105 protein-coding genes and 2 pseudogenes (2 of these 107 only partly in view) are annotated in these 115343 nt (G+C 56.0%); 67 read left to right on the forward strand and 40 right to left on the reverse strand.

Annotation, left to right across the window (positions count from 1 at the left end; all coding sequences use genetic code 11):
- From VHE34_RS03695 to VHE34_RS03710, 5 genes and pseudogenes are all read left to right on the forward strand, one after another.
- Positions 1–843 carry the 3' portion of a RagB/SusD family nutrient uptake outer membrane protein gene (locus tag VHE34_RS03695; protein ID WP_325584709.1) on the forward strand. It extends 681 nt beyond the left edge of the window, so the window shows 843 of its 1524 coding nt (coding positions 682–1524); its start codon lies beyond the left edge, outside the window; its stop codon occupies positions 841–843.
- Between the two features lie 49 nt (positions 844–892).
- Positions 893–4252 carry a VCBS repeat-containing protein gene (locus VHE34_RS03700; protein ID WP_325584711.1) on the forward strand — a complete coding sequence of 1120 codons (3360 nt, stop codon included), beginning with the start codon at positions 893–895 and terminating at the stop codon, positions 4250–4252.
- A gap of 4 nt (positions 4253–4256) precedes the next feature.
- Positions 4257–6470, forward strand: a complete 2214-nt coding sequence (locus tag VHE34_RS03705) for an FG-GAP-like repeat-containing protein (protein ID WP_325584713.1) — start codon at positions 4257–4259, stop codon at positions 6468–6470.
- Between the two features lie 47 nt (positions 6471–6517).
- Positions 6518–6637, forward strand: a pseudogene (locus VHE34_RS31090) (type II toxin-antitoxin system HicA family toxin); the annotation flags it as partial.
- A gap of 11 nt (positions 6638–6648) precedes the next feature.
- The gene (locus VHE34_RS03710; protein ID WP_325584715.1) at positions 6649–7023 is read left to right on the forward strand and encodes a hypothetical protein; all 375 of its coding nucleotides are present in this window, start codon (positions 6649–6651) and stop codon (positions 7021–7023) included.
- 48 nt (positions 7024–7071) lie between these two features.
- Here the strand turns inward: VHE34_RS03710 and VHE34_RS03715 are convergent, their stop codons facing one another.
- On the reverse strand, positions 7072–7434 hold the full coding sequence (locus VHE34_RS03715; protein WP_325584717.1) for a VOC family protein: 363 nt from the start codon (positions 7432–7434) through the stop codon (positions 7072–7074).
- 13 nt (positions 7435–7447) lie between these two features.
- On the reverse strand, positions 7448–7873 hold the full coding sequence (locus VHE34_RS03720; RefSeq protein ID WP_325584720.1) for a VOC family protein: 426 nt from the start codon (positions 7871–7873) through the stop codon (positions 7448–7450).
- A gap of 127 nt (positions 7874–8000) precedes the next feature.
- Here VHE34_RS03720 and VHE34_RS03725 point away from each other — a divergent pair, with 127 nt between their 5' ends.
- Positions 8001–8246 (forward strand): hypothetical protein, encoded by a 246-nt coding sequence (locus VHE34_RS03725; protein ID WP_325584722.1) that lies wholly within the window; start codon positions 8001–8003, stop codon positions 8244–8246.
- Between the two features lie 247 nt (positions 8247–8493).
- Positions 8494–8919, forward strand: coding sequence for a response regulator (locus VHE34_RS03730; RefSeq protein ID WP_325584724.1), 426 nt, complete (start codon positions 8494–8496; stop codon positions 8917–8919).
- A 135-nt stretch (positions 8920–9054) separates the two neighbouring features.
- On the opposite strand, the gene VHE34_RS03735 is transcribed toward VHE34_RS03730, so the two are convergent.
- A complete protein-coding gene (locus VHE34_RS03735) occupies positions 9055–9501 on the reverse strand; it encodes an SRPBCC family protein (RefSeq protein WP_325584726.1) in 447 nt (148 codons plus the stop codon).
- A 41-nt stretch (positions 9502–9542) separates the two neighbouring features.
- Complete coding sequence (locus tag VHE34_RS03740; RefSeq protein ID WP_325584728.1) at positions 9543–9746, reverse strand: hypothetical protein; 204 nt, start codon at positions 9744–9746, stop codon at positions 9543–9545.
- 87 nt (positions 9747–9833) lie between these two features.
- Here VHE34_RS03740 and VHE34_RS03745 point away from each other — a divergent pair, with 87 nt between their 5' ends.
- Entirely contained in the window at positions 9834–10247 is a 414-nt protein-coding gene (locus VHE34_RS03745) for a helix-turn-helix domain-containing protein (protein ID WP_325584730.1), read from the forward strand.
- A gap of 277 nt (positions 10248–10524) precedes the next feature.
- The gene (locus VHE34_RS03750; RefSeq protein WP_325584732.1) at positions 10525–11946 is read left to right on the forward strand and encodes an AAA family ATPase; all 1422 of its coding nucleotides are present in this window, start codon (positions 10525–10527) and stop codon (positions 11944–11946) included.
- 14 nt (positions 11947–11960) lie between these two features.
- Here the strand turns inward: VHE34_RS03750 and VHE34_RS03755 are convergent, their stop codons facing one another.
- The 6 genes from VHE34_RS03755 to VHE34_RS03780 form a co-directional block, all read right to left on the reverse strand.
- Positions 11961–12857, reverse strand: coding sequence for a helix-turn-helix domain-containing protein (locus VHE34_RS03755; protein ID WP_325584734.1), 897 nt, complete (start codon positions 12855–12857; stop codon positions 11961–11963).
- A 49-nt stretch (positions 12858–12906) separates the two neighbouring features.
- Complete coding sequence (locus VHE34_RS03760; protein ID WP_325584736.1) at positions 12907–13674, reverse strand: SDR family NAD(P)-dependent oxidoreductase; 768 nt, start codon at positions 13672–13674, stop codon at positions 12907–12909.
- A 173-nt stretch (positions 13675–13847) separates the two neighbouring features.
- Positions 13848–15299 (reverse strand): PAS domain S-box protein, encoded by a 1452-nt coding sequence (locus VHE34_RS03765; RefSeq protein WP_325584738.1) that lies wholly within the window; start codon positions 15297–15299, stop codon positions 13848–13850.
- Positions 15296–15760 (reverse strand): response regulator, encoded by a 465-nt coding sequence (locus VHE34_RS03770; protein ID WP_325584740.1) that lies wholly within the window; start codon positions 15758–15760, stop codon positions 15296–15298. The genes VHE34_RS03765 and VHE34_RS03770 overlap by 4 nt, the downstream gene beginning before the upstream one ends.
- The gene (locus VHE34_RS03775) at positions 15747–17741 is read right to left on the reverse strand and encodes a PAS domain S-box protein (RefSeq protein ID WP_325584742.1); all 1995 of its coding nucleotides are present in this window, start codon (positions 17739–17741) and stop codon (positions 15747–15749) included. The genes VHE34_RS03770 and VHE34_RS03775 overlap by 14 nt, the downstream gene beginning before the upstream one ends.
- A 272-nt stretch (positions 17742–18013) precedes the next feature.
- Positions 18014–18232 (reverse strand): hypothetical protein, encoded by a 219-nt coding sequence (locus VHE34_RS03780; protein WP_325584744.1) that lies wholly within the window; start codon positions 18230–18232, stop codon positions 18014–18016.
- A 116-nt stretch (positions 18233–18348) separates the two neighbouring features.
- On the opposite strand from VHE34_RS03780, the gene VHE34_RS03785 reads away from it, so the two are divergent.
- Positions 18349–18699 carry a hypothetical protein gene (locus VHE34_RS03785; RefSeq protein WP_325584746.1) on the forward strand — a complete coding sequence of 117 codons (351 nt, stop codon included), beginning with the start codon at positions 18349–18351 and terminating at the stop codon, positions 18697–18699.
- A 33-nt stretch (positions 18700–18732) separates the two neighbouring features.
- Here the strand turns inward: VHE34_RS03785 and VHE34_RS03790 are convergent, their stop codons facing one another.
- Positions 18733–19440, reverse strand: coding sequence for a Crp/Fnr family transcriptional regulator (locus VHE34_RS03790; RefSeq protein ID WP_325584748.1), 708 nt, complete (start codon positions 19438–19440; stop codon positions 18733–18735).
- A gap of 97 nt (positions 19441–19537) precedes the next feature.
- Between VHE34_RS03790 and VHE34_RS03795 the strand changes: the two genes are divergently transcribed.
- Positions 19538–20149, forward strand: coding sequence for a class I SAM-dependent methyltransferase (locus VHE34_RS03795; RefSeq protein WP_325584750.1), 612 nt, complete (start codon positions 19538–19540; stop codon positions 20147–20149).
- Positions 20150–20283: 134 nt separating this feature from the next.
- Positions 20284–20634, forward strand: a complete 351-nt coding sequence (locus VHE34_RS03800; protein WP_325584753.1) for a DUF983 domain-containing protein — start codon at positions 20284–20286, stop codon at positions 20632–20634.
- Positions 20635–20649: 15 nt separating this feature from the next.
- Here the strand turns inward: VHE34_RS03800 and VHE34_RS03805 are convergent, their stop codons facing one another.
- The gene (locus tag VHE34_RS03805; protein WP_325584755.1) at positions 20650–22368 is read right to left on the reverse strand and encodes a SulP family inorganic anion transporter; all 1719 of its coding nucleotides are present in this window, start codon (positions 22366–22368) and stop codon (positions 20650–20652) included.
- A gap of 187 nt (positions 22369–22555) precedes the next feature.
- Here VHE34_RS03805 and nirK point away from each other — a divergent pair, with 187 nt between their 5' ends.
- The 35 genes from nirK to VHE34_RS03980 all read left to right on the forward strand — a co-directional run bounded on the left by nirK (position 22556) and on the right by VHE34_RS03980 (position 68734).
- A complete protein-coding gene (gene nirK, locus VHE34_RS03810) occupies positions 22556–24034 on the forward strand; it encodes a copper-containing nitrite reductase (RefSeq protein ID WP_325584757.1) in 1479 nt (492 codons plus the stop codon).
- Positions 24035–24044: 10 nt separating this feature from the next.
- The gene (locus tag VHE34_RS03815; protein ID WP_325584759.1) at positions 24045–24872 is read left to right on the forward strand and encodes a formylglycine-generating enzyme family protein; all 828 of its coding nucleotides are present in this window, start codon (positions 24045–24047) and stop codon (positions 24870–24872) included.
- A 19-nt stretch (positions 24873–24891) separates the two neighbouring features.
- Positions 24892–25518 (forward strand): SCO family protein, encoded by a 627-nt coding sequence (locus VHE34_RS03820; protein ID WP_325584761.1) that lies wholly within the window; start codon positions 24892–24894, stop codon positions 25516–25518.
- A gap of 64 nt (positions 25519–25582) precedes the next feature.
- Entirely contained in the window at positions 25583–26275 is a 693-nt protein-coding gene (locus VHE34_RS03825; RefSeq protein WP_325584763.1) for a Crp/Fnr family transcriptional regulator, read from the forward strand.
- Between the two features lie 24 nt (positions 26276–26299).
- A complete protein-coding gene (gene ric / locus VHE34_RS03830; RefSeq protein WP_325584765.1) occupies positions 26300–27241 on the forward strand; it encodes an iron-sulfur cluster repair di-iron protein in 942 nt (313 codons plus the stop codon).
- Positions 27223–28110 (forward strand): DUF2249 domain-containing protein, encoded by an 888-nt coding sequence (locus VHE34_RS03835; protein WP_325584770.1) that lies wholly within the window; start codon positions 27223–27225, stop codon positions 28108–28110. Before ric ends, VHE34_RS03835 begins: the two co-directional genes overlap by 19 nt.
- Complete coding sequence (locus VHE34_RS03840; protein WP_325584772.1) at positions 28107–29399, forward strand: cytochrome C oxidase subunit I; 1293 nt, start codon at positions 28107–28109, stop codon at positions 29397–29399. The genes VHE34_RS03835 and VHE34_RS03840 overlap by 4 nt, the downstream gene beginning before the upstream one ends.
- Positions 29380–29703 (forward strand): metal-sulfur cluster assembly factor, encoded by a 324-nt coding sequence (locus VHE34_RS03845; RefSeq protein ID WP_325584774.1) that lies wholly within the window; start codon positions 29380–29382, stop codon positions 29701–29703. Before VHE34_RS03840 ends, VHE34_RS03845 begins: the two co-directional genes overlap by 20 nt.
- Positions 29704–29719: 16 nt before the next feature.
- Complete coding sequence (locus tag VHE34_RS03850; RefSeq protein WP_325584776.1) at positions 29720–30184, forward strand: hemerythrin domain-containing protein; 465 nt, start codon at positions 29720–29722, stop codon at positions 30182–30184.
- Between the two features lie 66 nt (positions 30185–30250).
- Positions 30251–30856, forward strand: coding sequence for an RNA polymerase sigma-70 factor (locus tag VHE34_RS03855; RefSeq protein WP_325584778.1), 606 nt, complete (start codon positions 30251–30253; stop codon positions 30854–30856).
- A 77-nt stretch (positions 30857–30933) separates the two neighbouring features.
- Positions 30934–32139, forward strand: coding sequence for a FecR family protein (locus tag VHE34_RS03860; RefSeq protein WP_325584780.1), 1206 nt, complete (start codon positions 30934–30936; stop codon positions 32137–32139).
- A 253-nt stretch (positions 32140–32392) separates the two neighbouring features.
- The gene (locus VHE34_RS03865) at positions 32393–35743 is read left to right on the forward strand and encodes a SusC/RagA family TonB-linked outer membrane protein (RefSeq protein WP_325584782.1); all 3351 of its coding nucleotides are present in this window, start codon (positions 32393–32395) and stop codon (positions 35741–35743) included.
- A gap of 11 nt (positions 35744–35754) precedes the next feature.
- Positions 35755–37218 carry a RagB/SusD family nutrient uptake outer membrane protein gene (locus VHE34_RS03870; protein ID WP_325584784.1) on the forward strand — a complete coding sequence of 488 codons (1464 nt, stop codon included), beginning with the start codon at positions 35755–35757 and terminating at the stop codon, positions 37216–37218.
- A 20-nt stretch (positions 37219–37238) separates the two neighbouring features.
- The gene (locus VHE34_RS03875) at positions 37239–37961 is read left to right on the forward strand and encodes a hypothetical protein (protein ID WP_325584786.1); all 723 of its coding nucleotides are present in this window, start codon (positions 37239–37241) and stop codon (positions 37959–37961) included.
- A gap of 17 nt (positions 37962–37978) precedes the next feature.
- Positions 37979–38902 carry an ABC transporter ATP-binding protein gene (locus VHE34_RS03880; protein ID WP_325584788.1) on the forward strand — a complete coding sequence of 308 codons (924 nt, stop codon included), beginning with the start codon at positions 37979–37981 and terminating at the stop codon, positions 38900–38902.
- An 11-nt stretch (positions 38903–38913) separates the two neighbouring features.
- The gene (locus VHE34_RS03885; RefSeq protein ID WP_325584790.1) at positions 38914–41253 is read left to right on the forward strand and encodes a Gldg family protein; all 2340 of its coding nucleotides are present in this window, start codon (positions 38914–38916) and stop codon (positions 41251–41253) included.
- The gene (locus tag VHE34_RS03890; RefSeq protein ID WP_325584792.1) at positions 41254–42570 is read left to right on the forward strand and encodes a MutS-related protein; all 1317 of its coding nucleotides are present in this window, start codon (positions 41254–41256) and stop codon (positions 42568–42570) included. It abuts the gene before it with no gap.
- A gap of 12 nt (positions 42571–42582) precedes the next feature.
- Entirely contained in the window at positions 42583–43899 is a 1317-nt protein-coding gene (locus VHE34_RS03895) for a MutS-related protein (RefSeq protein ID WP_325584794.1), read from the forward strand.
- 43 nt (positions 43900–43942) lie between these two features.
- Positions 43943–44662 (forward strand): basic secretory protein-like protein, encoded by a 720-nt coding sequence (locus tag VHE34_RS03900; RefSeq protein WP_325584796.1) that lies wholly within the window; start codon positions 43943–43945, stop codon positions 44660–44662.
- 43 nt (positions 44663–44705) lie between these two features.
- Positions 44706–45845, forward strand: coding sequence for a TlpA disulfide reductase family protein (locus tag VHE34_RS03905; RefSeq protein WP_325584798.1), 1140 nt, complete (start codon positions 44706–44708; stop codon positions 45843–45845).
- 9 nt (positions 45846–45854) lie between these two features.
- On the forward strand, positions 45855–48158 hold the full coding sequence (locus VHE34_RS03910) for a GH92 family glycosyl hydrolase (RefSeq protein WP_325584800.1): 2304 nt from the start codon (positions 45855–45857) through the stop codon (positions 48156–48158).
- Complete coding sequence (gmhA, locus tag VHE34_RS03915; protein WP_325584802.1) at positions 48155–48760, forward strand: D-sedoheptulose 7-phosphate isomerase; 606 nt, start codon at positions 48155–48157, stop codon at positions 48758–48760. The genes VHE34_RS03910 and gmhA overlap by 4 nt, the downstream gene beginning before the upstream one ends.
- Positions 48744–50165, forward strand: a complete 1422-nt coding sequence (locus VHE34_RS03920; RefSeq protein ID WP_325584804.1) for a sugar MFS transporter — start codon at positions 48744–48746, stop codon at positions 50163–50165. Before gmhA ends, VHE34_RS03920 begins: the two co-directional genes overlap by 17 nt.
- The gene (locus VHE34_RS03925; protein WP_325584806.1) at positions 50149–52926 is read left to right on the forward strand and encodes a TonB-dependent receptor; all 2778 of its coding nucleotides are present in this window, start codon (positions 50149–50151) and stop codon (positions 52924–52926) included. Before VHE34_RS03920 ends, VHE34_RS03925 begins: the two co-directional genes overlap by 17 nt.
- Before the next feature lie 56 nt (positions 52927–52982).
- The gene (locus VHE34_RS03930; RefSeq protein ID WP_325584808.1) at positions 52983–53588 is read left to right on the forward strand and encodes an RNA polymerase sigma-70 factor; all 606 of its coding nucleotides are present in this window, start codon (positions 52983–52985) and stop codon (positions 53586–53588) included.
- 75 nt (positions 53589–53663) lie between these two features.
- On the forward strand, positions 53664–54884 hold the full coding sequence (locus tag VHE34_RS03935; RefSeq protein ID WP_325584810.1) for a FecR family protein: 1221 nt from the start codon (positions 53664–53666) through the stop codon (positions 54882–54884).
- A 213-nt stretch (positions 54885–55097) separates the two neighbouring features.
- A complete protein-coding gene (locus VHE34_RS03940; protein WP_325584812.1) occupies positions 55098–58439 on the forward strand; it encodes a SusC/RagA family TonB-linked outer membrane protein in 3342 nt (1113 codons plus the stop codon).
- 11 nt (positions 58440–58450) lie between these two features.
- On the forward strand, positions 58451–59917 hold the full coding sequence (locus VHE34_RS03945) for a RagB/SusD family nutrient uptake outer membrane protein (RefSeq protein ID WP_325584814.1): 1467 nt from the start codon (positions 58451–58453) through the stop codon (positions 59915–59917).
- Between the two features lie 61 nt (positions 59918–59978).
- Positions 59979–60692, forward strand: coding sequence for a DUF4397 domain-containing protein (locus VHE34_RS03950; RefSeq protein WP_325584816.1), 714 nt, complete (start codon positions 59979–59981; stop codon positions 60690–60692).
- Positions 60693–60713: 21 nt separating this feature from the next.
- Positions 60714–61640: an ABC transporter ATP-binding protein gene (locus VHE34_RS03955; protein WP_325584819.1), complete on the forward strand. Its 927-nt coding sequence runs from the start codon at positions 60714–60716 to the stop codon at positions 61638–61640.
- A gap of 10 nt (positions 61641–61650) precedes the next feature.
- The gene (locus VHE34_RS03960; protein ID WP_325584821.1) at positions 61651–63990 is read left to right on the forward strand and encodes a Gldg family protein; all 2340 of its coding nucleotides are present in this window, start codon (positions 61651–61653) and stop codon (positions 63988–63990) included.
- Complete coding sequence (locus VHE34_RS03965) at positions 63991–65289, forward strand: MutS-related protein (RefSeq protein ID WP_325584823.1); 1299 nt, start codon at positions 63991–63993, stop codon at positions 65287–65289.
- Positions 65290–65318: 29 nt separating this feature from the next.
- Positions 65319–66635, forward strand: a complete 1317-nt coding sequence (locus VHE34_RS03970) for a MutS-related protein (protein ID WP_325584825.1) — start codon at positions 65319–65321, stop codon at positions 66633–66635.
- A gap of 16 nt (positions 66636–66651) precedes the next feature.
- A complete protein-coding gene (locus tag VHE34_RS03975; RefSeq protein WP_325584827.1) occupies positions 66652–67596 on the forward strand; it encodes a serine protease in 945 nt (314 codons plus the stop codon).
- Between the two features lie 13 nt (positions 67597–67609).
- Positions 67610–68734 (forward strand): TlpA disulfide reductase family protein, encoded by a 1125-nt coding sequence (locus VHE34_RS03980; RefSeq protein WP_325584829.1) that lies wholly within the window; start codon positions 67610–67612, stop codon positions 68732–68734.
- Positions 68735–68805: 71 nt separating this feature from the next.
- On the opposite strand, the gene ppsA is transcribed toward VHE34_RS03980, so the two are convergent.
- Positions 68806–71235: a phosphoenolpyruvate synthase gene (ppsA, locus tag VHE34_RS03985; protein WP_325584831.1), complete on the reverse strand. Its 2430-nt coding sequence runs from the start codon at positions 71233–71235 to the stop codon at positions 68806–68808.
- Between the two features lie 31 nt (positions 71236–71266).
- The gene (locus VHE34_RS03990) at positions 71267–72265 is read right to left on the reverse strand and encodes an NAD-dependent epimerase/dehydratase family protein (RefSeq protein ID WP_325584833.1); all 999 of its coding nucleotides are present in this window, start codon (positions 72263–72265) and stop codon (positions 71267–71269) included.
- A 154-nt stretch (positions 72266–72419) separates the two neighbouring features.
- Here VHE34_RS03990 and VHE34_RS03995 point away from each other — a divergent pair, with 154 nt between their 5' ends.
- Together VHE34_RS03995 and VHE34_RS04000 are read left to right on the forward strand one after the other, a co-directional pair.
- Positions 72420–72926 (forward strand): Lrp/AsnC family transcriptional regulator, encoded by a 507-nt coding sequence (locus tag VHE34_RS03995; RefSeq protein ID WP_325584835.1) that lies wholly within the window; start codon positions 72420–72422, stop codon positions 72924–72926.
- Between the two features lie 66 nt (positions 72927–72992).
- Positions 72993–73454: a LytTR family DNA-binding domain-containing protein gene (locus VHE34_RS04000; RefSeq protein ID WP_325584837.1), complete on the forward strand. Its 462-nt coding sequence runs from the start codon at positions 72993–72995 to the stop codon at positions 73452–73454.
- A gap of 7 nt (positions 73455–73461) precedes the next feature.
- Here the strand turns inward: VHE34_RS04000 and VHE34_RS04005 are convergent.
- The 3 genes and pseudogenes from VHE34_RS04005 to VHE34_RS04015 form a co-directional block, all read right to left on the reverse strand.
- Positions 73462–74109: pseudogene (locus VHE34_RS04005) on the reverse strand (sterol desaturase family protein); the annotation flags it as partial.
- 63 nt (positions 74110–74172) lie between these two features.
- Positions 74173–74754 carry a Crp/Fnr family transcriptional regulator gene (locus tag VHE34_RS04010; protein WP_325584839.1) on the reverse strand — a complete coding sequence of 194 codons (582 nt, stop codon included), beginning with the start codon at positions 74752–74754 and terminating at the stop codon, positions 74173–74175.
- Between the two features lie 45 nt (positions 74755–74799).
- Positions 74800–75636 (reverse strand): sterol desaturase family protein, encoded by an 837-nt coding sequence (locus tag VHE34_RS04015; protein WP_325584841.1) that lies wholly within the window; start codon positions 75634–75636, stop codon positions 74800–74802.
- Positions 75637–75885: 249 nt separating this feature from the next.
- On the opposite strand from VHE34_RS04015, the gene VHE34_RS04020 reads away from it, so the two are divergent.
- Entirely contained in the window at positions 75886–76404 is a 519-nt protein-coding gene (locus tag VHE34_RS04020) for a hypothetical protein (RefSeq protein WP_325584843.1), read from the forward strand.
- 32 nt (positions 76405–76436) lie between these two features.
- Here VHE34_RS04020 and VHE34_RS04025 read toward each other — a convergent pair whose 3' ends face one another.
- The 10 genes from VHE34_RS04025 to VHE34_RS04070 all read right to left on the reverse strand — a co-directional run bounded on the left by VHE34_RS04025 (position 76437) and on the right by VHE34_RS04070 (position 84069).
- Positions 76437–77684, reverse strand: coding sequence for a HAMP domain-containing sensor histidine kinase (locus tag VHE34_RS04025; protein ID WP_325584844.1), 1248 nt, complete (start codon positions 77682–77684; stop codon positions 76437–76439).
- Positions 77681–78355 (reverse strand): response regulator transcription factor, encoded by a 675-nt coding sequence (locus VHE34_RS04030; protein WP_325584846.1) that lies wholly within the window; start codon positions 78353–78355, stop codon positions 77681–77683. Before VHE34_RS04030 ends, VHE34_RS04025 begins: the two co-directional genes overlap by 4 nt.
- 110 nt (positions 78356–78465) lie before the next feature.
- Positions 78466–79656, reverse strand: coding sequence for an MFS transporter (locus VHE34_RS04035; protein WP_325584848.1), 1191 nt, complete (start codon positions 79654–79656; stop codon positions 78466–78468).
- A 40-nt stretch (positions 79657–79696) separates the two neighbouring features.
- Positions 79697–80470 carry a metallophosphoesterase family protein gene (locus VHE34_RS04040; protein ID WP_325584851.1) on the reverse strand — a complete coding sequence of 258 codons (774 nt, stop codon included), beginning with the start codon at positions 80468–80470 and terminating at the stop codon, positions 79697–79699.
- Positions 80467–81114: an aquaporin gene (locus tag VHE34_RS04045; RefSeq protein WP_325584853.1), complete on the reverse strand. Its 648-nt coding sequence runs from the start codon at positions 81112–81114 to the stop codon at positions 80467–80469. Before VHE34_RS04045 ends, VHE34_RS04040 begins: the two co-directional genes overlap by 4 nt.
- Positions 81115–81124: 10 nt before the next feature.
- Positions 81125–81961, reverse strand: a complete 837-nt coding sequence (locus VHE34_RS04050) for an arsenite methyltransferase (protein ID WP_325584855.1) — start codon at positions 81959–81961, stop codon at positions 81125–81127.
- Positions 81962–81991: 30 nt separating this feature from the next.
- Positions 81992–82462 (reverse strand): arsenate reductase ArsC, encoded by a 471-nt coding sequence (locus VHE34_RS04055; RefSeq protein ID WP_325584857.1) that lies wholly within the window; start codon positions 82460–82462, stop codon positions 81992–81994.
- A gap of 58 nt (positions 82463–82520) precedes the next feature.
- Complete coding sequence (locus VHE34_RS04060) at positions 82521–82853, reverse strand: metalloregulator ArsR/SmtB family transcription factor (RefSeq protein WP_325584859.1); 333 nt, start codon at positions 82851–82853, stop codon at positions 82521–82523.
- Positions 82854–83039: 186 nt separating this feature from the next.
- Positions 83040–83378 carry a hypothetical protein gene (locus tag VHE34_RS04065; RefSeq protein ID WP_325584861.1) on the reverse strand — a complete coding sequence of 113 codons (339 nt, stop codon included), beginning with the start codon at positions 83376–83378 and terminating at the stop codon, positions 83040–83042.
- Entirely contained in the window at positions 83371–84069 is a 699-nt protein-coding gene (locus VHE34_RS04070) for a hemerythrin domain-containing protein (RefSeq protein WP_325584863.1), read from the reverse strand. The genes VHE34_RS04065 and VHE34_RS04070 overlap by 8 nt, the downstream gene beginning before the upstream one ends.
- A 114-nt stretch (positions 84070–84183) precedes the next feature.
- Between VHE34_RS04070 and VHE34_RS04075 the strand changes: the two genes are divergently transcribed.
- From VHE34_RS04075 to chrA, 3 genes are all read left to right on the forward strand, one after another.
- A complete protein-coding gene (locus tag VHE34_RS04075; RefSeq protein WP_325584865.1) occupies positions 84184–85002 on the forward strand; it encodes a helix-turn-helix transcriptional regulator in 819 nt (272 codons plus the stop codon).
- A gap of 88 nt (positions 85003–85090) precedes the next feature.
- Complete coding sequence (locus tag VHE34_RS04080; protein ID WP_325584867.1) at positions 85091–85510, forward strand: DoxX family protein; 420 nt, start codon at positions 85091–85093, stop codon at positions 85508–85510.
- Positions 85511–85514: 4 nt separating this feature from the next.
- Positions 85515–86660, forward strand: coding sequence for a chromate efflux transporter (chrA, locus tag VHE34_RS04085; protein WP_325584869.1), 1146 nt, complete (start codon positions 85515–85517; stop codon positions 86658–86660).
- Between the two features lie 9 nt (positions 86661–86669).
- On the opposite strand, the gene VHE34_RS04090 is transcribed toward chrA, so the two are convergent.
- On the reverse strand, positions 86670–88835 hold the full coding sequence (locus VHE34_RS04090; RefSeq protein WP_325584871.1) for a TonB-dependent receptor: 2166 nt from the start codon (positions 88833–88835) through the stop codon (positions 86670–86672).
- Positions 88836–89193: 358 nt separating this feature from the next.
- Here VHE34_RS04090 and VHE34_RS04095 point away from each other — a divergent pair, with 358 nt between their 5' ends.
- Together VHE34_RS04095 and VHE34_RS04100 are read left to right on the forward strand one after the other, a co-directional pair.
- Positions 89194–89538, forward strand: coding sequence for a hypothetical protein (locus tag VHE34_RS04095; protein WP_325584873.1), 345 nt, complete (start codon positions 89194–89196; stop codon positions 89536–89538).
- A 49-nt stretch (positions 89539–89587) separates the two neighbouring features.
- On the forward strand, positions 89588–89764 hold the full coding sequence (locus VHE34_RS04100; protein ID WP_325584875.1) for a hypothetical protein: 177 nt from the start codon (positions 89588–89590) through the stop codon (positions 89762–89764).
- A 160-nt stretch (positions 89765–89924) separates the two neighbouring features.
- Here VHE34_RS04100 and VHE34_RS04105 read toward each other — a convergent pair whose 3' ends face one another.
- The 6 genes from VHE34_RS04105 to VHE34_RS04130 all read right to left on the reverse strand — a co-directional run bounded on the left by VHE34_RS04105 (position 89925) and on the right by VHE34_RS04130 (position 98555).
- Positions 89925–92105 carry a glycoside hydrolase family 97 protein gene (locus VHE34_RS04105; protein ID WP_325584877.1) on the reverse strand — a complete coding sequence of 727 codons (2181 nt, stop codon included), beginning with the start codon at positions 92103–92105 and terminating at the stop codon, positions 89925–89927.
- A 690-nt stretch (positions 92106–92795) separates the two neighbouring features.
- Entirely contained in the window at positions 92796–94826 is a 2031-nt protein-coding gene (locus tag VHE34_RS04110) for a tetratricopeptide repeat-containing sensor histidine kinase (protein WP_325584879.1), read from the reverse strand.
- Between the two features lie 52 nt (positions 94827–94878).
- Positions 94879–95322 carry a rhodanese-like domain-containing protein gene (locus VHE34_RS04115; protein WP_325584881.1) on the reverse strand — a complete coding sequence of 148 codons (444 nt, stop codon included), beginning with the start codon at positions 95320–95322 and terminating at the stop codon, positions 94879–94881.
- Positions 95323–95455: 133 nt separating this feature from the next.
- Positions 95456–96241 carry a response regulator transcription factor gene (locus VHE34_RS04120; protein ID WP_325584883.1) on the reverse strand — a complete coding sequence of 262 codons (786 nt, stop codon included), beginning with the start codon at positions 96239–96241 and terminating at the stop codon, positions 95456–95458.
- A gap of 5 nt (positions 96242–96246) precedes the next feature.
- A complete protein-coding gene (locus VHE34_RS04125; RefSeq protein ID WP_325584885.1) occupies positions 96247–97335 on the reverse strand; it encodes a sensor histidine kinase in 1089 nt (362 codons plus the stop codon).
- Between the two features lie 23 nt (positions 97336–97358).
- On the reverse strand, positions 97359–98555 hold the full coding sequence (locus VHE34_RS04130) for a histidine kinase (protein ID WP_325584887.1): 1197 nt from the start codon (positions 98553–98555) through the stop codon (positions 97359–97361).
- 239 nt (positions 98556–98794) lie between these two features.
- On the opposite strand from VHE34_RS04130, the gene VHE34_RS04135 reads away from it, so the two are divergent.
- A complete protein-coding gene (locus VHE34_RS04135) occupies positions 98795–99160 on the forward strand; it encodes a LytTR family DNA-binding domain-containing protein (protein ID WP_325584889.1) in 366 nt (121 codons plus the stop codon).
- 13 nt (positions 99161–99173) lie between these two features.
- Here the strand turns inward: VHE34_RS04135 and VHE34_RS04140 are convergent, their stop codons facing one another.
- A complete protein-coding gene (locus VHE34_RS04140; RefSeq protein WP_325584891.1) occupies positions 99174–100397 on the reverse strand; it encodes an epoxide hydrolase in 1224 nt (407 codons plus the stop codon).
- Positions 100398–100401: 4 nt separating this feature from the next.
- Here VHE34_RS04140 and VHE34_RS04145 point away from each other — a divergent pair, with 4 nt between their 5' ends.
- On the forward strand, positions 100402–100608 hold the full coding sequence (locus VHE34_RS04145; RefSeq protein WP_325584893.1) for a hypothetical protein: 207 nt from the start codon (positions 100402–100404) through the stop codon (positions 100606–100608).
- Here the strand turns inward: VHE34_RS04145 and VHE34_RS04150 are convergent.
- The 3 genes from VHE34_RS04150 to VHE34_RS04155 form a co-directional block, all read right to left on the reverse strand.
- Positions 100605–101474, reverse strand: a complete 870-nt coding sequence (locus VHE34_RS04150; RefSeq protein WP_325584895.1) for an alpha/beta fold hydrolase — start codon at positions 101472–101474, stop codon at positions 100605–100607. The two genes, VHE34_RS04145 and VHE34_RS04150, sit on opposite strands and share 4 nt — an antisense overlap.
- Before the next feature lie 49 nt (positions 101475–101523).
- Complete coding sequence (locus tag VHE34_RS31095; RefSeq protein ID WP_414709845.1) at positions 101524–101856, reverse strand: TetR/AcrR family transcriptional regulator; 333 nt, start codon at positions 101854–101856, stop codon at positions 101524–101526.
- 62 nt (positions 101857–101918) lie between these two features.
- On the reverse strand, positions 101919–102482 hold the full coding sequence (locus VHE34_RS04155) for a TetR/AcrR family transcriptional regulator (protein ID WP_325584897.1): 564 nt from the start codon (positions 102480–102482) through the stop codon (positions 101919–101921).
- Between the two features lie 68 nt (positions 102483–102550).
- On the opposite strand from VHE34_RS04155, the gene VHE34_RS04160 reads away from it, so the two are divergent.
- Genes VHE34_RS04160 through rbsK form a run of 3 tightly spaced genes read left to right on the forward strand, consistent with a single transcriptional unit; the run spans position 102551 to position 106256 of the window.
- Positions 102551–104314, forward strand: coding sequence for a beta-L-arabinofuranosidase domain-containing protein (locus tag VHE34_RS04160; RefSeq protein ID WP_325584899.1), 1764 nt, complete (start codon positions 102551–102553; stop codon positions 104312–104314).
- Positions 104315–104318: 4 nt separating this feature from the next.
- Positions 104319–105317 (forward strand): GRP family sugar transporter, encoded by a 999-nt coding sequence (locus VHE34_RS04165; protein ID WP_325584901.1) that lies wholly within the window; start codon positions 104319–104321, stop codon positions 105315–105317.
- 9 nt (positions 105318–105326) lie between these two features.
- Positions 105327–106256, forward strand: coding sequence for a ribokinase (gene rbsK, locus VHE34_RS04170; RefSeq protein ID WP_325584905.1), 930 nt, complete (start codon positions 105327–105329; stop codon positions 106254–106256).
- Here the strand turns inward: rbsK and VHE34_RS04175 are convergent.
- A complete protein-coding gene (locus VHE34_RS04175; protein ID WP_325584907.1) occupies positions 106216–106902 on the reverse strand; it encodes a hypothetical protein in 687 nt (228 codons plus the stop codon). The two genes, rbsK and VHE34_RS04175, sit on opposite strands and share 41 nt — an antisense overlap.
- A 106-nt stretch (positions 106903–107008) precedes the next feature.
- Positions 107009–107638, reverse strand: a complete 630-nt coding sequence (locus VHE34_RS04180; RefSeq protein ID WP_325584909.1) for a response regulator transcription factor — start codon at positions 107636–107638, stop codon at positions 107009–107011.
- Positions 107639–107681: 43 nt separating this feature from the next.
- On the opposite strand from VHE34_RS04180, the gene VHE34_RS04185 reads away from it, so the two are divergent.
- The 7 genes from VHE34_RS04185 to VHE34_RS04215 form a co-directional block, all read left to right on the forward strand.
- Positions 107682–108536, forward strand: coding sequence for a phosphate/phosphite/phosphonate ABC transporter substrate-binding protein (locus VHE34_RS04185; protein ID WP_325584911.1), 855 nt, complete (start codon positions 107682–107684; stop codon positions 108534–108536).
- Positions 108537–108550: 14 nt separating this feature from the next.
- On the forward strand, positions 108551–110296 hold the full coding sequence (locus VHE34_RS04190; RefSeq protein ID WP_325584913.1) for a PAS domain S-box protein: 1746 nt from the start codon (positions 108551–108553) through the stop codon (positions 110294–110296).
- Positions 110297–110415: 119 nt separating this feature from the next.
- Positions 110416–111675 (forward strand): rhodanese-like domain-containing protein, encoded by a 1260-nt coding sequence (locus tag VHE34_RS04195; protein WP_325584916.1) that lies wholly within the window; start codon positions 110416–110418, stop codon positions 111673–111675.
- Positions 111676–111695: 20 nt separating this feature from the next.
- Complete coding sequence (locus tag VHE34_RS04200) at positions 111696–112838, forward strand: sensor histidine kinase (RefSeq protein ID WP_325584918.1); 1143 nt, start codon at positions 111696–111698, stop codon at positions 112836–112838.
- Positions 112814–113572, forward strand: a complete 759-nt coding sequence (locus VHE34_RS04205; protein ID WP_325584920.1) for a LytTR family DNA-binding domain-containing protein — start codon at positions 112814–112816, stop codon at positions 113570–113572. Before VHE34_RS04200 ends, VHE34_RS04205 begins: the two co-directional genes overlap by 25 nt.
- 29 nt (positions 113573–113601) lie before the next feature.
- Positions 113602–114927: a polysaccharide deacetylase family protein gene (locus VHE34_RS04210; RefSeq protein ID WP_325584922.1), complete on the forward strand. Its 1326-nt coding sequence runs from the start codon at positions 113602–113604 to the stop codon at positions 114925–114927.
- Positions 114924–115343 carry the beginning of an MFS transporter gene (locus VHE34_RS04215; RefSeq protein WP_325584924.1) on the forward strand. Its footprint extends 825 nt past the window's final position, so the window shows 420 of its 1245 coding nt (coding positions 1–420); it begins with the start codon at positions 114924–114926; its stop codon lies beyond the right edge, outside the window. The genes VHE34_RS04210 and VHE34_RS04215 overlap by 4 nt, the downstream gene beginning before the upstream one ends.

Raw genomic sequence — 115343 nt, forward strand, 5'->3', positions numbered from 1 at the left:
AACGCCGCAAAAACAGCCCTGCTGAAGATCTACGGCAAATACACCCTGGTCGATAACTTCCTCGATAATTTCGATGGCGACGTCAAGGTAGGAGATAAGGTACAGGCCACCGGTCACGAATTCAATCCCGAATCGATCTTTGAGGTCGTCTTTATCGACAAGGGCGACAACAATTTCAACTGGGGCTACACAGGGGAAGGCGCCACCGCCGACGAAAGCATCATGCGCAGCCAGGAATATGGCGTCGTTTGGGGCAACGTGGTTCCCTCCGATGCAACGCTCAACGAATTCGAACCGGGCGATCCAAGGTACAAGTTCACCTTTTACGAGTCCGGCGACAGCATCCTCACCTACAATAGCACCAAAGTCGGCAAAGTACTGACGGAAAGCGGCATGAACGTCGCCGCCAGCACCCACAACGGCATCGTAAAAAGAAGGGTTTACCGCAAATACTCCGTTCTGGACTGGAACGACGACACCTTTCATCCCGATGGCTTGAACATGCGCGTCATGCGTTACGCCGAAGTCCTCCTCATGCTCGCCGAATGCGAAGCCGAGGTAGGCTCACCGGCCAAAGCCGCCGACTACATCAACGAGGTGCGCACCACCCGCAAAAGCGTCCAGATGCCCCCCGTCACCCTGACCGGTCACGACGACGCCATGAAAGCGGTCATGCACGAAAAGATGGTCGAAATGGCCGGCGAAGAAGTGAATAATATCGATATCCTCAGATGGCGCGCAAAGGGATACTATCCCTCCCTGCGTCCGGATCCAAAACCCGGCCAGGTCGCCCTGTTCCCGATCCCGGCAAGCGAAACCTCCGCGAACCCGCTGATCAAATAAACAAAAAGGAGGCCGCCCAACGGCCTCCTTTTTTCTTTATCTTTTCACCATGCCGTTATCTGCTTGCCCATACCTGCTCTGCACCTTGGTCATTTTTTTCGCCGCCTGCGGCGGCAAAAGCAAGGATAAACTCTTCACCCAACTACAACCCGGCGCCTCCGGCATCCACTTTCGCAACGACCTCGATGACGTCGACTCCTCCGTTTCCTTTATCAACGAATTCGGCTACATGGGCGGGGGAGTAGGCATCGGCGATTTCAACAACGACGGGCTAAAAGACATCTTCTTCACCGCTAACCAATCAACTTGCCGCCTCTACATCAACAAAGGCGACAACCATTTCGAGGATATCACCGAAAAAGCAGGCCTGTCGACAAACGTCTGGGCCACCGGCGTCAGCATCGTCGACATCAACAACGACGGCTACGACGACATCTATGTCTGCGTCCTCGGCAAAGATTTGCTCCACCCCGCCAAAAACCTCCTCTTCATCAACCAGCACAACCTCACCTTCAAAGAGGAAGCAGCCGAATACGGCCTGGACTTCTCCGGCTATTCCACCCAGGCGGTGTTCCTCGACTACGATCGCGACGGCGACCTCGATATGTATCTCGTCAACTACCTGCTGGGCGCCCACACCAACGCCGTCATCCCCATCAACCGCAGCGGCAGCTCACCGGCCAACGACCGGCTCTACCGCAACGAAGGCTTTTCAAAAGAAAAAGGCCACCCCATATTCACCGACGTCTCCCTCCAGGCCGGTATCAGGGAAGACGGCTACGGCCTCGGCGTCTCCGTCAGCGACTTCAACAACGACGGCTGGCCCGATATCTACGTAGCCAATGATTTCCTGTCCAATGATGATCTCTGGCTCAATAACCGCGACGGCACCTTCACAAACGTCATCGACCGCTCCCTCCGGCACTCCAGCTATTCCAGCATGGGCTCCGACGCCGCCGATATCAATAACGACGGGCTGCCCGATATCGTCACCCTCGACATGCTCCCCGAATACAACCGCCGGAAAAAAGAGTCCTTCTCCTTTATCAACTACGACCGCTATGAGGCGGAACGCAGGATGGGCTACTCCCCGGAATTCATGCGCAACATGCTCCAGCTGAACAACGGTTGCCTGAAAGCCGGCGACACAAGCATTCCCTGCTTCAGCGACATCGGCCAGCTGGCCGGTATCCAGGCCACCGACTGGTCCTGGAGCGTACTCATCGCCGACTTCGACAACGACGGCTGGAAGGACATCCACATCACCAACGGCATCGGGCGTGATTTTATCAACACCGATTTCCTCGAGTTCAGCAGCCGGATCTTCGGTAGCAACAAGACCCGCCCCGAACAGGAGGCTCTCATCCGCAAACGCCTCGCAGAGCTCGATCATGTCGATCTCCCCAATTACCTGTTCCTCAATCAACGCAACCTCACCTTCGCCGACATCTCCGCCCAGGCGGGCATCGACGAACCCTCCATGTCCAACGGAGCCGCCTACGTGGACCTCGACAATGACGGAGACCTCGACCTCGTCGTCAACAATATCAACAAAGAAGCGTTCGTATTCCTCAACAATACCGTGCAAAAAGGCAAAACCGCCCAATCGCATTTTCTAAGCCTCCGGCTCGCCGGCGACACCCTGAACCCCGAAGGCCTCGGCGCAAAGGTCTATGTTTACGCCGGCGGTAAAGCGCAGTTGCAGGAAGAGAATCCCGTTCGCGGTTATTTTTCTTCCGTAGACCGTCAACTGCTCTTTGGCCTCGGCCAAACCCGCCGCATCGACTCGGTCAAAGTCGTATGGCCCGATAGCAGTCTCCAAACCATCCGCCAACTCCCCGCCGACACTACGCTGACCCTCTCGTGGTGCAACGCCGCCAAAACAAAAGTTCCCGCCCCAATACCCACCCCTTCGCTCTTCACGGACATCACCTCCTCGATGGGCATCGCCTACCGCCACCGCGAAAGTCCCATCAACGATTTTGCCCTGCAACGGCTCCTGCCGCACAAATATTCCCAACTCGGCCCCTTTATCGCCACCGGCGACATCGACAACGACGGCACGACCGATTTTTTCGTCGGCGGCGCCTTCAATTCCTCCGGGAAGCTCTTCGTCCAGCAAAACAACGGGCCCTTCCGGTCAAAGAACCTGGTCGATAGCATCAAAATGGAGGAAGACATGGCCGCAACCTTCTTCGATGCCAACGGCGACGGCCACCTCGACCTCCTGGTCACCAACGGCGGTTTTCAATACGAGGAAGGCTCCACATACTATAAACCCCGCCTCTATCTCAATGATGGGAAAGGAAATTTCAGCCTCAGCAACACCGCCATCCCCGGCTCCGTTCGCACCATCGCCGGTTGCGTGGCCACCGCGGATATCGACGGCGACGGCGACCTCGACCTGTTCATCGGCGGACGGGTATCGAAGGAATACCCCCTCTCGCCCCGCAGCTATATCCTCCGCAACGATAAAGGGGTATTCACCGACGTCACCGCACAGGCCTGTCCCGCCTTGCAAAAGGCCGGCATGCTCACCACCGCCCTGTGGATGGATATCAATAATGACAAACAACCCGACCTCGTCCTGGCAGGGGAGTGGATGCCGGTCCGGTTCTTTATCAACGACCACGGCCGCCTGCACGAAGTGACGGACTCCGCCGCCCCCGCCAATATGCACGGCATGTGGCGGAGGCTGGTCGCCGCCGATATCGACAACGACGGTGACCTCGACCTGGTCGCCGGCAATCTCGGCCTCAATTGCGACTACCATGCCGGGCCGGGCGCCCCAATGCAACTGTTCGCCGCCGATATCGACGGCAACGGCCGCATCGACCCTATCCTGTTCTACTATATAAAGGACAGGGACGGCATCCGGCGATCATACCCCGCAGTTAGCCGGGGCCAGCTGGCAGCCCAGGTCCCCGCAATAAAGAAACGATTCCTGCTGAACGACGACTATGCCCGGGCCGGCTTCTCCGAACTTTTCCCCGGCAAGTCAAAAGCCGATGTCGCCGCCTTCTATTGCGACGAGACCCGAAGCTGCTGGCTCGAAAACCTCGGCAACGGCAAATTCATAAAGCACCCACTCCCGGTCGAAGCGCAATTCGCCCCCGTGAACGCGATCCTCTGCACCGACATCGATAAGGATGGGTACAACGATCTCCTGCTCGCGGGAAACGACTACCAGACCGACGTGATCACCGGCCGCTACGATGCATCCTATGGCTGCTTCCTTCGCGGCGGCCCAAACAAAACATTCACGGCCGTACCCCCCGCAAAAAGCGGATTCATCCTGAACGGGGACGTAAAGGATATGGCGCTTATCCGTCTGTCCAATGACCAACGCGTGATCCTTGCCGCCGTCAACGATGATAGCCTTCGGATGGTAAGGATCAACAAAAAATAAATCAATGCCCAACCGCCTTCCAGCCATACTGACGGTTCTTGCCCTCACCGCCTGCGGGCGCCACCCCCTGCCCAACCAGGAGATGATCGATCTCCTCAAGGTTGCGGCAAAAGCCGATCATAACCACGACAACGTTTTCTCACCGGAAGCCATGATCGAATACTGCGACTCCCTCCTCGGCCAGGATCCAAACCAGGATGCCAGGGACGAGGCCCTCAGCCGCAAGGCCAATGCCTTATTGCAACTCGGCGAGGAACAAAAGGCGATCGGCATCTTCCAGCAGATGCTCGACAAGATTCCCCTGGGCCTGATCGACCAACGCCAACGGGTGCTCAAGGATATGGCCATTGCCTACCTCCGCCTCGGCGACCGCATGAATTGCATCAACAAACACACCGCCGGCTCCTGCATCTTCCCCATCGCCGGCGACGGCGTACACCGGGATAAGAGGGGCGCCGAAAAGGCGATCGCCCTGTACAAAACGATATTGGCGAACAACCCCGGCGATCTGGAATCCCGGTGGCTCCTCAATATCGCCTATATGACCACCGGCGGTTATCCAACCGAAGTCCCGCCGCAATTTCTGCTGAAGGTAAAAGATGATGACACAGGGCGCCTCGTAAAGCCGTTCAGGAACGTGGCCATGAACATCGGGGTCAACTACAAATGCATCGCCGGCGGCAGCATCGTCGACGACTTCAACAATGACGGCTACGACGATATCGTACTCAGCAGCTGGTCCCTCACCGAACCCATGCGCTATTACCGCAACAATGCCGACGGCACGTTCACCGATGTCTCCGATTCCTCCGGCCTCGGCTACCTCACCGGCGGCCTGAATATTATCCAAACCGACTACAACAACGACGGCTACAAGGACATCTTCGTATTGCGCGGCGGCTGGAAGGGAAAATTCGGCAAGAACCCGAACTCCCTCTTACGCAACAACGGCGACGGCACTTTCACGGACGTTACAAAGGCCAGCGGCCTGCTGTCCTTCCATCCCTCCCAAACGGCCACCTGGGCCGACTTCAACAAAGACGGCTGGCTCGATTGTTTCATCGGCAACGAGACGACGCCAAACGAAGATCCGCATCCCTGTCAGCTGTTCATCAATAACAAGAATGGCACCTTCACCGACGTGGCGGCCAAGGCAGGCTGCGCGATCACCCAATTCGTAAAGGGCGTCACCTCCGCCGACTACGACAACGACGGGCTCCCCGATATCTTTCTTTCTACCCTCAACGGCAACAAGATCCTGCTCAGGAACGAATCCACCCGCAATGGACCCATAAAATTCAAAGACGTAAGCGAGCAGGCCGGGCTCACCCACAATCTGACCCGAACCTTCCCCACCTGGTTCTGGGACTATGACAACGATGGCTGGCCTGACATCCTGGTCTGCGGCTACGAGTTCACCCAATCCCTCTCTTACTACGCAGCGGCCGAAGCCACCCAGACCCCCATCGGCAACGCCGGAAAAGTATTCCTCTTCCGCAACAACCACGACGGCACATTTGAGGAGGTCTCCCAAAAAGTAGGACTGAACAGCATCGCATTCGCCATGGGCGCCAACTTCGGCGACATCGACAACGACGGGTACCTCGATTTCTATCTCGGCACCGGCAATCCCCAACTCAAATCCGCCGTGCCGAACAAGCTGTTCAAAAACCTGCAGGGCCAACGGTTCCTCGATGTCACCACTTCCGCCCGGGTGGGAAACATCCAGAAAGGCCACGGCGTATCCTTCGCCGACCTCGACAACGACGGCAACCAGGACATCTACATCAAAATGGGCGGCGCCTACACCGGCGACGCCTTCGAGAACTCCCTATATCTCAACCCCGGCCAGAATGGCAACCACTGGGTAGATCTCCGCCTGCATGGCGTCGTCTCCAACAAAGCCGCCATCGGCGCAAGGATAAAGGTGACCTTCCGGGAGAACGGTAAGGAACGCTCCGTCTTCAGAGACGTTAACTCCGGCGGCAGCTTCGGCTCTAACCCCCTCTGCCAGCACATCGGAATCGGCCAGGCCACCGCCATCGGGCGGCTCGAAATAAACTGGCCGGTCACCGGCAAAACACAGGTGTTCCAAAACCCGCCCATCGACACCCACCTGGACATCGTCGAAGGTGATAGCACACTCACCACCTATCGTCTCGCCCGCTTCGATTTCCGGTCCGGCGTGCACTCCCTGATCAGCTGCTCGCCTCGATAATTCATGACCTCAGCAGCATACGGACTACCTGATTCAGGCAGTCCGGAAGTCACATGATCATGGAGCATCCCAGGAAAAAAGGCCAAATCGTTTGCCCGGCCCATGGCAGCCAGGAAGTCGGCAAAGGATTAGAAAACAAGATTAAGAAAGACGCAGGTTTGCGATAAAACATTCGAGGATGAAAGTCACAATGATCGTAGAAAAAACGAAGACTGGTTTTTCGGCATACGCCGAAAAGTATCCGGTATACACCGTGGGAAAGTCTTTGGAAGAGCTCAAATCCAACATTCTGGAGGCCATCAATCTCTTCCTGCAAGGCTCGGATCGATCAGTTACTGAAAACGATCTGAAGATTTTACTGGATATGCCGCAGTTCTTCGAGTTTTATAAGGTGATCAATGCAAAAGCCCTATCCGAAAGAATTGGCATGAACCAAAGTCTGCTTGCCCAATACATCAAAGGCATTAAAAAGCCTTCTGCCATTCAGACCAACAGAATTCTAAAAGGCGTACAACAGGTCGGTCGCGAACTGGCAAGCGTGCAATTCCTGTAGAAGGCAGATATTCCGTGCTAAACTCAAATCCATTAATAGGGTACGACCTCAGTCGACGAAAGCAAGTACATATCCATCCAAATCCGCAACATAAAATTCCAACCCATAAGGCATCTTCCGCAAGGGCTGAACGATCTCCAAACCCGCACCATTCAACGCCTCATACAATTCCCCGACCCCGCCCATGGACAACACAAGATCCACATGTTCGGCAGTCGGTTTTTTTCTCCGGACATCCGCCACCTTCAAATGAAGGAAGAACCCATCCTTCCTTAGCGCCGCATAGAATCCCCCAAAAGTAAATTCCGTCTCGAACCCCAACCCATGATACCACTGCACCGCCCGTTCAAGGTCCGCTACCAGCAATACGGGGCTTAAATACTTGATTTTAAATTCGGCCGTAAAAGTCATATGAAAAGCTGCTTTATTGTTTCGCTATCCAGTCGCTGTACCTCGTCTCCTCCGGTACATCCGTCGGACTTTCAAAATGAAGGTGATAGTTGTCAGGGTCGGTCAGCCCTACATCCCACATATTATTTCCCACAAAGGGCTCGTCCGGCTTCAACCCCCTCCCAAGAAATTCCGTATACAACGCCAGCGCATCCACACATTGAAAGCAAAGCGCCACGCCAACTCCCTTCTCGGCCCCCGCGCGTGGATCATTCGCCCCGTACTCCTGTAACATCAACGCTGCCCCCTCCCGCTGCAGCCAGCACCAGGTAAGCTTCCCCCCAGGTTCCCAACTGTTCACCATCCGGAAACCCAAACCGTCGACATAAAAAGTCAGCGACCGCCGGATATCCGTCACCATAAAAAAAGGAACCACCTGCTGGATGTTTTGCCCCTCCATTATTTTATTTTTAACCAATAAGTTATCACTTTTTCCCGTCCAGCGAAGTTTTTTACGCATCCGACCCGGCAGACCGGGCAATCGACCCGGAAATCGGGATGGCACGATGTTTTAAGCAGGCAAGACAATGGATACCGAAAACTCATTCCCCCTCTCACTCGACTTCGAAGGAAAGCACTACGCCGGCACTATCACCCCCTCCGAAGAAAAAGGCTCTAACGGCGTCCCCGTCTACTTCCGCGTCACCCTCGGCGACACCCTCTTCGCCTACATCTGCTGCAGCGACAACGGCTGGATGGACCGCGACGGCAACAACGATCACAAAGGACTGATCAACGCCGTCGGAACCTACATCGCGGACTATTATGAATAGCCACGGAGGAGCAGAAGGACCCCGGACAACAGCCACGCATGATTTCGAAGGACACTCCGCGAAAAAAAGCCCCGGGTCCCTACAAACACGCATTCGAAATTTAGTGGAATACCCTTAGTCTTTCCGGCGCAATCTCCTATTTATTAGACTTCCACCCTGGACAATTCATAGAATAAGGCGGCAACAGCGTAAATTGTCCACCGCACCGGAGCCGCGCCGGCGCCAAACCCAATACCCTGAAACCCAAATGGAAAACCTAGACACCTTTGCGATCGCTTACCCCCTCGAGATCCTCGTCGCAGACAACGATCCCGCCGACCGCGCCGCCACCAGCCACATGCTGATCCAGTTCGGGTACAAACCTGACCAGGCCGCCTCCGCCGGCGACATCGCCCATACCACCGCGGAAAAAAAATACGACGTGATCCTCGTCGACGTCGGCATCCCCGGCCTCGAAACCATCCTCGACAGCCCCGAGCGGACCACCAACCTGAAACCCCTCTTCATCGCCATCGCCGGCGCCGCCACCAACAATTTCCGAACCGCCACTCTGGTCACCCGCATGGACAGCTACATCACCCGGCCTATGGACCAGGTCGAACTCTCCCTCCAACTGAAAGCCTGTTCAGTCCTCGCCGGGAAATGTTGCATCCGGATGAACGACCATTCCTAGGCAAGGTCCGAAGATTTACCCCTTCTTCTTCCACGCCCACGCACATCATCATGGGCTTCTCCTCCACATGGCGCAGACCCGCCAACTGCCTCCGGATCCTGTCCGCTAATTTTTCGCTGTAAGACATACGGCAACTTATTTTGATTCAACATAGGTTTTCAACCCCGATAGGAATTTCTTTATGCCGGCATCCGATTGCTTTCTGATCATCAGCCCGTCCATCAGCCGCCCCAGCAACCCGAATTTTACCCGGTATTCCATCACCTGCTTCACCTTGATCAGGCTCCCAACCCGCTCAAAGCTGTAGGTATGAGAAAGTCGGTCTATGGGAAAAGAACAGGCCGTCAACTCATACGTAAGGGTTTCATTAGGCACCCAGACGGTCACCTTTTCCTCGAACCAGTTCTTACCATCCTTCATCTCTACCTTGCGCGCCGCCCCCTCGCCCCACCTGGCCTCGGTCAGCGCCGTAGATTTTCGGACGGTCGGATCATATTGCTCCAATTCTTCAACAGCCGACAAAGAGATCCAGATCTTTCCGATCGGCGCGTCGATGAGTATTTCATTGTGTAAGATAGCCATAGTCAGGAACGATTTTCGGTGAGTGCCCATCAACCCATTCATCATCCGCGCAACAAAATGCGCCGGCCGGTAATAGGTCTCTCCACCTCGCAGGTCCTCGTTCCATACAGTTCATTCATCCTACCGGAGGCCTTCACAACACCCGGGTTGATTGTCGGAAGAAGCGCGATATCGGTTACAGCCGCCCAAATGCTGGCGGCGGGCGCATGGACCGTGACCTCATCCCGGGCTTGTAAGCGGCTCATTCGCAGTTGATTTTATATGTTACTTGCAATTTGCAAGCATAAAAATAGAAAATTACTTGTATTTTGCAAGTGAAACAAGCAGTTTATTTGAAGCGCAAAAAAATAACCTATCGATCGGATTGCCCGATCAGTACCGCCCTCGACATCTTCGGTGACAAATGGTCCCTGCTGATCATCCGCGATATGTTGTTCAAAGGAAAGAATACCTATGGGGAATTTCTCAAAGGCGGCGAGAATATCGCCACCAATATCCTCGCCGATCGGCTCGCCCTGCTCGAAGCCGGGGGAATAATATCCAAAACAGCCCATCCCGGCAGCAAGACCAAAGTTCTGTACAAGCTCACTCCCAAAGGAATCGATTTGGCGCCCCTCATGGTAGAAATGATCGCCTGGAGCGAAAAATATCATCAGGTCCATCCAGAGGCTATCGCCTTCGCCAAAGAGATCAAAAAAGACAAAGCAGCCGTCCTCGCCCGGTTCTCCACAACGCCAAAAACTTGACCCGACGGCTGCATGCGATCCATCTAAAGACATCCGAAATCTCCACCCCGCCCGACACCCGCACCCCGCCCCAACGCCCCCCACCCATCATCCGCCCCGATAACCTGCCCCGACACCCGCATCCCGCCCCAACGCTTTCCGCGTCTCCACCACTGCTAACTTTTTGCGTCAAACTAGCGCTAAGACCCCTATTCTACCAACTTACCGCTATTTATCCACCCCTACTTGGCGCTAAGTTATAAATTTACTATACTTGCCGCTGATTATAACTATCAAAATGGAAGCGATCGTCGGCCGCAAGGAAGAGCAAGTTATTCTTAATCAACTACTTGAGAGTGAAAAGTCCGAATTCCTGGCAGTATACGGCCGAAGAAGGGTGGGCAAAACCTTCCTTTTGCGTCAAGTGTACAATACCCATATTGCATTTCAAATGACCGGCATTGCCAGGGCCAACACATCTCAACAACTGGCCAATTTCTTTTCTGTACTGAAAGAATTGGATATTGGGATTAATCCTGTCGATCGTCCAAAGAATTGGTTTGATGCATTTGCCCTCCTCAGAAACTATCTCCAAAGATTAGATGCATCGAAAAAAGTCATCTTCTTCGATGAATTGCCTTGGATCGACACGCCACGATCTAATTTCCTTTCGGCTCTTGAACACTTTTGGAATTCCTGGGCTTCCGGCCGCTCCGACATTCTTCTGGTAGTCTGTGGCTCCGCAGCATCCTGGATGATAAACAAAGTGATCAATAACCGAGGGGGCCTCTACAATAGAGTCACCCAAAGAATTCGCTTGCTGCCTTTTACGCTTCAGGAGACAGAGAATTACTTTCAAGTCCACCAGATCGGATTGGATAGATATCAGATACTCCAGCTTTATATGGTGCTCGGCGGGATACCTTTTTATTTGAGTGAGATCAGACCTGGGTACAGTGCTTTCCAGGAAATCGATCGCCTGGCCTTTGCAAAGCACGGATTGCTGAAATTGGAATACGACAACCTCTATCGTTCGTTATTCAATCATGCCGAAAAACACGTAACGATCGTCGAAGCACTCGCTTCCAGACCAAAGGGTCTTGGCCGGGAAGAGATCGTAAGACTAAGTAAAATCAACGATGGAGGAACGCTTACAACGATTCTTCGGGAATTGGAGGAAAGCGGATTTATCAGCAAAAGCGTCCCTTTTGGAAAGAAGATCAGGGATAGCATTTTCAGGCTTTCTGATCAATACTCTCTATTCTATTTGAAATTCATCAAGGACCAAAAAATTACTGGAGAAGGTATGTGGCTAAGCCGAATCGATAGTCCCGCATGGCGGGCTTGGAGTGGCTACGCGTACGAAAGCATTTGCCTGCAACACATAACCGCCATCAAAAGAAAACTAGGAATAAATGGCGTATATACCGAGGAATCGTCATGGGTCGATAAAGACCGGCAGGTTCAGATTGATCTTTTAATAGATAGACGAGACCACGTAATTAATCTTTGTGAGGTAAAATTCACGCAAGAGCCCTTCATACTGACCAAAGGGCACAAAGAAGAGCTTGAAAAAAAGGTATTCACCTTCAAAAACGAGACCCAGACACGGAAAGCCGTATTTCCAACCCTTATAACGACTTTTGGGTCAAAGGACAATATTCATTCCCTCGGATTCATACAAAATACGATTACCATGAATGATTTGTTCGAGGGTTAATCGCATCAATAGTCCTACCCCCGCCCCCGGAACGCCCTCGGCGACACTCCCGCCTTATTCTTAAAAAGTTTCGTAAAATGTGAAGGATGCTCAAACCCCAGCTCATACGCAATCTCGCTCACCGCCTTCTCTGTCCCCCACAACAACGCCTTGGCCTTATCCACCAGTTTCAAATGAATATGCTCCTGCGTCGTCTTCCCCGTATACTTATTTAACACCTCCGATAAATAGTTCGGCGACAAATTCAACCGCGACGCAAAATACTTCACGTCCGGCAACCCCACCTCCACAAGCGTCTCCTGCCCAAAGTAATCCGCCAACAGTCGCTCGAACTGCTGCACGATATCCCGGCTCACACCCGCCCTGGTCAAAAACTGCCGGTCATAAAACCGCACGCAATAATCGAAGAACAACTCCAAATTCCGCAGAATGAGATTATAGGAATGTTGATCCAGGTTCAAAGCGATCTCCCGCTGAACATGCTCCACGCAATCCTCCAGGACATCCTTCTCCGCCTCCGAAATATGCAACGCCTCATGCGTATCATACCCCCAGAAAGGGAATTGGGTCAACGGATGCCCCCGCGGGTTGGCATTCAAAAAGTCCGGATGAATATAGATTCCCCATCCCTCGACGATCAGCGAATCGATATCCGGTGAAATGACTTGGTTGGGCGCCGTGAACACCAGCGAACCCTCCCCAAAATCATACGTCGTCCGCCCATACCGGAACACGCCCTTCAGCTTCTTACACGAAACGGCAAACAAGTCCAACCGGTACAAGTCCCCCGCCTCCCGGTGACTCCGGTCGACTGCCGCCAAATCAACCACCGAGATCTGCGGATGCACCGGCTTCCCGATCCGGAAGAATTCATGCAGTTCCGTGATCCCTCGTATATCCACATATTTCATGATGCAAAATTAGCCTTTATCCCCTCGCCCCCACACCCCATTCCGCCAATTACAACCCAATCCCCCCGCCAACCTCGATCCGCTGCGCATTCACAAACCGGCTATCATCCGACAACATCCCCGCCACAAACAACCCCACATCTTCCGCCTCCCCAAGCCTTCCCAACGCCGTCGCCGCGGCTATCTGCTGCTTATGCGCATCATCCCCCTTGCCCCCGCCAAAATCGGTATCAATAGCCCCCGGCGCCACGACATTGAACCGCAGTTTCCGCCCCGCATATTCCTTCGCAAAATACCGCGTCAGCGTTTCCAACCCCGCCTTCAACGCCCCATACACCGCCACGCCCGGGAACGTCAACCGCGCCAGCCCCGACGAAATATTGATCACCTGCCCCCCATCCGCCAACAAAGGCAGCAGCTTCTTTGTCAAAAAGAAAACCCCCTTGAAATTCACATCCACCAGCTGGTCGAAGATTTCCTCCGTCGTATCGGCGATCAACGACCGTTGCGCGATCCCCGCATTATTCACCAGGTAGTCGAACCGGTCCCGGCCCCACTCAGCCCGCAAAACGGCCGCAACCCGGCCCGCAAAGTCGTCAAACGTCCCCACCCGGGCCGAATCCAGTTGCAACGCCATAGCCTTCCCGCCGAGAGCGCGAATGGCCGCAACCACCCCCTCTGCCTCCGCCACGCGGCTATTATAAGTAAGAATGATCCCAACTCCACGTTGCGCCGCATTCAACGCAATACTCCTGCCGATCCCCCGGCTCCCGCCGGTCACAAGGGCAATCCTGCCCGATTGATTCATTGTGCTCATAAAATGATTTTATGACACAAAGCTCCGCCGGGAAAACTCCCCCAACTTGCAAAAAACAGGCGCAGACTTATACTTTTCCCGGGTCCGCAATGATGCCGGGACCGAGGAACAGCAGCGAAAAAATGCCGGCGCGCGCGGACGCCGGGCCGTACCGGGTAACGGCCGAATAGCAGTCAAGGCAGCCGCGCCGGAACCGAGACGTTCAGCATCGTCCCCTTCCCAGGCTCGCTTTTCAATTCAAATTCCCCGCCCATCAGCAACACCCGCTCCCTTATCCCAAGCAAACCAAAACTCTTCCGTTTCCCATTGTTCCTGGCGTCAAAACCGATCCCGTCGTCACTCACGGCAAGACGGATCCGGCCATCTGCCAGGGTCAGACTGGCCTGCACCGCCCGGGCCTGGGCATGGCGAACCACATTTGTCAGCGCTTCCTGGTAGATCCGGAAAATATCGGTGACGATTTCCGGCGGGACCTGGATCTCCTCCGGCTCGCAGATAAAACCTATCCGCACACCGGATCTTTTTTCCACCTCCTGGCTGTGCCAGATCAATGCGGCGGTTAGCCCGAGATCGTCGATGATGCTCGGCCGGAGATCAGCGGCGATCCCTCTCACCGACTGGATGCCCTTTTCTATAAGCCCGAAGATATCGTTGAATTTCTGAAGTATTATTTCGCCATCGGGCGCCAGCTGCTTCTTGAGCGCATGCACATCCATCTTTAGGGCGGTAAGCAACTGGCCAAGATCGTCGTGTACATCCCTTGCGATCTGCGTCCGCTCTTCTTCACGGACATGTTGCAGATGCGAGGACAACTCGCGCAATTCCCGGTTGATCTCCCTGATCTCGTTCTCGGCTTTCCGCCGCTCGCTGATATCTATCAGCATGCCCTCGATCCATTGGGAGCCCGTCTCGGGGGTTTCCACCAGCGCCAGATTCCCCAGTACGGTGACGCCGCTCCCATCCTTTCTTCGCAGCATGAATTCATGATTGGAGAGAAACTTTTCATACTGGACCCGGGCCATGAATTGCCTCCGATCCTCCTCGGAACAAAACAAGTTACGGGGATCCACGGCGCGTAATTCCGCAGAGTGCGCATAGCCAAGCATCCGGCTAAAGGCATTGTTGCAATCGCTGATCCTGCCATCGGGACCGGATTGGTAGATCCCGGCGGGATTGCGTTGGAACAGCGTCCGGTACCGGATTTCACTTTGGATCAGGGCCGCCTCCGCGTCGAGTTTCTCCCTCTTGTCTTTTCGCCGCTCGATGGCTTGCAGGATGGCCGTGGGAAGACGCGTGAGGTTATTCTTAAGGATATAGTCGTCGGCGCCTTTATGCGTTATTTCGACGGCAAATTCTTCCGATACGGTACCGGTCACCAGGATGAATGCGGTATCCTTGCCCGTTTTCTGGAGAAGCCCAAGGGCCTGGCTGGAACTGTACTGGGGCAGGGAATTGTCCGCAAGGATGGCGTCAAAGACCTTGGTACGGATGGTAGTTGCATATTCCTGCCCATCCGATACGATGACGGCCTCGGACTCCAGGCCCGATTTTCGCAGGAAGTTCAGGATGAGTTCGGCATCGGCGGGATCGTCTTCCAATAACAGAAGTTGTAACACCGTATTCATGATGAAGGGGATTTGTGACCAATGGGAGGCGGCAGGTTGCGGATCATCCAATAGAGTCCCAGTTCCCCCACCGCATTTGAAAAATCGGTGAAATTGACCGGTTTTACCATATAACTGTTGACCCCCAACTGATAGCTTTCGACCACGTCCCGGTCCTCCCGGGAAGAGGTCAGGACGACGACGGGGATCATCCGGGTCCGCGCATCCGTCTTAATCTTTCGGAGAACCTCAAGGCCATCCACCCTTGGTAATTTCAGATCCAGCAGGATCACCTTTGGATGGAAGGGCAGCGGGGCATCATCCGGCAAACCGGCCGGAAAGATCAGATCCAGCGCCTCGACGCCGTCACTGACATGCAGCAGTCGTCCGTCCAGCTTGTTCCTTCGCAGGCTGCGGATCGTGAGTTCGGCCTCGTGGGGATTGTCTTCTATCAGCAAAATTTCGATCTCATCGTGTTCCATGATTATTCGTGGGTTCGTTGTCGTGTCGTTGTTTTGCGGGGAGGCTGAAATAGAACTTGGCGCCCTTTCCCGGCTCCGCCGTCGCCCATGTCCTCCCGCCATGTTTTGAAATGATCCGGTGCACCAGGGCAAGCCCTACTCCCGTACCTTCATATTCGGTTGGCTTGTGCAGGCGTTGGAAAACGCCGAATAACTTGTCGGCATATTGCATATCGAAGCCCGCCCCATTGTCCTCTACCACATAGACGATGTCCGCTCCCGATACATGACTGCTGATCTGTATTTTTGGCCGTTCCTTCTTGGCCGAATATTTAAGGGCATTGGAAATGAGGTTTCCCCACACCTGTAGGATCAAACCCGGAGCGCATTCTGCCGGCAGCAGGCTTTCCACAGCGATTTCCGGCTCCCTGTCGGCATAACCGCCCAATTGTTCATCGATGGCCGATCGGACGATCTTGTTCATGTCCGCCGAAACGGTGACGACCTCCTTCCTGCCCAGCTGGGAAAGTTTTAGCAGGTCGTCGATCAACCGCCCCATTCGCTGGGCGTTGGCCATGATCGTTCCCAACTTCCGGTGACCCTCCTCGTCCAGCTCCGCGGCATGATCACTCAGGAGCATGTCGGCAAACCCATCGATGATCCGCAGAGGCGCACGAAGATCGTGTGAAACCGAATAGGTGAACGCTTCCAGTTCCCGGTTGATCGCCCCCAGCTGTTCCGTCCTATCAGCGACCTTTTGCTCGAGGCTGATATTCAGCTCCATGATATGACGCTCCGCTCGCTTCAATTCCGTGATATTGCGCACGATCTTCGAAGCGCCGAACAGGTTGCCGTCGCCGTCCCTCATCGGGGAGGCGTTGATGGACACCTCGATGGCCGTGCCGTCCTTCCTGACCCTTTCCGTTTCAAAGTGCTTCACCATCTCTCCGGCAATGATCCGGCTGATCACCACGTCCTCCTCATGCCGTCGCTCGGGCGCCATCAGCAGCGTCACTTCCCTTCCCACGATCTCTTCCGCCGCGTAGCCAAACAGGGCGCTGGCCCCATGGTTCCAGCTGGTGACCTTCTTTTGGAGGTCGACGCTGAAGATTGCTTCGTCCGAGGAATTGATGATGGAGGCCAACAACGCTTGTTGTTCCTCGGCTTTCTTCCGCTCGGTGATGTCCGACCGGATGGCTACGTATTGGAAAGGCTTTCCCTCCGCGTCCAAAAAGGGAACGATAGTGGTGTCCACCCAATAGGTGGAACCATCCTTCGCCCGGTTCTTCAGCTCCCCCTTCCAGATCCTTCCGTTGGCGATGGTAACCCATAAGTTCCGGATATAATTCTTCGAATGATACCCCGAATTGATGATCCGGTGGTCCTTCCCGATCAATTCCTCCCGCGTATATTTCGAAATATTGCAGAAATTATCGTTGACGTGCCGGATGATCCCTTTTTGATCCGTGATCGCCACGATCGAAGACTGGTCCAACGCATATTTATAGTCCGCGATCTCCGCCGTGCGCCGGGCAACGGTGTTGTCCAGCTCGGCATTCAGGAGGCTGATCTGCCGTTCGGCGTTCCTGCGTTGCTCGATCTCCAGCTCCAGTTCCCTCACGGGCCTGAGGGACATGGCTTGCGGAAGATAGCGGACAATATAGAAGACGGTCAGCCAGCTGATGATGGCGGTCGCAGCAAGCACCAGCGCGTTGAACCGGTACAAGGGAACCCAAAACGCCACGGCATCGAAGAAATGCGTGGCCCCGCAGGCCAGAATAAACGCCGCGAAGAGAAAGTAAAGCCGGATGAACCGGGCATCCTGTTTCTTTGAAATATACCGGATGATCACCACCGGTATCGCAAAATAAGCAGACCAGATAAGGAGATCGCTGATGATATACAGCCACCCATGAAACGCACTCCAGCTCCCGCAATGCCATCGCGCAGGCCAGTCGGAAGAGTCCAGCAGACCCCGAAAAAAATTGACGACCGGATTCATGGATTAGGCTTATATTTAGTTGTCTTATCGTCCCTTGACCTTAAAAATAGTAATACTTTTTCTACATCCCGCTTGATTTTTGGCCAACCGGCACAAATTTTTTCGACCCCTCGCCGGGATGTCGCCGAAGGCCTCGAATTCGTGCTCCAGTCTCATCCGCGAATCCCACCGCTTCCAGCAGGAGCTAAAGAATGATCTCGCCCGTTTGGACGGAAACTCAGATGAAGAAGACAAGCCACACAAAGGGGCTATCTATCGTGTATGGGAGAACCTCAACCCATCCGCGGCGGCTCATCCGGCGCCGGTCTCTCCGGCGAAGTCGGGTCCGGAAAAGGCCCCGGTGAAGGCCGGTCCGGCTCTATCGGCGGCTCAGGCTCCCGCACCGGCCCGGGAACAACCGGCTCTTCCGCCGGCTCCTCCGGCCGCACCTCCGGAACCCCGCCCGGCAGGGGAATTTCAGCCGGAACATCGTCTCTCTTTCTCTTACTCATACGTTTTTCGTTTAGGGCCGCAAGAAACATACCCCGGATGACCCGGTTGACGCGGATATGCCCCTGGTAGTCCCCTTTGCATCGCACACCTCCCGCAAAATAGTAGGCGACTGAATATGGAAACAACACGCAAACTCATCTCCTTCGAAAGCCTCCGGCCATACCTCGATCTCCACCCCGACCAGGTAAAGTCCTATAAATCTTCGGGTATCCCCGCCCAGGACAGCACCAACAACCAGCTCATCGATTGGATCCACGTCGTAACGGCATTCGAAGGAAAACCCATGACCATCATGGTAAAGGGCGACGACGCCGCGGCCAATCCCTCCTTCCAGGCCGTCCTCATCGCCCTCAAAAAGAACGACCAGCTGAAATTTAAATTGGTCACCAATCCCGTCGCCGCCCCGCCAGGCTCGGAATTGGCCAAACGGCAACTAATAACCGGCAACAAAAGCTCGGAAGAATAAGAGTCTACCATCGACTCGCTCGCAAAAAAAGCCCTACTTGAAATTGGCAATTCGTATCAATTGCCTCACATCCTGTACGATGATCTTCCTGCCCCTGGTAACAAGGATACCCTCGTCCTTAAAGTCAGCCAGGATACGGACAATATTCTCCCTGCGGGTGCCCACAAGGTTGGCCAGGTCTTCGCGCGATAGGTTGATCTCTACAGGAGCCTCCGAAGCGACCGCCGGTTTATATTTTTCCCGTAACACCACCAGCTGCAATGCAAACCGTTCACGTACCGGCCGCTGGGAGAACAGGGTCAGGTTGTTCACAAATACCGTGAACTCATGGCCGAGCAACTGCAGCAACCGCCCGTTGAGCACTGTAGACTGTTGCAATACAGCCAGGAATGCTTCCCTGGGAATAAAGGCGATCACACTCTTCTCCAGCGTAGCAGCGGAATCAGGGAACCGCTCGCCGGACAGCACGGCCTGATAGCCGATCAACTCACCCGAACCGGCGACATAGATGATCGGCTCCCCCCCGCCATAATCAGCCTTGTATTTCTTTACCTTACCCTCTATGATATAAAAAATACCGGTGGGGAGTCCGCCTTCCCTGAACACTATTTCGCCTTTACCGTAGGTCTGCTCGGTCTGATGGCCAAGAAGAAGGGCCTGATCCTCCTCCGGCAGATTATCGAGGATAGACCGGCTTTTGAAGTTCCATTTCTCAATTGGGAATAATCCATTGATACTCACGTCTTCAAAGGTAACATTTTTTAAAGTTGCAAAAAATCACCTGGAATAGTGACAAAACGCTGTTTTTAAGGTCTGCGCTTCGCGATATCTTCGCCGAATGCCCAGCTCCGCTGTCCCTTTTGAACCGGGAATCGACCGGTGGTTCCAATCAGATCAACAGTTGCATCACTTGTACCCCAAAGCGATCCAGACGCTTGCGGAAAGACACTGGTCGCCCATAGACGTTTCCAAATTGGCGCTGGAGTTTCTTGTTCCATCACCAGGCAGCAAGATACTGGACATCGGCAGCGGGGTAGGGAAGTTTGTTTTGACCGCAGCCCATTTCCGGCCCGATGCGCTTTTTTTCGGTGTCGAACAACGCCGTCATTTGGTGGCGCATGCGGAGACAGCCCGCAATATCCTTGGGCTGACAAACGCGCATTTCTTTCATCGGAACTTTGCCCACCTGCATTTCAAAGCCTTCGACCATTTTTACTTTTATAACTCGTTTTATGAGAACCTGCTGGATACCGGCAGGATCGATGAGAGCATCGCATGTTCTCCCAATTTATACAGCCACTACCATCGTATCCTCCGCAGGAAGCTGAATGAAATGCCGGTGGGAACAAGGGTGGCTACTTTCCATTGCCTCGAAGGAGTAATGCCACGGGGCTACCAACTGATAGAGGAGCACATCGGCTCCTTGCTCCGGTTTTGGATGAAAATATAAAGTAATAACGCATGACCGCAGAAAAGAAGGATCGTAACCCGGGTTATATAGAAAGCCTCTTGAGACACAAATGTCCCAGATGCCGGAGAGGCGATATGTTTCAGGTCCGCAACTCATACCGTCTGCGGGCCTTCATGAAGATGAACGAACGTTGCCCGGCCTGCGGACAACGAATGGAAATAGAGGTCGGCTTCTGGTACGGAACCAGCTATGTAAGCTACGCCCTCACGGTTGCCCTGTCGGTGGCCACCTGTATCGCCTGGTGGGTGCTGATCGGCTTCTCCCTCAGCGACACCCGCTTCTTTTGGTGGATGGGGATCAACATGATCGTCCTGTTGCTCGCCCAGCCCTACCTGATGCGGCTGTCCAGGGCCATCTGGCTATCCTTCTTCGTAAAATACAATCCAAACTGGCGCAACGAGAAGCCGGAAGAGCCCGAACGCCTCGGAAGCAAGGCGCCCGGCACGCCCGAACCCGAAAAATAAGGTAGAAGAAAAAGCTTACAACAACTCCCTTCCCCGCTTCATCGCCTCCTCGAAGCTCTCCGTCACATTGGCCTTCCCGATCGCAAACAACAACCGCGCGTCCTTCAATGCCTTCACCACTCCCGGGTTCGTCACCTCCGAAAGGATCAGCTTCGTTCCCCCGTGCCGGAACTCCTTATGTATCTCCTTCAACGCCCGTATCCCGCTGGCATCGATAATAGGAACATGCCGCATCCGCAGGATCAACACCTTCGGCGCCCGCTCCACCTGCTTCATCGCATCCTTGAATTTATACACCGCGCCAAAGAACAACGGTCCCCGGATCTCGAAGACCTCCACCGATCGCGGCAAACCGGCTCCGGCCCCAACACCCGCTTCTCCACCCTCCCCTGAAGCACGCCCCGCACCGCCCTCCGCCGTACCGCCGGCAACCGTCGTACCCTCCGCCGGGCGATCTTCCTCGTCATCAACCCCAACCCAGGGGCCCACCGCGCTGCTCTTCACCATCTGCCGCAGAAAAAGAAACGCCGCCAGCACAAGCCCGATCTCGATGGCCACCGTAAGATCCACCAACACCGTCAACAGAAAGGTCGTCAGCAACACCGCCCGGTCACTCCATGACCCCTTGACTATCGCCAGGAAATTCTCCCACTCACTCATATTGTACGCCACCACCACCAGGATACCCGCCAGCGTCGCCATCGGGATCAACGCCGCCCATCGCCCCACAAACAGCATGATCAGCAGCAGCACGATCGCATGCGTAAGACCCGCCACCGGCGTGCGTCCCCCATTGCGGATATTGGTCGCCGTTCGGGCGATCGCCCCCGTCGCCGGGATACAGCCAAACACAGATGACCCGATATTAGCAAGCCCCTGCGCGATCAACTCCGTGTTCGACCGGTGACTGCCCCCGATCATCCCATCCGCCACCACCGCCGAAAGCAACGATTCTATTCCACCCAGCAACGCGATCGTAAAAGCCGGCTGCACCATCTTACGGATAGTCGCAAGATCCAACGAAGGAATAGCCGGCGTGGGAAACGAAGAAGATATCCGTCCAAAGCGGCTGCCGATCGTCTCCACCGGCAAGTGAAACAGCGACACCACCGCCGTCGTAAGCAGGATCGCAATCAGCGACCCCGGCACCCGGTGCGTAACCTTCGACCAGCCCAGCGTGATCGCCACGGTCGCGACCGCGATCCCAAAGGCGGAAAGGTTCAAAGAAGAAAAATGCTGCCCGAACACCCGCCACTTGTCCAAAAAGTCAGCAGGCACCGTCGCCAAATGCAGCCCAAGAAGATCCTTCACCTGCGAAGAGAAGATGACCAGCGCGATCCCGCTGGTAAATCCCACGATCAGCGGATGCGGGATATATTGGATGACCGTACCCAGCCGTGCAAGCCCCATCAAAATAAGCATCACCCCCGCAATGAACGTTGCGATGATCAACCCCGTCACGCCATATTGCTGCACGATCCCATAAACGATGACGATAAAAGCCCCCGTCGGCCCGCCGATCTGCACCCGGCTTCCGCCAAGCCCCGAAATGATCAGCCCCGCGATCACCGCCGTAAAAAGACCCTTCTCCGGCGAAACCCCCGAAGCGATCCCAAAGGCGATCGCCAGCGGCAACGCCACGATGCCCACGATTACACCCGCCAGCAGGTCCCGCATCAGCTGCGCACCGGAATAGTTCTTTAATGTGTCTAATATCTTAGGTCTGAATAACATCGGAAGCAAAACTATCGATATCCTCTTCGACGGGATACCCCCTTTTATCACTTTTTCCGATGATTTTCATCAGCTCACCTCAAAACATGATAAAAATCAGGTTTTTGCCGGACCGGGATCATTTCCCGGCCATCCGCCCCATTCTACTTTTGATTCATAATTCATTCGCTCCCTCCAACTCAAAGACATGAAAAAGATATTCAACGATCCGAACCCCCCGAAAGCCCTTTTGATCGTGGCTCTGGCAGGCTTTTCCTGCTGGACGATATTCGCCCTCACAGGGTGCAACCAGGCAGGCGCTACCGCCGCCAAAGCGTTTAACGACACCGCCGCCGCCAACGGCTACTACACGGCCGAGCTCACGCGTGCACCCCTGGTCCCCGCCGCCCGCGATTACGATGAACCGAAAAAGGTCATCGTCAACCTCGAAGTGGTGGAGAAAGTAATGAAGCTGGCCGATGGGGTCGATTATACCTATTGGACCTTCGGCGGTTCCGTCCCCGGCCCCTTCATCCGGGTCCGCCAGGGCGATGAGGTGGAACTCCACCTCAGCAATGACCCCAACAATAAGATGCCCCATAACATCGACCTCCACGCGGTCAACGGTCCCGGCGGCGGCGCCGAAGCAACGCTCACCGTTCCCGGACACACTTCCGTCTTCAGCTTCCGCCCCCTGAATTCCGGTCTCTATGTCTACCACTGCGCCACCGCCCCCGTCGGAATGCACATCGCCAACGGCATGTACGGCCTGATCCTGGTGACGCCCCACGAAGGACTCCCCAAAGTCGATAAGGAATTTTATCTCATGCAGGGCGAATTCTATACAAAAGGAAAGAACGGCGAACCCGGCCTGCAACCCTTCGATATGGACAAGGCCATAAAAGAACAGCCCGAATACGTGGTCTTCAACGGCAGCGTCGGCGCCGCCTCCGGCGCCAACGCCCTCCGGGCCAAAGTAGGCGACCGCGTCAGGATCTATGTCGGCAACGGCGGCCCCAACCTCGTGTCTTCCTTTCACGTCATCGGCCAGATCTTCGATAAAGTGTATGAAGAAGGCGGAACCCAGGTGCATCAGAATATCGGCACGACACTGATACCCTCCGGCGGCGCAGCGATCGTCGAATTCCTTTGCCGTGAACCCGGTACCTATTCCATCGTCGACCATTCCATCTTCCGTGCCTTCAACCAGGGCGCCATCGCCCAGCTCGTCGTCACCGGTAAAGCCGACAAGATCGTGTACTCCGGCAAGATCAAAGATGAACTATTCCAGCCCGGCGCATCCGACGCCGTCGCGAGCGACGAACCCACCGAAGCTCCAACCCCCGAACTGCCGCTCGCCGACCGCTATAAGAAAGGCCAACTGCTCTTCGAGACCAATTGTTCCTCCTGTCACCAACCCACCGGCCTGGGGCTCCCCGGCGCCATTCCTCCCCTGGCAAAATCCGACTTCCTGATGGGCCGCGGAGACAAAGGCATCGGCATCCTCCTCCACGGGATCAACAACGAACCGATAACCGTCAACGGAAAGAAATTCCAGGGGGTCATGCCCCAGCTTCCCCTCGGCGACGACCAGGTCGCCAATATCCTCAGCTACGTTCGCAACAGCTGGGGTAACAAAAGTCCGGTCATACAGGAAAAAGAAGTAAAGAAATTCCGCAACCAATAAAACCACCGCCATGAAAGCCATTGTCGCACTTCTCTTGCTGCCGGGCCTGTTCCTGGTGGAACGACCATGCCTCCACGCAGAGACAAACCCCGGCGGTTCAAACCGTCATCCACACGCAGAAACCACGAAGATGCAGCGGATCCCCAAAGGGAGTTTCAAACCCTTTCTCCGGCTCGCCGGTGAGAACCGGGCAATAGAAGTCGCGACGTTCTATATCGATGTCCATGCAGTCACCAACGCCGGGTTCCTCCGCTTCGTCCGTGCGAACCCCTCCTGGGCGAGATCGAAGATAGCCCGGGTCTTCGCAGACAGCGGTTACCTGAAACAGTGGCTCGCCGACTTCGAAATCGGAGATCCCCGGATCACCAACAGCCCCGTGACCAACATCTCCTGGTTTGCCGCAAACGCCTATTGCAAATGGCTGGGCAAACGACTGCCTACCCTCGCAGAATGGGAATACGCGGCGTCCGCCCGCCCATCGAACATCAGCAAACGCCAGGATCTCACAAGGATCATCCTTGAATGGTACGATCACCCGGCCCCGGTACTCCTGCCGCCCGTGCAGTCCACCTATGTCAACAACTTCGGCCTCTACGATATGCACGGCCTCGTCTGGGAATGGGTCGAAGACTTCAACAGCGTGATGCTCCAGGCCGGCGCGGAAAATAAAGATCCCGCGGTCAACGCCCTGTTCTGCGGCGCCGGCGGCCAGGCCGCAGCCAACAAAGAAGACTACGCCGCCTACATGCGATATGCTTTCCGCGAAAGTCTCCGCGCTACCTATACCGTCGGCAGCCTGGGTTTCCGCTGTGCAAAAGATGCCCCTAATAACAAATAAGAACTTAAAAATCAACGATATGATCACTCTTCGACGCTCATCGCTGCTGCTCCTGGTTGTTACGGCAACAGTCCTGTCCTGTCACCGAAGGTCCGTTTCCGCCCCCATCTCCTGCTGCAGCAGGGACAACGAGTCCGCTGCCCCACTGCTCCCCGGTACTTCCATTTACCAACTCCCCGGAATCTGGTCCGATCAGCATGATCACCGCCTCTCGCTCAACCAGCTCAAAGGCAAGGTCCGGGTTGTGGCCATGATCTTTACTCATTGCGGCTATGCCTGCCCCCGGCTGGTGCAGGACATAAAGCAGATAGAAGTTTCACTCCCGGCCGGGTCAAAGGATAGGGTAGGGTATGTCCTGGTCTCCTTTGACTCGCAAAAGGACATCCCCTCCCAACTCAGCCGCTTCGCCTCCCAACAGGGCCTCGGCAACCACTGGGAACTGCTCCATGGCGACGCCGGCCAGGTAAGAGAACTTTCCATGCTGCTCAACATACGCTACCAGCAGCTCGGCGAAAGCAATTTCAGTCACACCAATGGCATCTTCATCCTCGACGCCACCGGCGCGATCGCCCGGTCCATCGACGGTCTTGACCCACAAACCTCAGTCGCTGTAAACACGATCAACCAACTCCTCGCCAAACCGTGACAAATACCGGTAGAAGACAATCGCCAAACAATCACAAATGCCAATAAGAGACAAACGACAAACAATGACAATAAAGGAACCCGATACGGAAAGCCAGGACGCCTGCGACCTCAACCGCTGTTTCCTCTGTCGCCATTGCCTCCCGGAGTGGCAGGATGCGATCAACGGCGCAAGAAAGATGCTCGCATTCAAAAAAGGCCAGACGATCTTCCGCGAAGGCGACGAAGTTCGGGGCATCTATTTCATCAACGACGGAGCGGTTAAGGTTCACCAGTCCTGGGGCGACGGCAAGGAGTTCATCCTGCGTTTTGCAACAGCCGGAGCCATCCTCGGCCACCGGGGCTACTCCGCCGGAACGGCCTTTCCCATTTCCGCAACGGCCCTGGAAAATACCCGGGTCTGCTTTATCACCACCGAATTCCTCGAAGCCACCTTCAGCGCAAATCCCCCCTTTGTCTATACGATGATGCGCCTCTACGCCTCGGAATTACAGCAGGCGGAGAGAAGGATCCGCGACCTCGCAGTTCAACCGGTCAAAACCCGTGTGGCGGACGCCCTCTTCACCATCCGTGACATTTTCGGCACGGGTGATGCCGGCTTCATACGACTGCCCATCACCCGCCTGGACATCGCCTCCTATGCGGGAACGACCTATGAAGCCGTCTTCCGGCTCATGTCCGAATGGCGGGACAAGGGATGGATTGCCACCGCAGGAAAGAAATTCCGGATCAACGACGAAACAAAACTCAGATCATAATTTAAAACTTAAATCGTAATACATATGCTCCGACAAAACACGCTCGACGTGACAATCCTCGAACCACGCCAGAAGCACCCGACCATCTTCGCCCGCTTCGACCAGCTTACCGAAGGAGAAGACCTGACGATTGTTAACGACCACGACCCCAAACCTCTCTACTATCAACTGCTGGGTGAAAGGGGCGATATCTTCACCTGGGAATATCTCGAACAGGGTCCTGAATGGTGGCGCGTACGCATCGCCAAAAAAAGCACAGGCAGCGAAACCCTCGGCCAGATCGCTGCCAAAGATCTCCGAAAAGCAAAGATCTTCAAGAAATATGGTCTCGATTTCTGCTGCGGTGGAAAAAAGACGGTCCGGCAGGCCTGCGAAGAAAAAGGCCTCGACACCACCCGGATCGAACGCGAACTCCAACAAGTGGACCAGGTCCGCGACGCCGGCGCCATCCCTTACGACCAGTGGGACCCGGCCTTCCTCGCCGACTACATCGTCAACACCCATCACGCCTATGTCAAAAAAAATCTCCCCGATATCCTGACCTATGCGCAAAAAGTATTGCGCGTACATGGCAGCCGCCATCCCGAACTCCTCGCTCTATGTCAGGGAGTCGAACAGGTAGCGGTGGAACTGACCGATCATCTCGAAAAAGAAGAAAACTTCCTCTTCCCGTATATCAAGACACTGTCCGCGGCCGCAAAGGGAAACACCCCCAGGGTAGAGCCCCCCGCCGGCGCCCTGGCCAATCCCATACACCGCATGGAGATCGAACACGAATCCGTCGGCAACTACCTCGCAGCCATCCGGACGCTGACAAAGGATTATACCCTGCCGGAAGACGCCTGTGCCACCTACACCCTCCTGTACGGGATGCTCGACGAGTTCGAGAATGATCTTCACCTCCACGTACACCTGGAAAACAATATCCTCTTCCCAAAAGCCCTTGAATGGGAACAACAGCTATGACCATCGACGCCAATACAAAGATTTCTGCCATCCTGCGTGAATCACCCGCCGCGCTCGAGACCATCATCGCCCTCTCGCCCCGGTTCGCCCGGCTGCGTAACCCCGTGCTGCGGAAATTGATGGCCGCCAGGACCACCGTCGCCATGGCCAGCCGCATCGGGGGATGCACCGTGCAGGCCTTTCTCCAGCCGCTCGCAAAACTGGGTTTCACCCTCGGTGAATCAACAGAGCTACTGCCGGGAAGAACCGGCGTAAAGGAAACGGCGGGAAGGGTAGGGGAGGAAGCCCCCGAATTCCATTCGGTGATCGAGCTCGACGTCCGCCCTATCCTCTCAGCCGGCAGCGACCCACTGACCGACATCCTGAAAGCCGTCCAAACGCTGGGGAACGACAGCGCCCTAAAGATCATCAACAGTTTCGAACCGCAACCCCTGATAGCACTCCTCGAAAAAAAAGGATTTGGCAGCTGGACGGACCGCCTCGGTGATCACCTGGTGCACACCTGGTTCTACAAAAAGGAAAAGACAACCCCGGATATCCCTGCCAGCCACACCCGGAGCGCCAACCCACAAGCCAGGAGTGCCGGAGCCTCTCAAACCGGGGAAACCGCCGCCTGGCAGGCAATATCCGATCGTTACGCCGGCAAACAGCAGACTCTCGATGTCCGCGACCTGCCAATGCCCCTGCCCATGCTGACCATCCTCGAATCCCTGGATCGTTTGCCGCCCACCCGCGCATTACTCGTCGATCACAAACGCATCCCGGTCTTCCTGCTCCCTGAGCTCGCGGAAAAAGGCTTTGACTATCGTATCCGCGAAGTAGCCGAAGGCCACGTTCAATTGCTGATCTTCAAAAAGGACGCGAAATGACGGCGGACACAAAGACAAAAAAAAGCAACACTACCTATAAGGTAGTGTTGCCCTTCTACCTCTACGCCGGCCTCGCCTTCGCAACGGCCACCACCCTGTTGTTCACCTCCTCCGATGCCCTCCGGTCCCATTTCTTCCAACCGAAACTCCTGGCCATCACCCACACGATGGCGCTCGGTTGGGGCACCATGATCATTCTCGGCGCCAGCTACCAGCTACTACCGGTCCTGACTCAACGCAGACTGTATAGCGTGAAACTGGCAGGCCTCTCTTTCGTCCTGGCCGCCCTCGCCATCCCCCTGCTGGTATATGCCTTTTATACCTTCGACCTCGGCTGGCCGGCCATAACAGGCGGCAGCGGGGTCGTCCTCGCAGTTAGCTGCTACCTCATCAACGTCTTTGGGACCGTGGGAAAAAAAGAGAACATACACGCTGTTTTCTGCGCGACCGCGGCCGGCTGGCTGCTGCTGACGACCCTGACCGGCCTGGCGCTGATCATCGATTTTACCTCTCCCTTTTTGCCAAAGGGAGCGCTGGCCTATCTTCCCCTGCATGCCCATATCGGCATCGCCGGCTGGTTCCTCGGCCTGATCGTTGGCGTAGCGTCCCGGCTGATCCCTATGTTCCTCATCTCGAAATACACAAACGAACGCCTCCTCCAGACCATCTTTTGGCTGCTCAACGGCGGCCTGCTGTTGTTCCTGCTGCTGTTCTTCGGCGAAGCGGAGCTGGCTTATTATGCCTTCCCCATCGCCTGCCTCGCCGTTGCGCTGGCCCTCTTCGGGTACTACTGTTACCGCTGCTATCACCTCCGGCTTCGCCGTCGTACCGATGCCCCTGTCCGTATCTCCCTCGCATCCGTGGTGATGATGTTGGCTCCATTGTTCCTGCTGGCCGCCATCATCACCGGCTCCCTCGCCGGCTCCCCCGACAGCCGCCTGGTGCTGGTGTACGGTTTCTTCATCTTCTTTGGTTGGATCACGGCGATCATCCTCGGCATGACCTTCAAAACATTGCCCTTTATTGTATGGAACAAGACTTATCATCGCCGCGCCGCCGCTGCTCAACCACCCAATCCAAAGGACCTGGGGAGTGACCAACTGTTTTCCGTCATGATCCTTTCCTGGCTGGCCGGCCTGCTCATCGTCCTCGCAGGCATCGGCTGCCGCAGCCATCTCCTGCTCCGATCAGGGTCCGCATTCCTGATCGCGACAGCCTTCTTTTACAATCTCAACATTTGGAAGATCATTGCACACAAACCATCTGACCATGAACGTCACCACCAATAACGACCTCCAATGCACCATCGCCCTCGCAGCCCTGGAGAACGTGATCGACCCCGAGATCGGCCTGAATGTGGTCGATCTGGGACTCATCTACCGGATCGACTTCGACGCGCCAGGCCCGGGAATTTCCGTTCTCATGACCCTCACCACTCCCTTCTGCCCCATGGGTGACGCGATAACCTCGGCTGTGGAACAGGTCTTGCAGGAAACCTTCGCCGCCGCCAGGATCACCGTCAAACTCAGCTTCGACCAACCCTGGTCCCACGACCGTATTTCCGACAACGGAAAAAAATTTCTGAATTCGTAACTTTAAGTAATAAACAATGAAACGCAACCCGCATATCATCCCCCTGTCCCGCGATCATCATACCGCCCTGTTGTTTGGCTGGAAGATCCGCCAGGGGCTGGCAAAAGGCGCCGCCCTGGACCGCATTCGCCCCTACGTTCTTTATTTCTCGGGGCGTCATCTCGAGAAACATTTTGCCGAAGAGGAGGAACTCCTCTTCCACAATAATACGGGGTGCCCTCTATGCGACCAGGCCATCGAAGACCACCGGCAGATCAGGGCCCTCGTCGAGACCATCCGGGACCCCGAAGCCGGAACCCCCGAAACCTACAGGACGCTCGCGGACCTGCTGGAACGCCACATCCGGTTTGAAGAACGGGAGGTATTTCCCTGGCTCGAGACACAACTGGCCCCCGAACGCCTGGCCCGGGTCGGCGCCGAACTCCGGCAACTGCACCAGCACCCGCTTGCCGATGACTATCCGGACGCCTTTTGGAATTAGGCCATAGACACGACCTGGTTTAGCCAAACTCCGCCGGTTGAATAAAAAAACTTACTTTCATCCCTGATGAATACCCCGACCCTCATCACGGACGATACCTGTGCCGGCCGCCTCCGCGATGGCGACGAGACCGCCTTCCGCTATGTCATGGACCGGTATTTCCCGATCATCACTATGTTTGCTCTCCGGATCGTCCACAACCGGTCGGCCGCCGAAGACATCGCCGAAGATACCTTCATCAAACTCTGGCAGACCCGCGAGAAGAGCCAAACTTTCCAGTCCATCAAGGCCTTTCTTTTCATTACCGCCAAAAATGCCTGCCTCAACGCGCTACGCTCGGAACGAAGCATGGCCCGCCGCAACACAGGCTTCGTCGCCGCTTCCGCAGAAGAAGAGGAGACGATCGACCGGGAGATCATCCGCTCCGAAGTCTGGGCCGAGATCCACCGGGCGGCGGCAGAACTGCCGGAAAAGACCGGCAGGGTCTTTCGCCTGGCGTATGTCGAGGGATTGCCCAACCGCGAGATCGCCAGGCAACTCAATATCTCCGTCAATACCGTAAAAACCCAGAAGGCCCGGGCAATCGAATTGCTTAGGGAAAAGCTGCAGGGCAAAGATATCCTGCCGGCGATCCTGACCTTGCTCGGGCTCCTGGAAAAATTGAATTCATAAAAAAAATAGTCGGGCACTAACCCGAAATTCATCCGGCAGTGTGTTTATCATAACGGCGCCTAAATCCGCCGCTGCCCATGGCTGACGACAATATACCTTCCTTGCTGGACATCGCAGGTCTGATCTACCGCCGGCGCACCGGCTCGCTTTCACCGGCGGAGCAGTCTGCACTGGAGACCTGGATGGTCGCCGATCCGGCCAACCGCGCACTCGTTGACCAGCTGAGCCGCCAGGATTGGATCGAAGAATCCCTCAAAGACCTCGATCCGGTCGCCCTCCAGGCCTCCGTCGCTCGCGTATACAAGGCGCTCGGCATGAAAACAACGACGCTGCGACCGGTCGGCCGCGCCGGCCGCATACGCCTCCTGTCCATCAACCGCCGGTTTGCCGCCGCGGCCATCCTCATCCTCGTTGCCGCTACAGGCGCCTATTGGGGCTTCTTCCGCAAACCCCGGCAGGTCGCATCGCCAATGGCAACCCTTGTCAATGACGTCCCGCCACCCACCGGCACAAAGACCACCCTTACCCTGGCCGGCGGAAAGACCATTATCCTCGACAGCGTACAAAACGGAGACCTTGCCCGCCAGGGGAATACGCAGGTGGCCAAACTGACGGACAACCAACTGACCTATCAACCGTCAACGGAACCGCCGACGGCCGTAGTCTACAATACCTTGTCCACCGCGAAAGGCGGACAAACCATCGTCACCCTTGCCGATGGCACCAAAGTCTGGCTCAATGCGCTGAGCTCGCTCCGCTATCCTACGGCTTTTACCGCATCCACCCGCGATGTCACACTCACCGGCGAAGCCTATTTCGAAGTGGCCCATAACGCCGGCGGTCCCTTCCGCGTCCACGCTGGCAGGACGACGGTGGAGGACATCGGTACACGTTTCAATGTCAATGCCTATGCGGATGAGCCCGACCTCAGGACGACATTGCTGCAAGGCGCGGTAAGGGTCGACGGACGCATCCTTGCTCCCGGCGAGCAGGCCGCAATAGATAAGACGGGACAATGGCACATTCAAAAGGACATCGACCCCGACGAAGTTCTCGCCTGGAAGAACGGGGAGTTCGTCTTCAACCGGCTGGATATGGCCTCCATCCTTCGCCAGGTCGGCCGCTGGTATGACGTAGAGATCGTAGATCCGGGACCCGTAGCCTCCCGCTCATTCTCCGGCATCATCAGCCGGAAAAGTAACCTGTCCGAAGTCATGAAGATCCTCGAACGGGCTGGCATCCGCTTCCGGATCGAAGGCAAGAAAATGATCCTCTTTCAATAATTCAACTACTACGCCCATGCTGTAAATCGATCCGGGTGATGCCCCAACAAAAACCGCTCCGTGGACTAGACGAAGCGGCGAGACGTTCGGGTTAACCCAATTCATTCAATCTTGCTCAGACTGCTTATTGTTTAACCCAAACCAAAACAAAGGTATGGAAATTAAGGCTCTAATTAGCCGCCAAATGGTTATTGGCGGCCCCGCCCGCCGGACCGGCTGCGCCGGCGACGCGCTATCAAAAATTTGGCGGATTATGCGATTGACCGCTCTGCTACTCTTCGGCGTCTGCCTGCATGTCAGCGCCCGAAGCTATTCACAAACTGTGACGCTCTCCGAACGCAACGCGTCCCTGCAGGAGATCTTCAAGGCGATCCACCGGCAAACGGGCTACCAGTTCTTTTACGAAGATGCCTTGCTGGACAAAGCCGGCAAATTCAGCATCATCGTAAAGGACGCACCCGTCGATGAGGTGCTTTCGCAATGCCTGAAAGGGCTGCCGATCACCTACTCGATCATCAACAAGACCATCGTCGTCAAAGCGAGGGAGGAGCCGCAGACGACTGTGCCCCCGGTCGTCGGGGCGGACACCGCCCATCATCCGACGGCCACCGTCGACCTTGTTGGCATCGTCCAGGATGAAAAAGGCAACCCGCTTTCCGGCGCCACCGTGGCGATAAAGGGCAAGGAGAAGGGTACAGTCACCAACGAAAAGGGCTATTACTTCATCAAAGGCGCACCGGCAGGCTCGGTATTGACCATCAGCTTTATCGGCTATAACAATAGCTACCTGACGGTGGATCCGGTTACCCGGATATCCCTCGTCACAATGAAGCTGGCGGTGAACGAGCTGGACCAAACGGTGGTCCAGGCTTACGGCACCACCAGCCAACGGCTGACCACCGGCAACATCGCCCGGGTCGGCGCCGAAGAGATCGAAAAGCAACCAGTGATGAACCCCCTCCTGGCACTCGAAGGACGAGTCGCCGGCATGGTCGTCACCCAAACCTCCGGCTACGCCAGCGGCCCGGTCAAGGTGGAAATACGGGGAAGGAATACCATCAACCCGGGATTCACCTCGGATCCGCTCTACATTATCGACGGGGTTCCCCTGACGGTGTTGGAATTAGGTGGCATGTCCAGTTATCAGGGCGGCTCTTCCGGATTCATCCAAAACGGCGTATTTAGTCCGGCGGGTGGCCAAAGCCCTTTCTTTAGCCTGAACCCGGCCGATATCGAAAGCATCGAAGTGTTGAAAGATGCCGATGCCACGGCTATATATGGCTCCCGCGGGGCCAACGGGGTCATCCTGATCACCACCAAAAAAGGCAAGGCGGGCAAGACCAAATTCGATCTCAGCCTGACCCAGGGCATGAGTAAAGTGACCCGCCACTGGGCCATGTTGAATACCACCCAATACCTGCAGATGCGCCGGGAGGCCTTCAAGAATGACGGCATCGCGCCCACCATTGGCAATGCCCCCGATCTGCTGTTGTGGGACACGACCCGCAATGTGAATTGGCAGGACCAGCTATGGGGCGGGATGGGGCAGGTCACCAATCTGCAGACCTCCCTGTCGGGGGGCGATGACCGCACCGTTTTCCGCATCGGGGCGGGGTACACCCGCCAAACGGAGATCCTTACCCGTAGCGGGGCCAATCAACGGGCGAGCGTCTCCTTCAACCTGAACCATCATAGCCCGGATCAGAAATTCTCCGTCGCCCTGACCACGAATTTTTCCTATTCGCTTATCAACTCGATATTCACTCCCCTCGCGGTCTTGCTGGCGCCCGACGCCCCGCCGATCTACAATAGCTCCGGCGACCTGAACTACGCTCCCTGGAACGCGGCAGGCCTGGGATATAATTTTCCGTTCAATACCCTGCTTCAGCCCTATACCTCGCAAACCAATGCGCTCAGCAGCAACCTGACGTTGAGTTACGAGCTGGTAAAAGGACTGACCGCCCGTGTTAGCCTGGGCTATAACAATTCCGAGCTTCACAACTCCGGGCTACGGACCATCGCCTCCCAGGATCCCGCCTACAATCCCACCGGATGGGCCCAGTTCGGCGAAAGCAGGAACAACAACTGGATCATTGAACCCCAGCTTAATTATCGCCGGTTTATCGGCGAAGGCAAGCTGGACATCCTGCTGGGCGGAAGCGACCAGTCGACCCTGACGGATGGCAGCGGCCAGTTAGGATTTGGCTATACGAATGACGCCTTTATCCGGTCGATCGCCAATGCACCTTTCGTCTCCGTCGGTGAAAATTACGGGCAATACAAGTATGCGGCTTTATTCGGGCGGATCAACTACAACTGGGCCGGCAAATATATCCTCGACCTGAATGCCCGCAGGGACGGCTCTTCCCGGTTCGGGCCCGGAAGGCAGTATGGTAATTTCGGGTCTGTGGGCGCCGCCTGGATCGCCTCCGAGGAGAACTGGGTCAAAAAGGCTTTACCCGCCGCGATCAGCTTTATCAAGTTCAGGGGCAGCTATGGCCTTACCGGCAGCGATGCCATCGGCGACTATCAGTACCTTTCCCAATGGGCAACCAGTGGGTCTGTGAACGGTACCCCGCTGGTCACTTATCAAGGCATCACTCCGCTGGTGAATACCCATGCGGTCGACCAGGAATATCACTGGCAGACCAATAAGAAAGCGGAACTCGCTTTCGACCTGGGTTTTCTCCCCGACAGCCGCCTGCTCCTGGAACTCGCCTGGTACCAGAATCGTTGCAGTGACCAGTTGTTGCAATTCCCGACCCCGGTCTTCACGGGATTCGGCAATGTAACGGCCAACTGGCCGGCCGATGTGCAGAACAGCGGCCTGGAATTCCTGCTCAATGCGAAGATCATCAAAACGCCCGCCTTCTCCTGGTCCGCCAGTTTCAACATAGGGATCAACCGCAATAAACTTCGTTCCTATCCCGCCATCGCCTCCTCGCCCTATTTTTCGATGTACAAAGTGGGTCAATCCCTTAACGAGAAGTATCTCTTCCATTACACAGGTGTGGATCCCCTCACCGGGCAATACAGCTTCCGGGATTATAACCACGATGGGAACATCTTAATCGATGGAAATGTGTCGCCGGGAACGGTGGACGACGACCGGTATATTGCCATCGATTTGAGCCCGAAATATACGGGCGGCGTGGGCAACCAGTTCAGCTACAAGAATTATGGCTTCAGTTTCTTCCTGAGCTTCAGAAAACAAGTGGGGCAGAATGCCTTTGCCAATAACGGACTCCCCGGAACGATGTTCAATCAGTCACCTGAAATTTATAACAGCCACTGGCAAAAGCCGGGAGATAAGGCAAAATTTGCCCGCTTCACCACGGTAGGGGCATTCAGCGACGGCGCATTTGGCGGTTCGGACGGCGTATATACGGATGCCTCTTTCGTCCGGCTTTCCAATCTTTCTTTTTCCTATGCCTTGCCGGCCGGAGCCGCGCAAAAAGCCCACCTGCAGGGTTGCAATCTTTATATCCGTGCCGAAAATATTTTGGTGATCTCCCGGTACAAGGGCATCGATCCCGAAACGCAATCCTTCGGCGGCATGCCGCCGGCCAGGATCTTCACCGGTGGGTTATCGTTTAATTTTTAAATCCCCAGACCATGCAATACAACTATAAGTTACCCGCTATACTTCTCCTGCTCTCCATCCTGGGATTGAGCGCTTGCAGGAAACTCGTTTCGGTCCCCGAGCCGATCAATACCCTGACGACCGCGGAAGTATTCAGCACCGATGCGGAAGCCAGTTCAGCGATGGCCGGGATCTATACCACGATGATCAATCCACTCGGATATTACCCTACCGGCTTTGCGAATGGAGAAGTCACCATTTCCGGCGGATTGTCTTCCGACGACCTGGTCTATGCGAATAGCGGGACCCTGGTGCGTGTCAACACCAATCACCTGTTGCCTACGGACGGAAGCGGCGCCTGGGATGCGTACAATGAGATCTACGGCGCCAATGCGGTGATCGGCGGTATCGCCGCCTCCACTTCCCCCCTGCTGCACGACAGCGTGCGGAAGGAACTCACCGGCGAGGCTAAATTCGTACGGGCGCTCTGCTATTTCTATCTGACCAATTTTAACGGTGACGTGCCGCTGGCGCTCACCATCGACTTCAACCAGACGCGCAATTTGCCGAGGGCCCCGCAAGCCGATGTGTACCGGCAGATCATCCAGGATCTCAAGGATGCCCAGGCCGCTTTGCCGGCCGACTATTCGGTTGGTGGCGGAGAGCGGATCCGGCCTAATAAATGGGCCGCGACGGCCTTGCTGGCCCGGGTCTATCTGTACACCGGCGATAACGCCGACGCGTTCACGCAGGCCAGTGCCGTCATCGCGAACACCGGGCAGTACAGCCTCGTCAGTGACCTCAACGGCGTTTTCCTGGCGAACAGTACCGAAGCGATCTGGCAGTTACAGCAGAATACGTCGCACGCCGACCTGGGAACGGCAACATCGGAAGGCTTTTTAATCCTGCCCAACCCGCTCAACACCGGGTTTTCCACTTTCAATTTATCCCCCCAGCTATTGGCAGCGTTCGAACCCGGCGATCTCCGCCGGTCGGCCTGGGTGGACAGCACGAACAATTCCCAAAATGTTCCGCTAGGTAGGCCCTCCGTCACCACATATTTTCCCTTTAAATACAAAACGGGCAGTTATAATTATTCCATCGGCGGAACGGCATCGGAATATTATATGGTCCTGCGCCTGGCGGAACAGTATCTGATCCGTGCCGAGGCGGAGGCCAATGGCGCCGGCGGCGGCACAGCAGCCGCCATTGCCGATCTCAACGTGATCCGCCAACGCGCGGGCCTGCCAGCGCTCCCGTCCGCTTTGACCCCGGCACAGGTAACCGCCGCCGTTGCCCACGAACGACAGGTAGAGCTATTCGCGGAATGGGGCCATCGTTGGCTGGACCTCAAACGAACCGGCCAGGCCCATGCCGTGCTGTCGGTGATCCCGTTGAAACAACCCTGGGCCGGTGACTATCAATTGCTTTACCCGATCTCGATTACGGAGATCCAGGCCGATCCCAATCTGACGCAAAACCCGGGGTATAATTAATTTCAAACAACAGCAAAAAAATGAAATACGCATACTTTCGTCGCCTGCCGGCGCTCCTGCTGCTGGCGACCCTGCTTTCCTGCGGGAAAAGCAACAGCATTCCCGGCACGGCTTCCCTCACTATCGTCAATGCGGTAGCAGGCAGCAATCCCCTGGTCACCAATTTCAGCGGCACGCAACCCATCGAATGGTATTCCAATGCTCCACAGATCGGGTTTGGCCAATACCATGCGTTCAATAATTACAGCGGATTACAGCCCCTCGCCTTGTACCAGTACCCGGATACTTTGCCAAAGAGTTCACCCCTGTTCAGTTTTACGCTAAATCTACCGTTGAACAGTATACGCAGTCTCTTTTTAATAGGAACAACCGGCGCCCCGGACACCCTGGTCACCGCGGACGCACCGCCCTATCACCCGGTAACCGACAGCAGCATGGGGATCCGCTTCGTCAACCTGTCGCCCGGCAGCGCACCCGTCAGCGTGGATATCCAGGGGCAGGCCAATGGATCGGAAGTGGGCAGCCTGGCTTACAAGGGCCTGTCCGCTTTCAAGATCTATCCCGCCACCTCTACGGTTACAGGGTACAATTTTGAATTCCGGGATGCCGCCAGCGGCACGCTGCTGGCCAGCTATGCGCTCACGCCATCGCCCTATCGCAACTACACGATTGCCCTGGAAGGGCTGCCCGGCCCCGGCGGAGCCACCGTTCCGCAGGCAGCATATCTCATAAACAATTATTAACGGTCTAAGGAAATCTAATGCACAATATTTTAAAACTCGAGCGGCTGTCGCACAAGTACAGCAGCTCCTGGGCGATCCGTGACATCAACCTGGAAATCGGCCGCAATGGCGTCACGGGCCTCCTGGGTTCCAATGGGGCGGGCAAGTCCACGACGATGAACATCCTTTGCGGCGTGCTCAATCAAACGGAAGGCAATGTGTACATCAACGGCGTAGACCTGCGCAAGGAGCCGGAACGGGCCAAGCAGGAGATCGGTTTCCTCCCGCAAAACCCGCCGCTATACACCGATTTGACCACCGACGAATATCTCTGGTACTGCGCGGAGCTGCGGCGAATGGAAAAGAGCAGCATCAGGGCGGCAGTGGCGGAAGTAAAAGAGCATTGCGGCATTACCCATGTCGGGAGCCGGCTGATCCGGAACCTCTCCGGCGGCTATCGCCAGCGCATTGGCATCGCCCAGGCCATCATCCATAAACCTAAACTGGTGGTGATGGACGAACCGACCAACGGCTTGGATCCAAACCAGCTCATCGAAGTGCGGAAGCTCATCAGGGACATCGCCCAGCGTCACGCCGTGCTCCTGTCCTCCCATATCTTATCGGAAATTCACTTGCTCTGCAAGGAGATCGTCATGATCGAGGCCGGAAGGATCGTCTTCGCCGATACGATGGACGCCTTCAACAACTACCTGCAGCCACATAGTATTTTGATGCGGCTGGAGAATCCGCCGGCGGCAGCGGAACTGCTGGCAATCCGCGGCGTCACGCGCACGGAGTTCATGAGCGCTAACCAGGTACGCATTTATTTCGAAGGCGACCCCGAAATCGCTGAGCGCCTCGTGGCCGCCAGTATCCTGAACGGATGGCGGCTTCGCGAGATCGGCCTCGAACGGGGCCTGCTCGATGACACGTTCAAACAATTATCCGGCCATTCGAACTAATCTATTTACAGATGAAGATGATCTTTAAAATTGCCAAAACCGAGCTTCGCAATCTTTTTTATTCCCCGGTGGCCTGGTTCCTGACCATCGCCTTCCTGGTGCAGTGTGCCGTGTTCTATACCGGCGCGGTCTATGAACTTTCCAAATGGCAGGATATGGCAGTGAGGAACAACCCAAAATTCAGGGAATTCCCGGTTTCGCTGACCCAATTTATCTTTTTAAGCCCGGATGGCATCTTCACCAGCGCCCTGCAGAACCTGTACTTGTATATTCCGCTGCTGACCATGGGACTCATCGGCCGCGAGATAAATAACGGCACCATCCGGTTGCTCTATTCCTCGCCCGTCAAAATAAGGGAGATCGTCTGGGGCAAATACCTGGCCATCCTGTTTTACAACATGCTCCTGGTGTCCATCGTCGGGCTGTTCATGATCATGGCTGCCTTCAACATCGTGGCCGTTGATTATGGGATGTTGTTCTCCGCAGCCCTGGGTTTCTATCTCCTCGTATGTGCCTTCACGGCGATCGGCCTGTTCATGTCCAGCCTCAGTACCTACCCAATCGTAGCGGCGATCGGCAGCTTCATCCTTCTTTTTGTGCTCGGCCGCATCGGTGGCCTTTGGCAACGGATCGATTTCGTGAGGGACCTGACCTATTTTCTTGCGATTCCGGGCCGGACGGTGAACATGCTCCGGGGCCTGATCACGACAAAGGATGTGCTCTACTTTGTGCTCATCGTGTTCCTGTTCCTGGCCTTCACCTATTTCAGACTCAAGGCCAGCCGGGAGTCCAAACCCTGGTTCGTACACGCCGGCAGGTATACGGGGGTACTGGGATTAGTCCTGATGATCGGCTATTTCTCTTCCCGGCCGGCCTATACCGGCTATTGGGATACGACGGCGCGGAAGATCAATACCATCCACGAACGGACACAGCAGATCGTAAAACAGCTGGGTAAGGATCCGCTGGAAGTGACCCTCTATATCAATCTCCTGGGTAACGGGTTGGACCAGGGGCTCCCGGAGGCGCGGAATATATATCTGTCGACGCTTTGGGAGAAATATGTCCGGTTCAAACCGGACATCAGGTTCAATTACGTCTATTATTACGATTATGACAGCACGATCCAGGGTAACAACTTATCCCGGCAGTTCCCGGGCAAAAACCTCAAGCAGATAGCGGAGCAAATTGCCGGCGTCCACGATCTTGATCCGGCCATGTTCCGGGCGCCCCAGGACCTGGGCCACTCGGTCGACCTCCGCACCGAAAACCTTCGCCTGGTGATGCAATTGACCTATAAAGGGAAGACCTGCTTTCTGCGGACCTTTGACGACAGCGAGTTCTGGCCGGGCGAGCAGGAGGTGGCGGCGGCATTCAAACGGTTGTTGCAACCGCGGATGCCCAAAGTGTATTATGTCACCGGCGACCTGGAGCGGAGTATATTCAAGCGGGGTGAACGCGAATTCCGGTTACATTCTATTGAAAAGATTTCGCGCATGGCCTTGATCAACCAGGGCTTCGACGTCGATTCGCTTTCATTGGACGCCCGCGATATCCCCGCCGATGCCGACATCCTGGTGCTGGCCGATCCGAAGACCAGCCTGAGCGCAACTACCCAACACCGGGTACAGGAATATGCCGATAAGGGGGGCAACCTGCTGGTATTGGGCGAGCCGGGCAAACAGGCGATGCTCAATCCCCTGCTGCGGGAATGGGGGGTTCAGTTGATGGCCGGTACGCTGGTGCAGCCGACAAAGGATGAGATGCCGCATATGGTCCGACCCTATCTCACCGATGCCTGCCTCGATTTGGCCGAAGAAGGGCTCTTCCTGGATTTTAAAAAGGTTCATGCCCTGCACAATTACGATGACACGCTGAAATGGCTGATGCCGGGCGTGGCCGCCCTTGCGTCCCAGCCCGGAGGTCCGTTCGCGGTCAGACCACTGATGATGACGGCCGGCGGGAATACCTGGATCAAGGCAGGCCACCTGGTCACCGACTCCGCGGAGATCGTCTTCACTCCTGCAGAGGGAGATATAAAGGGGAATTTCCCCACTGCCATTTCCCTGACCCGCCCGGTCAACGGCAAACAGCAACGGATCGTCATTTGCGGCGATGCGGATTTTATGAGCACGGCCAGGTCCGGGGGAGTCCAGGTAACCAGGGGCATCTTCAGTTGGCTCGACAATGGGAATTTCCCGGTCTACACTCCAGGCCCGGCGCCGAAGGATGCGAAACTAAAGATCGGTCCAGGGGCCGCTTCTCAAATGAAGACCGTGTTTGTATGGGTGCTGCCGGCGCTTGTATTGCTGATGGGAACCATATTGTTAATCCGGCGCAAAAGGAAATAAATGTTATTGGAAACCGACGAACAAACATTGAGCGATCTCGGGATTTTCGGCAAGGGGGAGACCAGCGGGATCTACGACCTGTACAATCATACGCATACCCGGGGAGGGGAGGGCGTTCTGCGCGAGATGTTCCGCCATCCGCTCGCCGACAAAGAAGAGATCAACCGGCGGAGCAGCATCATTGCCGATTTTGCCCGCCTGAACATAGCGTTCCCTTTCGAGTCGGCCACGCTCGACATCGCTGAAAAATACCTGGCCCATCACGATGAGCGCGCGAAGCAGGCAGCCCCCCAGGTAGCCTTGAGCGAAAAAGAGATCCAAAGCGGGATTACAGAGGTCATGGCCATCCTCCGGGCGGCAAGGGAGTTCGTCCATCGGAAGGAACTCACCCGGGTGGAAGCGTATGCCGGGGACCGGGAACAGCTGGCGTCGCTCCTGGCGACGCCGGCACTGGAACCAGCCTTGAAGGAAAAGCCAAAAGGAAAACTGTCGTATACCGCCATCACCGCCTATGACGTGCTCTTCAGGTCCAGGGAACGACACACCCTGGAGCAGCTCTTAAGAAACATCTATCGCCTGGATACATACTTGTCCGTGGCCAAAGTGGCTATCGACCGGAAATTTGTCTTCCCCCGGGCGCTCGACAAAGGGATTTGCCAACTCAGGCTCGAAGGAGTGTACCACCCGGAACTAAAGAAACCCGTCGGCAATTCGATCTCGATGTCCGCCGGCCGGAACCTGCTCTTCCTGACGGGGGCGAATATGGCCGGGAAGTCTACCTTTCTTCGTGCGGTGAGCACGGCGCTATTCCTGGCCCATATGGGTTTCCCGGTCGCGGCCCGGGCCATGGAGTTTTCCGTCATGGACGGCATGTACACGACCATCAACCTGCCGGATAACCTGGGCATCGGCGCAAGCCATTTTTACGCAGAGGTGCTGCGGGTAAAAAAAGTGGCCACGGAACTCAGCCGGGGTAAGTCCTTGTTCGTGCTGTTCGACGAATTGTTCCGGGGCACCAATGTCAAGGATGCCCACGAAGCCACGGTTGCCATCATCCGGGCCTTCGCCGGAAAACGGACAAGCCTGTTCATCGTCTCCTCCCATATCGTCGAGGCGGGGGAGGACCTTCGGCAACAGGAAAATATCTTCTTCAACTATCTGCCTACGCGGATGAACGGCCATGTGCCGGAATATACGTACACGCTGGAACAAGGCATTACGGACGACCGCCACGGGATGATCATCATCCGCAACGAAGGGATACTCGAAACCTTGAAAAACGGCCGCAGGGATGGCCGATTGCATCCGGTAAATTAACAGGTAATAACCATGAGCTTTAGTATCGACAGACAGACGCTGGAAGAATTGAACCTGCTGGGCAAGTTCCGGGAAGGTTCCGTATATGGCCTTTTCAACCGGGTAAAGACGAGGGGAGGTGAAAAGTTGCTGAACCAACTGTTCCTCCATCCGCTGCAAGAGGCCGCGGCGATCAACCAACGCAGCGCCGTCTTCCATTTCTTCCAGCAGGCGGCCTTGAGCTTCCCCTTCGATCCGCAGGAGGTCGCCCTGATGCGGGAATACCTGGACGCGGGTACGCGGAAAACGGCATTCATGGCCCTCCTCGGGATGCTGGTTAAAAAAGGGCTCTCGGGTCTGATCCGGGATGAACGCTACAAGAAGGACGTGCAGGGATTGCAGGCCACCATCGGCGTGCTGAAGGGTTGCTACGATTTCCTGGCCCTGGCCGGGTCCGCAAAAGGGCCCTATGAAGCCCGGATACGCGACATGGTGCACCTCCTGGCCGATACACGCCTGGAAAAACTGGGGAAGGTGGACATCTACCAGTCCTTATCGGTAAATACCATCGCCTATTATGACCATTTGTTGAAGCGCCGGCTCCTCCCCGTGATGCAGGAGATCCTGTCCTTTATCGATGAGCTGGACGTGAATATCGCCGTCAGCGGGGTGGCGCGGGCCGGGGGGTTCACCTATGCCCGGGCACTGCCGGCGCCGAAAAATGTCCTCTTCGCGGAAGGCCTCCGTCACCCTTGTCTTCACGGCGCCGTAGGAAACTCCATCTCCCTGCGGAAGGATCGCAATGTGCTCTTCCTCACGGGCGCGAATATGGCAGGCAAATCCACCTTGATGAAATCCCTCGGGATCGGCGTTTACCTGGCGCATATGGGCTTTCCCATTGCGGCGACACACATGGAATTCTCGGTCCGGGAAGGTCTCTATTCCTCTATCAACGTGGCGGATAATATCGGCCTGGGCTACAGCCATTTTTACGCCGAGGTCGTGCGGGTAAAGCAGGCAGCCGAAGCCGCCGCCAGCGGCAAACGACTGCTCCTGATGTTCGACGAACTCTTCAAGGGCACCAACGTGAAGGACGCCTATGATGGCACGCTGGCCATCACCGAAGCCTTCTCGGAGTACCGCGAATGCCTGTTTATCGTCTCGACACATATCATCGAAGTCGGCGAGGCGCTCAAAGACCGGAGCAATATTCATTTCGTCTATATGCCCACCATCATGGAAGGGGTCCACCCCCGCTATACCTACCGGTTGCGGGAAGGTATCACGGAGGACCGCCAGGGCATGCTGATCATCCGCAACGAAGGGATTCTGGAGTTGATAGGAAAATGAAAATAAAGCTCGCCTTAAAACTTTACCATCAAACGCATTAAGAATGAAATCTAACATTCTCCTGGCAACCTTATTGTTATTCAGCCTTCCCGGCCTTTTACATGCGCAGAATTACAGCATGACGCAATGGGAAACCTTACCCCAACAACTGGTTTCCAAAGACTCGATCAGCCATGACGGCTTTACGCTGATCATGGCCAGTAACGACCCTGCCTTTAATACCGCAACGATCAAACGCATCGAGGACCTTTTTTTTATCGTCTATCCAAAGGAAGTCAGCACATTCAACCCGAACGCGCCAAAAAAGGTCATGCTCTTTATCGATACCACCTTGAATGGTGTGGCCGCCTCCGCCGGCCACACCACACACCTGAATCCATCCTGGCTGCGCCAGCACCCGGAAGATATCGACCTGGTCGTCCACGAGCTGATGCATTTAGTACAAGCTTATCCCAATGGCGGCGCCAATCAATGGCTCAGTGAAGGTATTGCCGATTATGTTCGTTATGTCTTTGGGGTCGATAACAACCTGGCCAACTGGGCACTGCCTGATTACAACTCCAGCCAGCATTATTATGATTCCTACCGGGTAACCGCCCGGTTCCTGGCCTGGCTGGAAGTCCATGGGTACAAGGGTATCGTTAAAAAATTGGACGCCGCCATGCGGGACAATAGCTATAACGATGAAACCTGGAAGCAAGTTGCCGGCAAATATGTCGATGAGCTTTGGCGGGAGTATGCTGCAAAACCGGCGATGAATTGATAACGGCCATTTTATCTGAATCTAAATCTAAACTAAGAAAAGTATGAATAGATCTCTTTTATGGATGTTGCTGGCCGCGCCGGCAACTTTGTTAGCCCAGGGTTCGAAAACATTCGTCATCGACGGCCGGCTGAAGAATATGGAAGCCCCGGCCGGAAAGGTATACATGATCTATCAAAAGGGTGGCGCAGCCATCGTGGACAGCGCCGGCGTAAAACACGGCGCCTACCAACTCCGGGGCGAAATGGAGGAAAACCAGGCAGTTGCTTTGATGGATGTCCGGCCCTCTCCATCCACGCCACCCTTCAAAGACGTCGCCTATATCTATTTGTCCGCCGACACGTTCCGGATCACGCATATCGATAGCTTTTCAAATATTACCGTAAAGGGGCCGGAAGCCAATGCGGATTACCAGCTGCTGGTCGCCGACCTGAAACCCTATAACGAAAAGGAAATTCCCATAATCGGCCGGTTTCAGGCTCTCCAGGCATCCGGTGATACGGCCGCCATCCAATCCTTCAGAAAACAATACATCGATCAATGCATCAACCTGGAAATAGAAAAACAGCTCACCTACAAAAGGTTTGCAAAACAGCACCCTTCATCGCCCGTGGCGCTCTATGCGCTGCGGACTTTTGCCGGCGATAACATCGATCCCGAAAGCATCCGCCCTTTGTTCGACGGTCTGAGCAGCGCCGTCAGGAACTCCAAAGAAGGGAAGACCTTTGAGCAAAGGCTGGAGACGGCGGAGAACACCGCCATCGGCAAGCAGGCCATAGATTTCACGCAAAACGATACGCTGGGCCGGCCTGTCAGCCTTTCGGCCTTCCGGGGCAAGTGGGTGCTGCTGGATTTCTGGGCCAGCTGGTGCGGTCCCTGCCGGGCGGAGAATCCCAACGTGGCGAAGGCTTATGAGAAATTCCATGCAAAGGGATTCGAGGTCCTGGGCGTGTCGCTGGACCGGCCGGAAGATAAGACCAACTGGCTGAAAGCGATCCATGACGACCGCCTCGCCTGGACGCAGGTCTCCGACCTGGGATTCTGGAACAATGCCGTTGCAAAATCGTACGGAGTCGCGACCATTCCCCAAAACTTCCTTATCGACCCGCAGGGAACGATCGTAGCAAAAGATCTCAAAGGGGAAGCGTTGGAACAAAAACTGGAAGAGATCTTTAACAACTAAGGTTAAAAAATGAACAAAATACTTTTTCCTGTTTTAATGCTTAGCGCGTTGTCCTCTTTTGCCCAGGACAAACCGGCGGAGGATCTCAACAAATACGTCAATCCGATGATCGGCACCCAAAGGATGGGCCATACCTACCCGGGAGCCACCGTGCCATTCGGGGCGGTACAGCTAAGCCCCGATACCGATACCCTGTCGTACGAAGTGAATGGCAGATACAATAAATCGATTTACCAATATTGCGCCGGCTACCAGTACGACGATAAGACCATCGTTGGCTTTAGCCATACCCACTTTAGCGGTACCGGTCACTCCGACCTGGGGGATTTTCTGATCATGCCCACCGTTGGCCAACTGCGGCTCAACCCGGGAACGGCCAGCCAGCCCCGTAGTGGATACCGCTCGACCTACAGCCATCAAACCGAAGTGGCACAACCCGACTATTATAAGGTAAGACTGGACGACTATAACATTTTGGCAGAGCTGACGACCAGCACCCGTGTCGGCTTTCATCAGTACACCTTCCCTAAATCGGATTCGGCGCACATTATCCTTGATCTGATAGCCGGCATCTATAATTATCCGGAGAAAAATGTGTGGACCTATGTACGAGTGGAGAACGATACGCTCATCACCGGTTTCCGGCAAACCAACGGAATGGCCCGGACCCGCTTCGTCTATTTTGCCATGGTATTGTCCAAGCCCTTCTACGAATACGGGAATGAGAATGCTTCAAAAAAGCAGCTTTATCACGGCTTTTGGGGGAAATGGGATCAGCGCAAAAATTTCCCGGAAATAGCCGGCAGCCGGATACGGCTTTATTTCAACTATAGAACGCAGGAGGGCGAAAAGATCCGGATCAAATTTGCGCTTTCTCCCGTGAGCACGGACAATGCGCTGGAAAACCTCCGCACCGAAATACCGGGATGGGATTTTGAGAAAGTGAAAACCGACGGCCAGGCGGACTGGAATAAGGAATTGAGCAGGGTCCTGGTCCAAACAACCAGCGAAGGGGAAAGAACGGCCTTTTATACCTCCCTGTATCATGCCTTTATCAGCCCTACCATCTATATGGACGTCGATGGACAGTACAGGGGGATCGATCAGAACAACCACAAAGCGGATGGGTTCGTCCATTACACCACCTTCTCGTTTTGGGATACCTATCGAGCGCTGCATCCCTTGTTCAACATCCTGCAGCCGCACAGGACCTCGGATATGATCCGGACCATGCTGGCCCATTATGACCAGAGTGTGCACAAGATGCTGCCGATCTGGCCGAACTATGCCAACGAGAACTGGTCGATGATCGGCTATCACAGCGTTTCGGTTATTGCGGATGCGGTGATAAAGGGCAATGCCAATTTTCACCTGAACCATGCACTGGATGCCTGCGTGGCCACGGCCCGCCACAGGAGCTACGAAGGGCTGGGCTATTATCTGCAACTGGGGTATGTGCCGGATGATAAAAGCGGCGTATCCGTATCCGAAACGCTGGAGTACGCCTATGACGACTGGTGCGTCGCACAACTGGCAAAGAAGCTCAACCGGATGGATATTTACGAAGAGTTCTACAAGCGCTCACTGAACTACAAGAATGTCTATGACCCGTCTACCGGCTATATGCGCCCCAAACGCAGTGACGGAACCTTTAGAAAGGACTTCGATGTCATGGAAACAAACGGGCAGGGCTTCGTGGAAGGGAATGCCTGGAACGAGAGCCTGTACGTCCCCCAGGACCCGGCGGAGATGATAAGAATGATGGGCGGAAACAAACGCTTCGTGCCGCACCTGGATTCGTTGTTCACCATGGACCTGCCGGATAAATATTTTGCGGAAACGGAGGACATTACCCGTGACGGGCTTATCGGCAACTATGTGCATGGGAACGAACCCTCGCATCATATTGCCTATTTGTACGACTGGACGGATCAGCCCTGGAAAACACAGCAAAGGGTGCGCATGATCCTGAAGAAAATGTACCTGCCCACGCCGGATGGATTGAGCGGCAATGACGATTGCGGGCAAATGAGCGCCTGGTATATTTTCAGCGCTTTGGGGTTCTATCCCGTTGCCCCCGGCTCGGATCAATATGCGCTGGGAAGCCCCTCGGTCAAAAACGCAACGCTAAACCTGGAGAACGGGAAGACATTTGTCGTGGAAGCCATCGACCAAAGCGATAAAAATGTCTATGTGCGAAAAGCGTTGCTGAACGGCCGGCCGCTGGACCGCCGGTATATCACCCATGACGAAATCATGGCCGGGGGAAAGATCATTTTCTACATGAGCGATAAACCCAATAAAAAAGTATGAATGTCATGTCGCACCTGGATACGATAAAAGGTAATTTTCAGGAGGCCAAAAAAGTATTGGAGGAGTTCATCAATACCGAAAGGAATTGGGACGATATGGAACTTGCCGGCGAGCTTTTGGTGACCGCCCTTCGAAACGGGAATAAGATCTTCTCCTGCGGCAATGGCGGCTCTATGTGCGATGCCATGCACTTTGCGGAGGAGCTGACGGGCCGTTTTCGGAGGAACCGTATTGCTTTGCCGGCGTTTGCACTAAGCGATGTTGCTCATATCACCTGTGTCGCCAACGATTTTGGATACGAGCATGTGTTTTCCAGGAGCATTACCGCCCTGGGTAGCGCCGGTGACGCACTGCTGGCGATCAGCACAAGCGGCGATTCGCCCAATATCATCCATGCAGCCAGGGCAGCCAGAACGAAAGGCATGGCGGTAGTTGCCTTGACCGGGGCAACTGGTGGCGCCCTGGCCGCGACAGCCGATATCGTTTTATGCTCGCCCAAAAGCCAATACTCCGACAGGATACAGGAGATCCATATCAAGATCATTCATTCCCTGGTACAGTACATCGAGCTTTCTTTAGCGTTGTATGATGAGAACCAATAACTACCGCCCGGCGTTTATCGTCATTACGATCCTGTTCTTTATGTGGGGTTTTATTACCTGCATGAATGATATCCTGGTGCCCTTTCTCAGAAAGCTTTTTGCCCTGACCTATTTTCAGGCCATGCTCGTTCAGTTTTCTTTTTTCGGCGCCTATTTCATTGGCTCTTTGATCTACTATATTGTATCGGTCGGCAAAGGAGATCCCATCGCCCGAATAGGATATAAGAAGAGTATCATTGCAGGTTTGCTGTTGTCGGCCGTCGGGTGCTTATTGTTTTATCCGGCCGCCTCCGGCCGGCTGTATGGACTCTTCCTTTTCGCCTTATTTGTGCTGGGTCTCGGCTTTACGGTCTTACAGGTCTCGGCAAATCCTTTTGTGGCCATACTGGGGGAACCCGGGACGGCATCCAGCCGTTTGAATCTCAGCCAGGCCTTCAACTCGCTGGGAACAACCCTCGCGCCGGTCGCGGGCGGCTATTTTGTCTTCCATAATTTTGCCGCAAAGGGTATGCCCGCAGAAAGCATCAAGATCCCTTATTTATTATTTGCGGGTATCTTTGTTATCCTCTCCATTATCGTACGGGTCTCGCCGCTGCCCGAGTTTGAGCATGCCGCGCCCGCGGGAAGAAAAGCGGGCGCTTTAAACTATCGCCATTTACGCCTCGGCATGCTGGCCATCTTTACTTATGTGGGTGCAGAGGTGGGCATCGGCAGTTTTCTCATCAGTTACCTGCATGAGTCGGTGGGTTTTTCCGAGCTGGCGGCGAAGTCTTACCTGGCATTTTACTGGGGCGGCCTTATGATCGGGCGGTTTATGGGTTCTGCCGTGTTCGATAGCGCAGCGGCAAGCAGCCGGAAATGGGCCTACATCCTTGGCGCCGCTTTATTGACCTTTGGAATGATCTTTTCTATGGTCTGGATCGAGAGCGGGTTTACGTTCCGCTTCAGTACCGCCACTCCCTTCCTGGCGATTATTTTTCTAAACGCCGGCGCTTTTTACATCGGGAAGGCTTCTCCCGATCGGACCCTGGCCGTCTTTGCCTTACTGTCGATCGGCTTATTAGCTGCCGCCTTGCTTACGGGGGGGCTGGTATCCGTATGGGCATTGATTGGTATCGGGCTGTTCAATTCCATCATGTGGTCCAACATCTTTACGCTGGCCATAAGCGGATTGGGTAAAGATACCGGCCAGGGGTCTTCCTTATTGATCATGGCCATTTTGGGTGCTGCGTTCATTCCCTTGTTGCAAGGCGGTATAGCAGATCGTATAGGCCTTCATCATTCCTTTATCGTCCCCGTGTTCTGCTACGCTTACCTGGTTTATTATGGTTGGCGGGGGTACAGGCCCGGGGCTGGCTTCTGCTCATCTTCAGCATCCATTGAACCGCATGAAAAAAAGTATTAGCAGCATCCTGGCCGTATGCATCCTCCTGTCGGGCCGGCTCAGCAGTTATGGGCAATCGGGACAGGGCCTTGTCCATGGAATGGTTACCGACAGCCTGTCCCATGCTGTGCTGGAAGAGGCTACTGTATCACTGGTGCGGCTACCCGATGGAAGACTGGCGGGCCGTCGTACCAGCGGGAGGGCGGGCTTCCGGTTCCGCGGGCTCGTACCGGGGAATTACCGGCTTATCACCACCTATGCCGGCTATGTGCCCGACACCTTGTCGCTGACCGTTGCTCCCGTTGTCGGCAACCGGGAAGACACATTGGCTGGCGTATGGGTCCGTATCCGGCTGCAGCATGTTTCCCAGTCGCTTGAGGAGGTGGTGGTAAAGGCGGCGATAGCCCCTGCCACGGTTCATGGCGATACCATTTTGTTCAACGCGGGAGCCTTTGCCACCAGGCCTTATGCAACCGTGGAGGACCTGCTGAGGAAGCTGCCGGGCGTAGTGGTGGACCATGACGGCAATGTCACTATGCAGGGAAAGAAGATCGACAAGGTATTGATAGACGGAAAGGAATTCTTTTTGGGCGACCTGAAAGTGGCGACGAGGAATCTTCCCGCGGAGATCGTATCGGGGATCGAGACCTTCGATACGCAAAGCGATCAGTCGCGGCTGATGGGCATCAAAGACGTCGCGACCACCAGGACCATGAACATCAAGGTCAGGGCAGACCGCAAGACCGGGTATTTTGGAAAAGCCTATGCCGGCGCCGGCAATGACGACGGCTATTCCGCCGGCGGCACGCTCACGCTGATGTCCCCGAAGGGGATGGCGATGGGGGTATTCAATTCCAACAACATCAACAACCAGTTCTCCGGCGGGGAAACAGGACCCGTACAGCCCGGCACGGGCCGGCAGCGTTTCACCAGCGGCAACCTGCTCTTCCAGGGTCAAATAAGCAAAAAGCTGATGACGACCTTCAACGGAACGCAGGGAGGGCAGGACATGAAAATGACGCAAACTTCCCATCGCCAGACCTTCTTCCCCGATTCCTCGCTGGTGGAGGACCGCCAGAGCCGCAGTTCCTCCCTTAGTTCGAACCGGGACCTCAGCGCCGAAGTCAAATACCAGGTCGACAGCTCTACTATCCTCATCTGCCGGTCCGGCTGGAGGGCCGATAACCAGTCGTCCGGCAATTTCGATACCGTGGCCACCAGGACGGTCAGGGGGCATTCACCGGTCGGGGCGGGCTATCTCAGCAATAGCGGCATCACCAGCAACAGCTCGGACGGCAGCGGGTATTCATTCAACAATATCCTTGAATTCAATCACCACTTTCACAAAAAAGGGCGGGACCTCTCCATAAGCCTTATGCAGAGCACACAGTCGCGGCAGCTTGGTTCCGGCCTTTATTCCCGGATCGGCGCCTTCGACAGTGCGGGTAATGCCGGGCCGCCCACCTGGGTGCACCAGCGGTCTTTGCAACAGAATGGCGCCGGGAACTATAGCGCCAGCCTGTCTTTTTCGGAACCGCTGGGCAGGCATGGCGTCTTCAGCATCGGGTACAGCGCCAACGTCAACAGCAGCCGGTCCGACAGGCAAAGCTTCGATTATGACTCTGTAACGGGGCGGTATGACCGCCCGGATACGCTGACGACCAACCGGTTCAGCAGCCGGCTTGTCACCCACCGGGTATCGGCGGGCTACAATTTTACGGCTGGCAAGTTCAATTACGTCCTGGGGACGGACGCGGAGCCGGCCGACATGCTGAATAGCAACTTTACCCGGGACAGCCGTATCCACCAGCGATATGTCAACTGGTATCCCCGGGCTAACCTGAGCTGCAACCTTGCTACAGGGAAGACGCTGATCCTTTACTATGCGGGTGCTGCCATGCAGCCGACGATAGACCAGCTGCAACCCGTGCCCGATATCAGCAATCCCCTGTTCGTCCGCATCGGCAACCCGGACCTGCATCCGCAGTTCAACCATAACGTCAACGCTATCTTCAACAGTTTCAATACCCGCACATTCCGGAACATCCAGGCCATGCTCTCGGGAAATTTTACGCAGGAGAAGATCACCGGTGCTATTCACCTGCTGCCGGGCGGCGTGCAGCAGCAACAATTTGTGAATGTCAACGGCGCATACAACCTCCTGCTGTCGCTGACCTATGGATTTGCGCTGCCGGGAAAAAGCCATCCGGGCAATGGCAGCCTCGACCTCCATGGACAATATATGCATGACATCGGCTTTGCAGGGCAGCAGCAGACTGCCACAAACTCGGGCGGACTGGGCGGACTGCTCAAGCTCAATTATCACCCGACGCCGAAATGTTATGCAGAAGGCTCTGCCGACCTGGACTACAGCGGCGCGGGATATAATACAGCGGGCGGATCGTCGGCCACCCGGATCTGGCAACAGAGCTACAACCTGTCCCTTTCGTATGAGCTGCCGCTGAACCTGTCATTGAGCAGCAGCTGCAACCTGCGCGCCACGGCGGCCCGGGGCACGGCGCCTTCTCCGACCGTTCTCTACTGGAATGCCGCGGTGGCCAGGAAGCTATTCCACAACCAGGCCGGGGAGGTCCGTTTCTCCGTCTTCGACCTGCTCAACTCAAACAGCAGCTATGCCCAATTCACGACAACCTATTCGGTCGAGACCCGGCAGGCCAATGTGCCCGGCCGCCAGCTGCTGCTGAGCATGACCTATAATATCCAGCGTTTTGCTTCTGCCCACGGGCCCTCTTCCCACGGGCCCTCGCTGTTCGAAAAGTAGAGTGCAGGTGGGGAGCATCCGGACATTTGCCTATCTTCGTTCCAAAGGCTCTGTTTTTGTCCGCACTTCCCCCATACGAGGAAAAGCAACTGCTCCGTGCCCTGACCACAGGTGACCGGCCTGCCTATACGGCCCTCTATTCCCGGTACCTCGACTCCCTCTTTCAATACATCTTCCTGTTCACCGGCGAAAAAGAGACCGCCGAAGAGATCACCCAGGACGTCTTTCTCAAGATCTGGGAAAAGCGTGCCACCCTGGGAGAGTTAGACTCCTTCAAGGCCTACCTCTTCCGCGCGGCAAAAAACCAGCTCATCAACTATATAAACAGGGAAAAGATCCGCATCCGTGTCACCGGCCGGCTCGGCCAGCGCGCGGACACGGCCCCCAATAACCAGGACACCGCGCACCAGGTCGACTTCCGCCAGGCCCAGGCCCTGCTCCGGGAAGCCATCCGCGCCCTGCCTCCCAGGCGCAAACAGGTCTTCCTCCTCAGCACCGAAGAAAACCTTTCCCTCGACGAGATCGCCGCCCGCATGGGCATCAGCAAGAACGTCGTCAAGAAGCAACTTTATGACGCCTACGGCAACGTCCGTGACTACCTCGCAGAACACGGCGAGCTCTCCTTCTATCTTATCCTGCTCATGACCCTGCTCCAGGCTTAGAAAAACTTCGGAAAAAAAGTTCCGGGGACAGGGGTGCGAACCGATCCTTCGTTTGTCTTATTCAATTCATACTGCATGGAATATTCTTCGGCCATAACATTTATAAACCAATTCGCAGCCGGTGACTACACCGAAAGCGAGCACCGGGACTTCGTTTCCTGGCTGAACAGCGCCTCACAGGACGAGGTGGACCGGGTGATGGAAGCTGCTATGAGCATGGGACTGTCCGGGTCGGGGATGGCGGTGGATGCCGGCCTCGTGCGGCGCATCGAAGCCGGCCTGGATGAATATGAGCAGTCGTTGCAGTACCCGGATGAACCGGAAGAAAGCAAGACGCCTCAGCATCTCCCCACTGGATCCCGCCAGCCCGGCATTCTCGCCCGCATCGCTTCTGTCGCAGCCCTGGTCCTGCTGCTCGCCGGCGCCGGCTGGTGGCTGGCCGCACGACATCACAAAGACATCCCCACCCAAACGGCACAGGAAAAACCCCGGCCCGATATAGCGCCCGGCCGCAACGCCGCCATCCTGTCCCTTTCCGGCGGGCGCCGGGTGTTGCTGGACAGCGCCGCAGAGGACACGGTGCTTAGCGAGGGCGCCGCCATTGTTGCAAACGCCCATGGCCGCCTGGCCTATAATCCCGGCAGCGCGGCTCCGGCTGAAACCATCTATAATACCCTGACCACACAGCGGGGTAATCAATACCAGCTGACCCTGCCGGATGGCACACGGGTCTGGCTGAATGCGGCATCGTCGATCACCTTTCCCACTGTCTTCGGTGGCGACAGCCGCACGGTAAGCATCACCGGGGAGGCCTATTTCGAGATTGCCCCAAAGCCTTCCCAGCCCTTCCATGTCAAGGCGGCGGGCCTGGATATCGCCGTGCTGGGCACCCGTTTCAATATCAATACTTATCCCGACGAGCCGGCAAGCCGTACGACCCTGGTGGAGGGCAGGGTGCGGGTGACATTGGATGGGGCCTCTCAGCTCCTGCGTCCCGGGGACCAGGCGCGTGTCAGCGAAGGGCGGATCCGGGTGGTCGCGGACGCGGATATCGAGCAGGCGCTGGCCTGGAAGAATGGTTTGGTCAAGCTAACGGGCGCCAGCATCCGGGAAGTGATGCGCCAGGTCTCCCGCTGGTACGATGTCGATGTGGAATACCAGGGCGACCTGGAAAATGCCGTCTTCGTCGGTGTCGTTTCCCGGCAGCAGAATCTTGCGAAATTCCTGGAGGTGCTCGAAGCCACCGGCTCCGTGCATTGCATCGTCGACAATAAAAAAATAACCATAAAACCCTGATAATATGATAACCTAAAACAAACAGGGGCACTGAAAACAAAAACCGGAAGTGGTGGAACACTTCCGGCGAGTCGTTCAGGTCAACCCCAATCATTCAATCCTTGCGAGACTGCTTATTGAATAACCCAAACTAAATCAAAGGTAATGGATTTTAAGGCTCTTTGGCGGATGCCCATTACGAAAGGGGCGCGCCTAACCAAAACTCTGCGTGTTATGAAACTAACCGCACTCATTGTCCTTGTCGGCTGTATCCACGTCAGCGCGCGGACCAATGCCCAGAAGATCACTCTTTCCGCCAGGAATGAATCGCTTGTCGACATTTTTGAAGAGATCCGTCACCAGGCCGGTTATGAATTTCTTTGTAATGTGTATGCGCTGCAAAAGGCGGCGCCCGTGACGGTGGAGGTTAGGAATGCACCGGTGGAAGAGGTGCTGGCAAAGATCTTCCGCGATCAGCCGCTCACCTGGTCGATCCTTAACGGGAAGACGATCGTCGTAAAAGAAAAGGTGGCCCCGCCGCCCGCGGCGCCTGACACCTTCCATCTTTCCGCTGCGGTGGATGTCATAGGTATCGTCCAGAACGAGCGGGGCCAACCTTTGGCCGGCGCAACGGTGGCAGTAAAGGGTCGAAGCAAGGGGACGGTCACCAACGAAAACGGGCTGTTCATCCTCAAAGGCGTGGCTGTCAAATCACAGCTGGTGATCAGTTTCATCGGGTATACCAGCGAAGGCATGACCGTCGATGAGACCCCCCGGCTGCTCACCGTTACCCTGAAGATTGCCGCAAATGAGCTGGATCAATCGGTCGTTCAGGCCTACGGCCTTACCAGCCAGCGGTTGACCACCGGGAACATCGCCCGGGTAAGCGCGGAGGAGATCGGGAAACAGCCGGTGATGAATCCCTTGCTGGCGCTACAGGGAAGGGTGGCCGGCATGGTCGTCACTCCTACCACCGGCTATGCCAGCGGCGTGGTTAAAGTAGAGATCCGGGGACGGAACACGATCAACCCGGGCATTACCTCGGATCCCTTATACATCATCGACGGGGTGCCGCTCACCGTTCTGGAGGTATACGGGTCCTCGTCCTACCAAACCGGTTCGTCGGGCTTCCTCCAATCCATCGGCTCCTTTTCGCCGGCGGGCGGTCAGAGCCCACTCTTCAGCCTCAATCCGGCCGACATCGAAAGCATAGAAGTCCTCAAAGATGCCGACGCCACCGCTATTTACGGCTCCCGGGGGGCCAATGGGGTCATCCTTATCACGACGAAAAAGGGCAGCGCCGGCAAGACGAAATTCAATTTGAACCTGACCCAGGGGACGAGTGCGGTGACGAAGCGGTGGGCCATGCTGAATACCCCGCAATACCTGCAGATGCGCCGGGAAGCCTTCAGAAATGATGGTATTGCGCCCACGCCAGGCAATGCGCCCGACCTGCTGTTATGGGATACCACCCGGTATACGAACTGGCAGGGCCAATTGTGGGGTGGGATGGGCCAGGTCTCGAACCTGCAGGCGGAACTCACCGGGGGGGACGACCGCACGGTTTTTCGCCTGGGAGCCGACTATAGCCGGACAACGGATGTCCTCACCAAAAGCGGGGCCAACCAGCGGGCCAGCCTGTCTTTCAACCTGAACCATCACAGCCTGAACCAGAAATTGACCCTCTCCCTCACGGCCAACTACTCCTATGCCCTGATCAACAACATCTTTACGGCCTCCGCCACCTACCTGGCCCCGGACGCCCCGGCCATCTACAATTCAGCAGGGGGACTGAACTATGCGCCCTGGGACTCCGCAGGTATCGGCTACGCCTATCCCTTCAATAGCCTGCTGTCCCCTTACACCTCGCACACCAATTTTCTTCAAAGCAGCCTGCTATTAGGTTACAACCTGGCGAAGGGCTTCAATGTCAAACTCAGCCTGGGCTACAACAACACCGATGTCGGCACGAGCTTGCTGGAGACCATCGCCTCCAGGGATCCGGCCACGAATCCCACCGGCAGTGCCGTATTCAGCGATAACAAGAATGGCAACTGGATCATCGAGCCGCAGTTGACCTATAACCGGTTTATCGGTCCGGGCAAGTTGAGTTTCCTGGCCGGCGCCACCGAGCAGTTCTCGCAAACAGACGGCACCAGCAGCTATGGATTGGGATATACCAACGACGCCTTTATCCGCTCGATCGCCAACGCTCCCGTGGTCCTGAACGGCGAAAGTTATGCGCAATACAAATATGCCGGGATCTTTACGAGCATCAACTACAATTGGGGAAATAAATACATCCTCGATCTCGTTGGCCGGAGGGATGGTTCCTCCCGGTTTGGTCCCGGGAGACAGTACGGCAATTTCGGTTCCGTGGGCGCCGCCTGGATCGTCTCCGAGGAGAACTGGTTCAAAAAGGCCCTGCCCGCCGCCATCAGTTTCGTCAAGCTCAGGGGCAGCTATGGCCTTACCGGCAGCGACGGCGTCGGCGATTACCAATACCTTTCTCAATGGGGAACCAGCCCGATTGTCGGCAGCACCCCGTTGTATACGTATGGCGGCGTGACCCCGCTGGTCAACACCCATGCCGTCGACCAGGATTATCACTGGCAGGTGAATAAGAAATTGGAAGGGGCGCTGAAACTGGGTTTTCTCAAAGACAGCCGTTTCGATATGGAGGTCAGCTATTACCAGAACCGGTGCGGAGACCAGCTCCTCCAATACCCTACCGCGGCCTTTACGGGCTTCACCGCCGTTACCGCCAACTGGCCGGCCAATGTGCAGAACAACGGCTGGGAGATCGTCCTCAACGCCGGCATTATCAACGGCAAGGACTTCTCCTGGATCGCGCGTTTCAATATGGGCATCAACCGCAACCGGCTGCTCTCTTATCCCGGCCTGCTCAACTCTCCCTTTGCTACCCTGTATAAAGTCGGCAAATCCCTGAATGAAAAATACCTGCTGCATTACACCGGTGTGGATCCCCTCACCGGGCAATACAGCTACCTGGACTATAACCACGACGGGCAGATTACCACAGACTATGGCGTCGCGCCGGGGGCGGCCGACGACGACCGGCGGGTGACCATCGATTTGAGCCCTGCCTATTCGGGCGGTTTGGGAAATGAGTTCCGGTATAAAAATTATAGCCTGAGCTTTTTCCTGCAATTCATCAAACAACGGGGGGTAAACGCCTATTACGGCCCGGGGGTTTTGCCTGGTCAGTTGGGCAATGTATCAACCGATATCTTCAACAGCCATTGGCAGAAGCCGGGCGATAAGGCGGCGTTCGCAAGGTTCACGACCACCGGAACTGCCACTGATCAGTTTTTTCAATTCTCGGACGGGGCCTATACCGACGCGTCCTTTATCCGCCTGTCCAATATTGCCTTTTCCTACGCCTTGCCGCCGGCAAGTGTAAAAAAAGCCCATTTGGAGGGCTGCCGGCTGTTCCTGCTTGCTGAAAATATCCTGCTGATCACCCGGTATAAAGGCATCGATCCTACCTCCGGCTATTTCGGCGCCCTGCCGCCCCCCTTGATCTTTACCGGCGGACTATCCCTTAACTTTTAACACCCAGCATTATGCATACCCATCATAAGCCGTTCTCCATTCTCCTGGTCCTTTTCCTTTCGGGATCACTGTCCTGTAAGAAACTGGTCTCCATTCCCGAGCCCATCAATACGCTCACCACGACGGAAGTGTTCACCACGGATGCACAGGCGAATTCCGCCATGGCCGGCGTATATAGCGAAATGATCAACGGCACCAACCCCAACATGGGATCCACCGGTAACATCACGGCGCTGCCCGCCCTCTCGTCCGACGAGATGGCCTATAATAATACGGGCGCACTGCTGCTTTATGCCACGAATCATCTGTTATATACCTCGGTGAATGTCGGCGATACCTGGGGCCCCTTGTACAGCTATGTCTATGGCGCCAACGCGATCATCCAGGGGATCGGGGCCTCCACGTCCGGCCTGCTGCATGACAGCGTCCGGAAGGAATTGACCGGCGAAGCAAAATTTGTCCGCGCCTTCAGCTATTTCTACCTGACCAATCTCTACGGGGATGTTCCCTTGGCGCTCACGATCGATTTCAGCCAGACGGAAAACATGGCCAGAACCCCGCAGGCTACGGTGTACCGGCAGATCATCCAGGATCTCAAAGATGCTCAGACAGCCTTGCCTTCCGACTATTCCGTGGGAGCAGGGGAGAGGATCCGGCCCAATAAATGGGCCGCGACGGCCTTGCTGGCCAGGGTTTATCTGTATACCGGCGACAACGTGGATGCAGCCGCTCAGGCTAGCGCCGTCATTGCCAATACCGGCCAATACAGCCTGGTCAGCGATCTCAACAGCGTATTCCTAAAGAACAGCACCGAAGCCATCTGGCAACTACAGCAAAATACTTCGCAAACGGTTTTTGGTAATGCGACCCCGGACGGCTTCAATTACCTGCCCAACCCCCTGAACACCGGATTTTCGAGTAATTGCCTTTCCAATGAGTTGCTCGGGGCATTTGAAAATGGGGATGGCCGCCGATCGGCCTGGGTGGACAGCACGGATGACTCCAATGGCGCTCCTGCCGGCACGCCCCCGGGCTCGTATTATTTTCCCTATAAATACAAGACGGGAAAATACAATTACGTGGTAGGAGGTACGGCGACGGAATATTACATGGTGCTGCGGCTGGCGGAAATGTACCTGGTCCGTGCCGAGGCGGCGGCGGGTGGAGCGGCGGGCGGGACGACCGCCGCGATTGCGGATCTCGATGTGATCCGCCAGCGGGCGGGACTTTCCGCATTGCCCCCCGGCCTGCTTCCCGCGCAGGTGGACTCGGCAGTGGCGCACGAACGGCAGATCGAATTGTTTGGCGAATGGGGCCATCGCTGGCTGGATCTCAAACGGACGGGCCAGGCGCACGCCGTACTGTCCCGGATTCCCCGGAAACAGCCCTGGGCGGGAGATTACCAGTTGCTATACCCCATCCCGCTGCAGGAGATCCAGGACGATCATAACCTCACGCAGAACCCGGGTTACAATTAACCGCCTGCCACGGCGATCTTTAAAACGAACTATTTCCCATCAGTAACATCAACTGTAAAAAATGAAAAAAGGTCTCCCCGGCCGCTGGCCAGCTGTATTGCTGGCTGCGGCGCTCTTTTCCTGCACCAAAACCACCCCTCTTTCCGGCTCGGCCTCCCTGACCATCGTCAATGCGGTAGCGGGCAGCAACCCCTTGACGACCAATTTCAGCAAGGAACCGGCCGTCGACTGGTATACCAAGCTATCCTTTGGAACCTTCCAGGAATTCTCCTGCCCCGGCGGAACAACGTCCCTGGCCTTGTACCAGGCCCCCGACACCCTGGCCAAGAGTGCGCCGCTGTACAGCCTGGACCTGGAACTCCCGGTCAACACCATCCATAGCCTGTTCCTCACGGGAACCACCAGCCACCCCGATACCTTGTTTACCATCGATACGCCGCCTTTCCACGCGCCCGCCGACAGTAGCATGGGGGTGCGGTTTGTCAACCTGTCACCCGGCAGTGCCCCCGTGAGCGTGGATATCCTGGGGCAGGCCAACGGGTCGGAGGTGGGCAGCCTGTCTTACAAGAGCCTATCCGCGTTCCGGAACTACGCCGCCACCGCGGCTGTCAGCGCATATACCTTCGAGTTCCGGGATGCCGCCAGCGGAACCCTGCTCGCAAGCTATGTTCTGCCACCCTCCCCTTACCGCAACTATACGATCGCTTTCGAAGGATTACCCGGGCCGGGCGCCGGGGCGACTCCACAGGGAAGCTATCTGATCAACAACTATTGACCATAATCATCTCAACTCTCTATGCAAAATATCTTAAAAATCGAACGACTGTCACACAGGTACAGCAGCACCTGGGCGATACGCGACATCAATCTCGAGATCGGCCGCAACGGCATCACGGGACTGCTGGGATCCAACGGAGCCGGCAAGTCCACGACGATGAACATTATCTGCGGAGCGCTTAATCAAACCGAAGGCAGGGTATACATCAACGGCGTGGATCTTCGCAGGGAGCCGGAGCTCGCCAAAAAAGAGATTGGGTTTTTGCCGCAAAATCCGCCATTATACACCGACCTGACTACCGACGAATATCTCCGGTATTGTGCCGAACTGAGGCGAATGGTAGAAAGCAAGATCAAGGGTGCGGTGGAAGAGGCCAAGGAGCGTTGCGGGATAACCCATGTCGGCGGCCGGTTGATCCGCAACCTGTCCGGCGGTTATCGGCAACGCATCGGGATCGCGCAGGCCATTATCCATAAGCCCAAACTGGTGGTGATGGACGAGCCGACCAATGGATTGGACCCGAACCAACTGATCGAGGTCAGGAAGCTCATCAGGGAGATTGCCCAGCAACATGCGGTGCTGCTGTCCTCGCATATCTTGTCGGAGATCCACCTGCTCTGCAAGGAGATCGTCATGATCGAGGCCGGCAGGATCGTGTTTTCCGATACCATGGACGCCTTCGACAACTACATGCAGCCTCATAGCCTGCTCATGCGGGTCGAAAACCCTCCCCCGGCGACGGACCTTTTGAAGATCAAGGGTGTTACCAGGGCGGAGTTCCTCACGGCCACGCAAGTCCGCATTTATTTTGAGGGTGACCAGGAAGTCTCCGAGCGGCTGGTGGCAGCCAGCCTGCTGCATGGGTGGCGGCTCCGGGAGATCAGTCTCGAAAGGGGCCAGCTCGATGACACCTTCAAAAAATTATCCAGTCAATCGCATCAATAAATTCTAAGAGATGAAGATGATATTCAAAATTGCCCGGACCGAGCTTCGCAACCTCTACTATTCCCCCGTGGCCTGGTTCCTGACCATCGCCTTCCTGGTGCAGTCCGCCATATACTATACCGGCATCTTGTACGGCGTGGCGAACTGGCAGGATATCCAGGTGAGAAATAACCCCAGGTTCAAGGATTGGGGGGTGTCGCTGACGCCGTCGATCTTTTTCAATCCGGACAGTATTTTCACCAATGCCCTGAATAACCTGTTCCTGTACATTCCACTGCTCACCATGGGCCTCATCAGCCGGGAGATCAACAATGGCACCATCAAATTGCTCTACTCTTCGCCGGTGAAAGTACGGGAGATCGTCTGGGGGAAATACCTGGCCATTATGATCTACAACCTGGTATTGGTGTCGGTTCTCGGGATCTTTATGGTTTCAGCCGCCTTCAATATCCGGTCCGTCGACTATGGCATGTTATTGTCCGCTACCCTGGGCTTCTACCTGATGTTAAGCGCCTTTACGGCCATCGGGTTCTTCCTGTCCAGCCTTAGCACCTACCAGATCGTTTCGGCAATAGGCAGTTTTATCCTCATATTCGTCCTCAGCCGGATTGGCGGTTTATGGCAAAAGATCGATTTCGTGCGGGACCTCACCTATTTTCTGGCTGTTTCGGGGAGGACGGAGAAAATGCTTCGGGGGCTGATCACCACCAAGGATGTGATCTACTTTTTACTGATCGTGTATCTATTCCTGTCCTTTACCTATTTCAAACTCATAGGCGGACGCGAATCCAGACCCTGGTTTGTGCATGCCGGCAGGTATACGATGGCGTTCGCATTCGTTCTGATCATCGGTTATATCTCTTCGCGCCCGGCCCTTACCGGTTATTGGGATACCACGGCGGGGAAGGTCAATACCATTCACGAAAGAACACAGAAGATCGTCAGGGAACTTGGCCCGGACCCGCTGGAAGTGACGCTGTATACCAATCTGCTGGGCAATGGGGCGGGCAGAGGGTTTCCGGAAGCACGTAACCGTTACCTCACGGAGCTGTGGGAACAATATGTCCGGTTCAAACCGGACATCCGGTTCAACTATGTCAATTATTACGATTATGACAGCACCATCCAGGGCAATGACCTATACCGGTCATTCCCGGGCAAGACCCTCAAAGAAATTGCGGTGCAAATGGCCGGCGGCTTCGAGTACGATCCCTCCTTGTTCGCGCCTCCGGCGGAGGTAGCCCGCCAGGCCGACCTGCGACCGGAAAATCTCCGGCTGGTAATGCAATTGACCTATAAGGGCCGGACCACTTTTCTCCGGACCTTCGACGATGCCGTGTTCTGGCCCGATGAGCAGCAGGTGGCCGCCGCGTTCAAACGGCTGATGCAGGCCCGGCTGCCAAAGATCTATTACGTCACGGGGGACCTGGAGCGTAGTATTTTTAAAAAGGGCGAGCGGGAGTTCCGGTTACATTCTACTGAAAAGCTCTCGCGCCTTGCGCTGGTCAACCAGGGTTTCGACGCGGATACCCTCTCGTTGGACACCCGGGATATCCCGGCCGATGCCACCGCGCTGGTGCTCGCCGATCCCAAAACGAACCTGAGCGCACTCGCCATGAGCAAGCTGCGGCAATATGTCGATAAAGGCGGCAACCTGCTCGTACTGGGCGAGCCGGGAAAGCAGGCCCTGGTCAACCCCCTGCTGCAGCAGTGCGGGGTTCGGTTGATGGATGGCACACTCGTCCACCCCACCAGGGATGAAGTGCCGGACAAACTGGTGCCCTACGTCACGGATGCGGGCCTGGACCTTGCGGAAGAAGACCAATTCCTGGGGCTCAAAGCGCTGCATGCTGATCACGATTATGACGATTCGTTGAAATGGCTGATGCCGGGAGCTGCGGCATTGGCGTATGCTGCCGGCGGCGCCTTCACCGTGAAGCCCTTGCTGATGATGCCCGAAAGGGGAACCTGGCAAAAGGCCGGCCGGCTGGTTGACGACTCCGCCGATATCGTATTCAGTCCGCAGGAAGGCGATATCGCAGGCGCATTCCCGGTTGCCCTCGGTCTTACCCGGCCCATCAACGGCAGGGAACAACGTATCGTGATCTGCGGCGATGCGGACTGCATGAGTACCATCCGGGCGGGAGGCTTCATCGTCACCCGCGCGATCTTTAGCTGGTTGGACAATGGGAAGTTCCCCATCTATACCCCCCGCCCAACCCCCAGGGACTCCAGGCTGATCATTACCGGCGCGACGGCAAACGTGCTTAAGACCGTCTATGTATGGATCTTGCCCTCCCTGCTCCTGTTGCTGGGAACCTTATTATTGATCAGGCGCAAAAGGAAATAGATGTTATTAGAAACCGACGAACAGACACTTAGCGATCTCGGGATATTCGGCAAGGGAGAGGCCGGCGGGATATTCGATGTGTACAATCATGTACATACCAGGGGAGGGGGGACCGTTCTGCAGGAGATGTTCCGCAGTCCCCTGGGCGATAAGGAGCAGATCAACAGGCGGAGCGGCATCATTGCCTGGTTTGCCCGCCTGGGCATGGCCTTCCCCTTCGAAGCAGCCCTCCTGGATACGGCCGAAAAATACCTGGCCCACTCGGAGGAAGGCGCAAAACAAGCAGCCCCGCAGCTGCCCTTAAGCGAAAAAGAGATCCAGGGCGGCGTGACGGCCGTCATCGCCCTCCTGCATGCGGCCCGGGAATTCATCAAGCGGAAAGAGGTCGCCGGTCTGGAAGGCTATGCCGCGGAACGCGAAGGCATGGCGGCGCTGCTGGCTACTCCTGCGCTGGAACCCGCCTTGCAGGAAAAGGCAAAGGGAAAACTGTCTTATACGGCCATCACCGCTTTCGACATGCTGTTCCGGTCGAGGGAACCTCACAAGATTACACAGCTGCTGAATTACGTCTATTACCTGGACGTCTATCTCTCGGTGGCCAAAGTGGCTGTGGAGCGGAAATTCGTCTTCCCCCGGGCGTTGGACAAAGGCAGCGGTGAGCTCCGGCTGGAAGGGGTGTACCACCCCGAGCTGAAGAATCCTGTCGGCAACAGTATCAGGATGGGCGCGGGGCAGAACCTGCTGTTCCTTACGGGGGCGAATATGGCGGGGAAGTCCACCTTTTTGCGGTCCGTGAGCACGGCGGTATATATTGCGCACATGGGTTTCCCCGTCGCGGCCCGGGCCATGGAATTTTCCGTCATGGATGGGATGTACACGACCATCAACCTGCCGGATAACCTGGGCATTGGCGCCAGTCATTTCTATGCGGAAGTGCTGCGGGTAAAAAAGGTGGCTGCGGAACTGGGCCGCGGTAAGTCGCTGTTCGTCCTGTTCGACGAATTATTCCGCGGGACCAACGTGAAGGATGCGCATGAAGCTACCGTGGCGATCATCGAGGCTTTTGCGGGAAAGAAGACCGGCATCTTCATCGTCTCCTCTCATATCGTCGAGGCCGGGGACGATCTGAGGCATGAAAACAATATCCGGTTCCTATATCTACCCACGCGGATGAACGGCCACGTGCCGGAATATACGTACACGCTGGAAGAGGGCATAACGGATGACCGGCACGGGATGATCATCATCCGGAACGAAGGAATACTGGACATATTGAAAAAGGGCCGGAAGAACGGCTGACGGCCCCGGCAAAAATTATATATACAACCATGAGCTTTACTATTGACAGGCAGACCCTGGACGAGCTGAACCTGCTGGGCAAATTCCGGCAGGGTTCGGTATACGGACTGTTCAACCGGGTAAGAACGAGCGGCGGCGAACGGTTGCTCGACCACCTGTTCCTCCATCCCCTGCAAGAGGCTGCGGCGATCAATCAACGCAGCGCGATCTTTCAATTCTTCCAGGAGGCCGGGCTGGCATTTCCCTTCGACCCCCGGGAGATCGCTCTGATGCGGGAGTGGCTGGACGGGGGGACGCGCAGCACATTCTTCATGGCGCTTGTCGATACGATGATCAGCAAGGGATTATCCGGATTGGTGCGGGATGAACGGTATAAGAAGAACGTGCAGGGATTGCAGGCTACCATCGGGGTACTCAAAAGCTGCTACGCCTTCCTCGCTTTGGCGGGCTCCATGAAAGGTCCATACACAGCCCGGATAAGTGAAATAAAGCAGCTGTTGTCCGATCCGCGGCTGGAAAGGCTGGGTAAGGTGGATATCTACCAGGCCTTACCGGTAAATACCCTTGCATTTTATGACCATTTATTGAAGCGCGGGCTCCTGGCGGCGATGGAGGAGATACTGGCCTTCATCTACGAGTTGGACGTGAATATCGCCGTTAGCGGGGTGGCGGCGGCCCGGGGCTTCACCTATGCCCGGGCGCTGCCGCCGGTGAAAAATGTCCTGTCGGCGGAGGACCTTCGCCATCCCTGCCTGGAAGGAGCGGTGGGCAATGCCGTCACGCTCCGGCGGGACCTCAACGTACTCTTCCTGACGGGGGCGAACATGGCGGGCAAGTCCACTTTTATGAAATCCCTGGGTATCGGCCTGTACCTGGCGCACATGGGTTTCCCCGTCGCGGCCGCATCCATGGAATTTTCCGTCCGGGAGGGGATGTATTCCTCCATCAATGTCGCGGACAATATCGGGCTGGGCTATAGCCATTTCTATGCGGAAGTGGTGAGGGTGAAACAGGCCGCGGAAGCAGCCGCGAGCGGCAAAAGACTCCTGCTGATGTTCGACGAGCTGTTCAAAGGCACCAACGTAAAAGACGCATACGACGGCACGCTGGCCATCACCGAAGCATTTTCCGAATACCGGAACTGCCTGTTCGTCGTGTCGACGCATATCATTGAAGTAGGGGAGGCCCTCAAAAACAGAAGCAATATTCATTTCGCCTTTATGCCGACGATTATGAACGGCGTGCATCCCCACTACACCTACAAACTGCGCGAAGGTATCACCGAAGACCGGCAGGGGATGCTGATCATCCGGAATGAGGGTATCCTGGAATTGATCGGGTCATAATACTAAAATCATAAAAATGAAGAGACAATTCTTTTTGATCGCGGCCGGCCTTATGCTGTCTGCTGGGTTGTCCGTCATGGCGCAGGAAAAAGCGCGCACCGATCGTTATGTAGACTTCAATCAGTACCTGGGGGAAATGGAGAAGGGCATCCTCGCCGCGAGACAGGAAGGGAGGACACCCAAAACCATCGGGGAATTACGCGCGAAGGCCGCCCTGCTGGTGGAGGAACGGGCGCCTGCGGAAAAGGTCAGAACCGTCATGGGCCCGTCAAAAGGCCTGAAGGACGAAGACCTTTTCGCCAAAAGAAAGAACGGCGTGTTTATCATCGGCAAACTATTTGGGGGCAATGGCACGGAGCTGCGGTGGGACCTGACAGGCACAGCTTTCGCAATCTCGGCGGATGGGGTCTGCGTGACCAACTACCATGTGCTGACAGCTATTATCGGGCCGGATAAAAATAATTCCGACAGCGTCTATTTCATCGTGACGGCCGACAGGAAGGTCTATTTTATGGAAGAGATCCTGGCCTGGTCACAAAACAACGATATCGCTGTTTTCAGGGTGAATACGATGGGCAACCGGCTAAGCGCCATCCCGCTGGGCAGGCCCGCCAGGGTCGGCGCCTCCGTTTTCTGCATTTCTCATCCTCTCGGCAATTTCTATTATTTCAGCAAGGGTATGGTATCCAGGAATGTGTCGATCGACAGTCTGCATGCAGCAGCCGGGTACAGCAGCAAGGGGAGGCGGCCGGTAAGGATGGAGATAACGGCGGATTATGGTATTGGGTCGAGCGGCGGGCCGGTCATCGACAGGTTTGGCAACCTGGTTGGGATCATTTCCACTACGACGACCATCTATGGGGCCCCAAACAATAAGGCGGACAATAATGTCACCGCGCCGCAAATGGTGGTAAAGGATACTGCGCCGGTAGAGGCGTTGACCGATCTTCTAAAAAAATAAAGTAAAAACTCAAATGACAGGGAAATCTTTTTTTGCGCTGCTGCTGGCGGCGCCGACGGGTCTTTTTGCCCAGCACACAGCTAAGTATACCATCTCCGGACATTTGCAGCGCCCTCAAGCCGGCTGGATCTACCTGGTCCATAACAGCGGCGGCGTCGATGTCATCGACAGCTCAACCATCAGCAACGGCGCATACCGGTTCACCGGCAGTGTCGAGGGCAACGGGCCCGTGGCATTGACGGACGTCCGGCCCACGGCGGCGGGGATTTCGCCGAATGATCTCGCGCTGATCTATCTTTCCCCGGATACCTTTAACATCACGCATGCGGATACTTTTTCCAATACGGTGATAAAGGGACCGGAGGCCGATGCGGAATTTCAGCGTCTGCAGGCCGCATTGAAACCATATACCGCGAAGGAAATGACGCTGACGACCCGCTACGCCGAAGCACGGGCCGCCGGAGATCCGGCGGCAATGGAATCGATCACCCGGGAGTTCCTGGGCATTGAAGCGCAAATACGCGAAGTGTACGGGGATTATGTGAAACAGCATCCCCATTCGCCGATCGCACTTTACGCCTTGCAGGCTTTTGCGGGCGATAACATGGACGCAGTGAAGATCCAGCCCCTTTACGACGCATTGAGCAGTGCGGACCGGAGTTCGGCAGCGGGGAAGGCTCTCGGGGAAAAGCTGGCGATCGCCGGGAAGACCGCCATCGGCAAGGAGGCGATGGATTTTACGCAAAACGATACGCTGGGCCGCCCGGTGAAACTTTCTTCCTTCCGGGGCAGGTGGGTCCTGCTGGATTTCTGGGCCAGCTGGTGCGGTCCCTGCCGGGCGGAGAATCCCAACCTGGTGAGGGCCTACGAAAAATTCCACGCCAAAGGTTTCGACATCCTAGGCGTATCCCTGGACAGGCCGGAAGATAAGACCAACTGGCTGAAAGCGATTCACGACGACCGGCTCGGCTGGACACAGGTCTCCGACCTGGGATTCTGGAACAACGCCGTCGCAAAAGAATATGGCGTGACCACCATCCCCCGGAACTTCCTCATCGACCCACAGGGGAACATCGTGGCAAAGAATCTCGGCGGTGAGGCCCTGGAGCAGAAACTGGCGGAGATCTTCAAAAATTAGGGCGCCCGGCCCCACGTAAAAAAGCCCGCCGTTACTCACGGCGGGCTTTTTAGGGCTATAGACTACATACTTCAACCGACCGTCGCCAGCCCCTTCTTCTCGATCGACTGTATCGCCCTCACCGTCTTCACAAAGGAATCCGGCGTAACGGAGATACTGTCGATCCCCTCTTCAACAAGGAATTGCGCAAAATCCGGAAAATCCGACGGCCCCTGCCCGCAAATACCCACCTTCACCCCCTCCTCCTTCGCCGTTCTTATCAACATCCGCAACAAGCCCTTCACCGCCTCGTTCCGCTCGTCATACAAATGCGCCACAAGCGCCGAGTCGCGGTCAAGACCAAGCGTCAGCTGCGTAAGATCATTGCTCCCGATGGAGAACCCGTCGATATGTTTCGCAAACTCGCGGGCCATAATGATGTTGGAAGGCAACTCCGCCATCAGGTACACCTCCAGCCCGTCCCGCCCCTGCAACAGCCCGTTCTCCGCCATCACGGCCTTCACCCGCAACAACTCGGCAACCGTCCGGCAGAAGGGGATCATCACCGCCACATTCACAATCCCCATCTCCTCCCGCACCTTCTTGATGGCCCTGCATTCGAGCTCGAAGGCCGGCCGGTACGTCTCGCTGTAATACCTCGACGCCCCCCGCCACCCGATCATCGGGTTCTCCTCCACCGGCTCGAAATGCTCACCGCCCAGCAATCCCCGGTACTCATTGCTCTTGAAATCGGAGAACCGGACGATCACCTTCTCCGGGTAAAAGGCCGCCCCGATCTTCGCAACGCCATACGCAAGTTTATTGATGAAAAAACTCTCCTCATCCCCAAACCCGCGCACCAGCTGATTGATCGCCGCCGTCAGCTTCGCATCCCCCATCTGCCGGTGCCGCAGCAACGCCAGCGGATGCGCCTGGATATAATTGTTGATGATGAACTCCTCGCGGGCCAGCCCGACCCCCCGATGCGGAAGATGCGCAAAACCAAAGGCCGTCGACGGCGAGCCGACATTCAGCATCACCGGCGTCCGCAACGCCGGCAGCTCATCCAGCCGCGTGGTATGCGTACTGTAGGGGATCTCTCCCTCATAGACAAATCCTTCTTCCCCCTCCGCACAGCTGGCGGTCACCAGCAACCCATCCCGAAGCCATTCGGTCGCATTCCCGCAACCTACGATCGCCGGTACTCCCATCTCCCGCGCAACGATCGCCGCATGACAGGTACGCCCCCCTTTATTGGTGATAATAGCAGACGCCATTTTCATGATCGGCTCCCAATCAGGGTCCGTCATGTCCGTCACAAGGACATCACCCGGCTTGAACTCGTGCCCGTCGATCCGCTTGTCCAGCGAATAAAGAATATTCACCCTTCCCGCAGCTACCTTGTCGCCCACTGCAATACCCTTGCCGAGCAATTTCCGCGGCACGCCCGCATCCATCCGGTATTCCACCATCGTGCCCGGCTGCTTCCGGCTATGGATGGTCTCGGGCCTCGCCTGGACAATAAATAATTCTCCCGTCAGCCCGTCGATCGCCCATTCGATATCCACCGGGCACCATTTCTTTTTCAACTTCGTATAATAGTCCTCGATGACCATCACCCAGTCGGCCAACCGGAGTATCTGCGCATCTTCCAGGCAGAACCGGTGCCTCGCCGTCTCCTCCGTCGGAATGATCCTCGTCCGCTGATCGCCATGATCCCCATAGATCATCTTCTGATCCTTATGTCCCAGCTTCTTTTCAATAATGGCCGCATACCCATTCTTCCGCGCCGGCTTGAACACCAGGAACTCATCCGGCGACACCGCGCCCTGCACCACCATCTCCCCAAGTCCGTACGACCCGTTGATCATGACGATATCCCGGAATCCGCTCTCCGTATCCAGCGAGAAAGCCACTCCGCTCCCCGCCAGGTCACTCCGCACCATCTTCTGTACACACACCGACAACCCCACCGTCGACACATCGAAATTGAAGGTCTTCCGGTAACTGATCGCCCGGTCCGTGAACAACGACGCAAAACAATTCCGCACGGCATCGATCAGCGCAGCCGGACCCCGAACGTTCAGATAGGTCTCCTGCTGCCCCGCAAAGCTCGCATCCGGCAGGTCCTCCGCCGTGGCCGACGACCGCACCGCGACATCCGTCGCCGCCTGGTTATACTGCCGCGAAAGCTCCTCATACGCACTGATGATCGGCTGCGACAGCTCCCGCGGGAACCGGGCATTGCTGATCGCCTGGCGGATCGCCAGACCCGCACGGCGCAACGACTCCACATTGTCGAAATCGATCCGCGCCAGCTCCTGCTGGATCAGGTCCCCAAGCCCGCTTTGTTCGATGAATTGCCAATAGGCCGTCGTCGTGATCACAAACCCGTCAGGGATCTGCACGCCAAGCGCCGTAAGGTTGCGAAGCATCTCGCCAAGCGAGGCGCATTTTCCTCCGACGGTCGCGATATCCTCGATACCTACACTGTTTAAAGGGAGAATGATGCGGTTATTCATAATGGCTGTTTAAATGATTGATGTGGAAGAATTAAAAAAAATTAATGGCGGAAAGCTTCGCCAGCCGGGCCGGATCGGCGCCCGATCGCCGGGCAATATGGATGAGCATATCCCGCGTAAGGGCCGAAAGCCCATATTGATATTCCCAACCCCAGTCCCTCCTCGCAGCCATATCGTCGATGCTCCTGGGCCAGCTGTCGGCGATGGCCTGGCGGAAATCCGGTTGATAATCGATGGAAAAATCAGGGAGATGAGCAGTAATCGCCGCCGCAAGCTCCCGGGGCGTAAAACTGGGCCCGCCAAGATTGTAGGAGGTCCGGACACTAAGGCTCGCCGCCGGAACCTCCATCAGCTCCATCGTTGCCCGGATCGCATCCGGCATATACAACATCGGCAACCGCGTATCGGGTCCCAGGTAACAGGTGTAACTGCCTCGCGCCACCGCCTGGTGAAAGATATCGACCGAATAATCGGTCGTGCCTCCCCCAGGCTGCGCCTGGTAACTGATCAACCCCGGGTAGCGCAGACTGCGCACGTCCACTCCGTATTTCGAAAAATAATACTGGCAGAGATTTTCACCCGCGGCCTTGCTGACGCCATACATCGTCGAAGGCAGGAGACGCGCCTCCTGTGGACAGTTGCTCTTCGGCGCATCCGGACCGAAGACGGCAATCGTGCTCGGCCAGAATATCCGCGCTACCTTCTTTTCTCTCGCCGGCTCGAGAATGTTGAGCAGACCCTGCGTGTTCAACTGCCAGGCCTTCTGCGGCTGCTGCTCCCCCGTCGCGGAAAGCAATGCCGCCAACAGGTACACCTGCGTGATATCATGGCGGTTGATCACCGCCGCCACCGTCTTGGCATTCAATACATCGAACTGTTCATAAGGCCCTTCGGCCTCCAACTGCGGAGTGGCCGGCCGGACATCGGCGGCAATCACATGGAAATCCCCATACTGGCGGCGCAAGGCGGCAGTAAGCTCCGTACCGATCTGCCCACAGGCGCCCACCACAAGGATGTTGTCTTTTTTCATGGCAAACAATTAGGGTGCAAAATTGGATTGAATTGTTGATTTTTTTGATAAATTGCCAATGGACCGAAAAAAAAACTAAAACTATCTCATCCGGCCGCATAATTTTCCTATCGACCCTCCTGGAATGCCTCGCGGCCGAAAAAAATTTATCACTATGTTGGACGACCTAGACCCCCTCGACATCCGGCTTCTGCAACTCTTACAGCATGACGCAAAAGTGACCAATAAGGAACTCGCCGATAAAGTGGGAATGTCCGTTACCGCCGTATACGAACGCATCCATAGCCTGGAAGCCCGCGGCGTGATCCGCCGCTACGTCGCCCTGGTCGACCGCGAAGCCATCGGTAACCACCTGCTCGCCTTCACCATCGTGAAAGTGAAAGAACATTCCAAAACAGCACTCCGCGGCTTCGAACGCGAAGCCGTGAAATTCGCCGAAGTGATGGAGTGCTACCACCTCACAGGACAGTTCGACTTCCTGCTCAAGGTCGCCAGCCACGATATGAAGGAATACAACGCCTTCCTGATGGACCGCCTCGCCACCCTGCCCAACATCGCCGGCGTCGAGACCATGTTCGTGCTCTCCGAAGGGAAGGTCGAAACCGCCTACGCACTCGACCTTCCCGTCAGAAAAAAGAAATCGAAAAGAGGCCGGTCATAAAATATACTTACAAACGTTTGTTAGCAAAAAACAGTCACATATCTTTGCAGGCGAAAAACAAAAAAAATGAGAACGACTGCACTGCCACCGAAGTATTTCTTCATCCGTCATGAAGGAAAACACCTGAAGATCAAATTGACGGACATCACCTATATCGAATCCCGCAAGAACTATTCGCTGATCCGGCTGCGGAACGGCGGCCGCTACATGGCCCTCGTCACACTGACGAGGATTGAAGAGACGCTCCCGGCAAAGGACTTCTGCCGCGTTCACCGCGCCTTCATCGTGTCGCTGGACTGGTTATCCTCCTTCGACCGTCGCCTGGCGATCGGCGAAGACGGCGCCCAGGTGCCCATCGGCGACACTTACGCCCGCCTGCTCGAAGCAAGAGTATTGCTCCTCAACGAGGTCCGGGACCGTCGCCGAACCTCCGCGCTTGCACCCGGTCATACAACTCCTCGTACTCCGGGTGCTCCGTCCCCATCCACCGGTCCCAATGACGGAAATACAGACTGTAATTGCCTTTGAACTTGCTGTGATGCAGGTTGTGATACACCGACGTGTTGATTACCCCGAACCACCACGATTTCCGCAACCCCCTCGGCATCACCTCATACCCAAGATGACCGTACACATTGATGATGAAGCTGGTGATGGTGAACAGGATCACCGTCACCACATTCATCGGCAACACAAAGGCAAGGATCAACACGATGGCCCCTTCCGCCACCGCCTCCAGGAAATGGAAAGAATAGGCCGACCAGGGCGAAGGATTGACACTCTGGTGATGCACCAGGTGCACAAACCGGAAGATCGCCGGATGATGCACCGCCCGGTGCATCCAATAAAAATAAGTGTCGTGGATCACAAGGCTGATGACCAGGCTCATCGGTATCCACCAAAGCGGATATTCATCCGCCTTCACATAGATCAACGTATACTGCCGCAACGGGGTGAACAGCACCAGCGCCGCCTCCGCCGACAATACGCCGCTTGACATGATCGAATACAACACCTCCCGGACAAAATCCTTTCGCCGGGCCTGCCGCGGCTGGATCTTGTTCTTTCTGAACCGGTCGCGGAATAGAATATAAAAGAGGATGAACGGAATGCCCGCGATCACGAAATAACGCGCCAGCGTATATCCGTAGGCGGCCCCAAAGATGTGTACGATGCTCTGCATGACTGTCTGTTTTGGTACTAAAGGTACCGACGGCCCCTGCGCAAGTCAATTAACAAAGGATAATTAGCGGCGCGCCATCCTCCGCCGGATCCGGCTCAGCGACACCGGCGTGACCCCAAGATAGGTCGAAAGGTATTTGTCCGGCACCCGGTTGACGATATCGGGTTTTTCCGCCACCAGCTTCCGGTAGCGCTCCTCCGGCGACAGTAGCACAAAGGACTCCACCCGGTCCATCGCCTGCCCCAGCATCAACAGCAACACCTGGCCGCGCAACGCCGAAAGTCTCGGATTCCGGTCGATCATCGCCCAGGCTTCGTCCTTCAGCTCGATCAGCGTCGTCTCCTCTATCGCCGTAAAGGTGTACCGGGAAGGTTTGGCCCCGAGCAGACTCTCGAGCGGGGCAACGAACTGATCTTCCCATCGCAGCAACAGCGTCGCTTCTTCATCGTTCTCCCCAATCCGCCAGGACCGGATAAGCCCTCTACGGATATACGCCAGTTTTCGGGTCACCTCCCCCGGCGGTAACCACACCTCCCCGGCGGCGAGCGTCCGCTCCTGCGCAAGTTCCGGCAATCCCCTGAGGTCGGCGGCCTCCAGCTCCTTGAAATGCGCTAAAAAAAAGTTGATCTGGTCTTCGGGTAACATCGGGCTAATCTACGCATTTTCGATCCGCCGCAGCAAAAACCCGCCTTATTCTTTCCCCTCGGCAACCTTCAGATGCACGATCCGCGCAGCGCCCGCGCGCGGCGTAACATCGGCCGCATTCCCACGCTCTGCCTCCCGGTCATAGATCGCCAGGTAGGTCTCCTCGTATTTCGGATGGTTCGTCCCCATGATCCGGTCCCAGAAATTGAAATACAGCCCGTAGTTACAGTGACTGTACTTGTGATGCATATTATGGTGCGTCGACGTGTTATGGAAGTATTTCAGCCAACGGCTCTGCATGAATTTCTTCGTGTACAGCTCGTAACCCAGGTGCCCCGTCACATTCATCACGATCATATAGATGCCGAAAATGATCAGCGCCGAGGGATGGATCGGCATCGTGAACACGATCAGCGGGACCACACCCAATTCGACGATCGTTTCCAAAGGATGAAAGGAATAGGCGGCCAACGGGGTAGGGTTGTGGCTCCTGTGATGGACATGATGGGCATATCGGAAGATCGGCTTCCAGTGCATCAACCGGTGCGTCCAGTAGAAATAGGTGTCGTGGACGAAGATGCTGATGACGATACTGGCCCAGAACCACAGCATTCCAAACTCCTCCTTCCGGTCATACACCCGCGTATGTTTGTGGAAAGGGGAGTACACCAGCCACCAGATGACCACCGAAAAAATACTGATCGTCAGCGCGCTGTACAGGAATTCCATGATCACGATCCCCTTTTTCGGTTCCTTGACCTGGATCTTCAGGCGCTTCCAGGGATGCCCCCTCCACACATAAAATACCCCGTAGAGCAGACCGGCGAATACCAGGTAACGTCCCCCGATCGAGACCAGGACCTTCCAGAGCGATTCCATCATATAGCAGTTTTCCTATAAGACACTCTAACCATCCCTAAGGGTGATCCTGGCCGCAGTTTATTTTTTACTCGGTTCACCCTTTATCTCCCTCCGGTTGCCCTTATCCAAGGCACTTTGCCACCAAAAACCAACTCTGCATGCGCCATCGTATTCTCGTACTTGCCCTCATGGCAATACTCCTTCCGGCCACCCTCCGATCGAAATGCCGGGTCGCAAAAATTTCGTATCTTAATTGGAAATCGATTGCTCATGAGAAAATGCCTCCCCCTGGCCATACTGGCTGGCGCCCTCATAGCCTGCACCCCGAAAAAACCCCTCACCGCCCAGCTCACCACAGCCTTCACCAATCACCTGGCAAGGATCGACTCGACCATCACCCTCGACTCGGTAAGGATCATCTGGAACGTCCCCGTCAACGAACGTCTCGCCCGCATCATCGACGATACCGTCTATGTCAGGGAATACAATCGCGTAAAGGCCCAGCTGGCCGGCGCCGCGGCAAAGAACGACCGCGACAGCATGGCCTTCTACCGCTACGAGATCCGGGTGATGGAGCACGAGATCGACTCGATTTCAAAAGCCATCGGCAAAGGCGACACTACCCACAGCTACGGTTCCCTCGTCGCTTGCGCCTATTACCTCAAAAACAAGGACAGAGCAATAAAAGACAGCACCCTCCTGTACATCGATTCCGCCGGCGTCATGAGATACACCGGCTTCATGGACTCCTCCATCGCCCGCACCACCCGGCAGCTCACCACGAAATGATAAAGGAAATCACCACGTAATGATATAGGAAATCACCACGAAATGACAAAGGAATGCCACCCCTCCGCAAACTCATATCCCACCCGCATCGCCGTCGTATCGCAGATCTGTTTGATAATGGATAACCCCAATCCGTTGTTCTCCGCCTTCGCGCCGTTCTTGTAAAAGCGGCGGAAGATCCGGCTCTCATCAAGCGCTTCCCCCATCCCCGTATTGCTCACCCTCAGGCATCGCTCGCCCAGCTGCGCCCGGATCTCCCCATCGGCCACATTATGCCGGATGGCATTGCTAAAAAGATTGTTCAGCAAAATATCCATCAATTCCCGGTTCGCCGCAAGGGAGGTCTCCGCCAGCTCAAAATGACTGCGCAGGCTCCGCGCATGCAAGAGCTCCTGCAGCTGTTGCAGCTTGTCCTGCAATAGCAGATCCAGCCTGATGGTATGAATGGAAGTAAATTGCCGGTTATCGATCTTCGTCAACAACAACAACGACTCCTGTAACCGCGTCATCCGCCGCACCGACCCATAAATGCCTTCCAGCAACTCGCTCTGCCGGTCCGTCATCGGTTCCTGCACCAGCAGGTCCAGGTTCCCCCGGATGATCGCCAGCGGCGTTTGCAGCTCATGCGAAGCATTCTCGCTGAATTCTTTCAGGTTGCGATAGTCCCGGTTCGCATTCTCCGCCGCCTGGGAGAAATGCTGGTTCATCAGCCGGAACTCCTCGATCGGCGACTCGGGATACACCGGGCGCCCCGGTTCGTCCACCTTGAATTCCTGGATCAGCTCCAGGCTCCGGTAAAAAGGCCGCCACAACCGCCGGAGCACACTCCGGTTGATCAGCACAAAAAGGAACAACGTCACCAGGATCGTAACGATCGCGATCTTCGCGATAAGGATGGTCAGATGCCGGGTGCCCTCCAGCGGCTCACTGATCGTCACCTCCCAGGGCTGATCATGCAACAGCAGCGTAAAGCACAGCTTCCGCGAGATATGGTTCTTCAGTTGCTCGGGGATATATTGCATCGTATCGCTCAGGACGCTGTCCCGCAACGCAGCCACCCGGCGAAAATGGATCTGCTGATCGTTGAAGGTACTCACCTCCGGCAGCCGCCCATTCGCCCGCACATAGGCCTCCACCCGCAGCTTGCTTCGCAGCAGTATCGAATCCAGCTCGGTCTGCAACGTCAGCCGGATCAGGAAGAACGAGCTGACGATCACCGCCAGGAACAACACCGTCACCGCCGGAACGATATGCCGGTAATATTGCGTCGTAAGTTTCAAATGGAAAGTTTATAACCCATCCCATGCACGCTCCGGATATAGTCCGGGCAGCCCGCATCGGCGAGCTTCTTGCGCAGGTTCTTGATATGAGAATAGATAAAATCGAAGTTGTCCGTCAAATGCACCGACGCTTCCCACAAATGATCCACGATCGATTCTTTCGTCACTACCCGGTTCCGGTTGTGGACAAAATAGACGAGCAGCTCATATTCCTTCCGCGTCAGCGGTAGCTCCCCCGCCTCCGTGCTCGCCGTCATCGCCACCAGGTCGATCGTCAATCGCCCCAGCGTAAGCAGGCTCCTGCCATCAAAGGCCCGCCGCCGGATCACCGCATTCACTCTCGCCGACAGCTCGGCCAGGTGAAAAGGCTTGGTAAGATAGTCGTCCGCTCCCAGCTTCAGTCCCGCAACCTTGTCATTCAGCGAATTCCGCGCGGAAATGATCACCACCCCATCCGCCTGATCGCTACGCTTCAGCTGCTTCAGCAGGTCCAGCCCGCTGCCATCCGGCAACCCGATGTCCAGGATGATACAATCATAATGACCATGCGCCAGCTTGTCCTGTGCCGTCCGCATATCGGCCGCCGTCTCACAGACATACAGGCTCTGCAGCAGATAATGACTGATATTCCTCGACAGCTCGGGCTCGTCCTCGATAATAAGCAGGTTCAAATTCGGTGGATTAACACCGCAATGCTACACCCCCAGGCCCGTTCCCCCTCAAGCCCGGTATTATGCAATTGTAAAATAAAGCTGTAGGAATTCTGAATGGATTCCGCCGCTCACCGGTACCCCGTCGGCTGCCCCTTGTCCGGGCGGACGTTAATCCAGGTATAGATAAATACCATCATCGACGTTACGGAAGTGATAAGGAACGCCGGGGCGGCGCCGTAACGGGTCCAGATCCATCCGGTCAGCGTGCTGGCGAGTAATGCACAGATGCTTTGGATACCGGTAAAGGTCCCGATGGCCGTTGCCGTGTCTTTTTGGTCGGTGATATTACTGATCCAGGCCTTGGTGATGCCTTCCGTGGCGGCGGCGTATAGGCCATACAGGAAGAATAAGAGAAAATACCACGCCAAACCGCCCGGGATAGCCATCCCCGCATAGACAAGACCGAACAATAGCAAGCCCGCCAGGAAAACCTTCTTCAGGCCCATACGGTCAGCCAGCCCGCCCAGCGGAAAGGCGCATAGCGCATATACCAGGTTATAGAATATATAGACTCCGATCGTTGCCGTGTCGCCATGGCCCGTTTGCCTCATTCTTAACAATAGGAATACATCCGAGCTGTTTACCAGGGTGAATATCCAAAGGCCGGCGACGAGTTTCCGGTAGGGAAGCGGACTTACCGGCAGGTAACGAAGAAAAGAAAAAAGACCTCCCGGTCCCTTCCCCTCACGCGGCGCAGGAGCTTTCTCCCTCAATGCAAAGGTGAAGAGAATGGCAAGGAGTCCGGGGATGAACGCTACCAGGAACAACCATCTATAGCGACCCGGGTGATAGTTTAACCAGACCAGCGCGAAGGCCGGTCCAATGACGGCGCCAAGGGTGTCCATACTACGATGAAAACCGAAAACCCTGCCCTTCGTCTCCTTTGTGGCTTCATCTGATAGCAACGCGTCCCTCGCGCCGGTGCGTATCCCTTTTCCAAGACGGTCGAAGGTTCGTGCAAGTAAGATCCAAAGGGGATAGGTGAAGACAGCCATCATGGGCTTGGACAAGGCGCTTAGGCCATACCCAAGTCGAATAAAGGGAGTCCGCTTGCCGGTATGGTCCGACAGTTTGCCGAAATATCCCTTGCTTAGCCCGGCCGTTGCCTCCGCCAGTCCTTCGAGGATTCCGATAAGCAACGCAGTGAAGCCGATACTGCGCAGATAGATCGGCAGGATGGGATACAACATCTCGCTGGCCACATCGGTCAACAGGCTGATCATTGAAAGGATCCAAATGGTGCGGGTCAGATACTTCATCCGGAGTTTTGCAGGCGATTGATAAGCAATTTACCAAATGTTATCGGGCCAGCCGCAACGCCTCCGCAAACGCATTCGGCAACGGACTCCCTTCCACCGCCCTGGCCGCCTTCTCCACATCGTAGTCAAACCGGACAAACTCCACCCGCAGGCTATCCTTCACCAGCACGCTGGTCTGCTCAGAAAAATGCAACAGGACATAGCCTCCCCGGGTGTCCCCATCCTTCGGCTTGCCGACCGATCCGATATTGATCGCATGCCGGTATCGTTCCCATTCACCAACGCCATCGGTAAGGATCCGGTGATAAGGCTTATGGGTATGCCCAAAACACAGGATATCCGCGTCGGCATCGTGCAGGATCCGTTGCAGGCTCTTCTCCTCCCGGTCCTCGAAAAGATATTCGTTGACCCGCCGCGGACTCCCATGCACCAGCAGCAGGTTGAGCCGGTCCTGGTTGAGCTGAAACTCCAGCCGGATATGCGACGGCAGCGTCCGCAGATAAGCCCGCTGTTCGTCCCCAACCACCTGGTTCGTATAGGAAATGGAAACGGCGCCATTCGCCTTTTCTTCGTCAGTCTTGTAGGCACACCCGCAGTCATCACTCGCCCTGCCCACCCCAAAATCATAGTTGCCCGCAAGGGTAGGGATGCCCCGGCCCCGAATGGCATCGGTCACCTCGTTAGGCCAGACATTATAACCCACCAGGTCCCCCAGGCAATAGATAGCATCCGGCTTCTGTTGGTCGATGCTCGCAAAGAATGCCTCGAGCGCTGGCAGGTTGGCGTGAATGTCCGAAAAAAGCGCAATTTTCATTTTTTGTGATTTAAATAGTTCCAGGTTGGTATCGCACAGGCCGCGCCCATAATGGGTGCCGTTAGATAGATCCAAAGATGTTCAGGATGACCCGAAACCACCGCTGGCGCCAGCGACCGGGCCGGGTTCATCGAGGCGCCGCAGATCGGCCCCGCAAACATCGCCTCCAGCAACACCACCGATCCGATGGCGATCCCCGCAAACAGCCCCTGTTCTTTCGGGCCCGTCGAAACTCCCATGATGACCAGCATCAGGAAGAACGTGAGGATCACCTCGAGGACAAAGGATTGCAGGTCCGTACCCGCAGGCAACGTCGCGCCAAGCAGCGCATCACCCGGGAACAACAACCGCAACACCCCGCTGGCTAATAACGCACCCGTCACCTGGCTGACGATATAAAAGCTCAACGCCCCAGCCGGCAGCCTCCCCGCAAGCGTAAAAGCAATGCTCACCGCCGGGTTCAGGTGCGCGCCCGAGATCTCGCCAAGACCATAGATCATCGCCATCACCACAAGCCCAAACGTAACGGCCACCCCCACGTGCGTCACCGCCCCGCCCGACGCCTTGTCGATCACAATGGCGCCGGTCCCGCAAAAGACCAGCGCAAACGTTCCGATAATTTCAGCAACTCCTCTTCTGATCATGCAAATGGTTTCAGGAGCAGCAATTCGGCCCGCAGCAAGCTGCCGGTTTCTCGGCGTACACCGTAATACTATAAATTCCCGTCCCCGAAGTCTTAAAGATCGCAATCTCTTCCGAACTCAGATATTGGCCCAATATATCCTCCGGCACCGTGATCACTTTCTCCTTCTGCAGACTGATCCCCTCAAACCCCGCAGCGCCGATCAACCCGAGGTAGGCATCCCGCGCGATGGCGCCCGCGATACATCCTGCATACATCTCCGCCGCCTCCCTTATCTTCGCCGGCAGCTCACCCACCAGCACAATATCCGAAATACTGAAATGCCCACCCGGCTTCAACACCCGGAATATCTCCGCAAACACCCCTGCTTTATCCGACACCAGGTTCAACACACAGTTCGAAACCACCACATCCGCCAGATTCGAACCCACCGGCATTTTCTCGATATCGCCCTGCCGGAACTCGACATTATTGAATCCCAGTTTCTCCGCATTCCCACGCGCTTTATCAACCATCGCCGGAGTAAAATCGATCCCGATCACCTTCCCCGTCTCACCCGTCTCCCTCCGCGCAATAAAACAATCGTTCCCCGCTCCCGATCCCAGGTCGATCACTGTATCACCCGGTCTGATCTGAGCGAATTGCGTCGGCAACCCGCAACCCAATCCAAGATCGGCTTCAGGATTATAGCCCTCCAAAGCACTGTAATCATCGCTCATGATATTGTACACCTCCGTGGAACAACACCCCGAGCCACAACACGAGGATTGATTGGTCTCTTTGTCTTGCTGGGCAATAGCGCTGTATTTCTCGCGGACCATGTCCTTTATTTGTTCGGTCGTTTCCATTTATTGATATTTTGTTGGTGAGGAATATTTTTAATTTGCAGGTTCGGTTACCGGTACCCAATAGCTAAGTTGGCTTGCCTCCTGAACGAATTTTTTGATCTGCTCCTCGATCTCGTCCCGGACGGCACGGGTCTGCCCGAGGATTTCTTCCTGCGAACCGGTGAAGACAGACGGGTCCGGAAAGGACCATGCAAGGCGTTTGACGATACCTGGAAAGATGGGGCACCGCTCTGCGGCTTCCCGGTCACACACGGTAATAACGGCATTGTATCGGCTCCCTTTTCGAAAGAGATCGAAGACAGACTGGGTAGGCTTCCCGGTGAGATCTATGCCTGATTCCTTCATTACGGCAACAACGTTGGAATTAAGAGTGCCTGGTTCGAGGCCGGCGCTTTCGGCTTCAAAGACACCCTCGCCGTATTTATTGAGGAAGGCTTCTGCCATCTGGCTGCGGGCAGAATTATGGATGCAGACGAACAGGATGCGATGTTTGGAATTCATAGCCTTTTATTTTTATATTGCTATATTACGATGATTCATATCAAAAAAAACCGGCGGATCATCCGCAGCAGTTGTCTTCTCCTTTATAGGCAGAGAACAACGCCCCGATCTCCTTCTGATACATCGCCCACGCCTTCGGTTCGATACAGTAACAAATACTCGTCCCCTCGATCGTCCCCTGGATCAACCCCGCATTCTTCAGCTCCTTCAGATGCTGCGAAATGGTCGGCTGCGCCAGCCCCAGCTCCTCCACCAGATCCCCGTTGATACACGCATTCGCCTTGATCAGGTGCTGCACGATCGCGATCCGCGCCGGATGCGCCAACGCCTTCATCATCCCCGCCAGCCGGTTCTGCTTATCTGTAAAGATCTCCGATTTGGTCAACCCCATAGTTCAATTGTTTCATTGTAATATTACGATGAATTATTCAGCCTGCAAATTTTTTTTAAAAAGCCAGCTCAAGCCGGTGCACCCCATCCCGGTAGCCCGGGAATATCGGCTGGGGATCTCCGTAGGACTCTGGCAGGGCGCCCTGGTCGATGTCGGCGGGAATATAAGGCATCGGTCGAACGAACTCTACAACACAAAGGCCACCGCCACCGAACCAAATCTCTTCGGCGCAACCGGCAATTCGATCCTCATTTTGCCGATATGATGGCCGATCATCACCGCATGACTGCCGCCGTCCTCCCCCGTGTATTTCTTCGGACCGCCAAATACTTCGGCGACAAAATGGCCTACATGCCTGGGATGGTCCGGCGACATGTTTCGAAACACCGGGCCAATCAGCTCGTCTTTAAGCACTTTATCGTAAAAGATCCGGAAAAGCTTTTGGATGGCCTCTTCGCCGCCGGCCCATTCGTATAGCGTAGGTGTTGAAATGATGATCGGATTTACCCCCGCTAATTTAGCCAAATTGGGCAAGATCGTAAATGCCCAATTGTTTTTCTATATCGGCAACCTTACCCACCATCATCTCGAACCCATCCCCACCAAAATGCTTATGCTCATTATCTTCAAATTCCTCCCCAAGGCTGTCGTATTCATGTTTCGAAACCAGCTTCCGGAACGCGGGGAAAAGTACCGTATCCTCGCGCGCCTCATGCGGCCGGTACATCGTATTGAAATCCGTCAGCAACGAAACCAGCTGCTTCGTCTCATCGGTACGCAGCGCCGGCCCCTTCGTCAACTGCATCAACTGTTCGGTGATCCGCCGCCCCACCTGGTGCTGCCGAAGCAAAGTATCCACCAGGTCCGTCAGCTGCCCGGCCTTCTTGAATCTCGGAAACAGGTAGTCCTCCTCCTGCTTCTCATGGTAGTCCTCCACAAAGCGGCGGATGATCCCCGCCGCCGCATTCAAAGCCGGCAGGTTCGCCACCTGGCCGGAACTCACCTGATGCCGCTCATGATCATAGATCAATAAGATGCGGTTGAGCAAACCATGCTCCTGCATCAGGTCCTCCGGTGGGGAAACATCCTTGTCCTCGCCCTTCCCGCCCGAACAGGCGCTCAACAGGGAAATACCCGTAACCCCCGCAAGGCCTGCCTGTAAACTGCGCTTGACAAAAAGGCGGCGGTCGCCGGCCAAAAAAAAGTAAGTTTTCATACAAAACCCGCCGCAAACGATATACCATGCCGGCCAAAACCCAGCCATCCCCTAAGCGTTCATGGTCAATTTGAAATTCTTTCAGTAGTTTGCAGGGTAGCCACAAATGCCGAAATGATCACCAGCCTCCCGATAAAAGACAAATCCGGCGGTCGCGCGGCAATCACCGTCACCCCTTTCAAACCGGCGATCCGGTGCACTGAACCTCACCGCCATAATGGATATTTCGAGCTGATCTTCCTCAACGCAGGGGAAGGGAGCCATATCATCGACGGCCGCCCCTATCCGGTGCAGCCGCCCGTACTCTTCGTCGTCCGCAGGCACCAAGTGCACTGCTGGGAGTTGACAACCCCCGGCCAGGGCTATGTCCTGATCATCCGCAAGGATTTCGTAGACCAACTCACCGATGGCCGCCTTCGTTCCCTCTTCGCCTCCATCAGCGAGCACAGTTGCCTGCCGCTCGAACAAAGCCGGTCGGTCGAACCCTTGTGGACCGCCCTCCTGGACGAACTGCCCACCAGCCACGAAGAAGTCCCCGAACTGGTGGAATGGATCCTGAAGGCGCTCCTGGGCAAACTCATCGCCCTGGCCCGCCCCTCCGTACCACCCATTCGCCAATCCGGCAGCCTGTACGATCAGTTCCTGCACTTGCTCGATAATGGAAAAACATTGAAACGAACCGTGCAACACTATGCCCATCTGCTGCACACCACGCCGCAGAATCTCAACAACGCCTGCCGCAAAGCCGTCGACCTGCCCGCAACCGGGATACTCGAAAATTCCCTGGCAACAGAGGCCAAACGCCTCCTGCTGTACACCAACAGCACCGTCGCGGAGATTTCCTTCAGTCTCGACTTCAAAGACCCCTCCCATTTCGTTAAATACTTCAAACGCATCACCGGCCAAACCCCCCAGGCCTTCCGCCAGTCCTGACCTAACCCCATCACCCCTACCGTAATTATTTCAAATAGACCATCCTTTCTCCCCCGCTTATCGCATTTTTACCGCACAAACGATCACGATGATCAAAACCTCCAATCAGTCCGCCCTCGCGCTGCTCCTTTTGCGCTGGACGCCGGGCCTAGTCTTCCTCACAGAAGGCATCCAGAAATTTCTCTTTTGGGACTCGCTGGGCGCCGGCCGCTTTGCAAAGCTTGGTTTCTCCCACCCCTCTTTCTGGGCCTCCTTTACAGCCGGCTTCGAGATTGCCTGCGGTTCGCTCCTGGTCATCGGCTGGCTGACCCGATCGGCCACAATCCCCCTCCTCGTCATCATGTGCATCGCTTTCATAACCACAAAGTGGCCCGAATGGATGGAAAAAGGCTTCTGGGTCTTCGCCCATGACTACCGCACTGACTTCGCCATGACGCTGACCTTGCTGGCCGTCCTTCTCTTGGGCGCCGGCAACTGGTCCCTGGACGCAAAAAGAAGGAGGATCTGAACCAATGACAGCAACAACGAACGGCCGAACCCGAAAAGCTCCAAAGAACCATCTGCGCCAACTGTTCCGCCTCTTCCTCCGCCTGGGCCTCACCGCCTTCGGCGGCCCGGCCGCCCACATCGCCATGATGCAACGCGAAGTCGTCGACAAACGCCGCTGGATGGACCACGATCACTTCCTCGATCTCATCGGCGCCACTAACCTCATCCCCGGCCCCAACAGCACCGAAATGGCGATCCACATCGGCCAGGAACGCGCCGGCTGGCGCGGCCTCCTCATCGCCGGCGCCTGTTTCATCGGCCCCGCCGTGGTCATCACCGCGATCATCGCCTGGGGATATCGGCAATACGGCAGCCTGCCCCAGGTCTCCGCCTTCATCTTCGGCATAAAACCCGCCATCATCCCCGTCATCCTCGCCGCAGCCCTGCCTCTGGCAAAAAGAGCCCTCAAAGACGCATGGCTATGGGCCATCGCCATCGCCGCATTGGTCATCGGCCTCTTCGGCGTCAACGAAATTTACGTCATGTTCGGCGCCGGCGCCTGCACCCTCCTGTTCTTCGCCGCCCGCAATCGCGACAACACCCTACAAGGATTCGGCCCCATCCTCCTCCAGGTCCCCGCCATCGTAGTCTCCAACGCCCGCATCTTCTTCGCCTTCTTAAAGGTCGGCGCCATCCTCTACGGCAGCGGCTACGTCCTCTTCGCCTTCCTCGACAGCGAACTGGTCGCAAAAGGCCTCCTCTCCCGCAAAGTGCTCATCGACGCCATCGCCGTCGGCCAGTTCACCCCCGGCCCCGTCTTCTCCTCGGTGACCTTCATCGGCTGGCAGATGGGCGGCTGGAAGTCCGCCGCACTCGCCACCCTCGCCATCTTCCTGCCCTCCTTCCTCTTCGTCGCGCTGTCCCACCCCCTCATCCCCCGGATGCGAAAGTCAAAGCTGTTCTCCGCCTTCCTCGACGGGGTCAACGCCGCATCCGTGGCGATCATCCTCACCGTCTGCATCGATTTTGGCCGCGCGACTATTACCGACTGGCGCGCCGTCGCCATCGCCGCGGCCGGCGCCATCGTCGTTTTCGGATTCCCGAAGGTCAACAGCGCCTTCGTCATCCTCGGCGGCTCCGTACTGGGATATTTGCTCCAACTCCTGTAGCGCCCGGCGCTACCATTTGAATTTGATTCCCCCATTGGCGACAAAACCATCCAACGGGGCATAAATATCCCGGAAAACGGGATGAGTGACGGTACCGGTGTAGATGCTGTCAAATCGGGTCTGCCGGGTATCGGTGATGTTCTCGAAGTTGACGAACACGGAGAAAGAACCCCATATCCGCTCACCCATCAGCCCGAAGGTCCAGTACGGCTTGCCCTGGCCGCCATCGGTCAGCGCCTGCCAGCTGTAATAGTATGCCTCGACGCCTATCTTCAGCCTGTCCTCGATCTCGTACAGGAACACATTGTTGAGCCGGTTCCGGACAGTCAGCGGGTTCTCCATGATAGCAGTGGTCTCTTTCAGATGAGCATCGGTAAACGTATACCCGATATACCAACGGAAATCGTCATAGCTGAATTTTACATTTGTCTCCCACCCCTTACTGTCGATGAAGCCGGGTACATTCACCAGGCGATAGTCGCCCCCTGCCGCATTTTTCAATTCGAGCGGATGGACGATCCGCGTATAAAAGAACAGCTGATTGAAATTAACACTGGCCTTATCGGATATCCTAAGCCGGTAGTTGAAGTCGAGATTGAAGCCATACGAACGTTCCAGCCGGTTGGAGTCGGAACGTATCGGCAGCACATTCCGGAACTGGATCCGCTCGGTCTCCTCGGTAAAAAGGGTAGGGGTCTTGTAGCCCAGACCGCCACCTAGCCGCGACGTTAGGTTCGGAGCCAGCTGAAAAAGCACGGACAGCCGGGGAAGAAAAGCCCAACCGTAGTCGGCAATGTAGTCTCCACGTAAGCCGGCTTCCGTCTGAAGCCAGGAACGAACTTTCCAGGTATTCTGCGCAAAGACGCCGACCGTAGTCTGGGTATAGCTGCGGCTGGGGAAGCTGTCTTGAGGATGCTCCCGAAAAGCATCGGTATAAAGATTCAGCCCCGCAACCCAGTCGCTTTTACCGTCTTTGCGATGAAAAGCCGCCTCCGTATACGTGGAGGACTGGCTTCCATTGAAGGTCGTCCCGGGAACAGTCATCGTCCTGTCAAAATGGTTATAGGCATTCTTGAACGTCAGGCTGCTATTGTCGTTCAGTCGATGATCCAGGCTGAATTGCGTGGACCACCGGCTGCTCTTGTTTCGCTCGTAATAGCTGTGGACACTGTCCCCTTTACCTCCCAGGTATCGGATGTCCCCACCCAGGCGGTTCTCCCAGGTAGCGCTGACCCCCGCGATCATTTTGGTCCTGGGACCCATATTCAAAAACAGCCTGGGCTCGATAACATTGCGCTGGGTCCGCGGAATGGCGGAGAAGACGGTATTACCCGGGGCATACGCCCGGCTGCTGTTCTGCGATGCATAGACAGTGACGCCGGCGCGGCTGAACTGCTGCCCGTAATAGCCATTGATGTCCAATCCGCCGGCCGAAGTCCCGTTGACAAGCATGCGCAGATCCCTCTCAGGGCCAGGCGTTTTGGAGATAAGGTTGACAAGTCCTGCAATGGCCCCGCCGCCATAAAGGGTACTGCTGGCCCCCTTGATGATCTCCACCTGTTTAAGATCCAGCGGCGGCGTTTGTAACAGCCCGAGACCTCCCGAGAATCCTGCATACATCGGAAAGCCGTCCTTGAGAATTTGCGTATACCGGCCGTCGAGCCCCTGGATACGGATGCTGGAGCTGGCCGAGGTGGCGGACACCTGTTGGGTCTGGATACCCGTCGTCTCGTTCAGCATCATCCGGATATCGCCCGGCCGCATGTTCCCTTTTTCTTCCAACTCCTCGCCGTTGATGACTTCGACGCGCGTTGGAATATTGCGAAGGGTCCGGCTGCTGCGGGTCGAAGAAACGACAACTTCACCCATCTCCTCGTGCAAGGGGGCCAGCCGGACAACAAGAGTATCGCCCGGGACAGGAACATTGATGGTAACGGTCGTTGGTTGATAACCTACCTGCCCGGCGCGAAGGACATACCGTCCGGCGGCGATCCGCGGCAATCGCGCGCGCCCGGTGCTATCGGCCGATGTCACGGGTCTGTCATTTAGCGACAAAGTAGCTCCGGGCAGTGGTTCCCCAGTCTGGTTATCTTGAATATGGACAATTATAATGGACTGCGCCATGCCGGTCACAGACAGGCACAGCGCCAGGACAAAGCCGATGGCTTGTTTCATGACGAGGAAATAGTTACAGCGTAAAAAAGGGGGTAATTCGACTAAGCAAGGGCACACCTGGGTGGCTGCCAGATCAATGCATGAAAGTCCGGAAGGGGCTGGCATTTGTAAAATGCCACCTTCACCACCGCCCCGGTTTCCGGCGCCGGCGTTGCCAAATCCACAGAAGGGACGACAAAACCATGGCAACCACCGCAAGCAAAAAAGGGGGAACAAGGCTGGGAGCATTCCTTACGGCCTGTACGGCAATCGTCATTCGCACAGCAGGGTATGCCGTCCAGAACGAGAATGTACAAGGAGAACAGGCAAAGGAAGATTTTCACAAGAACAAAATTAGGGATTTTGTACCTTTGATGAGTTGCAATGGAAGGCATTTATAGTAACGCTTTGCGTCCTGCTCTACGGGATCGAATTCCTGGCTACCCCAGGCATCATGGCCCATTCATGTATGGCGCCCCAGGCCTCGACAGCCCCAACAACCCACTCCTGCTGTCAAAAGCAAAGCCAGTGCCCAAAGCCTTCCAAAGGCTGCAACACTCCCAAGGACTGCTGCCTCAACTGTCCCCTCTGTTACGTCACGCTGCTGCATACCCCCTCTTATAATGTAGAAGAACAAGACCCGCCAAAAGAATACAACCTCTGGGTCTCTTCTTACGTCCATCTCTACCACACTTCCTGCTGGAAACCCCCGAACGCAGCCTGACCTCTCCGACAAGACAAATCAATTGATCAATTCATTTAACTCAAATAAGATGAGAAAGGCAATGGTATTGGCCATGACGGCCCTCATGCTCGCCGGTCCCGCAGCATACGCAGGCGGCGGCAAAGCAAAAGCAAAAAAACAGACCTGCACCCACTGCACAAAACAGAACTGCACCGGCGCTAAATGCGACCAGTGCTGTAAGCACGGGCAATGCACCAAGGCCTGATAAAGCAGAACGGCTCCCCTCGCAGGGAGCCGTTCTTTATTTATGGACGTTCGCCACGCCACTGATCACCGCATCTCCGTCCTGCCCGAAGTATACAGGTACATTTTGAGGGGATCGCGAAAAGGAAGATGCAGATAGGCGGAAAGCAATAAGGAACCGGCTATAACACCTTCATTCCCTTGATATCCTCCGGCTTCGCCTCTACCACACTCACCGCATACCCACCACCCGGTGCACACCACTGCCGCAACCGCGAGTTAGCTGTCACCACATACCGCCGGATGACATAAGCCTGCGGGTTAGTCTTATAATGCGCTCCCGGCCCGTCCGCATACACCGTCGCCAGGTATTTCTTCCCCGGCGCCAAAAACCCAAAGGAAAGCGAAGAGACCCGCGAAGAATCCCCGTTCACCGATCCGACGAACCAATTCCCAGTTCCCTTCGCATTCCGCGCCACGGTAAGATAGGAGCCCGGCTCGGCCTCCAGGTACTTGCTGTCGTCCCAATCCACCGCCACATCCTTGATAAATTGGAAGGCATCCGGGAACCGCTCGTAGTTCTCCACCAGGTCGGCCGCCATCTGCAAGGGCGAATACATCGTCACATACAACGCCAGCTGGTTGGCCAGCGTACTGTTGCAATGCGAATTGTTATGGGGATTCACCTTGCTGATATCCATCTCGAAGATGCCCGGCGTATAGTCCATCGGCCCGCCCAACAACCGCGTGAACGGCAGGATCGTCACATGGTTCGGCTTCGAACCGCCAAACGCCTGGTACTCCGTTCCCCGCGCCGACTCGTTGCCGATCATATTGGGATAGGTCCGCGCAAGCCCCGTCGGCCGCACAGCCTCATGACCGTTCACCATGATATGATAGGAAGCCGCCTTCTCCACCACATACTGGTAATGGTTGATCATCCATTGATCGTAATGATATTCCCCCGCCGGCAGAATATTGCCCACATAACCCGTTTTCACGGCATTATACCCGTTCTCTTTCATCAGCCGGAACGCCGTGTCCAGGCTCCGTTCGTAATTGCGCACCGACGACGAGGTCTCGTGATGCATGATCAACTGGATATGATGTGCATGGGCATAATCCCTCAACTCGGTTAAATGGAAATCGGGGTAAGGCGTCACAAAATCGAAGACCCGATCCTTCATATGCCCGAACCAATCCTCCCAACCTACATTCCAGCCCTCGACGAGTACGGCGTCAAAGCCGTTCTTTGATGCAAAATCTATCACCTTCTTTACGTTCGCATCATTAGCGCCATGCCGGCCGTTGGGCTTCGCGTGGGTATAATCGGTCTTCCCAAGTATCACCGAAGGAAACTCATCCGTATACGCCCAGGTCGATTTCCCCGTGATCATCTCCCACCACACGCCCATATATTTCATGGGCTTGATCCACGAGGTCTCCGGCAGCTTGCACGGCTCGTTCAGGTTGTAGATCATCTTCGAAGCCACGATATCCCGCGCATCGTCGCTCGCAATAATGGTCCGCCAGGGGGACACCGAAGGCGCCTGCATATTCCCCTTGTCACCCCGCGCATCCGGCGTCAGCCAGGATTCGAAGACAAAATTCCGGTCGTCGAGATTGAGCGACATACACGGATAATTCATCAGCGCCGCCTCATGCAGGTTGATATAGATGCCGTCCGCCGTCTTCAGCATCAGCGCGGTCTGGACCCCGGTAGGGGAGAAGGGCGTATAAGAAGCATTCGGCGTAATGGCCGTACGCATCAGCCCCCGGATCTCCGACAGCTTGGAGGTAGTATAGTCGTATTCCTGCGTATCATAATCCCCGGGTATCCACCACGCGGTATGATCCCCCGTCATCCCGAACTGCGTCTTCTCCTCCCTGATCACAAAATAGTCGAGATTGGGCTGTGCCGGGAACTCATACCGGAACCCAAGCCCGTCGTCAAACAACCGGAACCGTATGATCAACCTCCGCTTCGAGTCCTGCTGGTCCAATGTCATCGCCAGCTCATTGTAGTGGTTCTCGATGGTCTTGACCTCACCCCACACCGGGTTCCAGGATTCATTAAAGCTCTTTCGCGCGGAATCCGCGATCGAAAACCCGGCCGTCAGGGGAAGGTCATTCTTCAGTTCGATCCCCAGCCGGCTCGGCCGGATAATTTCCTTCCCCTTATAAAAGAGGTGATACACCGGCGCACCATCCGCCCCAAGGCTGAAATCGAGGCGAAACGCCCCACTCGGCGACGACAGCCGCTGCGCCTGGCCGGTCACAACCGCCAATAGGAACAAAACCAGCGAAAAGGAATGAAAGACGATCCGGCGAACCGGGCGGAAACAAGAGGAAAGGAGGGGCATACGCAAAAGTTTTGATGTTTGTGTATTTATTACACATTATAATGACAGCGCAAACATAAGGGTTTCAAATCATTTACTAAAAAACAGGCTATCGTAAACTTACGAAAAACCTTCGGGAATCCCGTTACCCTAAGTACTTGTTCCTAACGACAGTTAAGTTTATCGCCAAACTATCCATATCCGCGGTCCAAATAGTTGTAAACCGGGCGCGCCCGCCGCATCTTTGTCTTGTCAACAGCAACGAACCGTTTTAAAGTCCAAATAAATCCGTAGCCAAATCCAGATCCAGAAAAACCGTACCCGAATCCAGATCCAGAAAAATCGCACCCGAATCCAAGTCCAGAAAAACCAAACCCTAAGATCCTGATCCAAAGAACCAAAAAATTCAAGGCCCGAAGACCCGTACCCCGAAGCCCAATTCCAAAACCCAAACCGAAAAACCCAAAGAATCGTATCCTCAAATCCAATCCCGTAGAAAACCGTTGCTAATGTCCAAATTCCGAAAATCCGTACCCAACGTCCAAACGCTGAAAACCCAAAGGTCCAAATCCGAAGAACCACAAGATCCCAACCCTCTGAAACTAAACCGATGAAGACACTGTTACCTGTCGAAACCCTTAAGCAGTGAATGAATTAGCCCGCCGTGAGTAACGGCGGGCTCTTCATTTCTATCCCCCAAAATAGTAGAAATCACAAAGGCAGCCGAATAGTAAACGTCGTCCCCTCACCTTCCTTACTATACACCCCGATCGTCCCCCCATGCGCCTGCACGATCTGTCTCACCAATGCCAGCCCCAGTCCAAACGACGACTCCCCCGCCGTACCGGCCCGTTTCGCCTCATCCCCCAGAGTAAACAGTTTCCCCTCCATCCCGGCCGGAATACCAATTCCCTGGTCACTCACGCTGATCTGCGCCGCTCCATTCCCCCGCACGGCGCTCAGCCGGATTTCCGCGCCCTCCGGACTGAACTTGATCGCATTGTCCAGCAGGTTGATCACCACCCGCCAGATCTTTTCCCGATCGATCGAAAGGGTCATCGGCTCGACCTCGAGCCGTAAATGTTGATGCTTCTGTGCTGCCTTGAACTGCATGGTCCCCGTACAGGTCTCCAGCAGTTCGCCGAGTTCCACGGATTCCTTTTTCAATCTACCGGCAGAGATCTCCAGTTGCAGGATATTATTGATCAAGGCCAGGGATTGATCCGTCGCCTGCCTTATCAGCTTCAGCCACGTACGGGTCTGCTCCTCGGCCGGCGGCTGCTGATCCATCATCGTCAGCACCGACGCAATCGCCCCCACTGGGTTACGCAGATCATGCGCCACGGTTTTCAATGTTTGTAAATAACCCGCCTGGCTCTCGTTCAGGGAATGGATCGCCAGCTGCGTCTGCCGGTTCTCCGTCTTCAAAGCCTGGTTCAGCCGGTTCAACTGACTGATATATCCCCTCGACCGCCGCACCCCGCGGACTATCAGCAGCAACACCACGACCAGCAGTCCCGCGGTAAGGCCCGTCAGCAACAGGTACACATTCTTGAGCCGGCCCCGCTGCTCCAGCAGCTGGATCGTATACTGGTCCTCGAGGTGCTGCAATTCATTGGGAAAATTCATCTCCGCCGTCCCCCGGTTGGACCGGTCCAGCGAATCCTTCAAATGCCGCCAGTCGCTGAGCTCCCGGTACGCCTCCTTCCACGCCCCCGTCCTTTCATACCATTCGGCCTGCAATTTCCTCCAGGCAAGCTCCATATCCGCGATCGGCTTCAGATCCAGCGTGGCCCGCACATGCCCCAGCACCTGCTGCGCTTCGGGGAAATGCCGCTGCGCCAGGTGTACCCCCGCCAGCTTGACCATCATCGTCAGCGCATGACCGGAATCGTGACGCGGCCGGAGATTGCAGGCGACGCTTTCCGCAAGCTTGCCATAGGCCGCCGCAGTATCCCGCTTGCTCAATAGAACATCGGCCTGGTTGCCCACCACCACCCCTCGAGCGGTCTCGATATAGGCACGATGCGCCGAATCATCCGCAAACAAGGCCGCATATTTCGCCAGGAAGGCCAGGGTCTTATCGTAATAGAAAGCGGCGCTGTCCCATTTCCCCATGGCCGCATAGCACATTCCCGTATTGTCGATGTCGGACTGCGCCATCGCCATCGATCGGAAGTCCACGCCGCAAATGGAGAACTCCCGCGACGCCTGGATGAACAGGTCCCGCGCATCCGCAAATCTCCCTTGCCGGTAGTTGGTCATGGCCAGCCGCTGGGTATAGTCGGCCATCGTACAGCTGTCCTTCACCGGGTCTATCGCCTTCCTACCCTTGTAATAGTAGAAGAGCGCACTCTCCCGGTTCTTTTCGTACTGGAAGATCTCTCCCTTGTTCAACAGTGCCCGGGCATATTGCCGGGGATATTTTTTCCGCGCCTCGGGCTCCGACAACAAGGCCAGGCTGCTGTCCACATACACCAGCGCATTTCGCAGATCCAGCTTCTCGTAAAAATAGTATTGACCCTTATAGTCATACCGCCGGGTCCGGTCAAGGACTCCCGGGGAAGGGAAGTCCCGGTAAACGGAGTCCAGGTAGGCAAAGGAACGTTCGGGGGAAAGATTCAGGCTGTCCACCTTGCGAAAGAGGCGATCGAAATACTCCGGGTGGTCCGGTGGCAACGGCGCCTCCTCACGGCAGGAGAACAGGCAGAAGATAAGCAAAATGACGAGCGAGCCTCTCACCTGCCGCTAACGACCGGAAACCCCGCCAAAGTATGAATACATCCGGACTTTTTTAATTTTCCTTCACCGGGTACCCATGGTCGATCCAATCGGTCTTGATGTTATGGGAAAGATTCAGCAGCCGCGCATGCTGGAACTTTAGTTCCGTTAGCAGCTTGAACGCCGGCCGCACATTCGGACAACGCGCAAAAGGACAACATCCACAGTAGATGATCACCTCCCGGTTCCGGTCCTCCTTCGCCAGTAAAACCCTCAGCCGCTCAAGATTGGCGGCATCCTTCGCCGGCCCTGCCTCCTGGGAGCCTTTGATAGTCGCCGAAGGGCCAACGCTCACCACCAACGGCGGATGCGCCGAAGGGTGGTTGATTTCCGCCGCAAGATCGGCCGGCTCGACCAATTGCGCCGGCACCCACGGATCGGTCTGCCGGGAAATCCCGCCGGTAAAAGATGCGCCACAAACAAAAGCAAAGGTCAGCAAGACAAACAGTTTATTCATATCAGGCAAGTTTAAAGCTCAAAAGAAAATTTTGAATCGCATCGACACCGCATGATTGCGCACATTCATGAAACAAATATAGGCAAACAACACACCGGATCACCATTCAGATGACCCGGAGAAAAAATAGCCCTCACCCCCGCAGCACCTTCTCCACCTCCGTCCGGTAATTCCGCCCGATCGGCAGCTCCTGCCCATCCACCTCGATGATCTCATGCGTATACGATCGTATCTTATCCATCGCTACGATGAACCCTCGATGCACCCGGATAAACGCATCCGCCGGCAACAACCCCTCGATCGACGACAATGGCTGTTTAGTCACCCACTTCCGGCTCGCCGTCACAATCCGCGAATAATCCTTGAGACTTTCTATGTAAACTATCTCCGCCATCGGTATCTTCTGCGTCTTCCGGTCGACCCTTACCTGGATGCATCGCTCGACAAGTCCCGACGCCCCCGCACCAGGCACGCCCGTCGTTGGAAAGCCCGCCGTAGGCGCAGCCGCACCAGCCAATCCCGCCGTAAGCACACCCGCCGCACCCATCTCCTCGGAAGGCGCCGCCTCCAACACCCGGTTCACCGCCGTCAGGAACCGCTCGAAGGAAATTGGCTTGACAAGATAGTCCACCGCATTCAGTTCGAAACCCTCCACCGCATATTCCCGGTACGCCGTGGTAAAGATGATGCGAGGCCGCTGTTTCAACGTTCGCACAAAGTCCGTTCCCCTGATCTGCGGCATCTGGATGTCCAGGAACAAAAGATCGATCCGCTGCTGCCGCAATCGGTCCAGCGCCTGTATCGCATTGGTACACGTCCCGGCCAGCTCCAACGCGGCGATGCATTGAACATAGTCCGCCAGCACCTCCACCGCAGGCGGCTCGTCATCAACGATCAGGCAGGTTAATTTTCTGGTCATGGGAATTAAGGTAATGGATAGGGCGTGGCTCGAAGCGGCAATTGCATCCGGACCAGGAACCGATCCCTTCCCGGCAGTATCTCCAGCAGGTGGTTCCCCGGATGTAACAGGCTCAGCCGTTTTTGAACATTGCCAAGGCCAATGCCTTTCTTGTCGGACTTCAGACCCGGGGCCGGTCGGTTATTGCTTATCTCCACACTCACGACAAGCCCCTCAATAAAGATACACACTTTTATCCACGGCTTTTCCAACAGTTGGCTCGCGCCATGCTTAAAGCAATTCTCCACCAGGGGGATCAGCAACAGGGGATCGATGCACTTCTCGCCACATTCCCCCTCCACCTGCAGAAGTACGTCCAATCGGTTCCCATACCGCACCCGCTCCAGCTCGACATAATCCCGGATCAGCTTCAGCTCCTTTTCCAGCGGCACTAGCTCGGCCGAACAGTCTGTCGTCATATAGCGCACGGTGGAAGAAAGGTTCTCGACCAGCTCCAGCGCGACCCCCGGCTGGCGACGCGAAAAAGAATAGATGTTGTTGAGCGTGTTGAATAAAAAATGGGGATGCACCTGCGCCTTCAGCAGCAACGCCTCCGCCTGGGCATTCTCCATCACGAGGGCCTCCTTTTCTTTCATCGTCCGGATATAGGTCTTGATGGTCTTCAGGGCAACAAACACGGCTGCCACCGCCGGGGGGCCATAGCCCGTATAACCCCAGAACATCCCCCAGATCGACAGGAAGGATAGATCATGGGCCGCGACGTCCTTGTTCCACTGTCGGCCCATCCACACATTCAGGATCAATAGTCCTATCCAGCACACCGCCGCCAGTGCAAAGAAAGCGGCATATTGTTTCCGCCCGAAGAACCGGGGCAGCAGGTAATACGCCAGCCCGTATGTATACGCCATCTCGAAACCAAGCGTGTAACCATATTGCCACAGAATGCCGGGATCAAAGGAATACCGGTCTTTCAACAGGAAGTTACCGACCCCTTCCGTCACCAATAGATAGAGAACCCGCACCGGCCAGAACACAAGATGCCGGTAATAACGGGCAGGCCCCCTTTCAGCATAGATGAATTCAGCCAGGTTCATGGGCGTCAAGGTTAAAGATGAATTCAACCGGGTTCATAAGCCTCACGGTTGCTGAAGGGATGCGATACCCGGCGGCGTATACCGGTAAAAGAAACGTCAAGGTCCAGCGCAAGATGCAGCAACCGCCGGTTACTTTCCACAGACGTCGTTTCCTCTACCTCCCGGATATCCAACTCATGCCGCCCGGGATAGCACAGCTCCAGCCGCTCGATCACACTCTGCACGGCCTCTGAGTCCTCGAACAGTCCATCCCGCGATGCAGGATATGCCCGGTCCAGCCGGAACGATAGCCGGGAACCTTGCAGCACGATCCGCAGCTGGAGGAAGTTCAATGGCCCTCCATGCCGGTCCTCCCGGCATCGGCTGCTCGCCGCCTGCAACAACGGCAACAGGATCATCGGCGCGAGCCGGGCCCGGCGGATTTCACCCTCGATCCACAGGTCCCCGACGCGGGGAAGACACCGCCTCGCACCTTCCAGCCGCAGGAAATGCTGAAGTATCGTACACTCTTCTTCCAATGGGATCGTGTCTTCCATCCCCTCGTACAACCAGTATCGCAGTAAGCCGGAAAGCTGCAGGATCATCGCCGGCGGATCGGTGGCCCCCGCACGAATATGCGTGGCGATGCTGCCGAGCTGGCAAAGCAGGTAATCGGGTTGCGCCTTTGCCTTCAGCACCCCCAGGCGATTCCTCGATTGAAGCCGGGCCAGCCGGAGATTCTCGCGCCGCTGGTAATACTCGCCCGCCGCGAGTTTCGCGCCCAACGCCACACCACCCGCGATCATCGCATTCTGGCTGTTCAAAAATCCGATCGCAAACACCCGCATCGCAGGAACGGAATGAACGTCACAGTGACAGGACAACTGGAAGAATAGCAGGCCAAAAAAATAGTTCATCCCCGCCGTCAACGCGAATAACAGCATCCCTCCGCCCGCAAAACCCCAATAATTCTTTTTGAGTAGGAGGCGGGGTGCGAGAATATAGAGACAGGCATAGACGCACACAGCACACCCCGGGAGAAAGCATACCGCGCTGGTGAAGGCATAATAAAAGACCTCCGACCGGTCCAGCCCCTTCACACAGTCCGGCGAGATTCCCTGCAGATAGAAATAGGTCCCATACAGTAGCCAGAAAAGCCCATGCCTCCACACCCGGGGCCGGCCCCGCGAAAGCAGCAGGGACCGTATAAAAGACTCGGGTAAAAGCCGGCCGCGGATCATTCTTTTTTTTCTTCAATTTACTCGAAGCCGTAGCAACCACCAACAAAAGACCGCCTTATTCGACCAATACCGTTCGTCGTCGACAAACCGCATCCACCACCCTCACCGCCCGCCCACAACCCGCCCTCAGCATCGATAACATCGGCATCTGTCTCCCCGATCCGGCTATGGACTCCCACCTCAAAAGATTGTAAGTTCGTGTAAAGGCGTTTTATCACTTCAACACCAAATTCATCCAGATGGGAACAAGGGAAAGCTCCATCGGCAAAACCAGTTTCCTGGTCTTCACACAAAACAAGTATTTCACGGTCGCAACCGACTCCATCGCCCTCTTCTACATCCGCTACGCCTCCTCCACGATCGTCTGTTTCGACCGCCAGGAATACTCCGTCAATTATTCGCTGGACCGCATCCAGAACGACCTTCCCGAAGAGCAGTTCTTTCGGTTAAACAGGCAGTTTCTTGTTAGCTTCAGAGCCGTCAAAGAGGTCGAACACTACTTCGCCCGCAAGCTGTGCGTGCAATTGAAGATCCCCTTCACCGAAAAATTATTGGTCCCAAGGGAAAAAGCCAGCGCCTTTCTGCGCTGGCTCGAAAATCGCTGATCCGCGCGGCCCCTCAACGTAGCGACCGGAACCCCACACGGATCTCGTCCGAAAGGAATTTCGGCTGCTCCCACGCCGCAAAATGCCCGCCCTTGGGCAGCTTGTTGTAATGGATCAGCTTGGGATATGCCTTCTCCGCCCAGCTCCGCGGCGCCGGGTACAACTCGTCGGGGAACACACTCACCGCAACCGGGATGTTCACGCCCTTGGCATTGAAATACCCGCCCTTGCCAAAGTATTCCCAATACAACCGGGCGCCGGAGATACCCGTATTCGTCAGCCAGGTAATAGTGATGTTGTCGAGAATATCGTCGCGCGTCAGACCTTCGGAAGCCCCCGCGAAGACGCGCGAGATCAACTCATAGCTGCGGGCGTCATGGTCCAGGAAATAGGCCGCAAGACCAATGGGCGAATCCGCGATCCCATACAGGGTCTGCGGCCGCAACCCCATCTGGTAGCCATAGGCAATACCCTTTTGATAGACGAATTGCAGCCGCTCATAAGCAAGGTGCTCATCCGCCGAAAGACCCGCCGGCGCCGGCGCCCCCGAAAAAGCCGCCTGGTCGATCTCAGCCGGAAAGATCCCGGGCATATTGCTATGAATGCCCAACAGCGCCGGATCCGCATGTACACCCATCGCATCGACGATCACTGCTCCCCAATCACCTCCCTGCGCAACAAATTTTGTATACCCAAGCCGCTTCATCAGCACCACCCACGCCCGCGCAATATGATCCACACCCCAGCCGGTGACGGCCGGACGGCCCGAAAACCCATATCCCGGCATCGACGGGATCACCACATCGAACGCATCCGCAGCCGTACCGCCATGCGCCGTGGGATCGACCAGCGGATCGATGATCTTCATCTGCTCGATGATCGACCCGGGCCATCCATGTGTGACGATCAACGGCAACGCACCGGCATGCTTCGAACGGACATGGATGAAATGAATGTCCAATCCGTCTATCTCCGTAATGAATTGCGGCAGGGCATTCAATTTGGTCTCGATCTTCCGCCAGTCGTATTCTGTCGCCCAATACGCCGCCAGCGCCTGCATCGTGGCCAGCTGTACCCCCTGCGTCGCATCGGGAACCGTCTCCCGCTCCGGCCATTTGGTGGCCAGAACCCGGCGTTTCAGGTCGTCAAGGTCGGCCTGCGGAAAATGGATCTTGAAAGGTCTGATCGAATCGGCCGAAAGGATCGCTTCGGCCACTGGAGCTTGACTCGTTTTCATTGTGATGTATTTTCCTCTAAAATACCCTCGCCGGCCACCCCTCGCCAAGCCCCATCCCCGCAGCCGAACGTATTCACCCCCGAACCGTTCAATCCCGCCCGCGAAGCGTCATAAACCATCGCAAAGCGCACCCCTCCTCGTCACCGTGGCCGGCGCCGGCATCGGCGCAGCCACCACCATCCGGATGGACGGCGAAATAAAAAGCATCTAGAAAGGTACCGTACCCAAAAACTGCCGGATAGCCGCGCCGATCTCGTTCACATGCGTCTCCAACGCAAAATGCCCGGTATCATAGAATTTGACGATCGCCTTCGGCAGATCTTTTTTAAAGGCCTCCGCACCCGGTGGCAAGAAGAACGGATCCTTATCCCCCCAAACCGCCAGGAAAGGCGGTTGATGTTCTTTGAAATATTGGTGAAAAGCCGGGTACAACGCGATATTGCTCGCATAATCCGCAAACAGGTCCAGCTGCAGGTCCACATTGCCTTCCCGGTCCAGCAGGAACTGGTCCAACAGGTAAGACTCCGGCGCAACAAGACTCCGGTCACTCACCCCGGTGAAATACTGCCATTGCGTCATTTCCGCCGTCGTCATCGCCTTCAGCGCGTTACGGTTCTCCTCGGAAGGGTCCTTCCAGTATTTGCGGATCGGATTCCATCCCTCGCTAAGCCCTTCTTCATAGGCATTGCCGTTCTGCGAGATGATGGCCGTGATCTTCTCCGGGTTGGCCATTGCCAGCCGGTAACCTACCGGCGCACCATAATCGAAAACCTGGATCGCAAACCTCCGCAACTCCAATTGATCCACCAGCCCCTGCACATACTTCGTAAGATTGTCGAAGGTGTACGTGAACTTTTGGCGCGACGGCGCATCCGAGAGCCCGAAACCGATCAGGTCCGGCGCGATGATATGGTAATCACCGTTCAGCATCGGGATCAGGTGCCGGTACATATGGGAAGAGGTTGGAAACCCATGCAACAACAATAGGGTAGGGGCCCCGGCAGGACCCGATTCGCGATAAAAGACAGTCAGGCCCTGCACCTTCGTGCTGCGGTAGTGGACAGTGTTCGTAGACATAAAAACTCGTTTTAAATTTTTAAGAAAGGATTTGATGTTCCCGGCGATTTCAAAAGGATATTCCTCCAGCGCCGGTGGCTGGTATCCTCTTCAGTTTGATTATTTGGGTGAAAACTTTAAAACAGAACAGCTTGTTTTTTAAGTCGCAAAATTTAAAAGAACCTACCAGTCGATTTTTTTGCGGCCTCGACCCACATCCCCCGTCTCGGCGAGATACTTTGGCAAACAAGTCCTCCTTCGACGTAAACAGCTGGTACAGAGCCGACTTGGCAATCCCCGCCTCCTCGACAATTGGATCGATACCGGGATTCGAATACCCGGGCGCAAAAGGAGATGGGACATGGGTTCCGAAAAGGGTAGCCGGGAGGGAACTCGTATTCATGCCCCAAAGTTAGGAGAAAGAAAGAAAACAAACAAGTCTGTTTTCAACCTAAGCAAAACAAATTAGTACTCATACCTGTCCAGCATCTCAAACGCCAGGTCCTTTGCCGTCTGAACCGGCCACACCGCCTTATACACCTTATTGGCTATCAGTGCCCCATCAAACAAAAGATACAGCTGATCCGCCAGCTCTGCCTTCCCAGCAGGTCCCAAAATATCGGCAAATAGCCGCCGCACATTATCCTTTTGCTTTCGGATCTGCCCGATCACCCGCTCTGCATCCAGCGGAATCTCCGAAATAATATTCTGAAACTGGCAGCCATAATAGCCGTCCTGCTGCACCAGCCCGATCAAAAAATCAAACACCGCCAACACCTTCTCTTCAGGCATATCCTTCTGATCAGCAGCCGCTTGCAACGCCCGATCCGTCTCCGCACCCGCCTTTTCCAGGTACGCCATCAAAATATCCTCCTTCGTCCGGAAGGCCGTATACACCGAAGACTTCACCACCCCCGACTCCTCGATGATTTGGTTGATCCCCGTATTCGCATAGCCTTGTTTATAAAAGAGCCGGCTGGCCGTATCAATCACCGCCCGCCGGATCGCATTCTTCCTTTCCGTATGCATGCCGCAAAACTAAGCTAAAATCAGACAAGTCTGTTTTAGTCGTATATTCGGTTAACCGCCACTGCCATATGACCCGACTACTCCTGCTCTTCCTGCCGGTCCTCATCAACGCGAAACCCGCAACTCCGCGATCCGCACGCAACACACCGGCTACCCCAACCCTCATCAACCCCCTCGTCCCCAACCGGGTCGCAGATAAATATATCCCCGCCGCCTACCCAAACATCGGTGGCTACCTGGGCTACCGACTCGATGTCAACCTCAACAAACGCCTCCTCCATATCGACTCCGCCACCATCCTCTCCGGCTTCGAACATCGCCCCGGCTCCCAAACATGGATCGGCGAACACGTCGGCAAATTCCTCTTCTCCGCCTCCAAAACCTACACCTACACCCACGACCCCCGGCTCAAACAACTCATGGACGCCATCGCCCACACCTACATCGCCTGCCAGCAACCCGATGGCTACCTGGGGACTTACCTGCAAGCCGATCGCTGGACCGCCTGGGACGTCTGGGCTCATAAATACGCCATCATCGGTCTGCTGAATTATTATGCCGTCACCGGCTACACCCCCGCCCTCGAGACGGCAAAAAAAGCCGCCGACCTCATCTGCACCACCTTCGGCGACACCCCCGGCAAACGCGATCTCATGCTGGCCGGCGAACATGTCGGCCTCGCACCCGGTAGCATCCTCGAACCCATGGTCGATCTCTATCGCTACACAAACGACCCCAATTACCTCGCCTTCTGTCGCTACATCCTCCGCGCCTTCGAACAACCCAATGGCCCCAAGATCATCAGCCGCCTCGAAAGCACCGGCGACGTCACCAAGGTCGGCGACGCAAAAGCCTACGAGATGCTCTCCTGCCTCCTCGGAATCGTTAAATACTATAAGCTCACCGGCGAACAACGCTACCTCCAGGCAGCCAAAACCGCCTGGCAGGACATCGCCACCCGCCGCCTCTATATCACCGGCACCGCCAGCGATCACGAGGTCTTCATGCCCGCCGGCGATCTCAAAGCCACCAACGCCGATAACATGGGCGAAGGCTGCGTCACCGTCACCTGGCTCCAGTTCAATCTCGCCCTCCTCCAGCTCACCGGCGAGATCAAATACGCCCGGGAGATCGAACGCTCGGTGTACAATCACCTCCTGGCCGCTGAATCCCCGCAAACCGGTTGCGTCAGCTATTACACCGCCCTGCTCGGCGCAAAGCCCTACCGCTGCGACCAGGGATTTTCCTGCTGCCTCTCCAGCATCCCACGCGGCATCTCCCTCATCCCCGAAACCATCAGCGGCGCCATCGACAAAAAATTCACCATCCTGTTATATGAGAATGGCATCGCAAAGACGACGATCCCAACCGCCGACGCCGGCACGATCGCCCTCCAGGTAAAATCCAACACCAAATTCCCCCGTACCGGGATGGTGGATTACCTCATCGCCCCGTCCAAACCAGCCACCTTCCCGATCCAATTCCGCGTCCCCGAATGGTCCGCCAACTTCAAAGCCGCCATCGGGAACAAGGTCTACACCGCACGACCCGGCACCCTGTTGACCATCCAACGCAGATGGATACCCGGCGAACGCGTAAAGATCACCTTCGGTATGCCCATCGAGGTCCTCCCCGGCGGTGCTTCCTATCCGAATGCCATCGCCATCAAACGCGGCCCGCAGATCCTCGCCGTCGACAAAAGCATCAGTGACACGGTATTGCCCAAAAGCTGGACTTGGAAAGAAGCCTTCTACATCGACAAATACATCCTCGTCCCCTTTGCCGAAGCCGGCCAAACCAACGCCGAAGTAACCGTCTGGTTAAATAAATAACCCCATGTACATCATCACCACCTATCCCGTCGCCGTAGCATTCTGCGTCATCACCATGCTCTGCTGGGGCTCCTGGGCCAACACCCAAAAGCTCGCCGCCTCCACCTGGCGCTTCGAACTCTTTTACTGGGACTATGTCCTCGGTATCGGGCTCTTCTCCCTCGTCCTCGCCCTTACCCTTGGAAGTACCGGCGCCCGTGGCCGCCCCTTCCTCACCGACATCGCACAGGCAAGCACCACCGGCCTCGGCTCGGCGATCCTCGGCGGTATCATCTTCAACGCCGCCAATATCCTGCTGGGCGCCGCCATCGCCATCGCCGGCATGGCCGTCGCCTTCCCCGTGGGCATCGGCCTGGCCCTGGTCATCGGCGTGGTCGTCAACTACATCGCCAACCCCGTCGGCAACAAGACTCTCCTGGGCGCCGGCGTAGTCCTCATCGTCATCGCCATCCTTCTCAACGCCTTCGCCTACCGCCGCATGCAAAGCGCCGGCAGGCGCACCTCGACAAAAGGCCTCCTCCTCGCCCTCACCGCCGGCGTCCTCATGGGCTTCTTCTATAAATACGTCGCTGCCGCCATGTTCCCCGACTTCAACCAACCCGAACCCGGCAAACTCAGCCCCTATACCGCCGTCGTCATCTTCAGCACCGGCATTCTGCTCAGTAACATAGTCTTCAACACACTCCTGATGAAACGACCCTTCGTCGGCCCACCGGTCTCCTACAACAAGTACTTCAGCGGCAGTGTAAAGAACCACCTCACCGGTATCCTCGGCGGCTCCATCTGGTGCCTCGGCATGTCCTTCAGCATCATCGCCTCCGGCAAAGCCGGCCCCGCCATCTCCTACGGCCTCGGCCAGGGCGCCACCATCATCGCCGCCGGCTGGGGCATCTTCGTCTGGAAAGAGTTCCGCACCGCCCCAAAAGGCACCGCCCCCATCCTCGCAATAATGTTGTTATTTTACCTCATCGGCCTCGCCCTGCTCGTCGACGCCGGCACATAGCACCAAACCATGAAAATTCTGGTCATAGGCAGCTCCAATACCGACATGGTCGCAAAGACCACCCACCTCCCCGTCCCCGGCGAAACAGTCCTCGGCGGCGACTTCCTTATGGCCCCCGGCGGCAAAGGCGCCAACCAGGCCGTCGCCGCCGCCCGCATGGGCGGCAACGTAACCTTCATCGCAAAGCTCGGCAACGACATCTTCGGCAAGCAGGCAATAACCCAATACGCACAGGAGAACATCGACACAAAGCATATCGTCACCGACCCCGCACACCCCTCCGGCATCGCCCTCATCACCGTCGACGCCCACGGCGAAAACTGCATCGTCGTCGCCTCCGGCGCCAACGCCCACCTCACCCCACATGACATCCAAAAAGCAGAAAAAGAAATGGGGAACGCCTCCTGCATCCTCATGCAGTTGGAAATTCCCCTTGAAACCGTCCAATATGTAGTCAAAAAAGCCGTCGAAAAGAACATCCCCGTCATCCTTAACCCCGCACCGGCCCAACCACTCCCCGATGAACTGCTAAAACAAATCCATATCCTCACCCCCAATCAAAAAGAAGCCGAAATGCTCACCGGCATTCCGGTCATCGATAAGCCCGCCGCCGAAGCCGCCGCAAAAGCCCTCGCCGAAAAAGGCGTCCACACAGTGATCATCACATTAGGTAAATCCGGGGCACTCATACTGGATCAAGGTCAAATTGAGTGGGTACCCGCCCCGGAAGTCCATGCTGTGGACACCACCGCCGCGGGTGATGTGTTTTGTGGTTCCCTGGCCGTAGCCTTATCTGAAAAACATTCGGTAAAAGAATCCGTCATCTTCGCCTGCACCGCCGCCGCCCTCTCCGTCACAAAAATGGGCGCCCAAACCTCCGCCCCATCCCGCCGGGAAGTCACCGCATTTCTACATTCAACTCAAACCCCGCCTCTATAACACTCGCATTCATCTTCACCCACAACTCCCCGCCAAACTCCTCAACAATATCTCTCGCCAACGCGAGATAGAAACCCTCGGCCGGACAGGCCTTCCCCTCACTCGAGATCTTCCCATTCACAACTCGCTCCACCCGCTGACCCAACCGCGAAAAAAGCGACCCCGACTGCAACCGGAAACCAGCCTTGAACACCCCGCCCTCCAACACCAGCCGCTCCACCAGGATCTCTCCGTCTTCCGCCACCTCGCAAAGCCAGTAGAGGATCATCTCCATTACAAACCTGATTTCCGCCTCCGGCAACGCCAGTACCCCGCCATCTTTATGCCGGTCGACCAGGGTAAATCTCCGGGAACACGTACACTGCTTGAACCGGGCGAATAACCCACGCACCAACCGGTGCGTATCTACCCCCGCCAACTTCCGGTTCCGGTCCAGTTGATGCACGATGCCCCATTCCAGCAACGTGTCCAGCACCGTCAACGTCTGTTGGAATTGCCGCGCCGCCCGCGAAGCGATCTCCAGTCCGAAAGCAGTTCCCCGATGGTCTTCCTCGACAAGGTCAAAAAACGACCCGGTAGCATTCAACGGCGTCTTGACCTCTTTCTCCAGCAAGTCCAGCAGCCGTGGTAGTATTCTCTCTTGCAATGCGATGATTGTTTTTAAAAATTTGCGGCTGCAAAGGTGCGAAAGCTGGAATCGGTTACAAATAGTGTAAAAAGTACAATAAGGTGTAGTAGATCGACGACAGGAGTTAGTCAATCAGCTGATGCACAATAGCATAACGTGTCAGCTCGGAGTTGTTGGCAAGATTCATCTTGTGCAGGATCCTCGATCGGTATGTGCTGATCGTCGTCGGCGTCACCGCCAGCCTCTGTCCTATTTCAATAAGGGATAAACCCTTTGCGAGCAATTTCATCACCTCGAACTCGCGGTTGGATAGCAATTGATGCGGTAACTCGGCAGTAGGGCCGTTCACCATCTCCGAAAGCCGCTCCGCCAGCGAAGGAGTAATATACTTCCTCCCCATCAACGCCCGCCGCGCGGCCGTGATCAACTCCGCCGCATCCATACTCTTGCTGAGATAACCGGACGCCCCGGCCTTCAACGCCCGCAAGGCATATTGTTCCTCGGGATGCATGGTGAGTATCAGCACCGGCAACTTCGGATAATGCTTCTTGATATCTTCCAACGCCTCCAACCCGGTCTTTGAAGGCATCGAAAGATCGGAGATAACCAGGTCCCACTCCGATTGCATCACCTTCTTCACAATATCCGCGCCATCGGCCACACACTCGATATGCGCACCGGGAAACTCCCTTTGAAAGATTCGCTCCAACCCCTGCCGCACCACCTCATGATCGTCCGCGATGAGAATTTTCATTCCCTAATGTAAATAAAAGTTGCTAAATTATAAGGTCATGATTATGAGAATCGTCGTATTCGCCATCCTGCTGGCGTCCTGCAGCCACCCGGCCCCGGATCACTACCGCCCAACCTTTGCCATGGCCGCCACAGCCAAGCACGAACTCATCTTCGGCGCCCCCTCCCTCGCATACTATGAGACCACCGACCTGCTGATCAAATACCTCAACGCCCACCTCGACACCGTCCATATCCGTACCGTCGCCTGCACCTCCGTGGAAGACTATGAGGACAGGCTCCGGAAAGGATTCTTCGACTTCACCGCCATCAATGGACCCCAGCTCGTCATCGCCGGCCAGCACGGCTACACCATCGTCGGCCGTATCGCCGATGACTATCGCGCCCTCATCCTCGCTAACAAAGACTCCGCCATCCACACCTTCGCAGATTGCCGCGACAAGACCATCGCCCTGACCGGTAACCGCATCCTCGCCGGTTCCCTCATGCCCCTGATGTTCCTCCGCGAACAGGGCGTCGACGTCAACAATCATCTGAAACGACTCTATTCACCTTCCTATGAATCCGTTCTCCTGGATGTATGTCTCGGAAAATGCGCCCTCGGCGCAGTCTGGACCACTTCCTGGGAAAACTTCCAACGCAAAAGACCCGATCTCGCCTCCCGCCTGGCCGTGAAATGGACAACACCCTCCCTGCCCAGCACCGCCGTTCTGTTCAGAAAGGACGTGAACCCCGGCCTAATCAAAACCATCGCCTCCCTGCTCTTCAACCTCCACAAGGACGAAAAGGGACGACAGGCCCTGCAACGCGTCGGCATCGGCCGCTTCGAACCCGCGGACAGCACCACCTACCGCCCCGTGAAAGAGTTCCTCCGGAAATCCGATTCGCTGATCCATTAAACGCTGACTCCATTATGTCGCAACTCTTCTGGCCAAAGAAAATTCGCACTCAGCTGATCCTCGGCATCGCCCTCGTGCACCTGGTCCTCATGTCGGTCTTCGTCGCCGATCTCCTCAACCGCCAATACACCTTTCTCGTCCGCCAGGGCCAGGACCAGGCCCTCGGTCTCGCGCACGACCTGGCCATCAACGCCAACATCTATATCGTCGGCAACGACTTCGACGGCCTCGAACGCATGATCCAGTCTTACAAAGACTTCCCCCACCTCGAATACGCCATGATCCTCTCTCCGGAAAACACCGTCGTCTCCCATACCGACCCCGCCAACCTCGGTAAGACCGCCACCGACAGCATCAGCCGGTCCATCGGCAGCCAACCCAAACCGCGTATCCTCACCCACGACAATCACATCCTCGACGTCGCCGCACCCGTCATCCGCGACAAAGCCCTCATCGGCTGGGCTCGCGTAGCCATCAACCAGGACTACATCTTTGGCAACCTCGCCGGCATCGTCGAAAAAGGCATCCTTTATATCCTCATCGCCATTGCCACCGGCGCCATCATCGCCATCCTAATCGGCAAACGCCTCACCGGCGGCCTCTATAAACTCATCGCCGCCTCCGAAAAGATCCGCAGCGGCGACCACAACATCCGCGCCACCCGTTCCGGCGGCTATGAGCTCGACCTCCTCGCCACCACCTTCAACCGCATGCTCGACGAGATCGTCGCCAACGAATCCCGGCTAAAGGACAGCGAAGCAAAATTCCGCTCCCTCGTCGAACAAAGCCAGGTCGGCGTCTACATCGCTCAGGATGAGAAATTCGTCTATGTCAACCCCGTCTTCGAACAACAAAGCGGCTACGCAAAAGAGGAATTGATCGGCAAAGCTACCTTCTATATGCTCGTCCACGAGGAAGACCTCCCCCTCGTCCGACGGAATTACGAACAACGCATGTCCACCGGCCGCTCCACCGACCGCTATGTCCTCCGCGCCATCCGGCGTGACGGCGCGATCATCTTCGTAGAAGTCATCGTCTCCACCATCGTCTACAACAACGCCCCGGCCGTCATCGGTTCCATCATCGACATCACCGACCGTCTCCACGAGGAGAACCGCATCAACAAAGCCGTCATCGACGCCCAGGAACGCGAACGGATGCAGATCGGCATGGAGCTCCACGACAACGTCCAACAACTCCTGGCCGGCTCCATCCTTACCCTCGACTATGTCCGCTCCCGGATCGCCGCAGGCGGGAACCCGCAAAACATCGCCGATCCCGAAGCCCTCGACAACGTCAAAGCCTATATCAACGAAGGCATCACCGAACTCCGCCGCCTCTCCCACCAGCTCGCGCCCTCCATGCGCCTCCCCGGCAACCTCTCCGAAAAAATTCACGCCCTCGTTCAAACGATGAACATCGCCAACTCCTTCGAATCGGTCGAGATCGAGGTCGACGATTTCGACACCCCTCTAAACGCCGAGGTCCAGCTCGCCTTCTATCGCATCCTCCAGGAACAACTCACCAACATCCTCAAATACGCCGACGCGACAAGGGTGTCCATCCGCGTCAAAAGGGTAGGACAGCAGATCATCCTCTCCATCCGCGACAACGGCCGCGGCTTCGACCCCACCGAAAAACGCGAAGGCATCGGCTTCGAAAACATCCGGCGCCGCGCGACCGCCATGGAAGGAACGCTAAAGATCAATTCATCCGCCGGCGCCGGCTGCGAGCTCTCCCTCCGCGTCGGAGCATTTTGAGCCGGCTCGCCGGCGCCCTCGCCAACCCCATCCGTAGCCTCCGCACGGAGTGATTTCACTCCGGGAATCCCCGCTTTTACTCTATTCCCCGTACAACCACACGGCGATAGACTACCTTTATGCGAAGCAACACCATCGCCATGAAACTCGCCCTTTTTGCCGTATTGCTCGGGGTGGCCAGCACCACCACCGCCCAGCAAAGCCAGCTGTATGACAACACCACCTACAAAGCCATCTACTTCAAAACGGCCTGCGATCTCATCGCAAAGACCCCCGACCTCCTCCTGCTGGACGTCCGCTCCCCGGGAGAATACGCCGACACCAGCCGCTTCATCGCCTCCCGCATCGGCCGGCTAAAAGGCGCCGTCAATATCTCCATCGACTCGGTTAAAATACATTATAACGATCTGCTGCCCTACAAAAACAAACCCATTCTCGTGTACTGCTCCCATAGCATGCGCAGCAGACGGGTCAGCAAATTCCTCGCCGACAGCGGCTTTACACAGGTATATAGCCTCAACGGCGGCATGACCGAGATCTCTCGCGAACCCAACGCAGCCTTCCCCTGCCGATCCTCCCTCTATACGACAAACGTTCCCTACCGGCTGATGGGCCCCGAAGACGCAGCCAACTTTATTAAAAATAGAAGCAATGTCATCATCGACGTCCGGCCACCCGCCCAATTCAACGGCACGGACACCATCGAGGCAAACAACATCGGCCGGATAACAAATGCCGTCAATGTCCCCGCCGAAGGATTCGACCCCGCGTCCCCCGGCCTGGAAAAATACAAGGACAAACCCATCCTCGTATACGATCTCTATACCGACCGCGCCATGACCGCCGCCGCAAAACTAAAAGCAGCCGGCTTCAAAGACGTAGCCGTTCTCTTCGACGGCTTCGACACCTTCCTGCTCAGCTTCTCCTCCTCTTCCGCCACCCGCAGACAATTCGTCACCGCCGCACCCGCCTGGAGCCCCACCGGCGTCCGCGAAGCGATCGATCTTATCAACCAGTCCGCCATCGTCGCCGACGTCCGCCCCATAGAAGAATTCGGGAACAAAGCGACCCCAACCTACCACAACCTCGGCCATCTCAAAAATGCCGTCAATTTCCCCACAGCCGCCAAACTGGAAGAATACCTAAAAGACAAACCCAAAAACACCCCCGTCCTCGTCTACGCCGGCTTCTCGGCCGCCAACCGGCAGATCAACGGCGGACCCGACCCGGCCCCACTCTGCAAAAAGCTCGCAGCCGAAGGTTTTACCAATATCCACCTGCTGTACGACGGCCTCTACTCCGTGGTATGGGCCTCCGCCAACGTCGACGGTCAGCAGGACGCAAAGTCGATCCTGGTGGATCACGAAGGACTCTATTAAAAAAGCGCCATCTTTGCCAAATGATCATCCCGTTTAAAACCGCGGTGGTGCTGAGTACCATTTTCATCTACTCGAGTCTGGGGATCTATTTGAACTACCGGTCCGGGATCCTGTTCAGTGGCCTCAACATCAGCCTTTTTAACCGGCGACGCCTGGCCGTATGCTGCATCTTCTTATGCTTTTACATGGCCCTCATGTCCTTCTACCCCTGCTACAACGATTTTACCACCTTCAAAGAATACCTCGCCTGCTCGGGTCTCCACCTCCTCCGCTCGGCCTTCTTCGTATTCCTTCCCGTCACCGTCATCATGTACGTCGAACGATGGCTCACGAACCGGCCCGGGTCCTTTCTCGCCAAACGGCTTATCATCACCGCGCTCATTTTTTTCTTCCTCACCTCGACCAATATCTGGATGGCCCTCCTCATCCCACCCAACCATCGCCAGGCCACCATCACCTACACCTTCCTCGTCTCCCTGCTCTTCGGCGGCATCGTCTCCTCCATCTATATCAACATCAGCTACGCCGCCCTCGCCGAGCGCCGCCTCCGCTACGAACGCGAATGGGAGCTTTCCCGTCTCAACGAACAAAAGACAAAAGCAGAGCTCGAAGCGCTCCAGGCAAAAGTGAACCCGCATTTCTTATACAATACCCTCAATTCCATTGCCGAGCTTTCCCTCCATCAGGGCGCCAAAGCCCGCCAGATGACGATCGCCCTCGCCGAGCTCTTCCGCTACAGCCTGAATAAAAAGAATGAAACGCTCATCTCCGTCGAAGAAGAGGTCGAAATGGTGGAGAACTATTTGACAGTCGAAAAGATCCGTTTCGAAGACAAGCTGGAAGTGTCCATCGAGGTCGATGAATCGGCCCGCCACCTCAAAATGCCGAAATTCATCCTCCAACCCCTCGTCGAGAACGCCGTAAAACACGGCCTCAGGGAAGCCGGCAAAAAAGGCGTCATCCGGGTCATGATAAAAAGCGACGCAGGCCGCATCGACATCAACATCCATGACAACGGCTCCCCCTTCCCCGAAGACATCCGCACCGGCTACGGCCTCAAAAGCGTCATGGACAAGCTGAATCTTTTCTACCCGGGCAAACACACCATTTATTTCGAGAACAACCCGTCCAAACAGGTATGCCTAAGCTTTACACAACGGTGATCATAGAAGACGAACCGCCCTCCCGGCGCCTCCTCAAGGAGCTCCTTGCCGCCTACCCATCGCTCATCCACCTCGCCGGCGAAGCCGCCGACGGCGCCAACGCCATCACACTCATCAACACCCTTAGACCCGACCTCGTCTTCCTCGACATCCAACTCCCCGGCATGCTCGGCCTCGACGTGCTGAAACGCCTCAACTATAACCCCTATGTGATCTTTACTACCGCCTACGACGAATATGCCATCGACGCCTTCGACGCACTGTCCGTCGACTATCTCCTCAAACCCCTCAAAGAAGACCGCCTCGCAAAAGCGATGATCAAGCTGCAAACGTTCACGCAACCTGCCACGCCCGAATGGAAAGTCCTCGAATCCTTTGGGCTCCCTCACCCAAAAAAGGAATCCACAACACTCTCGGTTAAAAGAGGGAATAAATTCACCCTCGTCCAACTGGCGGACATCGCCTACTTCGAAGCCTCCGACAAATACACCTTCGTCCATACGGCCAACGGCCAAAAACTCTTCTGCGACCACATGCTCGCCGTACTCGAAGAACGCCTGCCCCCCGATTTCATCCGTGTCCAGAAATCCTATATCGTCAACAGGCAAAAGATCGTCGAACTCCACAAGTACTCCAATAGCCGGTACACCCTTATCCTCAACAACCGCGACTTCACCCGCATCGTTACCGGCCCATCCTACCTCGCCGTCATCAAAGAAGTCTTCGAGGTGTAGAATTTCCCCTCAATCCATTATATTTGGGAATGAACCGCCATATCCCAGGCCTCTCTCGATTGCTGCCATTCGTTCTTATATTGAGCCTGTCCACCGCCCAAAGCCGGGCCCAGACCACCCCCGGCCCCACCACCATCACCCAATGGCAATACGGCCGCAACGGCGCCGTCTCCATCACCTATGACGACGCTTCCCGCCACCAGTTCACCCGCGCCCTGCCCCTCATGCAACGACTGAGACTTCCCGCCACCTTCTTCGTCATCACCGGCCCCATCACCGGCTCCCAATACCACGGCAAATTCGTCGGCCGCCCCGTCCAGGACATTATAAAGGAATCCGCAACTATCCCCACCAACGAACAGAACTTCCTCGAACGCTGCTCCGCCGCTGGCTACCTCGGCTACCAGGGCACCATCGGCTTCCATACCCGCGCCGGCGGCCTCTACTCCTCCGGGAAAAAACAACAGGCCTTCCACTGGATGGACAGCCTCTACGCAAAAGTTCGCAACGGCGACTTCAAACCCGGCTACGAACCCTGCCCCGAATACAAGGAGGCCGTCGGCTCAAGCTGGGAAGATTTTCGCAAAGACGCAAAAGAAGGCTATGAGATCGCCAGCCACTCCATCACCCACGCCACCATGCCCGGCCTCGACGAAGCCAATATCAAATACGAACTCGAGAAAAGCAAGGAGGAGATAAAGGACCACCTCGGCGAAAAATATACCTTCTCCGCCGAAGTGCCGTATGGCTACGAGGACGAACGCGTGATGCAGATCGCCTATAACATCTACCCGGCCCTCCGCAACCGTATGCCCGAACCCTTCCTCAAAGAGATCGACCGCGCCAGCAAGGTCCTCCCGCATCCCAGCGGCAAAGACTACGTTCAATGGCAACGCGGCCCCCTCCACGCCACCCCGCTCGAATTGATGAAGTCCTGGGTCGACACCGCCGCAGCCAACAAAGACACCTGGCTCGTCCTCGTCTTCCACGGCATCGACAGCCTCGGCTGGGAATGGACACCCATCCCAAAGCTCGAAGAATACTTTAAATACATAAAGGAAAGGGAAACCAAACTCTGGATCGCCACCTTCGGCGACGCCACCAAATACATGCGCGAACGCGAAGCCGCCAGGGTCGTAGCCACGGAAACCACCGTGACCCTCACTCATACCCTGGACAAAACCATGTACGACCTCCCCCTGACCCTCAAAACCTATATCCCAAAAGCCTGGACGAAAGTCACCGTCACCCAGGGCAAAACCACGCAACACCCCGCGATCCGGCACGACGACAAAGGCCCCTATATCCTCTATCAACTAACTCCCAACACATCCCCCGCAACCCTGCACCAATGAAACGCAACTATTACATCGTCGCCCTGATCATGCTCACTTTCTTCGTCATCTCGTTCCTCACGAACGTCATTGGCGCCCTCAACCCCGACTTTATAAAAGGATTCGATCTCAGCCTCACCCTCGCCGCCTTCCTCCCCTTCGCCTTCTTCATCGCCTACGGCCTGGTCTCCATCCCCACCGGCATGCTGCTGGAAAAGTACAAAGAGAAAAAGATCATGATCGCCGGCTTCGTCGTCTCTTTCATCGGCTCCCTCCTGCTGGCAGTCATCCACAATTATCTCAGCGCCATCATCTCCCTCTTCCTCATCGGCTGCGGCATGGCCATGCTCCAGGTGGTCATCAACCCCCTGCTCCGCACCTCCGGCGGGGAAGAACACTATGCCTTCAACTCCGTCCTCGCACAACTCATCTTCGGC

The organism is Puia sp. (assembly GCF_035546395.1).
In the GTDB taxonomy this organism is placed as follows: domain Bacteria; phylum Bacteroidota; class Bacteroidia; order Chitinophagales; family Chitinophagaceae; genus Puia.

What these genes read in the sequence shown, in the direction of transcription:
- VHE34_RS03940 (WP_325584812.1), top strand. Translation starts at nt 55,098, where the DNA reads ATGAAACTAACCGCACTCATTGTCCTTGTCGGCTGTATCCACGTCAGC.
- VHE34_RS03755 (WP_325584734.1), bottom strand. Translation starts at nt 12,857, where the DNA reads ATGAAATATGTGGATATACGAGGGATCACGGAACTGCATGAATTCTTC.
- ppsA (WP_325584831.1), bottom strand. Translation starts at nt 71,235, where the DNA reads ATGAATAACCGCATCATTCTCCCTTTAAACAGTGTAGGTATCGAGGAT.
- nirK (WP_325584757.1), top strand. Translation starts at nt 22,556, where the DNA reads ATGAAAAAGATATTCAACGATCCGAACCCCCCGAAAGCCCTTTTGATC.
- VHE34_RS04135 (WP_325584889.1), top strand. Translation starts at nt 98,795, where the DNA reads ATGGGAACAAGGGAAAGCTCCATCGGCAAAACCAGTTTCCTGGTCTTC.
- VHE34_RS04055 (WP_325584857.1), bottom strand. Translation starts at nt 82,462, where the DNA reads ATGAATTCCAAACATCGCATCCTGTTCGTCTGCATCCATAATTCTGCC.
- VHE34_RS03750 (WP_325584732.1), top strand. Translation starts at nt 10,525, where the DNA reads ATGGAAGCGATCGTCGGCCGCAAGGAAGAGCAAGTTATTCTTAATCAA.
- VHE34_RS03805 (WP_325584755.1), bottom strand. Translation starts at nt 22,368, where the DNA reads ATGTTATTCAGACCTAAGATATTAGACACATTAAAGAACTATTCCGGT.
- VHE34_RS03775 (WP_325584742.1), bottom strand. Translation starts at nt 17,741, where the DNA reads ATGAATCCGGTCGTCAATTTTTTTCGGGGTCTGCTGGACTCTTCCGAC.
- VHE34_RS04090 (WP_325584871.1), bottom strand. Translation starts at nt 88,835, where the DNA reads ATGAAACAAGCCATCGGCTTTGTCCTGGCGCTGTGCCTGTCTGTGACC.
- VHE34_RS04150 (WP_325584895.1), bottom strand. Translation starts at nt 101,474, where the DNA reads ATGTCTACGAACACTGTCCACTACCGCAGCACGAAGGTGCAGGGCCTG.
- VHE34_RS04020 (WP_325584843.1), top strand. Translation starts at nt 75,886, where the DNA reads ATGAGAAAATGCCTCCCCCTGGCCATACTGGCTGGCGCCCTCATAGCC.
- VHE34_RS03890 (WP_325584792.1), top strand. Translation starts at nt 41,254, where the DNA reads ATGTTATTGGAAACCGACGAACAAACATTGAGCGATCTCGGGATTTTC.
- VHE34_RS03705 (WP_325584713.1), top strand. Translation starts at nt 4,257, where the DNA reads ATGCCCAACCGCCTTCCAGCCATACTGACGGTTCTTGCCCTCACCGCC.
- VHE34_RS04015 (WP_325584841.1), bottom strand. Translation starts at nt 75,636, where the DNA reads ATGATGGAATCGCTCTGGAAGGTCCTGGTCTCGATCGGGGGACGTTAC.
- VHE34_RS03995 (WP_325584835.1), top strand. Translation starts at nt 72,420, where the DNA reads ATGTTGGACGACCTAGACCCCCTCGACATCCGGCTTCTGCAACTCTTA.
- VHE34_RS04140 (WP_325584891.1), bottom strand. Translation starts at nt 100,397, where the DNA reads ATGAAAACGAGTCAAGCTCCAGTGGCCGAAGCGATCCTTTCGGCCGAT.
- VHE34_RS03905 (WP_325584798.1), top strand. Translation starts at nt 44,706, where the DNA reads ATGAATAGATCTCTTTTATGGATGTTGCTGGCCGCGCCGGCAACTTTG.
- VHE34_RS03825 (WP_325584763.1), top strand. Translation starts at nt 25,583, where the DNA reads ATGACAATAAAGGAACCCGATACGGAAAGCCAGGACGCCTGCGACCTC.
- VHE34_RS04120 (WP_325584883.1), bottom strand. Translation starts at nt 96,241, where the DNA reads ATGACCAGAAAATTAACCTGCCTGATCGTTGATGACGAGCCGCCTGCG.
- VHE34_RS03980 (WP_325584829.1), top strand. Translation starts at nt 67,610, where the DNA reads ATGACAGGGAAATCTTTTTTTGCGCTGCTGCTGGCGGCGCCGACGGGT.
- VHE34_RS03760 (WP_325584736.1), bottom strand. Translation starts at nt 13,674, where the DNA reads ATGAGCACAATGAATCAATCGGGCAGGATTGCCCTTGTGACCGGCGGG.
- VHE34_RS03880 (WP_325584788.1), top strand. Translation starts at nt 37,979, where the DNA reads ATGCACAATATTTTAAAACTCGAGCGGCTGTCGCACAAGTACAGCAGC.
- VHE34_RS03840 (WP_325584772.1), top strand. Translation starts at nt 28,107, where the DNA reads ATGACGGCGGACACAAAGACAAAAAAAAGCAACACTACCTATAAGGTA.
- VHE34_RS04010 (WP_325584839.1), bottom strand. Translation starts at nt 74,754, where the DNA reads ATGTTACCCGAAGACCAGATCAACTTTTTTTTAGCGCATTTCAAGGAG.
- VHE34_RS31095 (WP_414709845.1), bottom strand. Translation starts at nt 101,856, where the DNA reads ATGAATACGAGTTCCCTCCCGGCTACCCTTTTCGGAACCCATGTCCCA.
- VHE34_RS03730 (WP_325584724.1), top strand. Translation starts at nt 8,494, where the DNA reads ATGGAAAACCTAGACACCTTTGCGATCGCTTACCCCCTCGAGATCCTC.
- VHE34_RS03780 (WP_325584744.1), bottom strand. Translation starts at nt 18,232, where the DNA reads ATGAGTAAGAGAAAGAGAGACGATGTTCCGGCTGAAATTCCCCTGCCG.
- VHE34_RS04045 (WP_325584853.1), bottom strand. Translation starts at nt 81,114, where the DNA reads ATGATCAGAAGAGGAGTTGCTGAAATTATCGGAACGTTTGCGCTGGTC.
- VHE34_RS04100 (WP_325584875.1), top strand. Translation starts at nt 89,588, where the DNA reads ATGAGAAAGGCAATGGTATTGGCCATGACGGCCCTCATGCTCGCCGGT.
- VHE34_RS03920 (WP_325584804.1), top strand. Translation starts at nt 48,744, where the DNA reads ATGATGAGAACCAATAACTACCGCCCGGCGTTTATCGTCATTACGATC.
- VHE34_RS04160 (WP_325584899.1), top strand. Translation starts at nt 102,551, where the DNA reads ATGACCCGACTACTCCTGCTCTTCCTGCCGGTCCTCATCAACGCGAAA.
- VHE34_RS04145 (WP_325584893.1), top strand. Translation starts at nt 100,402, where the DNA reads ATGTATTTTCCTCTAAAATACCCTCGCCGGCCACCCCTCGCCAAGCCC.
- VHE34_RS03960 (WP_325584821.1), top strand. Translation starts at nt 61,651, where the DNA reads ATGAAGATGATATTCAAAATTGCCCGGACCGAGCTTCGCAACCTCTAC.
- VHE34_RS03935 (WP_325584810.1), top strand. Translation starts at nt 53,664, where the DNA reads ATGGAATATTCTTCGGCCATAACATTTATAAACCAATTCGCAGCCGGT.
- VHE34_RS04060 (WP_325584859.1), bottom strand. Translation starts at nt 82,853, where the DNA reads ATGGGGTTGACCAAATCGGAGATCTTTACAGATAAGCAGAACCGGCTG.
- VHE34_RS04155 (WP_325584897.1), bottom strand. Translation starts at nt 102,482, where the DNA reads ATGCATACGGAAAGGAAGAATGCGATCCGGCGGGCGGTGATTGATACG.
- VHE34_RS04200 (WP_325584918.1), top strand. Translation starts at nt 111,696, where the DNA reads ATGATCATCCCGTTTAAAACCGCGGTGGTGCTGAGTACCATTTTCATC.
- rbsK (WP_325584905.1), top strand. Translation starts at nt 105,327, where the DNA reads ATGAAAATTCTGGTCATAGGCAGCTCCAATACCGACATGGTCGCAAAG.
- VHE34_RS03710 (WP_325584715.1), top strand. Translation starts at nt 6,649, where the DNA reads ATGAAAGTCACAATGATCGTAGAAAAAACGAAGACTGGTTTTTCGGCA.
- VHE34_RS03860 (WP_325584780.1), top strand. Translation starts at nt 30,934, where the DNA reads ATGGCTGACGACAATATACCTTCCTTGCTGGACATCGCAGGTCTGATC.
- VHE34_RS03715 (WP_325584717.1), bottom strand. Translation starts at nt 7,434, where the DNA reads ATGACTTTTACGGCCGAATTTAAAATCAAGTATTTAAGCCCCGTATTG.
- VHE34_RS03800 (WP_325584753.1), top strand. Translation starts at nt 20,284, where the DNA reads ATGAAGATGAACGAACGTTGCCCGGCCTGCGGACAACGAATGGAAATA.
- VHE34_RS03910 (WP_325584800.1), top strand. Translation starts at nt 45,855, where the DNA reads ATGAACAAAATACTTTTTCCTGTTTTAATGCTTAGCGCGTTGTCCTCT.
- VHE34_RS04195 (WP_325584916.1), top strand. Translation starts at nt 110,416, where the DNA reads ATGCGAAGCAACACCATCGCCATGAAACTCGCCCTTTTTGCCGTATTG.
- VHE34_RS04210 (WP_325584922.1), top strand. Translation starts at nt 113,602, where the DNA reads ATGAACCGCCATATCCCAGGCCTCTCTCGATTGCTGCCATTCGTTCTT.
- VHE34_RS04000 (WP_325584837.1), top strand. Translation starts at nt 72,993, where the DNA reads ATGAGAACGACTGCACTGCCACCGAAGTATTTCTTCATCCGTCATGAA.
- VHE34_RS03875 (WP_325584786.1), top strand. Translation starts at nt 37,239, where the DNA reads ATGAAATACGCATACTTTCGTCGCCTGCCGGCGCTCCTGCTGCTGGCG.
- VHE34_RS04070 (WP_325584863.1), bottom strand. Translation starts at nt 84,069, where the DNA reads ATGAAAACTTACTTTTTTTTGGCCGGCGACCGCCGCCTTTTTGTCAAG.
- gmhA (WP_325584802.1), top strand. Translation starts at nt 48,155, where the DNA reads ATGAATGTCATGTCGCACCTGGATACGATAAAAGGTAATTTTCAGGAG.
- VHE34_RS03955 (WP_325584819.1), top strand. Translation starts at nt 60,714, where the DNA reads ATGCAAAATATCTTAAAAATCGAACGACTGTCACACAGGTACAGCAGC.
- VHE34_RS03765 (WP_325584738.1), bottom strand. Translation starts at nt 15,299, where the DNA reads ATGAATACGGTGTTACAACTTCTGTTATTGGAAGACGATCCCGCCGAT.
- VHE34_RS03770 (WP_325584740.1), bottom strand. Translation starts at nt 15,760, where the DNA reads ATGGAACACGATGAGATCGAAATTTTGCTGATAGAAGACAATCCCCAC.
- VHE34_RS03795 (WP_325584750.1), top strand. Translation starts at nt 19,538, where the DNA reads ATGCCCAGCTCCGCTGTCCCTTTTGAACCGGGAATCGACCGGTGGTTC.
- VHE34_RS04075 (WP_325584865.1), top strand. Translation starts at nt 84,184, where the DNA reads ATGATCACCAGCCTCCCGATAAAAGACAAATCCGGCGGTCGCGCGGCA.
- chrA (WP_325584869.1), top strand. Translation starts at nt 85,515, where the DNA reads ATGACAGCAACAACGAACGGCCGAACCCGAAAAGCTCCAAAGAACCAT.
- VHE34_RS04185 (WP_325584911.1), top strand. Translation starts at nt 107,682, where the DNA reads ATGAGAATCGTCGTATTCGCCATCCTGCTGGCGTCCTGCAGCCACCCG.
- VHE34_RS03965 (WP_325584823.1), top strand. Translation starts at nt 63,991, where the DNA reads ATGTTATTAGAAACCGACGAACAGACACTTAGCGATCTCGGGATATTC.
- VHE34_RS04040 (WP_325584851.1), bottom strand. Translation starts at nt 80,470, where the DNA reads ATGAAAATTGCGCTTTTTTCGGACATTCACGCCAACCTGCCAGCGCTC.
- VHE34_RS03850 (WP_325584776.1), top strand. Translation starts at nt 29,720, where the DNA reads ATGAAACGCAACCCGCATATCATCCCCCTGTCCCGCGATCATCATACC.
- VHE34_RS04190 (WP_325584913.1), top strand. Translation starts at nt 108,551, where the DNA reads ATGTCGCAACTCTTCTGGCCAAAGAAAATTCGCACTCAGCTGATCCTC.
- VHE34_RS03855 (WP_325584778.1), top strand. Translation starts at nt 30,251, where the DNA reads ATGAATACCCCGACCCTCATCACGGACGATACCTGTGCCGGCCGCCTC.
- VHE34_RS03740 (WP_325584728.1), bottom strand. Translation starts at nt 9,746, where the DNA reads ATGAGCCGCTTACAAGCCCGGGATGAGGTCACGGTCCATGCGCCCGCC.
- VHE34_RS03735 (WP_325584726.1), bottom strand. Translation starts at nt 9,501, where the DNA reads ATGGCTATCTTACACAATGAAATACTCATCGACGCGCCGATCGGAAAG.
- VHE34_RS04080 (WP_325584867.1), top strand. Translation starts at nt 85,091, where the DNA reads ATGATCAAAACCTCCAATCAGTCCGCCCTCGCGCTGCTCCTTTTGCGC.
- VHE34_RS04105 (WP_325584877.1), bottom strand. Translation starts at nt 92,105, where the DNA reads ATGCCCCTCCTTTCCTCTTGTTTCCGCCCGGTTCGCCGGATCGTCTTT.
- VHE34_RS03845 (WP_325584774.1), top strand. Translation starts at nt 29,380, where the DNA reads ATGAACGTCACCACCAATAACGACCTCCAATGCACCATCGCCCTCGCA.
- VHE34_RS03720 (WP_325584720.1), bottom strand. Translation starts at nt 7,873, where the DNA reads ATGGAGGGGCAAAACATCCAGCAGGTGGTTCCTTTTTTTATGGTGACG.
- VHE34_RS04125 (WP_325584885.1), bottom strand. Translation starts at nt 97,335, where the DNA reads ATGAACCTGGCTGAATTCATCTATGCTGAAAGGGGGCCTGCCCGTTAT.
- VHE34_RS03870 (WP_325584784.1), top strand. Translation starts at nt 35,755, where the DNA reads ATGCAATACAACTATAAGTTACCCGCTATACTTCTCCTGCTCTCCATC.
- ric (WP_325584765.1), top strand. Translation starts at nt 26,300, where the DNA reads ATGCTCCGACAAAACACGCTCGACGTGACAATCCTCGAACCACGCCAG.
- VHE34_RS03820 (WP_325584761.1), top strand. Translation starts at nt 24,892, where the DNA reads ATGATCACTCTTCGACGCTCATCGCTGCTGCTCCTGGTTGTTACGGCA.
- VHE34_RS03835 (WP_325584770.1), top strand. Translation starts at nt 27,223, where the DNA reads ATGGGAACAACAGCTATGACCATCGACGCCAATACAAAGATTTCTGCC.
- VHE34_RS03925 (WP_325584806.1), top strand. Translation starts at nt 50,149, where the DNA reads ATGAAAAAAAGTATTAGCAGCATCCTGGCCGTATGCATCCTCCTGTCG.
- VHE34_RS03815 (WP_325584759.1), top strand. Translation starts at nt 24,045, where the DNA reads ATGAAAGCCATTGTCGCACTTCTCTTGCTGCCGGGCCTGTTCCTGGTG.
- VHE34_RS03975 (WP_325584827.1), top strand. Translation starts at nt 66,652, where the DNA reads ATGAAGAGACAATTCTTTTTGATCGCGGCCGGCCTTATGCTGTCTGCT.
- VHE34_RS04180 (WP_325584909.1), bottom strand. Translation starts at nt 107,638, where the DNA reads ATGAAAATTCTCATCGCGGACGATCATGAGGTGGTGCGGCAGGGGTTG.
- VHE34_RS04165 (WP_325584901.1), top strand. Translation starts at nt 104,319, where the DNA reads ATGTACATCATCACCACCTATCCCGTCGCCGTAGCATTCTGCGTCATC.
- VHE34_RS03945 (WP_325584814.1), top strand. Translation starts at nt 58,451, where the DNA reads ATGCATACCCATCATAAGCCGTTCTCCATTCTCCTGGTCCTTTTCCTT.
- VHE34_RS03970 (WP_325584825.1), top strand. Translation starts at nt 65,319, where the DNA reads ATGAGCTTTACTATTGACAGGCAGACCCTGGACGAGCTGAACCTGCTG.
- VHE34_RS03865 (WP_325584782.1), top strand. Translation starts at nt 32,393, where the DNA reads ATGCGATTGACCGCTCTGCTACTCTTCGGCGTCTGCCTGCATGTCAGC.
- VHE34_RS03950 (WP_325584816.1), top strand. Translation starts at nt 59,979, where the DNA reads ATGAAAAAAGGTCTCCCCGGCCGCTGGCCAGCTGTATTGCTGGCTGCG.
- VHE34_RS04130 (WP_325584887.1), bottom strand. Translation starts at nt 98,555, where the DNA reads ATGATCCGCGGCCGGCTTTTACCCGAGTCTTTTATACGGTCCCTGCTG.
- VHE34_RS03990 (WP_325584833.1), bottom strand. Translation starts at nt 72,265, where the DNA reads ATGAAAAAAGACAACATCCTTGTGGTGGGCGCCTGTGGGCAGATCGGT.
- VHE34_RS04115 (WP_325584881.1), bottom strand. Translation starts at nt 95,322, where the DNA reads ATGAATAAACTGTTTGTCTTGCTGACCTTTGCTTTTGTTTGTGGCGCA.
- VHE34_RS04050 (WP_325584855.1), bottom strand. Translation starts at nt 81,961, where the DNA reads ATGGAAACGACCGAACAAATAAAGGACATGGTCCGCGAGAAATACAGC.
- VHE34_RS03785 (WP_325584746.1), top strand. Translation starts at nt 18,349, where the DNA reads ATGGAAACAACACGCAAACTCATCTCCTTCGAAAGCCTCCGGCCATAC.
- VHE34_RS04205 (WP_325584920.1), top strand. Translation starts at nt 112,814, where the DNA reads ATGCCTAAGCTTTACACAACGGTGATCATAGAAGACGAACCGCCCTCC.
- VHE34_RS03900 (WP_325584796.1), top strand. Translation starts at nt 43,943, where the DNA reads ATGAAATCTAACATTCTCCTGGCAACCTTATTGTTATTCAGCCTTCCC.
- VHE34_RS04035 (WP_325584848.1), bottom strand. Translation starts at nt 79,656, where the DNA reads ATGAAGTATCTGACCCGCACCATTTGGATCCTTTCAATGATCAGCCTG.
- VHE34_RS03895 (WP_325584794.1), top strand. Translation starts at nt 42,583, where the DNA reads ATGAGCTTTAGTATCGACAGACAGACGCTGGAAGAATTGAACCTGCTG.
- VHE34_RS03700 (WP_325584711.1), top strand. Translation starts at nt 893, where the DNA reads ATGCCGTTATCTGCTTGCCCATACCTGCTCTGCACCTTGGTCATTTTT.
- VHE34_RS03885 (WP_325584790.1), top strand. Translation starts at nt 38,914, where the DNA reads ATGAAGATGATCTTTAAAATTGCCAAAACCGAGCTTCGCAATCTTTTT.
- VHE34_RS03725 (WP_325584722.1), top strand. Translation starts at nt 8,001, where the DNA reads ATGGATACCGAAAACTCATTCCCCCTCTCACTCGACTTCGAAGGAAAG.